The 115,343-nt window shown below is 28.9% G+C and carries 106 protein-coding genes, 2 tRNA genes and 1 rRNA gene (2 of these 109 running past the window's edge); 56 read left to right on the top strand and 53 right to left on the bottom strand.

Annotated elements, in window-relative coordinates; all coding sequences use genetic code 4:
- The 4 genes from Q349_RS01350 to Q349_RS01335 form a co-directional block, all read right to left on the bottom strand.
- A protein-coding gene (locus tag Q349_RS01350) for an ATP-binding cassette domain-containing protein (protein WP_036464179.1) crosses the window boundary here: on the bottom strand, positions 1 to 1,098 show its 5' portion. It extends 993 nt beyond the left edge of the window; only the first 1,098 of its 2,091 coding nucleotides appear in the window; its start codon is at positions 1,096 to 1,098; the stop codon falls past the left edge of the window.
- 23 nt (positions 1,099 to 1,121) lie between these two features.
- Positions 1,122 to 2,465 (bottom strand): hypothetical protein, encoded by a 1,344-nt coding sequence (locus Q349_RS01345; RefSeq protein ID WP_036464176.1) that lies wholly within the window; start codon positions 2,463 to 2,465, stop codon positions 1,122 to 1,124.
- Positions 2,466 to 2,538: 73 nt separating this feature from the next.
- Positions 2,539 to 4,857, bottom strand: a complete 2,319-nt coding sequence (locus tag Q349_RS01340) for a P68 family surface lipoprotein (protein ID WP_036464173.1) — start codon at positions 4,855 to 4,857, stop codon at positions 2,539 to 2,541.
- Positions 4,858 to 5,040: 183 nt separating this feature from the next.
- The gene (locus Q349_RS01335; protein WP_036464170.1) at positions 5,041 to 5,322 is read right to left on the bottom strand and encodes a putative quinol monooxygenase; all 282 of its coding nucleotides are present in this window, start codon (positions 5,320 to 5,322) and stop codon (positions 5,041 to 5,043) included.
- Between the two features lie 281 nt (positions 5,323 to 5,603).
- On the opposite strand from Q349_RS01335, the gene Q349_RS01330 reads away from it, so the two are divergent.
- The 6 genes from Q349_RS01330 to pyk all read left to right on the top strand — a co-directional run bounded on the left by Q349_RS01330 (position 5,604) and on the right by pyk (position 11,572).
- Positions 5,604 to 6,563, top strand: a complete 960-nt coding sequence (locus Q349_RS01330; protein WP_036464166.1) for a phosphate acetyltransferase — start codon at positions 5,604 to 5,606, stop codon at positions 6,561 to 6,563.
- On the top strand, positions 6,563 to 7,750 hold the full coding sequence (locus tag Q349_RS01325; protein WP_036464163.1) for an acetate/propionate family kinase: 1,188 nt from the start codon (positions 6,563 to 6,565) through the stop codon (positions 7,748 to 7,750). Before Q349_RS01330 ends, Q349_RS01325 begins: the two co-directional genes overlap by 1 nt.
- Entirely contained in the window at positions 7,740 to 8,174 is a 435-nt protein-coding gene (coaD, locus tag Q349_RS01320) for a pantetheine-phosphate adenylyltransferase (RefSeq protein ID WP_036464160.1), read from the top strand. Before Q349_RS01325 ends, coaD begins: the two co-directional genes overlap by 11 nt.
- Positions 8,167 to 8,757: a ribosome biogenesis GTP-binding protein YihA/YsxC gene (gene yihA / locus Q349_RS01315; RefSeq protein WP_036464155.1), complete on the top strand. Its 591-nt coding sequence runs from the start codon at positions 8,167 to 8,169 to the stop codon at positions 8,755 to 8,757. The genes coaD and yihA overlap by 8 nt, the downstream gene beginning before the upstream one ends.
- Complete coding sequence (locus Q349_RS01310) at positions 8,750 to 9,994, top strand: MAG1430 family protein (RefSeq protein WP_036464152.1); 1,245 nt, start codon at positions 8,750 to 8,752, stop codon at positions 9,992 to 9,994. Before yihA ends, Q349_RS01310 begins: the two co-directional genes overlap by 8 nt.
- A gap of 147 nt (positions 9,995 to 10,141) precedes the next feature.
- Entirely contained in the window at positions 10,142 to 11,572 is a 1,431-nt protein-coding gene (gene pyk / locus Q349_RS01305; protein WP_036464150.1) for a pyruvate kinase, read from the top strand.
- Between the two features lie 656 nt (positions 11,573 to 12,228).
- On the opposite strand, the gene Q349_RS01300 is transcribed toward pyk, so the two are convergent.
- The 8 genes from Q349_RS01300 to secG form a co-directional block, all read right to left on the bottom strand.
- Positions 12,229 to 12,681, bottom strand: a complete 453-nt coding sequence (locus tag Q349_RS01300; protein ID WP_156932514.1) for a hypothetical protein — start codon at positions 12,679 to 12,681, stop codon at positions 12,229 to 12,231.
- 203 nt (positions 12,682 to 12,884) lie between these two features.
- Positions 12,885 to 13,034 carry a hypothetical protein gene (locus Q349_RS03370; RefSeq protein WP_156932513.1) on the bottom strand — a complete coding sequence of 50 codons (150 nt, stop codon included), beginning with the start codon at positions 13,032 to 13,034 and terminating at the stop codon, positions 12,885 to 12,887.
- Positions 13,025 to 13,693, bottom strand: a complete 669-nt coding sequence (locus Q349_RS01295; protein ID WP_036464145.1) for a hypothetical protein — start codon at positions 13,691 to 13,693, stop codon at positions 13,025 to 13,027. The genes Q349_RS03370 and Q349_RS01295 overlap by 10 nt, the downstream gene beginning before the upstream one ends.
- A gap of 125 nt (positions 13,694 to 13,818) precedes the next feature.
- A complete protein-coding gene (locus Q349_RS01290; protein WP_036464142.1) occupies positions 13,819 to 14,076 on the bottom strand; it encodes a hypothetical protein in 258 nt (85 codons plus the stop codon).
- A gap of 260 nt (positions 14,077 to 14,336) precedes the next feature.
- Positions 14,337 to 15,887 carry a methionine--tRNA ligase gene (metG, locus tag Q349_RS01285; RefSeq protein ID WP_036464140.1) on the bottom strand — a complete coding sequence of 517 codons (1,551 nt, stop codon included), beginning with the start codon at positions 15,885 to 15,887 and terminating at the stop codon, positions 14,337 to 14,339.
- 11 nt (positions 15,888 to 15,898) lie between these two features.
- Positions 15,899 to 16,702 carry a tRNA1(Val) (adenine(37)-N6)-methyltransferase gene (locus Q349_RS01280; RefSeq protein WP_051616728.1) on the bottom strand — a complete coding sequence of 268 codons (804 nt, stop codon included), beginning with the start codon at positions 16,700 to 16,702 and terminating at the stop codon, positions 15,899 to 15,901.
- Positions 16,659 to 18,869 carry a ribonuclease R gene (gene rnr, locus Q349_RS01275; RefSeq protein WP_036464137.1) on the bottom strand — a complete coding sequence of 737 codons (2,211 nt, stop codon included), beginning with the start codon at positions 18,867 to 18,869 and terminating at the stop codon, positions 16,659 to 16,661. Before rnr ends, Q349_RS01280 begins: the two co-directional genes overlap by 44 nt.
- Position 18,870: 1 nt before the next feature.
- Positions 18,871 to 19,107: a preprotein translocase subunit SecG gene (gene secG, locus Q349_RS01270; RefSeq protein WP_036464133.1), complete on the bottom strand. Its 237-nt coding sequence runs from the start codon at positions 19,105 to 19,107 to the stop codon at positions 18,871 to 18,873.
- Between the two features lie 203 nt (positions 19,108 to 19,310).
- Between secG and Q349_RS01265 the strand changes: the two genes are divergently transcribed.
- From Q349_RS01265 to Q349_RS03365, 5 genes are all read left to right on the top strand, one after another.
- Positions 19,311 to 19,577, top strand: coding sequence for an HPr family phosphocarrier protein (locus tag Q349_RS01265; RefSeq protein ID WP_036464131.1), 267 nt, complete (start codon positions 19,311 to 19,313; stop codon positions 19,575 to 19,577).
- A 279-nt stretch (positions 19,578 to 19,856) separates the two neighbouring features.
- Positions 19,857 to 20,558, top strand: coding sequence for an ABC transporter permease subunit (locus tag Q349_RS01260; protein ID WP_156932512.1), 702 nt, complete (start codon positions 19,857 to 19,859; stop codon positions 20,556 to 20,558).
- Positions 20,551 to 21,621 (top strand): ABC transporter permease subunit, encoded by a 1,071-nt coding sequence (locus tag Q349_RS01255; RefSeq protein WP_036464118.1) that lies wholly within the window; start codon positions 20,551 to 20,553, stop codon positions 21,619 to 21,621. The genes Q349_RS01260 and Q349_RS01255 overlap by 8 nt, the downstream gene beginning before the upstream one ends.
- A 3-nt stretch (positions 21,622 to 21,624) precedes the next feature.
- Positions 21,625 to 23,664: an OppA family ABC transporter substrate-binding lipoprotein gene (locus Q349_RS01250; protein WP_036464114.1), complete on the top strand. Its 2,040-nt coding sequence runs from the start codon at positions 21,625 to 21,627 to the stop codon at positions 23,662 to 23,664.
- 20 nt (positions 23,665 to 23,684) lie between these two features.
- Positions 23,685 to 24,485 carry a hypothetical protein gene (locus Q349_RS03365; protein ID WP_156932511.1) on the top strand — a complete coding sequence of 267 codons (801 nt, stop codon included), beginning with the start codon at positions 23,685 to 23,687 and terminating at the stop codon, positions 24,483 to 24,485.
- Positions 24,486 to 24,496: 11 nt separating this feature from the next.
- Here the strand turns inward: Q349_RS03365 and Q349_RS01235 are convergent, their stop codons facing one another.
- From Q349_RS01235 to Q349_RS01225, 3 genes are read right to left on the bottom strand one after another with little or no spacing between them, the layout of a single operon-like run.
- A complete protein-coding gene (locus tag Q349_RS01235; protein WP_036464106.1) occupies positions 24,497 to 25,507 on the bottom strand; it encodes a hypothetical protein in 1,011 nt (336 codons plus the stop codon).
- A 45-nt stretch (positions 25,508 to 25,552) separates the two neighbouring features.
- Positions 25,553 to 26,290: a triose-phosphate isomerase gene (tpiA, locus tag Q349_RS01230; protein ID WP_036464103.1), complete on the bottom strand. Its 738-nt coding sequence runs from the start codon at positions 26,288 to 26,290 to the stop codon at positions 25,553 to 25,555.
- Between the two features lie 46 nt (positions 26,291 to 26,336).
- Complete coding sequence (locus Q349_RS01225; protein WP_036464101.1) at positions 26,337 to 27,881, bottom strand: ATP-binding cassette domain-containing protein; 1,545 nt, start codon at positions 27,879 to 27,881, stop codon at positions 26,337 to 26,339.
- A 431-nt stretch (positions 27,882 to 28,312) separates the two neighbouring features.
- Between Q349_RS01225 and Q349_RS01220 the strand changes: the two genes are divergently transcribed.
- On the top strand, positions 28,313 to 28,888 hold the full coding sequence (locus tag Q349_RS01220; protein WP_036464098.1) for an AAA family ATPase: 576 nt from the start codon (positions 28,313 to 28,315) through the stop codon (positions 28,886 to 28,888).
- Between the two features lie 77 nt (positions 28,889 to 28,965).
- On the opposite strand, the gene dnaJ is transcribed toward Q349_RS01220, so the two are convergent.
- Positions 28,966 to 30,069, bottom strand: coding sequence for a molecular chaperone DnaJ (gene dnaJ / locus Q349_RS01215; protein ID WP_036464096.1), 1,104 nt, complete (start codon positions 30,067 to 30,069; stop codon positions 28,966 to 28,968).
- A 93-nt stretch (positions 30,070 to 30,162) separates the two neighbouring features.
- Here dnaJ and Q349_RS01210 point away from each other — a divergent pair, with 93 nt between their 5' ends.
- The 3 genes from Q349_RS01210 (at position 30,163) to Q349_RS01200 (ending at position 32,163) form a co-directional block, all read left to right on the top strand.
- On the top strand, positions 30,163 to 31,158 hold the full coding sequence (locus tag Q349_RS01210) for a lipoate--protein ligase (RefSeq protein ID WP_036464094.1): 996 nt from the start codon (positions 30,163 to 30,165) through the stop codon (positions 31,156 to 31,158).
- A complete protein-coding gene (locus tag Q349_RS01205) occupies positions 31,158 to 31,973 on the top strand; it encodes an alpha/beta hydrolase (protein ID WP_036464092.1) in 816 nt (271 codons plus the stop codon). The genes Q349_RS01210 and Q349_RS01205 overlap by 1 nt, the downstream gene beginning before the upstream one ends.
- Before the next feature lie 113 nt (positions 31,974 to 32,086).
- Positions 32,087 to 32,163 (top strand) — tRNA-Arg (locus Q349_RS01200).
- Positions 32,164 to 32,222: 59 nt separating this feature from the next.
- On the opposite strand, the gene Q349_RS01195 is transcribed toward Q349_RS01200, so the two are convergent.
- From Q349_RS01195 to Q349_RS01185, 3 genes are all read right to left on the bottom strand, one after another.
- The gene (locus Q349_RS01195) at positions 32,223 to 33,272 is read right to left on the bottom strand and encodes a M24 family metallopeptidase (RefSeq protein ID WP_036464090.1); all 1,050 of its coding nucleotides are present in this window, start codon (positions 33,270 to 33,272) and stop codon (positions 32,223 to 32,225) included.
- 64 nt (positions 33,273 to 33,336) lie between these two features.
- Positions 33,337 to 33,489, bottom strand: a complete 153-nt coding sequence (gene rpmG, locus Q349_RS01190) for a 50S ribosomal protein L33 (RefSeq protein ID WP_036464088.1) — start codon at positions 33,487 to 33,489, stop codon at positions 33,337 to 33,339.
- A gap of 489 nt (positions 33,490 to 33,978) precedes the next feature.
- Positions 33,979 to 34,632: a DUF402 domain-containing protein gene (locus tag Q349_RS01185; protein WP_036464085.1), complete on the bottom strand. Its 654-nt coding sequence runs from the start codon at positions 34,630 to 34,632 to the stop codon at positions 33,979 to 33,981.
- A gap of 123 nt (positions 34,633 to 34,755) precedes the next feature.
- Between Q349_RS01185 and rrf the strand changes: the two genes are divergently transcribed.
- Positions 34,756 to 34,861, top strand: a 5S ribosomal RNA gene (rrf, locus tag Q349_RS01180).
- 55 nt (positions 34,862 to 34,916) lie between these two features.
- Here the strand turns inward: rrf and yidC are convergent.
- From yidC to rpmH, 3 genes are read right to left on the bottom strand one after another with little or no spacing between them, the layout of a single operon-like run.
- A complete protein-coding gene (gene yidC, locus Q349_RS01175; protein WP_036464082.1) occupies positions 34,917 to 37,130 on the bottom strand; it encodes a membrane protein insertase YidC in 2,214 nt (737 codons plus the stop codon).
- Positions 37,108 to 37,446 carry a ribonuclease P protein component gene (rnpA, locus tag Q349_RS01170; protein WP_036464079.1) on the bottom strand — a complete coding sequence of 113 codons (339 nt, stop codon included), beginning with the start codon at positions 37,444 to 37,446 and terminating at the stop codon, positions 37,108 to 37,110. The genes yidC and rnpA overlap by 23 nt, the downstream gene beginning before the upstream one ends.
- Before the next feature lie 14 nt (positions 37,447 to 37,460).
- Positions 37,461 to 37,607, bottom strand: coding sequence for a 50S ribosomal protein L34 (gene rpmH / locus Q349_RS01165; RefSeq protein ID WP_036464075.1), 147 nt, complete (start codon positions 37,605 to 37,607; stop codon positions 37,461 to 37,463).
- 183 nt (positions 37,608 to 37,790) lie between these two features.
- Between rpmH and serS the strand changes: the two genes are divergently transcribed.
- Positions 37,791 to 39,056, top strand: a complete 1,266-nt coding sequence (gene serS / locus Q349_RS01160; protein WP_036464072.1) for a serine--tRNA ligase — start codon at positions 37,791 to 37,793, stop codon at positions 39,054 to 39,056.
- Between the two features lie 36 nt (positions 39,057 to 39,092).
- Positions 39,093 to 40,001, top strand: a complete 909-nt coding sequence (pip, locus tag Q349_RS01155; RefSeq protein WP_036464069.1) for a prolyl aminopeptidase — start codon at positions 39,093 to 39,095, stop codon at positions 39,999 to 40,001.
- A 40-nt stretch (positions 40,002 to 40,041) separates the two neighbouring features.
- Here the strand turns inward: pip and Q349_RS01150 are convergent.
- The 3 genes from Q349_RS01150 to Q349_RS01140 form a co-directional block, all read right to left on the bottom strand.
- Positions 40,042 to 40,117, bottom strand: a tRNA-Thr gene (locus tag Q349_RS01150).
- Between the two features lie 56 nt (positions 40,118 to 40,173).
- On the bottom strand, positions 40,174 to 40,875 hold the full coding sequence (locus tag Q349_RS01145; protein WP_036464068.1) for a ribonuclease HIII: 702 nt from the start codon (positions 40,873 to 40,875) through the stop codon (positions 40,174 to 40,176).
- Complete coding sequence (locus Q349_RS01140) at positions 40,875 to 41,774, bottom strand: Cof-type HAD-IIB family hydrolase (protein ID WP_036464067.1); 900 nt, start codon at positions 41,772 to 41,774, stop codon at positions 40,875 to 40,877. Before Q349_RS01140 ends, Q349_RS01145 begins: the two co-directional genes overlap by 1 nt.
- Positions 41,775 to 42,001: 227 nt before the next feature.
- On the opposite strand from Q349_RS01140, the gene pyrH reads away from it, so the two are divergent.
- The 3 genes from pyrH (at position 42,002) to Q349_RS01125 (ending at position 45,459) form a co-directional block, all read left to right on the top strand.
- The gene (gene pyrH, locus Q349_RS01135; RefSeq protein ID WP_036464066.1) at positions 42,002 to 42,718 is read left to right on the top strand and encodes a UMP kinase; all 717 of its coding nucleotides are present in this window, start codon (positions 42,002 to 42,004) and stop codon (positions 42,716 to 42,718) included.
- Entirely contained in the window at positions 42,718 to 43,269 is a 552-nt protein-coding gene (frr, locus tag Q349_RS01130; protein WP_036464065.1) for a ribosome recycling factor, read from the top strand. Before pyrH ends, frr begins: the two co-directional genes overlap by 1 nt.
- A gap of 129 nt (positions 43,270 to 43,398) precedes the next feature.
- Positions 43,399 to 45,459 carry an MYPU_1760 family metalloprotease gene (locus tag Q349_RS01125; RefSeq protein WP_036464062.1) on the top strand — a complete coding sequence of 687 codons (2,061 nt, stop codon included), beginning with the start codon at positions 43,399 to 43,401 and terminating at the stop codon, positions 45,457 to 45,459.
- Positions 45,460 to 45,478: 19 nt separating this feature from the next.
- Here the strand turns inward: Q349_RS01125 and Q349_RS01120 are convergent, their stop codons facing one another.
- Entirely contained in the window at positions 45,479 to 46,300 is an 822-nt protein-coding gene (locus Q349_RS01120) for a type III pantothenate kinase (protein WP_036464058.1), read from the bottom strand.
- Entirely contained in the window at positions 46,288 to 47,418 is a 1,131-nt protein-coding gene (coaBC, locus tag Q349_RS01115) for a bifunctional phosphopantothenoylcysteine decarboxylase/phosphopantothenate--cysteine ligase CoaBC (protein ID WP_036464056.1), read from the bottom strand. The genes Q349_RS01120 and coaBC overlap by 13 nt, the downstream gene beginning before the upstream one ends.
- A gap of 42 nt (positions 47,419 to 47,460) precedes the next feature.
- On the opposite strand from coaBC, the gene Q349_RS01110 reads away from it, so the two are divergent.
- Both Q349_RS01110 and gyrB read left to right on the top strand, forming a co-directional pair.
- On the top strand, positions 47,461 to 48,093 hold the full coding sequence (locus Q349_RS01110) for a hypothetical protein (RefSeq protein ID WP_051616725.1): 633 nt from the start codon (positions 47,461 to 47,463) through the stop codon (positions 48,091 to 48,093).
- Positions 48,094 to 48,160: 67 nt separating this feature from the next.
- On the top strand, positions 48,161 to 50,110 hold the full coding sequence (gene gyrB / locus Q349_RS01105; protein WP_036464054.1) for a DNA topoisomerase (ATP-hydrolyzing) subunit B: 1,950 nt from the start codon (positions 48,161 to 48,163) through the stop codon (positions 50,108 to 50,110).
- A gap of 101 nt (positions 50,111 to 50,211) precedes the next feature.
- Here gyrB and plsY read toward each other — a convergent pair whose 3' ends face one another.
- The 4 genes from plsY to Q349_RS01085 form a co-directional block, all read right to left on the bottom strand.
- Positions 50,212 to 50,889, bottom strand: coding sequence for a glycerol-3-phosphate 1-O-acyltransferase PlsY (gene plsY, locus Q349_RS01100; protein WP_036464052.1), 678 nt, complete (start codon positions 50,887 to 50,889; stop codon positions 50,212 to 50,214).
- Positions 50,890 to 51,008: 119 nt separating this feature from the next.
- Positions 51,009 to 52,514: a 2,3-bisphosphoglycerate-independent phosphoglycerate mutase gene (gpmI, locus tag Q349_RS01095; protein ID WP_036464031.1), complete on the bottom strand. Its 1,506-nt coding sequence runs from the start codon at positions 52,512 to 52,514 to the stop codon at positions 51,009 to 51,011.
- A gap of 103 nt (positions 52,515 to 52,617) precedes the next feature.
- Entirely contained in the window at positions 52,618 to 53,313 is a 696-nt protein-coding gene (rsmG, locus tag Q349_RS01090) for a 16S rRNA (guanine(527)-N(7))-methyltransferase RsmG (RefSeq protein WP_036464028.1), read from the bottom strand.
- On the bottom strand, positions 53,303 to 54,277 hold the full coding sequence (locus Q349_RS01085) for a ribose-phosphate pyrophosphokinase (RefSeq protein WP_036464026.1): 975 nt from the start codon (positions 54,275 to 54,277) through the stop codon (positions 53,303 to 53,305). The genes rsmG and Q349_RS01085 overlap by 11 nt, the downstream gene beginning before the upstream one ends.
- A gap of 143 nt (positions 54,278 to 54,420) precedes the next feature.
- Between Q349_RS01085 and Q349_RS01080 the strand changes: the two genes are divergently transcribed.
- Positions 54,421 to 56,091, top strand: coding sequence for an MnuA family membrane nuclease (locus Q349_RS01080; protein WP_036464024.1), 1,671 nt, complete (start codon positions 54,421 to 54,423; stop codon positions 56,089 to 56,091).
- Positions 56,092 to 56,149: 58 nt separating this feature from the next.
- Here the strand turns inward: Q349_RS01080 and lysS are convergent, their stop codons facing one another.
- The gene (gene lysS / locus Q349_RS01075; protein ID WP_036464022.1) at positions 56,150 to 57,622 is read right to left on the bottom strand and encodes a lysine--tRNA ligase; all 1,473 of its coding nucleotides are present in this window, start codon (positions 57,620 to 57,622) and stop codon (positions 56,150 to 56,152) included.
- A gap of 203 nt (positions 57,623 to 57,825) precedes the next feature.
- On the opposite strand from lysS, the gene Q349_RS01070 reads away from it, so the two are divergent.
- From Q349_RS01070 to Q349_RS01035, 8 genes are all read left to right on the top strand, one after another.
- The gene (locus Q349_RS01070) at positions 57,826 to 58,146 is read left to right on the top strand and encodes a hypothetical protein (RefSeq protein WP_036464018.1); all 321 of its coding nucleotides are present in this window, start codon (positions 57,826 to 57,828) and stop codon (positions 58,144 to 58,146) included.
- Entirely contained in the window at positions 58,139 to 59,770 is a 1,632-nt protein-coding gene (locus tag Q349_RS01065; RefSeq protein WP_036464010.1) for a DAK2 domain-containing protein, read from the top strand. Before Q349_RS01070 ends, Q349_RS01065 begins: the two co-directional genes overlap by 8 nt.
- A 1-nt stretch (position 59,771) precedes the next feature.
- A complete protein-coding gene (gene plsX, locus Q349_RS01060; RefSeq protein ID WP_036464008.1) occupies positions 59,772 to 60,755 on the top strand; it encodes a phosphate acyltransferase PlsX in 984 nt (327 codons plus the stop codon).
- Positions 60,748 to 61,440, top strand: a complete 693-nt coding sequence (gene rnc, locus Q349_RS01055) for a ribonuclease III (RefSeq protein WP_036464005.1) — start codon at positions 60,748 to 60,750, stop codon at positions 61,438 to 61,440. Before plsX ends, rnc begins: the two co-directional genes overlap by 8 nt.
- A 2-nt stretch (positions 61,441 to 61,442) precedes the next feature.
- Complete coding sequence (locus Q349_RS01050; protein WP_036464002.1) at positions 61,443 to 64,397, top strand: AAA family ATPase; 2,955 nt, start codon at positions 61,443 to 61,445, stop codon at positions 64,395 to 64,397.
- Between the two features lie 114 nt (positions 64,398 to 64,511).
- Positions 64,512 to 65,276, top strand: a complete 765-nt coding sequence (locus Q349_RS01045) for a DeoR/GlpR family DNA-binding transcription regulator (protein ID WP_036463998.1) — start codon at positions 64,512 to 64,514, stop codon at positions 65,274 to 65,276.
- Positions 65,266 to 67,419 carry a PTS fructose transporter subunit IIABC gene (locus tag Q349_RS01040; protein ID WP_051616723.1) on the top strand — a complete coding sequence of 718 codons (2,154 nt, stop codon included), beginning with the start codon at positions 65,266 to 65,268 and terminating at the stop codon, positions 67,417 to 67,419. Before Q349_RS01045 ends, Q349_RS01040 begins: the two co-directional genes overlap by 11 nt.
- Positions 67,420 to 67,423: 4 nt before the next feature.
- Positions 67,424 to 68,338: a 1-phosphofructokinase gene (locus tag Q349_RS01035; protein WP_036463995.1), complete on the top strand. Its 915-nt coding sequence runs from the start codon at positions 67,424 to 67,426 to the stop codon at positions 68,336 to 68,338.
- Between the two features lie 79 nt (positions 68,339 to 68,417).
- Here the strand turns inward: Q349_RS01035 and rplA are convergent, their stop codons facing one another.
- The gene (gene rplA, locus Q349_RS01030; protein ID WP_036463992.1) at positions 68,418 to 69,113 is read right to left on the bottom strand and encodes a 50S ribosomal protein L1; all 696 of its coding nucleotides are present in this window, start codon (positions 69,111 to 69,113) and stop codon (positions 68,418 to 68,420) included.
- The gene (rplK, locus tag Q349_RS01025; protein ID WP_036463989.1) at positions 69,113 to 69,712 is read right to left on the bottom strand and encodes a 50S ribosomal protein L11; all 600 of its coding nucleotides are present in this window, start codon (positions 69,710 to 69,712) and stop codon (positions 69,113 to 69,115) included. Before rplK ends, rplA begins: the two co-directional genes overlap by 1 nt.
- A 380-nt stretch (positions 69,713 to 70,092) precedes the next feature.
- On the opposite strand from rplK, the gene Q349_RS01020 reads away from it, so the two are divergent.
- The 10 genes from Q349_RS01020 (at position 70,093) to Q349_RS00975 (ending at position 79,784) form a co-directional block, all read left to right on the top strand.
- Positions 70,093 to 72,234 (top strand): HinT-interacting membrane complex protein P80, encoded by a 2,142-nt coding sequence (locus Q349_RS01020; RefSeq protein WP_036463986.1) that lies wholly within the window; start codon positions 70,093 to 70,095, stop codon positions 72,232 to 72,234.
- A complete protein-coding gene (locus tag Q349_RS01015; RefSeq protein ID WP_036463974.1) occupies positions 72,234 to 73,466 on the top strand; it encodes a HinT-interacting membrane complex lipoprotein P60 in 1,233 nt (410 codons plus the stop codon). The genes Q349_RS01020 and Q349_RS01015 overlap by 1 nt, the downstream gene beginning before the upstream one ends.
- Positions 73,453 to 73,809, top strand: a complete 357-nt coding sequence (gene hinT / locus Q349_RS01010; RefSeq protein WP_036463970.1) for a histidine triad protein HinT — start codon at positions 73,453 to 73,455, stop codon at positions 73,807 to 73,809. The genes Q349_RS01015 and hinT overlap by 14 nt, the downstream gene beginning before the upstream one ends.
- Before the next feature lie 77 nt (positions 73,810 to 73,886).
- Positions 73,887 to 74,318, top strand: coding sequence for a ribosome assembly cofactor RimP (locus Q349_RS01005; protein WP_036463967.1), 432 nt, complete (start codon positions 73,887 to 73,889; stop codon positions 74,316 to 74,318).
- A 7-nt stretch (positions 74,319 to 74,325) separates the two neighbouring features.
- A complete protein-coding gene (locus Q349_RS01000) occupies positions 74,326 to 75,966 on the top strand; it encodes a NusA N-terminal domain-containing protein (protein WP_036463965.1) in 1,641 nt (546 codons plus the stop codon).
- Positions 75,953 to 76,246 (top strand): YlxR family protein, encoded by a 294-nt coding sequence (locus Q349_RS00995; RefSeq protein WP_036463963.1) that lies wholly within the window; start codon positions 75,953 to 75,955, stop codon positions 76,244 to 76,246. Before Q349_RS01000 ends, Q349_RS00995 begins: the two co-directional genes overlap by 14 nt.
- Positions 76,221 to 78,023, top strand: coding sequence for a translation initiation factor IF-2 (infB, locus tag Q349_RS00990; RefSeq protein ID WP_036463961.1), 1,803 nt, complete (start codon positions 76,221 to 76,223; stop codon positions 78,021 to 78,023). The genes Q349_RS00995 and infB overlap by 26 nt, the downstream gene beginning before the upstream one ends.
- Before the next feature lie 8 nt (positions 78,024 to 78,031).
- The gene (locus Q349_RS00985; protein WP_036463959.1) at positions 78,032 to 78,541 is read left to right on the top strand and encodes an adenine phosphoribosyltransferase; all 510 of its coding nucleotides are present in this window, start codon (positions 78,032 to 78,034) and stop codon (positions 78,539 to 78,541) included.
- A complete protein-coding gene (locus Q349_RS00980) occupies positions 78,542 to 79,147 on the top strand; it encodes a chromate transporter (RefSeq protein WP_051616722.1) in 606 nt (201 codons plus the stop codon). It begins immediately after the preceding gene.
- Positions 79,131 to 79,784 (top strand): chromate transporter, encoded by a 654-nt coding sequence (locus tag Q349_RS00975; RefSeq protein ID WP_036463957.1) that lies wholly within the window; start codon positions 79,131 to 79,133, stop codon positions 79,782 to 79,784. The genes Q349_RS00980 and Q349_RS00975 overlap by 17 nt, the downstream gene beginning before the upstream one ends.
- Positions 79,785 to 79,828: 44 nt before the next feature.
- Here Q349_RS00975 and obgE read toward each other — a convergent pair whose 3' ends face one another.
- From obgE to Q349_RS00925, 10 genes are all read right to left on the bottom strand, one after another.
- A complete protein-coding gene (gene obgE / locus Q349_RS00970) occupies positions 79,829 to 81,094 on the bottom strand; it encodes a GTPase ObgE (protein ID WP_036463955.1) in 1,266 nt (421 codons plus the stop codon).
- Positions 81,095 to 81,168: 74 nt separating this feature from the next.
- Complete coding sequence (gene secDF, locus Q349_RS00965) at positions 81,169 to 83,730, bottom strand: protein translocase subunit SecDF (RefSeq protein ID WP_036463954.1); 2,562 nt, start codon at positions 83,728 to 83,730, stop codon at positions 81,169 to 81,171.
- Between the two features lie 78 nt (positions 83,731 to 83,808).
- Positions 83,809 to 84,765 carry a Holliday junction branch migration DNA helicase RuvB gene (gene ruvB, locus Q349_RS00960; protein ID WP_036463952.1) on the bottom strand — a complete coding sequence of 319 codons (957 nt, stop codon included), beginning with the start codon at positions 84,763 to 84,765 and terminating at the stop codon, positions 83,809 to 83,811.
- Complete coding sequence (ruvA, locus tag Q349_RS00955) at positions 84,749 to 85,339, bottom strand: Holliday junction branch migration protein RuvA (RefSeq protein WP_036463950.1); 591 nt, start codon at positions 85,337 to 85,339, stop codon at positions 84,749 to 84,751. Before ruvA ends, ruvB begins: the two co-directional genes overlap by 17 nt.
- A gap of 87 nt (positions 85,340 to 85,426) precedes the next feature.
- Positions 85,427 to 85,627, bottom strand: a complete 201-nt coding sequence (gene rpmF / locus Q349_RS00950) for a 50S ribosomal protein L32 (RefSeq protein ID WP_036463948.1) — start codon at positions 85,625 to 85,627, stop codon at positions 85,427 to 85,429.
- Positions 85,628 to 85,790: 163 nt separating this feature from the next.
- Positions 85,791 to 87,512, bottom strand: a complete 1,722-nt coding sequence (aspS, locus tag Q349_RS00945) for an aspartate--tRNA ligase (RefSeq protein ID WP_036463946.1) — start codon at positions 87,510 to 87,512, stop codon at positions 85,791 to 85,793.
- Positions 87,496 to 88,833: a histidine--tRNA ligase gene (gene hisS / locus Q349_RS00940; protein ID WP_036463944.1), complete on the bottom strand. Its 1,338-nt coding sequence runs from the start codon at positions 88,831 to 88,833 to the stop codon at positions 87,496 to 87,498. The genes aspS and hisS overlap by 17 nt, the downstream gene beginning before the upstream one ends.
- A 97-nt stretch (positions 88,834 to 88,930) precedes the next feature.
- A complete protein-coding gene (locus tag Q349_RS00935; RefSeq protein WP_036463942.1) occupies positions 88,931 to 89,740 on the bottom strand; it encodes an HAD-IIB family hydrolase in 810 nt (269 codons plus the stop codon).
- A 50-nt stretch (positions 89,741 to 89,790) separates the two neighbouring features.
- Entirely contained in the window at positions 89,791 to 91,167 is a 1,377-nt protein-coding gene (locus tag Q349_RS00930) for a dihydrolipoyl dehydrogenase family protein (protein WP_036463940.1), read from the bottom strand.
- Complete coding sequence (locus Q349_RS00925; protein WP_036463937.1) at positions 91,167 to 91,601, bottom strand: Rrf2 family transcriptional regulator; 435 nt, start codon at positions 91,599 to 91,601, stop codon at positions 91,167 to 91,169. Before Q349_RS00925 ends, Q349_RS00930 begins: the two co-directional genes overlap by 1 nt.
- An 81-nt stretch (positions 91,602 to 91,682) precedes the next feature.
- On the opposite strand from Q349_RS00925, the gene Q349_RS00920 reads away from it, so the two are divergent.
- Positions 91,683 to 92,243 carry a YgjP-like metallopeptidase domain-containing protein gene (locus Q349_RS00920; protein ID WP_036463934.1) on the top strand — a complete coding sequence of 187 codons (561 nt, stop codon included), beginning with the start codon at positions 91,683 to 91,685 and terminating at the stop codon, positions 92,241 to 92,243.
- Here the strand turns inward: Q349_RS00920 and ylqF are convergent.
- From ylqF to rpsL, 7 genes are all read right to left on the bottom strand, one after another.
- Complete coding sequence (ylqF, locus tag Q349_RS00915) at positions 92,240 to 93,097, bottom strand: ribosome biogenesis GTPase YlqF (RefSeq protein ID WP_036463931.1); 858 nt, start codon at positions 93,095 to 93,097, stop codon at positions 92,240 to 92,242. The genes Q349_RS00920 and ylqF overlap by 4 nt on opposite strands.
- Positions 93,084 to 93,347 (bottom strand): hypothetical protein, encoded by a 264-nt coding sequence (locus Q349_RS00910; RefSeq protein WP_036463928.1) that lies wholly within the window; start codon positions 93,345 to 93,347, stop codon positions 93,084 to 93,086. Before Q349_RS00910 ends, ylqF begins: the two co-directional genes overlap by 14 nt.
- Positions 93,348 to 93,354: 7 nt before the next feature.
- The gene (locus tag Q349_RS00905; protein WP_036463923.1) at positions 93,355 to 94,077 is read right to left on the bottom strand and encodes a TrmH family RNA methyltransferase; all 723 of its coding nucleotides are present in this window, start codon (positions 94,075 to 94,077) and stop codon (positions 93,355 to 93,357) included.
- Entirely contained in the window at positions 94,052 to 94,594 is a 543-nt protein-coding gene (locus Q349_RS00900) for a tRNA (cytidine(34)-2'-O)-methyltransferase (protein ID WP_036464216.1), read from the bottom strand. The genes Q349_RS00905 and Q349_RS00900 overlap by 26 nt, the downstream gene beginning before the upstream one ends.
- Before the next feature lie 83 nt (positions 94,595 to 94,677).
- A complete protein-coding gene (fusA, locus tag Q349_RS00895; protein WP_036463920.1) occupies positions 94,678 to 96,768 on the bottom strand; it encodes an elongation factor G in 2,091 nt (696 codons plus the stop codon).
- A 17-nt stretch (positions 96,769 to 96,785) separates the two neighbouring features.
- Positions 96,786 to 97,256, bottom strand: coding sequence for a 30S ribosomal protein S7 (gene rpsG, locus Q349_RS00890; RefSeq protein WP_036463918.1), 471 nt, complete (start codon positions 97,254 to 97,256; stop codon positions 96,786 to 96,788).
- A gap of 58 nt (positions 97,257 to 97,314) precedes the next feature.
- The gene (rpsL, locus tag Q349_RS00885) at positions 97,315 to 97,731 is read right to left on the bottom strand and encodes a 30S ribosomal protein S12 (RefSeq protein WP_036463916.1); all 417 of its coding nucleotides are present in this window, start codon (positions 97,729 to 97,731) and stop codon (positions 97,315 to 97,317) included.
- A 380-nt stretch (positions 97,732 to 98,111) separates the two neighbouring features.
- Between rpsL and Q349_RS00880 the strand changes: the two genes are divergently transcribed.
- Genes Q349_RS00880 through Q349_RS00860 form a run of 5 tightly spaced genes read left to right on the top strand, consistent with a single transcriptional unit; the run spans position 98,112 to position 103,318 of the window.
- Positions 98,112 to 99,878: an ABC transporter permease gene (locus tag Q349_RS00880; protein ID WP_036463914.1), complete on the top strand. Its 1,767-nt coding sequence runs from the start codon at positions 98,112 to 98,114 to the stop codon at positions 99,876 to 99,878.
- Positions 99,878 to 100,579: an ABC transporter ATP-binding protein gene (locus Q349_RS00875; protein ID WP_036463912.1), complete on the top strand. Its 702-nt coding sequence runs from the start codon at positions 99,878 to 99,880 to the stop codon at positions 100,577 to 100,579. Before Q349_RS00880 ends, Q349_RS00875 begins: the two co-directional genes overlap by 1 nt.
- A complete protein-coding gene (locus tag Q349_RS00870; protein ID WP_156932510.1) occupies positions 100,557 to 101,537 on the top strand; it encodes an aromatic motif membrane protein in 981 nt (326 codons plus the stop codon). The genes Q349_RS00875 and Q349_RS00870 overlap by 23 nt, the downstream gene beginning before the upstream one ends.
- A gap of 2 nt (positions 101,538 to 101,539) precedes the next feature.
- Complete coding sequence (locus Q349_RS00865; protein ID WP_036463908.1) at positions 101,540 to 102,430, top strand: aromatic motif membrane protein; 891 nt, start codon at positions 101,540 to 101,542, stop codon at positions 102,428 to 102,430.
- A 9-nt stretch (positions 102,431 to 102,439) separates the two neighbouring features.
- A complete protein-coding gene (locus tag Q349_RS00860; protein ID WP_036463904.1) occupies positions 102,440 to 103,318 on the top strand; it encodes an aromatic motif membrane protein in 879 nt (292 codons plus the stop codon).
- Between the two features lie 11 nt (positions 103,319 to 103,329).
- On the opposite strand, the gene Q349_RS00855 is transcribed toward Q349_RS00860, so the two are convergent.
- Positions 103,330 to 104,403, bottom strand: coding sequence for an ABC transporter permease (locus Q349_RS00855; protein WP_036463901.1), 1,074 nt, complete (start codon positions 104,401 to 104,403; stop codon positions 103,330 to 103,332).
- A gap of 2 nt (positions 104,404 to 104,405) precedes the next feature.
- The gene (locus tag Q349_RS00850) at positions 104,406 to 105,314 is read right to left on the bottom strand and encodes an ABC transporter ATP-binding protein (protein WP_036463897.1); all 909 of its coding nucleotides are present in this window, start codon (positions 105,312 to 105,314) and stop codon (positions 104,406 to 104,408) included.
- Between the two features lie 221 nt (positions 105,315 to 105,535).
- Here Q349_RS00850 and Q349_RS00845 point away from each other — a divergent pair, with 221 nt between their 5' ends.
- The 8 genes from Q349_RS00845 to Q349_RS00810 all read left to right on the top strand — a co-directional run.
- Positions 105,536 to 106,957 (top strand): helix-turn-helix domain-containing protein, encoded by a 1,422-nt coding sequence (locus Q349_RS00845; RefSeq protein ID WP_036463894.1) that lies wholly within the window; start codon positions 105,536 to 105,538, stop codon positions 106,955 to 106,957.
- A gap of 149 nt (positions 106,958 to 107,106) precedes the next feature.
- A complete protein-coding gene (dnaN, locus tag Q349_RS00840) occupies positions 107,107 to 108,222 on the top strand; it encodes a DNA polymerase III subunit beta (RefSeq protein WP_036463891.1) in 1,116 nt (371 codons plus the stop codon).
- Between the two features lie 8 nt (positions 108,223 to 108,230).
- Complete coding sequence (locus tag Q349_RS00835) at positions 108,231 to 108,464, top strand: RNA-binding S4 domain-containing protein (RefSeq protein WP_036463888.1); 234 nt, start codon at positions 108,231 to 108,233, stop codon at positions 108,462 to 108,464.
- A 61-nt stretch (positions 108,465 to 108,525) separates the two neighbouring features.
- Entirely contained in the window at positions 108,526 to 110,724 is a 2,199-nt protein-coding gene (locus tag Q349_RS00830; protein ID WP_036463885.1) for an ATP-dependent DNA helicase, read from the top strand.
- On the top strand, positions 110,715 to 111,281 hold the full coding sequence (pth, locus tag Q349_RS00825) for an aminoacyl-tRNA hydrolase (RefSeq protein WP_036463882.1): 567 nt from the start codon (positions 110,715 to 110,717) through the stop codon (positions 111,279 to 111,281). The genes Q349_RS00830 and pth overlap by 10 nt, the downstream gene beginning before the upstream one ends.
- A complete protein-coding gene (tilS, locus tag Q349_RS00820) occupies positions 111,265 to 112,131 on the top strand; it encodes a tRNA lysidine(34) synthetase TilS (protein ID WP_036463879.1) in 867 nt (288 codons plus the stop codon). The genes pth and tilS overlap by 17 nt, the downstream gene beginning before the upstream one ends.
- 32 nt (positions 112,132 to 112,163) lie before the next feature.
- Positions 112,164 to 114,161: an ATP-dependent zinc metalloprotease FtsH gene (ftsH, locus tag Q349_RS00815; protein WP_036463876.1), complete on the top strand. Its 1,998-nt coding sequence runs from the start codon at positions 112,164 to 112,166 to the stop codon at positions 114,159 to 114,161.
- 111 nt (positions 114,162 to 114,272) lie between these two features.
- On the top strand, positions 114,273 to 115,343 hold the 5' end (the start) of the coding sequence (locus Q349_RS00810) for an ABC transporter permease (protein WP_036463874.1). The gene runs 6,846 nt beyond the window's last position; the window shows 1,071 of its 7,917 coding nt (coding positions 1–1,071); the start codon lies at positions 114,273 to 114,275; its stop codon lies off the right edge, out of view.

Here is a 115,343-nt window from a genome sequence, read left to right as displayed (position 1 = left end):
CTTTTCTTCTAAAAGTTTTTCTTTAGTTTCTTTTTTAAGAACTTCGTATTTTTGATGAATTTCAGTCGTTTTAATTTCATATCTATATCTAGAAATTAATTTCAAAATTTTTTCTTCTAGTTTAACAATTTGAATACGATCTTTTAATGTTAAAGTATCAAAATCTTCATTTAATAATTGTGTATTTAAATCTAAAAGTTTTTGTACTTCTTGATTATTTTCTTCTGGACTTAATTTTTGTTTAAATTTTAAAAGAGTTTTATTAAAAGAGTTAAGTGTTTTTGAAGATTCTAGTTCAGATTCATTAATTACACCGTTTTTAACATTCAAGTTATACTTTTCTTTAATGTCAGCTATTCTATTTTTAGTATCTGTATGGGTTTTATCGTTATTTTTCAAAATTGTTTTAGCAAGTAAAGAATATTCAGACATTTCATGAACTCTAGTCACTTTATATTGGGTATCTGCTTTTTCGTATTCTTCAACAAGACTAGCATATTTTAGGTCAAATTCTTTAGTATTAATTTTTCTAGAAACCACTCATTGTCTAAATGATTTTTCTAACTCGTTAATCTCTTCTGGTGTAGATCCTAATTTTTTTAGATATAAAACTCTAACTAAATTTAAATATTTTTCACGGTTCATGATTGTTTTAAGTTGTCAATCACGGTCATTTTTTAAAGGAAAGGCAATATTTGCGTATACACTCATATGCGGATAAAGCGCATAGTTTTGAAAAACAAACCCGATTTTACGCTTTTGCGGAGTGTAGTTAGTTACATCTTTTCCTCTAAAAAGAACTTTTCCAGATGTAGCTGTTAAAAGACCTGCAATAGCATTTAATGTAGTTGTTTTACCAGAACCACTAGGACCAAGTAATGTAACTAACTTACCTTCTGGAATTTGGAAGCTAACATTATCAACTGCTAGTGTTTCACCAAAATCAATATTAAGATTTTTCAACTCAATAGCAGGAACGACTTCATTTTTGTCTTTGTTATAGGTTTGAACATATTCATCTAACTTTTGAAGATATTCATCATTTTCTTTAATGAGCATTGTTTTAATTGAATCTTTAAGATTCTTAAATATTTTCATAAATATCCTTTCTTAATTTAAATTTATGCACTAACTTTATCTACATTTTTAACATCACTAACTTTTACGGCTTTTGTTGGATCTGTATCTTTTCAAAAAATATCTCAGCTAGTGTTTGGTTTAATTAGATAAATATTTCTTGAACCCACAATTGGGTTATCAAAGAATTTGAAAAAACCTCTTTTTTCTTTAATTGCTTGATTGAAACTATTTCAAATTAATGGATAAACTTTTTGTTTATACAATAATTCAAATGCAATAGGTTCGCTTTTATCACTCTTAATTGATTCCAATCCAAGTTGTCAATTATTTTTATCGGTTTCATATGGGTATGTATAACCTGCTCTAACAATTTCATTTGAATAAGAGTATTCAAAGTTAGGCCCAAAAAATACATCAGTTACTATTCTTCCGTAACTTTCCACAACATCGGTTAGAACTCTAACTTTGTTAGCATAATTTTTGTTTAACCCATTTTTAACTTGTCCATTTATATTTCAAAGTCTTTCCGCAAAAGTTGTTGACATTAAAGCAAATGAATGTTCAAAAGGAGATGCAAACTTAGTATCTGGTGCCTTACCAACAGCTTTTTCTGGTGTATCAATTGAGTTTAATCTAACAGTATATTCAGTGCCAACAGGAATTTTATCGTTTCACTTTCCTTCAGTGACTACAATACGGAAAGTATCACCATCAGATACACTTACAACTTTTGCTTCAACATAATTAACATTTGATCAATCAATATTTGTTGAAACAAATTCTTCTGGATTAGGCTTAACTTCATCAATTGCTTGACCAAGGGTTTCTGGCATTTGAGTTTTAAATGTTTTAGTAAAGGTTAGACTATCACCTTCAATTTTTTTATTATTATAAAAAAGTGAATATGATACAGAAACACCAAAAGGAATCTCTTTTACATTTTCAATCTCTTTATATTTCTCCTCGGCTTTTTCCTTTTGATCATAACTAAATCATTGACCATATTCTCCTAACTCTAAATAACTAGAAGTTTGAGATACACGCAACTCAAAGTTATCACCATCAATTTTTACATTAATTTTTTCTGGATATCCAGTGATATCTTCCTTTTTTGGTAACAACTCATCACTTAATGTGACCTTAAGATCTTTTGTTACTTTTGAATTTAATTCTGGTTTAAATTTTTCATATAGATTGAACAAAGTAACTGGTTCAATAGCGTAGAAATCTCCTATAGAAAGTAATTCATTTTTAAAATTTCCTGAGTTTGATTTAAATTCTGTATCACTATTAGATGATGTACAACTAATTGCTAATATAGAACTTGCTACAATAGGTGAAGAAATAAAAGCAGCTTTAATGATTTTGCTATATCTTTTTTTCATGTTAATTGCTCCAATATATAAATATAATTTGCTACTTTTAATAGCAAATTATATTAATTTATGTCATTAAGTTTTATTTGTATTGTGAGAATTTCTTAGTAAAGATTGCAAAATCTGTATCTGGTTGTGTTTGAAGACCACCAACACTTATAGAAAGGGTAGTTCTAAATTTATCAGCTGTTACAGAACCTGCATCTTCATAAACTTTAAAATCTTTATCTGTTGATAATTTGTCAAATAATTCTTGAACAATATCTAAATATTTATTTTTTCCAAAATTTAATTTACTATTTTGGAATCCTTTAATAGGTGTAATATATGAGGCTTTTTCATCAAAGTATTCAATTGGAGTATATTCTTTTTCGGTTTCAACTCATTGATCGTTTCTACCTTTTTCTTTAAATTTATATTTATTATTAGAAAATAATCATTTTACAAATAATTTAGTTGCTTTGTCATCTACTGAGTTATTTTTAACACCAATTAATGATGGCCCTTGACCATAAGCAACTTTGTAGGTATTTTTTGCTTCTCATTTAAGAGGTGTGTTTCTACCAATTAATTCGTTTTCTTGAAGTGTGTTTGTTGCACTTCTTTTTTCATATTTATAACCTAATTTTTTCAATACTTCTTCAATGGCTGAAAGATTTTCTTTAGCAACATCTTTATCGTCTTTTTTCTCAATTGTTAAAGCATTTTTAATAATTAAAAATACTCCTGGTGTTTCATCCTCTTTTGTTTTTACAACTAATCCAGCATAAATTTTTTCTTCTTTTGCTTTCTTAATTAACGCTTCTCTTTTATCTTTGTCAGCAACAAGAATTGTAATTGCTATAGCCTTACTAAAGTCTTCTTCAGTAAATTCCTTTGTTAATTCATTGTAATCTTTAACTGATTGTTCATCCAAGAATAACTTGTCATATTGTCCTATTTCTTTAGCATCTGTTCCTGGTTTGTGAATTTTGTTTTTTCTATCATCTAAACCAATAAATGCTACAGTACTATCATTACCATCTGCTTTAGATAGTCTTAACATGCTTGTAGCATATTTACCATCTGCTAAGTCATCTTTAATTTCTTGGTAATCCGCATGAGTAAAGGCATTTCTAATTTTTCTTTGTTCTACGAAATTATGCGTATACCCAGCACTAGAACCTATTGAGAAAGCAATTTTATGCGCTACTTGTCCAGTTGAAGAGTATTCTCCTCCTCCAAAAATTCTGACAGAACCTGTTTTGACTGTTTCTTGAAGTTTGTCATAAATTCTTTTTGCTGCATTTTTACCTTCTGTATCAACAGAATTTGAGTATCCACCATAATTAATGGTAATATCACCTTTTGCATCTTTTGAAATAGATGGGATCATTTTGCTTTCATCTGCATTTAAGCTAGCATATAAAGCTTGTGTGAAAAGACCCGCAACATCATCAACACCAAAAACATGTAAGTCTCCAGTTCTTCCAGAATTCTTTGCATTAGTTAAAAGTGATTGTGCCTTTTGAGCAAAATCTAATAGTTCAACATAATTTTCAAATATTGAAGCTTTAATTTCATAATCATTTAAATTAACACTGGTATCTCTTGACCCTCAAATTTTTTTAACTTCGTCTTGGTCAGATGCACCTTCTTTGTCTAATTTATCAACTAAGTCTTTAACATCATCATTTACCTTTGCACCAGCTGCTTTCATTTCTTTAATAATGTAAGAAAGCACAGGAGCGTTAATAGATAAAACATTTGAACTTTTTGCTAATGGGAAAATATATGTTGAAGGTCTTTTTAAATATTGTGAATTTGTGTTTGTAGAAACGAATTTTTCATCAATTATGTTAATATCTGTATTAAAATTAGAAAATGTGTCGTTGAAACTTAACAACATGTTCTTTTCAGCTAATATAGATGCTGCTGGCGCATAATTAATAACCAAGTTATAAAAATCTTTAGTAATTCCCGCTTGTAAATCACTAGATAATTTACCAGTACCTGCAGCATAACCAGAACCCATGTTTAGGTGTTTTATTGGTTTAGCAACACCTTCGGTAGAACCTATAACTTGTGGGTCATTTTTTTTCACTAACTCATTATATTTAGCAATAATAGCATCAATTGCTTTTGCTTGAACACCAGTTCCACTAAAAGTTGTACCAATAACTATTTCGCTTGCTTCAACTGTAGAAAATGATCCATTTGCCCCTGGATTAGCACCTGTTGTAGAATTTACAACACGCTCTCTTTCTTCACTTGACAAATTCGAAATATCAAGTTTAGGACCGTAATTCACTCTTTTTGTATTTGTAGATGTTGTATTACCACAAGAAGCAGCAAACGCTGATAAACCTAATGTGGTAAGGCTTGCAGTTGTAATGAGTAATTTTTTAATTTTTGAATTCATGATAATAAGTTTAACTCCCTTAAAATTTTAAAGTTGAATCCTATAGTAATTAGCTCTTTTTTGACTTACTATGAATTGTTCTAAATAAGCTAAATAATTATACCATTAATCTTGTAATTGATGGTAAGATGTGGAAATCTTTTCATATTAGAAAATACTAAAAAAGTTAGCAAAAGCTAACTACTATGATAAAGTTTGTGTGATATACAAAATATTGATGTGCTTTGACATCTTTTCAAGGGTTGAAAGCTCTTTTGAAAACTCATCAGTCCTAATGTGACTTAAGTAATCTTTTTGTGAAGTTCAACGTTCTATTAAGACTACATTTTTGTTAACAAAACCATACTCAAATGATAAATTATTACTGAGCATACGTGTTTTCTTTGTTAGAACATAAAGGTAGTCAATAAACCCTTTGAGTTTTTCTTCATTAACTACATAAAGGGTTGCTTTAGCAAAGATCATAATCACTCCTCACTTAATAAATCCAACATCTGTGCTAATAATATCAAATTTGAAACCAAAAAAAGATAAAAAAATAAAATACATTAATAGAAAATATGAAATACGAATCATAAATAAAAATATATTAAATCAATAAAAATAAAATAAGTATTACAACATGTATTAAATTAAAAAATAACGCTTTAATTTTCATAATTCCCACAAAATAGACAAAGATTTTACAAAAGATAAAGAAAATAATAAAATTTATTTATTACTTGAAAATAATCTAAGGAGTGATTATGAATTTTGAACATTCTCTAAAAGAAAAAATTAAAACAATTAGCGGTATTAAAAAAATTGTTTTAATTGATGGAGATGACCAAAGAACAGTGAAGGCTGCTCAATTATTGAAGGAATTTAATAATTTAGAATTGTTTTTATTAATTGAAAAACCTCAAGAAAAAGTTGAAGGAATCAACTTTATTAATATCAATGAACAAAACGATCTTTTGGACCAATACGCTACAAGATACGTTGAATTAAGAAAAGGAAAAGAAACTCTTGAGCAAGCTTACCAGGCTCTAAAGACTCGTCCGGTTTGAGCAATGATGATGCTAGATCAAGGATTAGTAGATGGAGTTGTTGGTGGTCTGCTTTATCCTACAGCTGATATTTTAAGGGCCGCCTTTAAAGTTATTGGGCCAGCACAAGGTATTAAAACTATTTCATCGGCAATGATAATGCACAAAGATGATTCAAATTTTGTCTTTTCAGATATTTCAGTAAATGTCAAGCCAAATGCAGAACAATTAGCTGAAATTGGAATTAATGCCCAAAGATTTGCTGAACAAATCGGACTAGATTCTAAGGTTGCTTTTTTATCTTTTTCAACTAGTTTTTCAGCTAAAACACCTGAATCAGAACTAGTAAAAGAAGCAACTGATTTATTTAACGATAAAACAAACTTTAATAAAGCTATCGGGGAAATTCAACTTGATGCAGCTATTGATATGGATATTAGAAAATCTAAGTATAAAGACCAGGGATTCAATGAGCCTGCTAACGTTTTAATATTTCCTGATTTAAATGCAGGAAATATCGGATACAAACTTGTTCAAAGATTTGCCGGATATGGTGCAATAGGACCTGTGGTTGTAGGTACAAAAAAACCAGTTAATGACCTCTCAAGAGGATCAACAATTAACGATTTGGTTAATACAGTCCTTATTACAGTATTACAAAGTTTAGGAGATAAATAATGAATAAAATTTTAGTAATTAATGCTGGAAGCAGTTCAATTAAGATGAGTCTTTTTGAAAAAGACACTCTTCAAGTAATTGCAACAGGTTTAGCAGAAAGAATTGGTCTAAATGACGGAAAAATCACAATAAAAACCGATCAAAAGCATGAAAAAAATGCAATAATGCCCAACCATCAAGTTGCAGTTGAAGAAGTTTATAAATTAATGCAAGAAATTAACCTAATTCATGATAAATCTGAAGTTGAATATATTGGTTTTAGAGTTGTTCAAGGAGGTGATTACTTTACAAAATCATCAAAAATTGATGAAAAAGCAATCCAAATTATTGATAAGTGTTCAATGTATGCACCATTACACAATCCAGGTGCCGTTCAAGCAATGAATGGATTTAAAACTGTGTTCCCTCACGCTAAATTAAGCGCTAATTTTGATACAGCATTCCACACAACAATTGATAAAGTAAACTCAACTTATGCAATTCCAAAAAAATTAACAGAGCAATATAAAATTAAACGTTATGGAGCTCACGGAATCAGCCACCGTTTCATTACTCTTAAACTTCAAGAAATCCTTAACAAAGAAAAAGTAACATTTATTAATATGCACATTGGAAACGGAGGTTCTCTTTGTGCTGTAAAAAATTCTCAATCTTTTGATACCTCAATGGGATTAACTCCTCTTGCTGGAATTATGATGGGAACACGTTCGGGAGATATCGACCCTTCAATTCATGAATTTATTACTAAACAAAGTGGTATGACAATTAGTGAATTTACAAATATTTTAAATAAAGAAAGCGGGCTTTTAGGTGTTTCAACTGTTTCTTCTGACATGCGTGATGTAGTTGCCGCTGCTCAAAACGGAAATGAAGATGCCGCTTTTGCTATGGAACTTTTTGCTCAAAAAATAGCCGATTATGCATCAATGTATTTTAATAAACTTGGAGGAAAAATTGACGCATTAGTATTTACGGCAGGAATTGGAGAAAACGGATCTGAAACACGTGAAAAAGTTCTTTCAAAATTATTCTTTAGAAAAATTAAATTAGACAAAACTATAAATGAAGGTAAAATTGGAGAATATCAGTTAATTTCAACACCAGATAGTGAAATTCCTGTATATGTAATTAGAACTAATGAAGAGCTTTTAATCGCTCAAGATGCTTTAAAATTATATGAAAAGTAAAATAGCTATTTATCCCGGTTCATTTGATCCGCTACATAAAGGACATATTCAAATATTAAAAAAAGCCCTAAAATTATTTGATTTAATTTATCTAGTAGTAACTAATAACCCTGATAAAATTGAACAAAGTAATTTAGAGACTCGTTTAAACTTTGCAAAAGAGCAACTTAAAAATCTTCCCAATATTATTGTAATTAGTAATCCTAATAAGTTAACAGGAGAGTTAGCAAAAGAATTAAAGGCAAATTTTTTAATTCGAAGCGCACGAAATATTACCGATTTTAACTATGAAATCGAATTAGCTGCAGGAAATAAGAAAATTAATAAAAACTTGGAGACTATTTTAATCATGCCAAATTATCGAAGTATCAATTATTCGTCAACCTTAATACGCCATATGAAAAAATTAAAGCAAAATGTTTAAATTCGTTAAATCTTCAACTAACAAAAATAATTGATACGAAAATATTGGAACAGAAGTTGCTTTTTGAGGTCGCTCAAATGTTGGTAAAAGTAGTTTGATTAATGCTATTACAAATAATTCCAAATTAGCTAGAACTTCTAAAACTCCCGGTAGAACGCAATTAATTAATTTTTTTCAAAACGAACACAATGCGGTTCTTGTTGATCTTCCAGGATATGGTTATGCCAAGATTTCGCAAGCGCAAAAAGAGCAAATGATGCTAATGATTGAAGAATATTTATTAAACCGTTCACAATTAAAGAATTTGTTTTTACTAATTGACGCTCGCCATGGAATCACCAAAATTGATGAGCAAATTTTAACTTTTTTAAACATTAATAACATACCCTTTTCACTTGTATATACAAAAATGGATAAACTAAAACAAAAAGATAAAAATATGTTATTAAAAAGCCATAAAGTTTTTAAAAAACAATTTGAATTAACTAATACTTATTTTGTTTCTAGCGAAACTAAAAGTGGTATAAATGATTTAATAGATTTTATTAGTATTGTATTACAAGGAGAAGAAACGAATGAGTAATAAAAAGAATTGATCATGATCATATAAAACAAAAATATCTCTTGCTGCGCTAGGAATAATTGCTGGAATTGGAGCCATTGGAGGTTTTTCTTACGGAATTATTCAGAAGCAAAATTCTTTAAATAACCAGACATTAAAATATAACAAAGAAGATTTAAAACAAAATGCATTACTTAATGATGGTGAATCCTTTACTCCTAATCAATTAATATTTAGAATTACTGATAAATTTAATCAAAAGCTACCACTTACCCTAGCTAGTGAATACGCTACCGAAAATAGAATTTTAAGTCCTGTTATTTCAGAGTCATATTGAAAAGAACAATTGCTCTTTGGTTCATCCACAAGAAAATCTAAAATTGATCAAAATAGTTTTAAAGACCGTGATTTTGCATTATTAAGCAACAAAGGTGTAGCTCTAAATTATTTTATTCCCGGATATAATTTAATTTTTAGCTCTTACGCTAATGATTTAGAAGGTAAATTATTCTTAAGAATTAAATTCATCCCTAAACAAAACAATCCAAGCTACAAAGTTCAATTTGATGAAGTGTATGAAATTAGTGGTTTTAAAAAATTCGATTTTAGCCAATACCAAAAAAATATGAGCATCGATGATCATATTAACTTAAACTTTAGCGCTTTAGAAACATACCCATCTTTTGACGATCTTGTTAAGTCATATAAAGCAGGTTCTGATGAAGAAAAAATTCAGATTGCTAAAAGCATCTTGGAATTTACCACATCTAAATCAGCGGCAGTTAACTGAGAAAATACTATTTTAGAATTTGACAAAGACAAAAAAGAAATCAAAACCATCACATACCTTAATCCTGTTGTTAATGCTGCTTCTTTTGATATCGATAAATTAAGCGATACAAAATTAATAAATACATCAGAAACATTATTAAAGACATATCAATTAAGTGTTTCGCTTGAGGAATACTTTAAAATTAAAACAACATGAATTAAAAACCTTGAACTAGTTGCAAAAGAAAAAGAACTTAGCGATCTAAATTTAGAAGATATTAAAAAATCTTATGATTCTATAACACAAATGTTCACGGTTCTTAAGTTAAATGGTGTGCAAGATGGATATCAAGTTAAATTTAGTGACAAAATTACAACAGAAGATGATAAATATAAATTCTTTTACTTTATTACCGATTCAAACAATAAACGTGTTTATACCGGAACAATAGCAATAAAAAAAGACAAACTCAAAAAAGATAATTAACCTTATCTTTTTTTCTTTTGAAGAAATATGTAATTTTTTTCTTTTCTTGATAAGTTTTTTTGAAAATTCAAAAATTTAAAAATGATTAATTGGTAAAATTTAATAAATCAAAATGATTAAGTTACCATTATAACTAAGGAGTCAATAATGAATATTCAAAAAAGAACTAAGTTAGTTGCCACTATTGGACCATCAAGCGACAACTACGAAATGCTTCGTAAATTAGTTGAAAATGGAGTTACAACCATTAGAGCTAATTTCTCACACGGTGATTATGCTGAGCAAAAAAACAAATTTGATATTGCAAAGCAAGTATCAAAAGATTTAAATGTACCTGTGTCAATTATGCTTGATACAAAAGGGCCTGAAATTCGTTTAGGAAAAATGAAAGACGGTGCTCAAGTAATTAAAGCCGGAACAGTAGTAACAATTTGAACTACACCTGAAAAATACCAAAACCTTGAAGGAACAGAAACAGAAGTTTCAGTTGCATATGACATGTCACAAGACCTTGTGGTTGGAAACCAAGTCCTTTTAGATGATGGAAAACTTTCAACAGTTGTTGAAGAAGTTGGACAAGGTTATGTAAAAGTTAAAGCTGAAAACACACATAAATTAAAAACTAATAAGAGAATTAATTTACCAGGGGTTGATTTTAGCTTACCTTTCTTAGCTGAAAAAGACATTAACGACGTTTTATTTGGAATTAAAGAAGGAATTAACTATGTTGCTGCATCATTTGTTAACTCAGCAAGAAATGTTAAAGAACTTAGAGAATTACTTGATAACAACGGCGGATCGCACATTCAAATTATTTCAAAAATTGAATCTCACTTAGGTGTTTCAAACATTGACGAAATCATTGAAGCATCTGATGGAATTATGGTTGCTCGTGGGGATTTAGGACTTGAAATTCCATTTTACGATGTTCCATACTACCAAAAAAGAATTGTTAGAAAATGTCGTGAAGTAGGTAAACCAGTTATTGTTGCTACTCAAATGCTTGACTCAATGGAAAATGCACCTCACCCTACACGTGCTGAAGTAACTGATGTTTACTATGCTGTAGAATTAGGGGCTGATTCAACTATGCTTTCAGGAGAAAGTGCTAACGGTTCATTCCCACTTGAAGCCGTAAAAACTATGACTGCAATTTCTAAAAAAGCCGAAAAAGAATTCTATTCAAGACAATATTATGATTTACAACTTGAAAAAAACATTAAAAATGCAGATGTTAATGATATTAGAAACTTGATTTCTTATTCAGTAGCAAGTAGATCTAAAGAAGGAAAATATAAATTTATAGTTGTTCTTTCAAAAACTGGTCAATTAATTAAACAAATTGCTAAATTTAGACCTAATGCAACTGTTATTGGACTTTTAGAAAATCAAAAATTAATTAATGGATTCGGAATTTATTCAGGTGTTTTTGTTTCGCTTGATTCTTCATCACTTTATTCAAAAGTAAAAGAAGATCACCAAAACGCATCTGAAGCATTAGTTCCTTATTCAGTACAAAAAGGTGACAAATTCTTAGTTGTAGAAAACACCAAAATTACTGAACACACTTTTGAATAATTTCTTCTAAAAAATTACATTTATAAAAGAAAATATAAAACACCAATTTATTTGGTGTTTTATATTTTCGCTTTTCTTATATTTTAATAAATAAAAAGAACAAAATAATTATCCTTGCCAAAGCATAAAATTCCCAATCTTTTAACTTTTTTTATTCACTTTTAATGCATAGCATTTGCAGAAAAATAATTCTAAAAACTATTCCTTAAAAATTAAAGTCTTCTTCAAATTGTTCAATTGCTTGACTAATTTAATTCAAGCTTACTTTCTTAGAATAAACCTTTTTATTTTAAGTGTATTTTATTAATTGTTTTATATTTTATATTTTCTTTAAAATTAAAGTTATATTCAATAAAAATAAATGACTATAAAAATTATATCTAAACATAAATTAGGGATAATTAATTTAAAAATCAAATTAAACTTAATGAAAATAGATTCTTTTATTTTAATTTTAAAAGGTCAACAATAAATTTATTGTATGAAAAAAATGTACATAAAAGTACATTTTATTTAAATTAAATTAAAAGTTTATTTAAAAATATCTAATTCTTTAAAATTTCATTTAAAAAAATTAATTTATAATTAATTTCTAAAGGTGATGGATTTTTAATTTCTGAGAAAAAATTTAGTATGAAATCATATTTTGAATCTATTTAAGAATTTCCTAAAAATTTCTTAAGTTCTTCTTGAGAATTAAATTTTCAATAAACATTAGAAAAATCTAAAATATTTTGAGTATATTTATAATATCTTTCTACTATTGAATCAGAAAAATTTAAAAATGAAATAATTCGCCCGTTTATTTCTTTTATAAGAGGATCCTTAAAAAATATTTTCAAAAAATGTCTTATTAAAATAGAAGATTTTTGTTTCTTTAATATTTCTATTAATTCAAAATAAATTTCTAAATTAATATTGAAAATGCGGTTTTTCTCATTGAGAAAAAATCAGAGAAAAGATGAATTGATAAGTACAAGAATTAATATTTTTTGAAATTTTCTTTTATTAAAAAGAAGTTGTTTTATTTTTCAATCTTTTACAAAAAAGTTTAATTGACTAATTATTCTTAAAAGTTTTTCTTGATTGTTATTTTCCTGTTTTTTCATGAAGCTGTAAACTTTTACAAATTGCATTAATTTTGAAACAAATTCCCACTCTATTATAGGAACTTTGACCGCATTAATATCTTTAATTAAAGAACGAGAAATAAATGTAGTGTAAAAGATTTCTACATGCTTATCATTAATTATTCCTTTTTGGATGTAATTATCAGATAATATAAATTTTGTTTTAAATGATTTGGATAAATCTAAATCATTTTTTCTGAATTAGAAATAAAATCAATATCATTTGATTCTAACTGATAATTTTTAAAATATAAAGGATATGAATAACTTCCATGCAAAATTAAGCTTGATTCTTTTTGAATTTGTTTAACTAATTCATAATCTATTTTCATTTTTTAAAATTAAATGTAACAAACAAAATGGTTTTAATTTTTTTGTCTTTTTGAGCATCTGAATAGTTTTTATATTTTCTAAAAGAAAGAAGAAAACTATATTTAAGAATACTTCATATTGAACAAAGCAATAAAATAGAAAATATTATCAAAAAGACAATATATCAGGCTATGTGATATTGAGGTTTTTCAAGACTATTGAGAACACTCATTATTAATAAAATTAAAAGAATTGAAACAATAATTAAAAGGATTAACTTTAAAATAGTTCTTCCTTTTTGTTTTTCTAATAATTTTTCTAAAAAATAATTAGCAAATTGATAATTTGTAAATTTATTTTCTTTGAAAACATTTAATTCTTTTTTATTTAAAAAATATGCTATTTCAAGCTTTTTTCATAATTTATAATTAATTATTTTTTCTTTAGAATATAAAAATAAAAAATATAAAAATGTAATTTGTTGAAAAATTATAAATGGTACTGAAACAATTAAAAGTGAAGTAATAATTAACAATAGAGTTTCTATAATTTCAATTGGACTTCCATTATTATAAATTTTTAAAGAAAGATTAGTAAGCGAATAAACTGAAATAATGAATAGTAATATTAAAATTGAAATAAAAATAATACTTTTGGTTTTATTTTTAAAAAATAACATTAATATCCTGAATAAATATATTGAGAATAGATTTCTCTTTGTTTTTCAAGTTTATTCTTACTTCATCTAGAAATAGCATCTTTTAGTTCATTTTTTGATCAATAATGAATATTTCAAAGATTAGCTTAAATAAGAGAAATATCATCAAGATATAAATTTGAAGCAAAGTTAATAAATAAAGGAAAAATTTTTTCATTAAATAATTGTCCTACTTTTTTGCTAAGTTCTTTAATGAATCCTAGATCTCCTTTTTGAGTTCCAGGACCAAAGCTTCCTAGTAACTGTTCCGTAGAGTCTAGAAATTCTTTTGTTAGTTCTTGTTTAATTTCTAAGTTTTGAATTTTGATTTCTTTTTCATTTAACAATAGGCTGTTAATTAACATTTAATGTCCTTAAATTTACTTTTTAAATTTTTAAAACTAAATTTTGGGGTTATATGAAAAATCATATAACCCGAAAGAATTATATTAAATAATTTTATTTTTAAATCAAAAAAATGGAAACAAGAAAAATGAAAAGTTAAATAACTTTTCGTTTTAAGAATTTAAAAAGTAAATTTAGTAAATATAATTATAATACTTATTATAAAAAAATAAAAAAATTTCTGCTTTATAAAGATAAAAGAAAAAAATACAAAGATTGATTATATCTTTGTATTTTTAATTCTTTCAAATAAAATAAATGACTCCGATGGGGTTGTATTGTTAAATTTTTCAAAATTCAATATTTCTTCAAAATCTATTGAATCTTTTCCTAATGCTTTAATTACTTCTTTTGATTTTGAAGCCAATACAGGCGATAAAAAAGTATTTACGGCATAAATTCCATTGAGTAATCTAACTAAAATTTGTTCTAATCTTTGAAGATTATCCTTAAGAGTTCATGGTTTAGTATTATCTATATATTTGTTTAATTCACTTGATAAATGAATAGCGACTTTAAAAGCTTTATCAGGAGCAAATGAATCAAAATGTTCTGTATATTCCTTAACAGAATTAATAATCATATTATCAATATTTTGATCTTCTATTTCAATTGAAAATTCGTATTTTAACGCTCTAGTAAATGAATTAGAATACATTTTAAGGGTTCTTGAAACTAAGTTCCCAAAATTATTAACTAAGTCGGCATTAATAACATCAATAAATCTTTGTTCTTCAAAAACACCATCTTCTCCAAGCGAAATTTGACTAGCAAAAAAATACTTAATCATTTCCTTATCGTATTTGCTAAGCAATTCATAAGGATCTACAACATTATTTTTAGATTTGGACATTTTTCCTGTTGGAGTAACAATTCAACCGTGCGATTGAATTTTAGTTGGTTGTTTAAGACCTAAAGCTTTTAAGAAAATTGGTCAATATATAACGTGAAATCTTGTGATTTCCTTTCCTAAAAGATGAACAACCTCACCTTTTTCTCAAAAATTAACAAAAGGAGAGCTTTGCTTTTCCTCAAAAACATCATAACCTAAAGCTGTAATATAGTTGCATAAAGCATCAAGCCAAACATAAAGAGTATGGTTAGGATTTTCTAAAATTTCAATTCCTCATTTAACGTTTGTTCTTGATAATGATAAATCTTCAAGACCTTTAAATAAAAAATTATTTTTAATTTCATTTTTAATCTTTTCAGGAGCAACTCAATCCGGATGTTTGTCCATATATTCTAATAACCAATCTTGAAAAGTTGACATTTTAAAAAAGTAACTTTCTTCTGATACTCATTCTAATTTATGTCCACTTGTGGGATGAAAATACTGATTATCTTTTTTAATGGCTTGAGTTTCAGTTAGAAATTCTTCATCACTAACAGAATAAAGACCTTGATATTCACCTTTATAAATAAAACCTTTTTCTAAAAAATAACTAAAAATGTGTTGGGCTCTTTTGATATGTTCAGGATTTGTTGTTCTTGAATATAAGTCATAATCAATTCCAAAATCCACTCACATTTGTTTATATTTTTTATCCAATTGATCTACAAACTCTTGTGGAGAAAGGCCGGCTTCACTTGCTTTTTGAGCAATTTTAGAACCATGTTCATCGCTTCCTGTAAGGAAGTTAACTTCATAACCTCTAATCTTTTTATAATTTCCAATAACTCAAGCTAAAGTAGTGGTATAAAGGTGACCAATATGTAAATTCCCACTAGCATAATAAATTGGCGTTGTAATAAGAAAGTGTTTTTTCATAGTGCTCCTTTTTATACTTTAATTGGTTTATAGAGTGCTTTAATTTCTGGTAAATAATCATGGTCAGTTTTATTGTTTTTATCATGTAAATAAAGGTTAGGCAAGTAATGTTGCCCTCATCCGGTTTGATATCTTGCCTCAATTAGCGCAAATTTTGGTTTTTCATTTGAGCGAGTAAAAATATGTTGAACACGCTTTGGTTCAAATTTATATTTTCGCAAAATTTCATAAGTATCAATTGCTCTTTCAATTGGTAGCACTAATGATAAAAAACCTTTTTGTTCAATAATTTTAGAGCACCCATAAATTAAATCTTCTAAAGTTAACTCAATCTCATGTGTAGCAATAAGCTTTTCTTTAGAGATATTTTTTCTAATTTTAGTTTTATCAAAATGATAAAACGGAGGATTGCAGAAAATAATTTGATACTTAGGTTTAGCTTGCTTAGCATGTTCATAAGCAAAGTCTTTAAAATCTAAATTAATTACATTAATCTGATTTTCCATATGATTTAATTTAACATTAATTTCAGCTAATTCGGCAGCTTTAGCTTGAATTTCTACTGCATCAATTTTTAATTGTTCACTTCTAGCTGCTACAAAAATCGATAAGGCTCCGTTATTTGTTCCAACTTCAAGAGCTTTTTTAATTTTTTTATTTAAATAAATAAAATTCCCAAGCATGATTGTATCAACTGAATAGTTAAACATGTCTTTGTCTTGATAGACCGTTAATCCAGCATCAAAACCTAGCGAGTTGGCAACAATATTTCTATTTCTTTTTATTTCTTTCAGTTTTGTTTCGATTGTTTCCATGAGAATCCGCTTTTAATTTTTGTAAATATTTATCATATTGGTCAGTTAAAACACAATCAACTTTACCATCAACTAGATCAACTCCTACGATTGTAACATCCACTGTATCTCCAATGGTATAAACTTTATTTTTAGAAATTAATTTAGTTGAGTTTTCATTAAGTTCGAAATCACCGTCAAATAGGTTGGTCTTGTGCACCAACCCACTTGCTTTAAATTCAAATTCAACAAAAAAACCAAAAGCTAATACACTTAAAATTTGGGCTTTATAACTTTGTCCGATTTTATTTTTGAAATATTCAGCAAATTTCAAGTCATTAACTTCTCTTTCAATTTGCACAGCCTTTTGCTCACTATTTGAATTAGCTTCACCTATTGCTTCAAGTGATAATTTAAACTTTTCAAGTTTATCCATCTCTTTATTAATGAGAAAATTTCTAATAATTCGGTGAATAATTAAATCTGGATATCTTCTAATGGGACTTGTAAAGTGACAATAGTAATCGCTTGCTAAACCAAAGTGTTTGATGTTTGTATCTGAGTATTTAGCTTTTTGCATAGTTCTTAAAAATAGCAATTTGACAAAGTCATCATCTCTAAGTTTCTTGATTTCTTCAACATATTGAGCAAAATTTTTCGGAGTAATATTGTAGGACTTGAAATTAGGTAAAGGCAAATTTACAACATCAAATGAATTTTCTAAATTTTGAAGTTTCTCTTCATCTGGTAAATCATGTACCCGATAAAGTACCGGCAATTTGTTTTTATAAAGAGTCTCAGCAACAACTTCATTTGCTCTAACCATGAAATCCTCAATTAGAACCTCACTAAATCCACGCTTGTTAATAATAATATCCGCTACATTACCTTGTTGATCTAACTTAATTTTAGGTTCATCAATTTCAAAGTCCACATAACCTTGTTCACGTTTGAAATTATGAAGAATTAAACTTAACTCTTTGGCATCATTTAGCATTTTAGTTAAATCTCCTAAGAGTTCCGGATGCATTGAGGCATCAATAAATCCTTCTTGATAGTATTTATTAACATTTTTGTAAGTCAATCTGAATTTACTTTTAATAATTCCTTCAAAAATATCAATAGAAACATTATTTCCGTTGCTATCAATTTCTATCTCACAAGCCAAGACAAAGCGATCTTCATCGGGGTTTAGTGAACAAATACCATTAGAAAGTTTTTCCGGCAACATAGGAATAACCCGATCAACAAGATAAATTGAAGTTCCACGCGCTAATGCCTCTTTATCAATTAAAGTATCTTCTTGAACATAATGAGATACATCAGCAATGTAAACGCCTAATTTAAAGTTTCCATTAGGTAACTTTTTAACATTAATTGCATCGTCAAAATCTTTCGTATCATCACCATCAATAGTAACAATCATTTCTTCTCTTAGATCTCTTCGATTACTTTTATCTTCTAAATCAATTGAATCAGGAATTTTATTAATTTCTTCATTTAAGTATTCTGGAAAGCCGCTTGGTGCCTTAATTTGCTCCAAAAAAGATTTAACAAAGACCATAGGATCGGCTTCATTAGTAATGACTTTGTCAACAGTAACAAAAACATTTTTTCCTTCATAACGTAATATTTTGGCCACAACTAAATCGTTTAATTTAGTTTTGACATTTGAAGGAATCAGTGTTCATGCTCCATTTTTAAAGCGCTTATCAACCGGAACAAAATATGAACTAGAATTTTTATGTTTAATAAAACCAATAATTGTTTCATTTCCACGTTCAATGATTCTGTTGATAATTCCGTATTTATTGTTTTCCTTATTTTCTAAATTTGGATTTTCAAAGACACTAACTTCAACAACGTCATTTGTAATGGCACCATTAAAATTAAAAGATTTAACAAAAATACTTTTTTTAGTTTTAGCAACTTCATCAATATCATAGTCAACAAAACCAAAACTTCCTTTTGTAGCTAAACTAAAAGTTCCTACCACTTTTTCGACAAAAACAGGAACATAATATAAATCTTTTTCGTTACGAACGATTTTATGATCTCTTTGCAAAACACCTAAAAGACGATTAAGTTCTGAATTATCTTTTGGTTTAATTCTAAAATAACGGGCTATTTCTAAAAAACTTTTTCCTTTGGATTTGGAGATAAATTTTAAAATTTCTTCAATACTCATATTATCCTTTGATTAAAAAGCGCATTAAAATTGCGCAAATAAATAAAATTACTCCAAATATAAACATTGAATATTTTAAAATCTTTTTAACTCCTCTTTCTTTTGAAACTTTGAAAAGTTCTAAATCACCAGAACCTACCAAAGCACCAGAGAACCCGTTTGAATCTGGCGACATCAAAAACGAAACTACTATGATTCCAAATGAAATAACAATTAAAATGATTGTAACTCACGTCATTTTATACCCCTTATTTAATTTATTAAATAATACCATTTTTTTAGCTTTCTTGGTTAAAATCAAATAAATAAGAGCCGCTTCTCTGATATTTGATCAACCTCTAAAAAAGTTATTAAAAGTGGTATAATAAACTTACTATTCAATCAAAATTGAATTGAATTGAATTAGTTTTTAATTTTAAATTAATAATTAGGAGGTTTTTTATGAAAGAACTTGCAGTAAAAATTATCGATCCAATCGGATTACACGCACGTCCAGCTTCAAATCTTGTTTCTGTTGCAACTAAATTCCAATCAAACATTAAACTTGTTGCAAACGGAAAAGAAGCAAACTTAAAATCAATTATGAATGTTATGGCACTTGGTGTTAAAACTGGAACAGAAGTTGTGTTTAAGTGCGATGGAGCTGATGAAGAAGCAGCTCTTGAAGCGATTAAAGAAGTACTTGCAAAAGAACAAATTGCTGAATAAATCGCTTTTTTAAAGCGATTTTTTTATGGAGAAAAAATGCAAAAGAGCTTGGCTATACTAAAAAAAATAGGAATTGGAGTAATTGCTCTTTTTTTAGTGTTGACCTTGTTCTTTTTTATTTTGTCATTTATTATTTCACCAAACAGTAATATATTTGTCGAATATATCAGGTTCATAGGGGGCCTTTTTACCTTTAAATTCGGTAAAATAATACAAAATAACAATCAAGAAAACTTTGCAAATGTAGCGTCTTTTTATAACTTTTATTTTTCTAAAAGTATGCTAGTAATTTTTCCAAGTTTTGTAATATGCATTATTTTAGGTTTTATAATTGGATCTTTACTTGGTTATATTAAAAATTACTTTTGGAATACTTTTGTCAATTTATTCTTATATGCTTCATCTTCTATTCCAGTTTTTGTTATAGCTCCTTTGCTTTTAGTTTTTTCTGAATACATTAATTGACCAACTCTTTTTATTGATTGAGAATATACTAATATTGGAGCCACTTTAAATAGTTTAATTATTCCTATTGCTTTAATTTGCTTAGTCTGTGGATCTTATTTCACAATTCAAGTTAAAAATGCTACATCAACTATTTTAGGAATGCAATACATTAAATTAGCTAAAGTAAAGGGTATGAATACATGAATAATTTATTGAAAATATGTCTTTGCAAATTCTTTAATTAAGTTTTTACACAGTATAACCATTTTATATTCATTTGTTTTATCATTTAGTTTAATTATCGAAAGAGTTTTTAGCATACCTGGACAAAGTATTATTTTGCTTAATGCATTTAGAGAAAAAGAAACATATTTAGTTTTATATTTTATTTTTTCCCTAGTGATTTCGGTAGTTATTATTCAAATTCTTATAGAAACTTTTTTAATATGACTCAATCCACAATATCTCATTAATCAACAAAAGTTTAAATGAAATATCAAGACAATGTTTTTCAAAAGGAGAAAAAATGGATAATCAATTTTCATTTGTAAAGAATCCAAAAATACCAAAAAATATTGTGATTGAGTCAATAAAATATAAACATAGATTTTGAAAAAATTTTTGAAAGAAAAAAACAAATAAATTTTTAATAATCTCTTTAATTATTTTCTTGCTTTTAATTGTATGTTTATCTATATTTAACCCTTTTTCTGCTACAAAACCGGTATTAAACTCTGAGTTAGTTCAAGATCTTCCTCCATATTATGCACCTATTATTACTAAAACATTTGACAAATCTCCTTTTACAGATTATCTATTTTATTTAGACAGAACAAGTTCATTTCATATTATTAACTATATTAATTATCAATCTAATTTCATTATTACTTATAATCCATATGAATTATTACGCCAAATTAACCCCGACTTTCACGCTTATTTTCTTCTAGGAACCAACTTTAATGGAGTTGATAATCTAGCTATTTTTAGTTATTCTTTTTTAATTTCAATCATTATTGTTGTTCTCTCTTCCTTTATTCAATTAATTCTTGGAAGCTACGCCGGAGTTTTTTTAGGATTTTATTTTCAGCGTAATATCCCTAAATTTAGCTATTGATTAATTAGCATAATAGTTACAATTCCTTTTTTATTAATTAACATTATAATTTTTAACCTCATTGGATATTCTTTTTTAAAAGCTATTTTAGTATTGAGTCTCGTGGGATTTTTTCCAATATTTTACGCAAGTTATGGGCAAACGTCTCAGTTGGTGACACTAGATTACGTTAACGCATATAAAATAACTGGACTTAGTACGCTTAAAATTATGCATAAAATCCTGAAAGAAATTTTGCTTGCCAATTTACCTTTGCTCTCTGAGCAAATTACCCTAGGATTTTTATCATTAGCTTCACTTTCGTTTTTTAATATCGCCGAAATTACAACTCAAATTAACATCGGGAACTTATATAAACAAATTATTGATAATCAAAACAACTGGCCTTTATTTACATTAACATTAATTTCTTCAATTGGCTTTGTCGCAACGACAAAATTACTATCATTTAACCTTGCTAAATGATATATTTTAAGGTAGCTTATGAAACGTTGACAGAAAATGTTTTTTCTTTTTTCGGGCATAACAACTAGCTCATTAGTTGCTTTTTCTTGTACCCGTCCTAGCCAAATTAAACCGGCAAATCATTATGTTAAATCTTTTAATTTGGCTAATCCTTATTCAAATGGTTCTTTAAACTTACACGAAAATAAAAAAGTCACTACTCAAATTGAAAAAAGTCTATTTGCCACAATTTTCAAAAAACATGCAACCCAAAACTTAATAATTGATAAAGTAAATTCATTAGTTTCACGTCCTAGCTTTGAATTTTGACGATTGTATCTTGCTGAATATATTAAGGTTTATTTTGATAATAACACCGAGTTAACTTATTCAAATGATGATTATGACCTTGAACAAAAATACGATCTCAAGCTAAATCAAAAAAATTATGTTTTACCAGCTCTTTCACAGAAAATTAATTCTATTAACAATGCTCAATTTATTGAAAATCTCAATAAAGCACAAAAAATCGAAATTAAACTTAAAGATCTATTTTATCAGGATTATACAGGCAAAGATACTGAACATAAGTTACAAGCAAACGATCTTTTAAAAACCATAACACTAGAGATTGCTAATCTTTTCGAACAACAATATGGTGTAAAACTAAAAGCTAACAACACTACTTTAATAATAGAAAACCCAAAACATTTAGCTGGGGATTTTATTGTTAATCAAATGATTGAGAACTTGTTATTTAATCCAACTCCTATTTCAACCCAAAAAGAGATTAACTATAAAAACGATTTCTATCTTGGTTACTATATTCCTAAAGTAAATCAAATTAACAAAATTGAGTTAATTAAAAATACCAAATCAGCAGACAATATTTTCAATAGTAGCAAAAATAACTTAAATAAAATTGAAATCTTATATAATCCTACCCCCCTAGATGAAGAAACCTTTAGAGTTCAACAATTACGCTCATATCGGCAAAACCTAATTTCAGAAGCAAATTTCAATACTTTTAATACTTCGCAAAAAAGTGACATTTTACAAAGATCTAGCCAATATGGAGTTCGTGAAATTTTAAACCAAAATTCTTTATCTTCTAATCAAGAATGACTATATACCATAAATTTAGAACCTAACAAAAAATCAAAATTCAATAAAGTCTTTGAAAATCTTTTTTTTAATTCACAATACTCATATAAATTAAAGTGACTAATTTCACGTTTATATTCTAAATTTAGCATCATGAATTCGCAAGGATATCCTTACTTTTGAAATTCTTTAGCTCTCCCTAATTTACAAATAAAAAACAATTTAAACGAAGATAGTGATTTTACAACACTAGACAATGCTTATAATTGAGCTACCCGTGAAATATTTTCCAATAAGCAAGGATATCAAAATATTTTCTATGAAGATTTAAAAATCAATTACTTTAAAAATACTAAATTGCTTGATTTTTCTAATCAATTAAAACATCCATTCTTTAACAAATTAATTGAGCAAATAAATGAAATTATCAATCAATATTGAAGAGAACATAAATACAACAAGAACGAGAAAATTACTTTTGTATTACCTATTTTGAATACTTTTACAAGCAAACAAAAAGAAATTCTACAAAATTATGCAGCTGTTTTAAATGAAATTAATCATTTTGATGTAACCACTCAAAATGTGTCTAAAGAAGAAATGGGGCAATATAATTGAATTTATAGTTTAAATAAACTTAACTATGAAGATAATTCAATTAGCACTTATATAAAAACATTATGAGCCACCTCAGAAATTATTCCTTATTTATCCAATCAATATCTAAATGAAAATTATCCGGTTTTGAATTCTTTAAAAGAATTAAATTTAGAAAATGTATTGTCTTTTATTAATGAAAAAAACCTCTATGAGCAAATTATCTTGCTGAACGAATTAGATAATTTAATTCCCCTTCCTATTTCGGTTTTAAATTATGATCAATATAAAAGCTTAGACAAAAAAATGATTCAGAAATACTATGAATACCCAACCAACCGAAGTGGTATTGTTAGTTTTGAAGACATTACTTACTAAATTGATATAATTACCTTATTATGTGAAGTCTTTTTAAACGGAAAAATACAGATTTCTTTGCTCAGGAAAATCGCAAAACTCGGAATTTTTATTTTGCATCTGTAGGAATAACATTTATTGGTTCATTTATTCTTTTTGTGCTTTTAGCATGATCTTTTGCGCATGGTCTCTCTTATATGTGACAAGATGTAGAACTTTATGGAACACAAATGAGAACTGTGTATATTTATAATAATACAATGGCTATATTTTTGCTTTCTCTTGGTTCTTTCTTTTTTATCTTTTATATCATTATGAACATAATTAATAATTTAGTTAGATTCAAAAATAATTTTGGTGTTTCGGTTATTTTTTTAAGTTCTAACATATTATTTTTGTCTTGAGTAGCGGGTTTTTTACTTGCGTTTGCACATGAAGAATACAATTTATCAAGTATATCTATAATCTTAGCTTTTTTAATCCCTTCGGCAATTATGGGCCTTACATACTTTTTAGTAGCTTTTAATTTAATTGATTTAAATAAAATGTGATACTTATTTTTAATTTTATTTACCATTAATATCGCTTTCTTACTAGTGATGATTTTTGGTTTTGGTTTAAGCGAAAGCACAAACATTATTTACACTGTTATTTCTATGATTATGATAAGTATTTCAACGCTATTTTCTTGATACTATACAATTGCAGATGCTAACTTGCTTATGGGAGAATCTAAATTGGATGTCTTTAAAATAGCTTTTAAAAACGGGATTATTTTGTTTAATAATTATGCAAGCCTTGCTGTTTTGGTTCTTAGACTTATGCTAGGCTCAAAAAAATAAAAATACATCACTTATTGTGATGTATTTTTATTACTTGTTTTTTTAAAGTTTTTGTGACTATGTATTTCCTTGTTTTTTTGATAATTTAACAAAGTTATTAGCTCTTGAAATTTATTTTTTAAATTTTTGTGTTTGTGAAAAAAATGTTCTTGCTCTTTAATTTGATTAATAGCTTCATCATATTGTTGAGCAAGCGCTTTTGATTTTTCATCTTCAAGATTACATTGACACTCTTTTTTTAATTCTTTTTTAAGTTTATTCATTTTTATTAACATTTCATTTTTAGTTCTTTGTCTAGTTTCATCAATTAAAATAGAAATTAACTGGGTTTGTTCCTCTTTTAGCACTCATAAGGAAAGAACATCATGACGATTGTATTGATAAAGATCCTCAATAATCATTTTTTTATTGAGCTCATTAATATTTAAGCCTAGTTTTTTGATAACATCAAATTGTTGAGTTTGTAAAGCAAATAAAACAACTCCAAGCAATTCAGCTAAATATCCTTGTTTTTGTTCAATATCAAGATTAGCAAATCGATTCTTTTTAGTTAGTTTTTGATAATTTTCAAATAAACGAGGCACTTGATACTTATGAGGTGATTTAATTTTATCAAAGGCATCTTTTTGCTTTAATTCAATGTTTTTTAATCCCAATAAGTTTGAAACTTTGCTTTCAGGGAACATCTTGCTTAAGAACTCTCTTTCAAGTTCTGGATTATACCCAATAAAATGTAATTTTTTAGGGTTGATTGTTCTAGAAATCCCCAATTGACTTAGGTTTTCTAAAATCTTATTTTTCACATATAAATAAATATCTTTTTCGGTTTTTTTATATATTTTCTTAAAATCAATCACGAATGTTTTGGTAATTTTATCAAGTTTAACAATATCTGAATTAAGTGGTTCACATATAATTGTGAAGGCAAATGGAATTTTAGTATTAGGTAATCCTAATAAAAGGTTTTGATAATCTTTTCCATTAATTGATTCAAAATCAATTAAGATATCTCTTTTTTTCATATCTCGTGATCGATAAAAATTAAATGAAATTAATAGAGCAATGAATTATTTACCTAATGTAAGAAGCTTTACGAAGCTTTCAGCTGTAAGTGAAGCTCCTCCCACTAAAAATCCATTAATATCTTTTTGTGATGAAAGTTCAGCAATGTTTGCTGGTGATACACTTCCACCATATTGAATTACTAAATCTTCGCTAGTAATTGAACGAATAAATTCACATACTTCTTGTGCAATTTCAGGTGTAGCTACTTTTCCAGTTCCAATAGCTCAAATTGGCTCATAAGCTAAAACAACTCTTGTTAAATCAAGATCTTTTAATGAAGCTAAAACTTGTTTTTTAACTACTTCCTTAGTTCTTCCTTGTTCATATTCTTCTAATGTTTCTCCAACGCATACAACAGGCACTAAACCATGAGCAAGTGCTGTTTTAGCTTTTTCATTAACAAGTTCATTAGTCTCACCATGGTATGCTCTTCTTTCTGAGTGACCAAGAACAACATAATGCACTCCTAAATCTGTTAACATATTAGCTGCTACTTCTCCGGTATAAGCTCCTTTTTCATGAACTGATACATCTTGAGCTGCAACTTTAAGTTCAACGATTTCTCTTCCTTGAAATGCAGCAAGATCAACAAAAGGAGCAGCAATACCAAAATCAATATTTTCGTTTGCAATTAAATCAAGTTTATTCTTGTATTCTTGAGTAAACTCCTTTAAAAATTCTTTGGTTTCACTAAAAGTTTTATTCATCTTTCAGTTTCCGATAATAACAGTTTTTTTCATTATTTCTCCTTTAAATTAGAATTATTTATTAAATTGTATTACTTTATTATAAATTTTTAAATTTTCATCATGTGTTATAAAAAAGAATATTTTTTCAGAAAATTGCTCTTTTATAATTTTTGCTATCTTTGTTTTCATTATCAATTCCAGTAAAAGCCTCATCAAAAATTATTATAGGAGAATCAAAATATATAGCTCTTGCAATTTCGACTCTTTTTAATTCTCCGTTTGAATAATTATCAATATTATCATTAATATTTTTGATTTTATCTCCAAGTCCAACTTGAAGCAATATTTGCTCAACTTTTTTTATCGTTTGCTGATCTATACTATTTGATAAAGTTATGTTTTTCAACAAACTTAACGGAAAGAGAGAAAAGTTTTGACTAATATAAGAAATATTAATATTCACCTCATTTATTGGGTATTTTTTGTTGACATAAATATTGCCAATATATTTTTTAGAATCGCTTAATAATAGCTTGATAAAAGTGCTTTTCCCAGTTCCTGATTTACCAGCAATTTTGACCAAATCACCTTTTTCTATATTAAAAGAATCAATTTTCAAATTTAGACCAAAATTATTAAATTGAAAATTTGAGATTTTAATTGTATCTATATGAGAAATACTTCTTTTATTTATTTGTTTAACAGAAAAAGCATCAAAATAGCTAAGAATTTTGTTATATGATGCAGAAAGTTCAATTTTATCGGTAAAAAGCTTTTCTATTCTTACCATCGGTACAGATAGTAATCCGGAAATATATATAATTGAAGGAAAGTTAGAAAAATCTAAGCTATTTGATTGACTAATTATAATGTAACTCAACAAGATTAAACCTATTTGACTAACAGAAAATAATATTGATGTAGACATATGGTTTATAGCTTTTCAATAAGAAACTTTTCTACTTAAGTTATAAAATTTTTTATTCTCCTTATTAACGTTTTCAAATATAAATAATTCTTTTCCTAATTTGCTTGCTACTTCAATATTTTTTATATATTTTGAAATTGTGGATTGAAAACGCGATTCGTTTTCTAGTAAATTTTTCTGATTCCTCATAAATATTGGCTTCATAATAAATGAAAAGGCAACTCAAATAATTGTTACAGAAAACGAAAAGACAAATAATCAAATATTTTGCAAACCCATATAGATATATGCATAAGAAAAGGCCGATAAACAAAAAACAACGCTTTGAACAACATTTACAAGAGAAGAAGAAAAATAACTACTAATTTTAGTTACTTCAATTGAAATGTGATTAAAATCCTTACCTCTAATATCTTCTATATTTTGTGCTAGAAACTTATTAAACAATGTTTCTCTTAATTCTCTTTCTATTTTATTTTTTGTAAATTCACCTACAAACATTGAAAAGAAGCTAATTAATGTTTTTGCCGCTAAATAACCTATAAAAAACATCAATATTAACAAAAAAGAATTTTCAGAAACTTCAGTTTTGTTCAAAAATAGAGTGGGAAGATATAATAAAATTGCTGAAAGAAAAATTAAAATTGAATATAGTACTAAGTACTTTTTGCTTTTTAAATTAAAAGCAGTTTGCTTATTTCATAAAAACTTCATGAATTTCCTTTTTTATTAAAAATAAGCTTTTATTTAAAAATAACTAGAATATAAATAAAGATTCATTTCCTAACGTTTTATACTCTATTTAAGCAATAAAAACCCATTGATAATAAAATCAAATCTATAAAACTTTAATATTTAATTATATTAAAATTTCAATATAATACAATAAATAATTCCAAACAATCAAATTTATTAGCTAAATTTTAGGAAACCATTTCAAAAATTATTTTAAACCCTCTTTTAGTTTATATAGAATCTTGACCATAAATTAATAAAAATGAATTCTTAGGATTTTTGATTTATCAACCTACAAATTTATTAATAATATCAAGACATTAAATTTATGGTCAATTTAAGAAAATAAAATGCTTAAATGAATAACCATATTAGATATTCTTTAAAAAAGAAAGACAATAATAAAGCACATGAAGAATCTTAATGATATAAAAATTATTTTTTTAGCAGGAATGAGCGAGTCAGGCAAATCCACTGTTGGAATGTTTTTAGAGAAGGAATTAAACTACAAAAGGATAAAAATTATCCAAATTGAAAAAGTTCTACTAGAAAATCTTGGTTTTCCAATAAGCGAAAAAACATCTAAAGAAGAATTTAATGATCTGCTTATTTACTTACATTCTCAAAAAGACACTTACTCTAATTTCTTAAAAATTATTTATGCGCTTTCAAAAAGTAAAAATATTGTTTTAGAATCTTTATATAGAAGTGATTTATTTATACAAATTCAAAAATTACACCCTAAAACTTTTTGTCTTTACTTAGAAGCCGATAAAGAAAAAAGAATTGCTCGTGAATTTAATAAAATAAAGAAAAATCAACAAATATCTTTTGAAGAAATGCAAAAAACATTTGAACAAAAAGAAAACTTTAAACAAAAACACAATGCTCATTTAGTAAAGGATGTTGCTACACACATAGTCAATAATAATGATAATCTGAATAATTTGCTTGCCAAAATTAAAGAAATAGAAGCCAAATTATAAAAACACTTAGGGATAAAACTCCTAAGTGTTTTTATTTTTTATTAAAAAATTATTAGTTGATAAAACAGAACTTTATTTTATTTTGTTTTATTGACTAAATTGACAAAATCTTTATTAGTTTTATCTTCTAATGTTGTTAAAAGATTAAGTAGTTCTTTTTTATCTTTATTAGATAAATCAGGAATAATAATTTGTAAATTAATCTTTAAATCCCCTCTATGAGTTCCTTTTCCATAAGGGAAACCAAGACCTGAAATTTTTATTATTTGGCCGTTTTGATAACTCTTTTTAAGTTTAATTTTTTGATTACTATTTGGGGTTGGAACTTCAATTACTTTTTCAAGCATTATATCAATAAATGAAATTGGTAAATCTAAAAATAAATCATTACCAATTCTTCTAAAAAAACGATGTGGCTTGATTCTAATTACAAAATATAAATCACCTGCAGGGCCCCCATTTGTACCTGGATATCCATAACCAACCGTTCTTAACATAGCACCATCTTGAATTCCTGCTGGAACATTAATTTTAATTTCTTTTTCAACTTTATTATGTCCATCCCCTTTACAATTTGAACATTTCTTAATAATAACTTTTCCAGAACCATGACATGTTGAGCAAATTGTATTAGAAATTTGTTGGCCAAAAATTGTATTAATTGTTCTACTAATATGTCCAGAACCATGACATGTTGAACAAGTTTCAGTTCCTCCATTACTATCTGCACCAGTTCCATTACAGAATAAACAATTTTCATATTTAGGGAATTTTTTATGAAGAACTAATCCATTATAAGATTCAATAAAACTAATATCTAAATAAACTTGTTTATCTTCTCCTTTTGTTGTTCTATCAGAATTATTTCTGCGTCCAGTAAAACCGCCAAAAATATCACCAAAAATATCTTCAAAGCCTCCAAAACCACTGAATCCTGAAAATCCTTGATTTTGTGCATTTGCTCCTTCATGACCATATTGATCGTACATTTGACGTTTTTGTGAATCAGAAAGCACTTCATATGCTTCATTAATTTCTTGCATTTTTGCTTCAGCATCTTTTTCTTTATAGCGATCGGGGTGATATTTCATCGCCATTTTTCTGTATGCACTTTTAATTTCTTTTTCGGTTGCTGTTTTAGAAACACCTAAAACTTCATAATAATCTCTTTTATTTGCCATAATTATATTAATTTTAACACATTTTAGCAAAAAGAAATATTGTTTGCTAAATTTTATTAAACTAAATTTTTATAAAAAAGATATACTTTTTATATGAAAATTTTTATCAGCCATAAAACAAGTCCTTATTATAACTTGAGCATCGAAGAATTAATGGCTCAAGATGAACAAATTAAAGGAGATATTTTATATCTTTATCAACACGATAATGCCGTAATTATTGGAAGAAATCAAAATGCTCACGAAGAAATTAAACGTGATTATGTTGAAGAAAACAAAATTGAATTAGCTCGCCGTTTAAGTGGTGGAGGAGCTGTTTATCATGATTTAGGTAACATTAATTTTTCTTTTATTACTGATTATGATCACAAAGGTGGTTACGAAAGATTTTTAGCACCTATTATTGACTATTTAAATTCGCTAGGATTAAAAGCCGAATTTAAGGGAAGAAATGACCTTTTATGTAATGGTGCTAAAATTAGTGGAAATGCACAATATATTAAAGGTAACCGAATTGTTTCTCATGGTACATTACTTTTTGATGTTGATTTAACAAAGTTATCAAATGCATTAAATCCATCTAAACTTAAAATCGAATCAAAAGGTATTCAATCAGCAAGACAAAGAGTTACTAACATAGCAAAAGAATTAAATTATAGTTTGTCAACTAATGAATTTATCAATAAATTAGTAGAATATTTTGTGCAAAATGATCATGGACAAATTGAAGAAATTCCCGTTGAAAGATACAAAATTGAAAAAAATTTAGATAATTTAATAGCATTTCGTAAAACAGATGAATGAATTTATGGTAAAAATCCTAAATTCTCATTTGAAAATGCTGCTAAATTTCCTAATGGAATTTTAAAAATTAAAGCCAATGTTGAAAAAGATAAATTTACTGAAGTTTATTTTGAAGGTGATTTTCTTGCTAAAAAAGAACTTAATGATTCTAATATTTACCAACTTTTTAAAGGGTTAAGTTTTACCAGAGAATCAGTAGCAAAGGTTTTAGAGCAAATTGATTTAGATATGTATTTTGGTGGAATTTCCAAAGAAGAAATTCTTAGTTTATTTTTCCCTAGCTAATGTCACACTTTATTGATTCAAATAATTTTGAAATTGCATATTACTATGAATCTGAAGATAAAAATAAACCTTTGGTTTTATTTTTGCATGGTTTTAGTGATACATATAAAACTTTTGCACATATTTATCAAATTGATTCACAAAACCGGAATTTTAGATTTGCCGGCTTTGATTTTCCTGGTTGCGGCTCTAGTTCTAGCAAAGATGATATTATGCTTGAACAATATAAACAAACTACAAACGATTTTCTTAAACAAGTTTTAACTGAAGAGAAAAATATTATTGTTGTTTCCCATTCTCTTGGTGCATATTCAGCCTTATCTGTTAATGAAAATTCTAAAATCAAAAAAACTTTGTTAATTGCTCCAATTAATGAATTTTTAAATGATCAAGATAACGCTAGAAACTTAAATTTTTGATTATTACCAAATAATATTGAAGAATGTATACAATCGTATATAAATTTATTCTCAGAAATTACCGAAAAAACAAAATCAGTAGCTAATTGATTTTGTCAAAAAAGAGCCAGTTCTTTTAAATATTATCAAAAAAGATTTAAAAGAATGGTCAATGAACAAATCACTAATAAATCGTTTTTACAAAATACAATTGCTAAACTATATCAAAACGCTTCTAATGTAAATATTTTAAGCGGACAAAACGATAACTACGTTTCTCCTTTAGGAATTGAAAAAGTATCGCAAAAATATAATATAAAGGCTAATATCATTCCGCAAAAAGGACACGCATTTATTTTCGAATCAAAAGAAATTGTCTTTGAAGAACTTCAAAGAATGGTAAGCGAAATTAAGTAACAAAAAACCAATACTATTATTCTTTAGTATTGGTTTTTTGTTATAAAAAGCTTCGAAATTCCAAAAATTTTTTTGCATTTTTTGAAAAATCATGTAAAATTAGTTATGAATGTGGTCGCGTAGCTCAGCTGGATAGAGCACAAGCCTTCTAAGCTTGTTGTCACAGGTTCGAATCCTGTCGTGATCGCCATTTTTTTATGCTTTTTTTCAATTATTTTTATTAAAAAATACCAAAAATTTGGTATTTTTTTAATTTTCCTCAGGACGAGACAATATAATTCTTCCTTCTTCAGTTACAAGAACATCATCCTCAATTCTTGCGCCACCTAATCCTTCAATGTAAATTCCTGGTTCAACAGTAATGATCATTCCTGGTTCAAGAACAAAGTCACCTCTTGATGATACATATGGCAATTCATGCACATCAATTCCAAGTCCGTGCCCAGTTCCATGCACAAATTTGTCACCGTAACCTTTTTCAATAATGTAATCACGACAAACTTTGTCAACTTCTGAAGCTTTAATTCCTGGTTTAACAAAATCTCTTCCTTTTTTAGCTGCTTCTTCTACTATTTGTAAAATCTTTAAAAGTTCAGGATTAACTTTGCTTCTATCACCAATAACACTAGTTCTAGTAATATCTGCTGTATAACCTTGATACAAAGCACCAAAATCAACTTTTAGAAGAGAATTATCTTCGATAACTTTATCAGTTGGGTGGTGGTGAGGTTCAGCTGAATTAGCTGCTGAGGCAATAATTTCGTCAAAACCTTCTTTGTCAGCACCATGCATTTTAAGTAAATAGTTAAGTTTAGCTGCTGCTTCTTTTTCGGTAATACCAGGTTTTACTCATTGAATGAATTCATCATAAGCTTTAAGTGAAATATTAATAACTTCTTGCATTTTTTGCACTTCTTCTGGTGATTTGACAATTCTTAATTCTTGTCCATCAATTCAAGTTACATCATTTGAGCTTAAGTTAGTTAATTTAAGAATACGATTTTCTCAATCTTTAACTAGATAATTCTTTTCAAGTGCGATTTTATTTAATTTACGTTTATTAAATCATTGTTGAACAGCATCACCTTGCATTAAAATGATTTCAACATTTTTGGCTTTAGCTTTAGCATATTCAATGTATCTTCCATCAACAAAAAGGGTAGCCTTGTCTTTTTCAATAACAATAAGACCATCACTAGTTTGTACATTAGCATATCACAAACGAGTTTGAGGCGCTTCTGAAATTAATGCATCTACTTTGGTATTTTTGAATAATAGATCTAATCTTTTACGATCCATAATTGCTCCTTTATAACTAAATTAAAATAAGTATTACCCAAAAATAGGTAATACTTAAAAGATATTATTTCTTTTCTTTGTGGTTGGTGTGCTTTACGCATTTTGCACAGTATTTTGCTAACTCAACTTTTTCAGGGTGAGTTTTTTTATTTTTCTTTGAAATATAGTTTTCCATTTTGCATTCTGTACATGCTAATGTATAACCTTCTCTAGCCATAAGTACTCCTTATTAAATCAAGTTTGTTATATTTTTTAAGTTAAAAAACCTAATAATATCTTTGCTTTGTTATTATATTATAAAAATTGTATTTTTAAATATTTATTTTATGGTATATGAACCTTTTCAAATTTGTTTAATTCAAATTAAGCAAGATTTAATTCATTTAATAGAAAGCAAAAACAAAAAACCATTATCCTTTCGGATAATGGTTGTAAAAGATATACTATTTTCTTAATTTTATATGTATAGTTTACACATTAACAGCATTTAGTTGACTCTTGTTTTTCAACACATGATTGACATGACATTGAAGCACAGGTGTCCGCTTTACAACATGTGCAGCTTACTGCACAACATTCTTTGGTCATTAGACACTCCTTAGTATATTAACTTTTATAAAGTTTATTATATTTTTTCGTTTTTTAAGAAAATATAATACCTTTACAGAAATGATTATATTACAAAAAAAATTTCTCAAAATAAAAATTATTTTTTTCTTTCTTGAAATTTACTACTACTAAACATGTCAAATTCCTCATTATATTTTTGCACATTCTTTGATACAAAATCATTATAAAAATCATTAGTAATTAAGAGGTCTTTTTTTAGAATCTCTAAATAATAATTCAAAACAGAGGGATTAAAGAAATATTTATAATCAGTATAAAGCGAAATAATATTTCTGAGTTCTTCAAAAACAATTGTTTTTAATTTTTCTGGATAATTCATATGAATCATGTTTCGAGAAAACTCATCACGGTCAACAATTTGTAAGTCTTTCTCTGGATAACATTTAACATCTAAATCATAATCAATAAATTTAATGGTCTCGTCTTCAAAAATCGGTTTTGAAGCAATATTTATATAGTGATAAATACCAGTGTTATTTTTTAATAAGATAATGGCATTAAAATAAGAGTTCTTCGGAATAAATCAAAGAGCATTTTCAGTGTATTTTCAACGATTAACTCCTTTATCATATTCACTAACTTTTGTTCCGCATAAAAATAACACAATATGGCGCGAGTTATTAAAAACTACTTTAGCCGAATTTCATTGACGATATAAAAAACCATTAAATTTATAAGCTTGGACATTAACCATTTGCCCAACCTTTAAATTTTTAAAGTTTCATTCCATAACGTCTTTCTATATTATTTATATTTAATTATTAAATAAATGCTTTAAAAGTATAGCAAATTATATTTTTCAAAAAAAATTTAATTTTTTTCTTGGTGTTTTGATTTTATATGATATTATTTAATCAGTGGTTATAGCAAAGGGGATCACCTGAATCCATTCCGAACTCAGTAGTTAAGCCCTTTAGTGCCGACGATAGCAGAAATGTGAAAATAGGGAGCCGCTGTTTTTTTATGCCTTTTTTCAGGCGCCAATAAAAAATTCACCATAAGGGTGAATTTTTTTTATTTTCTTAACATCGCTTTAAGTGAGTATTTTTCTTTGAACCATTGTGTTCGTTTAAGACGATGCATAATTAATGTTTGAACAATTGTGAATAATCCCGTGATAATTCAATAAACTTGAACTCCGGCCCCAAAGAAGATAACAATAACTGTAAAGACAATCATCATAATTCTTTGAGTACGCTCTTGTTTTTTAAGTGCATTTTGTTCAGCAATTGATGTTCTTTCTTTAAAACGCTTTCTATTAAGCATTGAAGGAAGAAGCATTGAAAGACCTTGAATTAAAATAGCAATAATAACTAAAATTAAATAAGGTCAGTTTGTTGAAATATCAGAAGAGATTTTGCTCGTTGATTGTGATGCGAAGTTAATAACTCCGAATAAGGTTGTGGATTTAATTGCTGGAATTGCTTGAATAACCCTTCACATCGTAATGAAAATAGGCATCGTTACAAGCAAGGTTGCTAATTGATCTAAAGGACTGATATTATATTTTTTGTGAAGTTGTTGCATTTCTTGAGCTTTTCGAGCTTTCATAGCTTTGTTTTGCTCAAAACCAACATACTTAGCTTCAATAGATGCACGTTTACTCTTCAATTCTTCTTGAAGTGTTTGTTTAGCTGTGGAATTAAAGGTAAGTCCAAAGACAAGTGCACGAATAATAAATGTAATTAAGAAGATAACTAAAATAGCACCTCAACCATTTAAATATCCGATACCTTTAGTAATCCCTTGGGTTGCTCACGAAACTGGATAAACAAATAAACCATAAAATGGACCATATTTTCAAGCTTCACCTCATGTTGAAATGTTTAATAAGTTTGGATCAGCTCCTCAGAATGCTAAGGTACCTGGAGTATCATCAGCTTTATAAATTTCAAAATTATTATCGAAATTAAAGTTTTCTTCTCTGTTTTTAGCTGCTAAATTATTTTTGTGTTCTTCTTTTTCTTCTTCACTTGCATTAGCATCTGGTGCAGGAATATTTTCTGTATCAGCAGCAACATAAGTAAATCCTCCAATAGTTTTTAATCAATCAGTTACCATTTGGTTGTATTTATTTAATAATTGTGCTTGTGCTAATGTAAGTGTAAATAAAGTTGTTTGAGATGGTGAATTTTTAATATCTTGTTCAATGGCATTATCTTTAGCTTCTTTTGAAATTGAATCAAACTTAGATTTTAAGAATTCAGAAGGTTCTAAGCCATTTAATTTAGCTTTGATTGCCTCTCCGTTAGTAATAAATGAAAAATTGTAGTACTCTTGAAGTACATCACGGTTGAACATTTGGATGTGTAATTTTCTTTCCTTTGCTCTAAAGGCTTTATCATTTACATCAGCTGCATTTCATTCTTCTAAGCTTAAATTTTGATAATTTTTAATTTTGGCAATTGGATCAACTCAAACAACTTTTAAATTCCCATTTTCATCTTTTTGAATATTTGAATCATTTGGGTCAGTTGTATATCTAAATTCCTTGTGGGTTTCTTTGGTTTTTGAATCAGTAACCTCAACTTGTGTTAAGTATTTCAATCCACCATTAATTAAGAAAATATCGGTGAATTTGTTTTTAGCAACATAAGGGTTGTATTTTCTATAAGCATTATTGCTATCGTAAAATACTGATCCTGCTAATAAAGTACCTTCATCTTTACCAATTAAATTTTGCCCACGATCGTTAGCGTCAACAAGTTTAGAAATAGCAACTGTTTGGCTATTATCTTGTTGAAAATATCCTAGTGAATTATTATCTCCATTAAGTTGTTTTCTTAATGTTGCTAAATCTTCTGTGTTTTCAATAACTGGGTTGATATTGGTATTAACTTTGTAGGTTTTAATATTAATAGTTTCACTATTGTCGTTATCTTCATTAACTTTAACACCTGTTGATTCTTCTGATACCCCAAGCGCTATGACTTTTGGAGAAACCAATTCACGACTTGAGGTAAACTCAACCCCGGTACCAGTGTTACTTGAAGTTTTAACGGTAAAAGTTTGGACGCAACCTGTTAAGGTAATTCCACCAATAAGAACGTAAAATGACGCTCTAAGTCATTTTCAAAATTTTTTAAAATTTGTTTTACGTTTTTCTTCTGGGTCATTATCCTTAGTAAAGTAATTGAAGTGCTTAGATCTTTTGTTTTGCACACTTGCTTCTTTACTTTTTGATTTATCATCCTTTGTAAATAAATTAAAGTGATTTGATCTTTTCATTTTTAAACTTTTCAAATAAATTGATAATGGCTTGCTTTTTTGTAGCATAATCTGTCTCGATAAATTCTTTACGCACGATTATTACCATTTTAAAATTTAAACTTTGGATTTTGCAAATTTGCAAAATCGCTCTTAGTTGACGTTTGTAATAATTTCTTTTAACTGCGTTAGCGAATTTTTTCGGAACAGTTAAACCAACTTTTAGAGAATTGCTTGGTTGATAATATACAATTAAAAATTTATTAACAACTTGATTTTTACTTGCAATTACCTCATTGAATTCTCAATTTTTTGTAAGTCGATTTATTTTTTTCATTATTAATTTAAAAATTATTTATCAGAAACTGTTAAATATTTTCTACCTTTAGCTCTTCTTCTAGCTAATACTTTTCTACCATTTGCAGTTTTCATTCTTGCTCTAAAACCGTGAACTTTAGCGTGTTTACGTTTATTTGGTTGGTATGTTCTTTTGCTCATAATTCCTCCTTTTTTCGGTTTATGTATAAAGTTTATTAAAATTATAGCAAAACATTAAAAAAACAAGACATTAAAAACCTATGTTTTTAAGCTAGTTTTTCGCTATAATTAGTCGTTTTAGTTTCATTAGAAAACATAAAGTTTAAAAAAGTGTATAATCATAATTACAATAAAAGAGGTAATATGTTAGATCTAAAATATGTACTTAAAAATCACGATTTAGTCCGTGAAAAATTGCAATCTAGAGGCTTTGACTTATCTATTTTCGATAAATATTATGAGTTAGCTTCTCAACGTGGAACATTAATGTCACAAGCACAAAATAAAAAAGCCGAATTAACACAACTTTCAAAAAAATTTGGTCAATTAAAAAACGATCCGCAGGCTCTCCAAGAATTAAAATCTCAAATTGAAATTATTAAAAAAGAAGAGTCTTCGTTAAATGAACAAGCCAATGAGCTTAATGAACAAATCTACGCCCTTGGAAACACGATTCCTAACCTTCCTCTTGATGAAGTTCCTTATGGAAAAGACGAAGATGAAAATGTAGTGTTAAAAGAAAAACCTAATTTAGGTAGAGGATTGGTAAAAGGTGTTATTCCTCACTATGAAATTGCTAAAAAACTAAACATTCTTGATATTGAAAGAGCAGTTAAATTATCAGGATCGCGTTTTGTAATTTACAAAGGTCTTGGTGCTAAATTAACTCGTGCTTTAATTTCTTTTATGCTTGATTTACACGCGACAAAAGGATACCAAGAATTTACTACTCCTATTTTAGTAAAATCAAATATTCTTTACGGAACTGGGCAATTACCTAAATTCGAAGAAGACCTATTTAAACTTACTACTGATGATTTTTACTTAATTCCTACTGCCGAAGTTACCTTAACTAATTACTACAATAATGAATTAATAGATTTAAGCATCCCTTATCGTGCCACAGCTTATACAGAATGTTTTAGAAGCGAAGCTGGAAGTTCAGGAAAAGATACAAAAGGAATTTTAAGACAACACCAATTTAAAAAAGTTGAATTGGTAAAAGTAACAACTCAAGAAGACGCACTCAAAGAATATAACTTAATGTTAGATGATGCTAAAGATGTCTTAGAAAAATTAGAAATCCCTTATCGTGAGTTGCTTTTATGTACAGGTGATATGGGATTTGGTTCAAGAAAAACCATTGACCTTGAACTTTGATTACCAAGTGAAGAAAGATATCGAGAAGTTTCATCAATTAGTTATATGGGTGACTTTCAGGCTCGTAGAGCAATGATTAGATATAAAGATGAGCAAGGTAAGAGCCAATATGCACATACCATGAATGGTTCTGGCTTAGCTATTGACCGTGTTGTGGCTGCATTACTTGAAATTTATCAAAATGAAGATGGTTCAATTAGTATTCCAAAAGTCCTTATTCCTTACATGGGCTGCGAAATCATTAAATAATCCCGCTTTTGGGATTTTCTTTTTTAGGATAAAACAATGAAAATAAAACATGGATATTGAAAAACCGAATCAATTCACGTGGTTCATTACCAATATTGTGGAAACCAAAAAGGTGCTCCTATATTTGTTATTCATGGTGGGCCAGGGGGCGGATTCTCAGATAAAATTTGACAATTATTTGATTTAGATACTCAATTTGTAGTCTTAATTGACCAAAGAGGAACCAATCAAAGCACACCTTTTGGAGAATTAAAAGACAACAACACCCAGTTACTAGTTGAAGATATTCTTAATATTAAAAAACAATTAAATCTAGGTAAAATTAATCTCTTTGGCGGAAGTTGAGGAACAACCCTTGCACTTTGCTTTGCAATAAAATACCCAGAAGAGGTGCAAAGTTTACTTCTTCGTGGTGTCTTTTTAGGACGACAAGAAGATATTGATTATTTATATGAAAAAGGAGGAGCTTCAGATTTTTATCCTGACTACTTTGAAACTTTTAATAATTTCATTACTTCTTATCCAGGTAGCACTAATATCCAAAAGTACTTTAATTTATTCACTTCAAGTAACCCTAACAAAACAAAAGCTTTTGAAATATTTGCAACTTGAGAAGATTCTCTAGTTTCAATTAAAGCATTTAAAAATTCACAAAGAAATCCTTTATTAGATAAACAAATATCTTTAATGGAAAGTTACTATTTTGTTAATAAGTGTTTTTTACTAGAGGATAATTACATTCTTAATAACTTAGAAAAAATTGAAGATATCCCCACAACAATCGTACATGGACGCCAAGATGTTGATACAAGACCAATTGGTGCATGATTACTTAATAAAGGTCTTAAAAATTCAAAATTAATTTTAGTAGATGGTGCCGGTCATAGCATGTGGGAACATAATCTTCTTTTACATTTAAAAGAAGAAATTAGTAAAATAAAATAAAAATTCACCGTAATGGTGAATTTTTTGGTCATTTCTGAAATGGTGCCGACAACTGGACTTGAACCAGCGACCCCATCCTTACCATGGATGTGCTCTGCCTGCTGAGCTATGACGGCATTTTATAATTGCGAGCAATATTTTCGCTTCACAATTATACCATAATTACAAACATTTATCCTTTTGTTTTTTTAAAGCTTGTTTTGCACACTTGATTAAGGGCTTCTATCCCAAATCTTTGTTCGAATTCCAAAACTTTTTCTTGAGTTTTTTTTGAGCTACCTAACGGAAAAAGAAAATTCCAAGTGCGACATTGGGCTTGCATAAAATGAATTAACTCATAACGTGCCATAATTGATGCACAAGCTACCGAAAGATGAATTGATTCGGCTTTATGAGCTAAATAAGTATTAAAATTAAAATTTTTAAAATTTGCTCAATTGTTTCATTGCAAAATTTTTTGATCATATTTTAAAATTGAATTCGTTGTTGTGTATTTGTCAATTAATAACGTAAAATCAGTATTCTCTTCGTGTTTTAATAAATTATTAAGCGCCCCATTATGAGTAAAAAATTTGAGTTCATGAGCATTATAATTTTTGCTCATTTCATTGTAAGTTGATTGCTTAAGTCGATACACAGAAAAACGAACATCACGATTAGCTTTTAATTTTTGTCCAATTTCAATAACTTTTTTATCGGTTAATTTTTTTGAGTCCTTAACTCCAATGCTTAACGCTCAATCTTTTAAATGGTTAGGAAGATAAAAAGCACAAGATATTAAAGGTGTAAAATAGTCTCCGACTCCTGTTTCATCAATACCGATTACCTTTTGGTTTTCTAAGTTGATTTGATCACTAAATTCAAGGTATTGCATTATTCTGTTATTTCATCTCTTTTAACTTTACGGTCATTACTTTTGTTAATTTCAGCTTCTGGATTATCTAAAAATTTATTAATGTAGTACCCAACTCCGCCTTCTTTGTTGGTCTTTTGAATTTTGACAGTTGCATATTTTTTAACATCTTTTGTAGCATTTCCCATTGCAACAGAAACATTTGCGACTTTAAACATAGGTACATCATTGAATCCATCACCAATTGCAATTGTATGTTCTACATCAACATCGTAATATCTAATAAGCATACTTAAAGCTTTTCCTTTGTTAGCAGTAATGTTAGTCATATCAAATACCGGAGTAAGACCTTCTCCTTTTGATCAATATGAAAATTCGGCTAAATCACCAAAACGAGCTTTAAGATATCTTCTAAGTGCTTCAACATCAGTGGTTTGCTTAACATCAAAAATCACACCTGTTGGCATTAAAGGTAATTTGTGAAAATCAAGTCCAATTTTAAGTTTTGAAGTAGTTTTAAATCCAAAAACTTTCTCAAGCTCTTCATCTCTGTGCTGAAGTTGAACTCAATCTGGTCCTTCAATAGCAATATTGGTAACTTCTTTTTGAACTTTTTCATCACCTAAAATGTAAAGAGCTTCATTAAGGTTGATATATTTAACATAGGGAATAAAACTCTCATCGCTAGGGTGATGAATATGAGCCCCATTATAATTTCCCACAACAGTATTAAGACCAAGTTCTTGATAAATAAACTTTGTACTTCTTCAAGGTCTACCTGTTAAAATACAAACAATATGTCCTTCGTTTGTTGCTCTTTTAATTGCATTAACCGTAGCATCATGAATTTCGCCTGTAGCACTTGAACGTAAGGTAGTTCCATCTAAATCGATGGCGAATAAATATCTTGGTTTTTCCATATCTATCCTTTCTCTTTAGTAGTTAAAGAATTATACCATTTTTACTCAATAAGCAATGTATATTGGAAAACGTTTCCATAACTTGAACCCTAGTTTTCTTAATATAATTAGCAACATTGAATTGACCTAAAAATTCTAAAATAAGAAACTTTTTAAGTTTAAAATTACAAAATAAAAAAATATTAATTATAATTATCGTGACTTAAAAATAAGTTTTTGGAGATTAAATGAAATATAAAAGAATCTTAATAAAACTTTCTGGTGAAGGTTTCGCAAATAAAGAAAAAAACCTTGCTATTGACCCTGAGTTAGTTGAAAATGTTGCTAGGCAATTAAAAGAAATTAACCAGATGGGGGTTGAAATTTCAATCGTAATTGGCGGAGGAAACTTCTGAAGAGGGGCTTCCGCTGAAAAAAACGGTATTCCAAGAAATAATGCCGATTACATCGGAATGCTAGCAACTGTTATGAATGGACTAGCTTTAAGAAGCGGTTTTGAAAAAATTGGACTAAAATCAAGAGTGGTAAGTTCAATTAGTATGGACTCAAGAGTGGTAGAATACTATGTTAATGAAAAGGCGATCAAATACCTTGAAGATGGAGAAGTGGTTATCTTCGTTGGTGGAACAGGACGCCCTTACTTTACAACCGACACAGCTGCTACATTATATGCATCAGAAATTGGTGCTAAAGTAATTTTAATGGGTAAAAATCGTGTTGATGGTATCTACGATAGCGACCCTAGAAAAAACCCTAATGCTAAACACTTTGATAAAATAACCTATGATGAAATTTTAGAGAAAAAACTTCAAGTCATGGACTTAACTGCCACAAGTATGGCTAGAGACAACAATATTAACTTAATAGTTTTTAATTTACTCGAAAAAGACTCAATTGTTAAAGTACTTAAAAACCAAATTACACACACAGAGGTAACTAGATAATGGAAATTGGATTATACTTACTTGAATTAGAAGAGAAATGTGAAAAAGCAATTAATCACTATCGTTTTGAATTATCAAAAATTTCAACAGGTAGAGCAAACCCGCAACTTGTAAAAGGAATCAAAGTTGAATATTATGGTTCTCCAACTATGCTTGAAGAATTAGCCAATATTTCAGTTCCTGAACCACAACAATTATTAATTAAACCTTATGATGTTACATCAGTCAAAGAAATCAATAAAGCTCTTTTAAATGCTAATTTAGGGGTAACCCCAGTAGATGAAGGGCACCAAGTGAGATTAAACTTTCCTCAACTTACTACACAACGTAAAAAAGAATTAGTCAAAAGCATAGCTAAATTTACAGAGCAAGCTAAAGTTGGTGTTAGAAATGCTCGTCAAGACATCAATAAACAAATTAAAAATGATGAAGAACTTTCTGAAGACGTGCAGAAAAATTATTTAGACCAAGTGCAAAAATTTATTGATAATCAAATTACTAAAATTGACCAAATGACCAAAGATAAAGAAGCTGATATTTTAAAAGTTTAAGCAAGTAACACTTGCTTTTTTCTTTTCTCTTTTTCTTAGCTTTGCTAAAAAACAAAAAAATACTGTCATTTTATTTGAATTTAAAATATTTATAAAATATATAATTTAATCAAGAAAGAAATAATTAAAATGAAAAAATGAAAAGCACTTACGATCGCAGGTTTATCTGTTGTATCTGCAGGTATTTTGGGAGTTATAGCCTATGGTTCCTTTAAACTAACTCAATTGCTTACTACAACCCCAAATACTACTAAAAATGATAAATTAGGAGCTTTCGATCCTAAAACTTTAGAGTTAAGAGAATATAAAGATTTTAACGACCCAGAAGTCTCTCCGCATAAAATTATCCCATTGCAAAAATATGACATGCAGGTTGTTACTTCTGATTTAAACGGTGCCTTCTCTCATATTAATAATAAAGTCGAAGAATTTGAAAATGTCACTGAATCTGTTGATGAATACGGAAGATACAAATTAGAATTCATCGATCCTTACACTAATATTATTTTTAGAGAATACTCATATATTAAAGATTCTAACGGCATCAATCGATATATGTTAGGGAATAATGCTTTAGTTAAATTAGCCCAAGAATTTAAAAGAAAAGTTCCTTTTGGCCCTGAAGTTTTTGATCTAGAGGCTATTAATATTAATGATTTTTATGTAATTCCCTCTGAGGCCTCAGGATTATACTTGCCAGCCAATCGCAACATCTATGTTAATGGACAAAGACTTTTAGAACATGGGGTTTCACTTTATGGAATTTTATCGCAAATCATGCCTACTATTTTCCACGAATATATGCACCACTGAAGTAATTCATATGCAGAAATCGCCACTAAAAGTGGCTTGATATCCAAAAAAGACTCTCAAAAATCCTTAAAAATCCTCTATGCAGGATTAGCCGAAGAAAAAGAATTTTCTAGCGAACAGCTTTGAAATTATGATTTCGCAACAAGATTTAAACAATTGCTACATTTTAATACTCAAAGAAAAACACTTACTTCTTCTAACGATGAATTGTTTAATAAAAAAATTCTTAGCAATTGATTAAGTTTAAACTCAGTTTGAAAATTAGCCAATACCGATGAAGAAGTTACCGGATCATTGTTAGGTTCAAATAAATGAGACATAAAATACTTAAATAATGAAGAGAACCTTAAAAATTGATATTTTAGTTATATAAAAGATGCAAATTGAGTCGTTAATGGACAAAGATTGCAATATTTATATTCATTAACCGAGTTAATTCCTCGTGAATATACTAAATATGCTTATGAAAATTACCTACAACTAGGTTCTCCTCTTTATACTTTACAAGACGGTGATTTTTTACTTAATTGATACGGAAGCATCGAAAGAGATCAAAGATATAACACTAAAATGCATTTGTTTTCTCAAAGCGATGATTGAGCTAAGGTTTATCAATTAAATTTACAAGAAATCATACAAAATGAAAACTTATTTCAAAAAAATCATCTTGTAATGCCAAATAATATTTTTGGTGGTCAAATTCATTTTAATGACCAAAACGGCCAACAAACTCAATTATTAAAAAATAACGCTAGATCGTTTTACCAATTATTTTTAAATAATATGGGTTACGGAAAGGCAATTGCTCAAATTTACCCCAAAGTAACTTGAAAATGAAATGACCAAATTAGCGATGACAATAAGTTACACAATGAAATAAAAACCGAAGATGCAGACTTAAATAAAATTAAATTTTCTGGTTATCTTCCTTCAAAAACATATACTGGATTTGTACTAATTGATAAGAAAAACCATAAAACAACAACTAAATTTAAATATATGGATACTTTTAACTTTTTTGGAAAACAAACTCACGATACGGGGGCATTTTTACTTGATGAAGATCAAAGAGAAATACAAGCTCAAACTCGAATTTACCCTCAAACCAATTTCATTCCATACATATCAGAAGACTTTGTAGAAATTAATCAAGATAGTAAAATTTATTTTTGAAAAGATTTAAATCAAAATGGTATTGCCGAAGATAATGAAATTGATACAAAAGTTTTTCCAAGTGTTTATTCTGATCGATTAGTTACTAATCTTCGTTCTGCAGATGGAATAAATACTTCATGATTATCTCGTCTTTATGTTAATTTAGATTATGATTCGCAAGGAAATCAAACAGCACCAATAATTGAATTTCAAAATAAATAAAAGTAGCAACAAGCTACTTTTATTTTGTCTCTAAATACGCTTTTAAATACCCTAGTGTAATTAAATTGGCATCATAAATTATTTCTACCTTAGAATCAGTTGCTTTCTTAAATAAACTCAAAATAATTTCGAAGTTTTGAATATCCATGCCCGAAAGATAAATAGTTTGGATTTTTTTTCTATCTTCATTTTTTAGTGCAAAATAAGAACCTAATATGATTCCTAAAATCATATTAGTATAGCCAAAATTTAATGCACTAGATGTACTATAACCATATTCTAAGCTTTGCATAATTTGATATTTTCAATTTTGATTTCCTGACTTTGACTTGCTTAAACGCTGTAAAAGAGCCTCAAAAGATAAAGAAATTCCGGGCATAATAGATGCACTTTGTATCTCATTTTCATCAATAAAAAGCGATACGCAAGCAGTGCCTAACATAATTGCTAACGTTGTTTTTGCTAACGAGCCAACATAATTAGAGTATCCTAAAATATCTAGTCCAATATGTTTTTTTTCTCTTTTGGAAGAACTAATTTTAAAATTATAATCATGATCAATAATTTTATAAGCTACTTGCAATTCTTTTAGTATGTCAGATAAAATAACACTTAAAGAATGAATTGATGAGCCCACTAAAAAAACAAAATTATTTAATAATTTATCTCCAATAATTTCTTTAATTTTTTCTCTAATTAAATCAGGATCTGTCAATAATTTTTCCGTAGGACCTACAACTGTTGTTGAAAGAATGATTTGATATTCTTCTAAAGTTTTGACTTTATAAGCTGATAATTTAATATTTGTATTGCCGATATCAAATACAGCTATTTCTTGCATATTTCCTCAATTTTCTGACAAATAATTTGAGCCAATTTTGTTTTATCTAGGTCTTTAAAAGCTTCTTCATTTTCTTTTGTTATAAAAAATCCTGTTGAAGTATTTGACCCTAAAGTCAATGAATTATTAACAACTAGAAGGTCTAATTTTTTATTATTAAATTTTGATCTTCCGTTTTCTATTAAGTTAGAACTTTCAAGCGCATATCCTATTTTAATTTTGTTTGGATAATTATCTGAAACTCATTTTAATACATCAACCCCTTGATGAAAATTAAATTTTATATCTTCATTCTTTTTAATTTTTTGTTTTTGCTTCTCAAAAATAAGATCACTAACTGCTGCAAGAGAAATATAGATATCATGTTTTTTAATATTATCCTGAACCGCTTTGAAATATTCATCAACAAGTTTAACATTAATGACTTTAACTTGCAATGGAATGTAAGTATTTAGATGTTCCAAGTTTCCGTTTATTACCGTAACATCAAAGCTTTTGGCTAGTTCTTGAATTAAAGCTAAACCCGATTTTCCACTTGAGAAAACACTAACTGTTCGCACTGGATCAAGATAAACTTTTGTAAATCCAAAAGTAATAAGAACTTTCTTTTTGGGTTTGCAACTTAAAAAATCAACAACAAAATCAGGTTCAACAACTCTTCCTATTCCATTGTCTCCATCATAAAGCATTCCTGCATCTGGACCTAAAAAAGTAACTCCTAGTTTTTTTAATTTAATTATGTTTTCCTGCAAAATTGGATTTGCATACATTTTAGTGTTCATCGCCGGACACACAATTCATTTATTAAAACCGCCAATACTAAGTAAATTAGTTACAAAATTATCGTTGATACCGTTAGCTACTTTATTGATAGTATTATATGTTGCAGGATATACAATTATTCGGTCGGCTCACTTAAAAAGATCAATATGATCCGATTTTTTATTTTTATATCAAGTATTGTCGTAATAATTTGTAAAATCCTTAAGCGACACAAATTCCTTACCCGCTTCGGTAAAAGCTACTTTGACTGTATGTTTTTGTTCAATTAACTTCTTTACTAATAAGTGCGATTTTATTGCGGCTATACTGCCAGTTACTAAAACTAAAAGATTCATCTTTTTTACCTTCAATTAATTAAGTATTATAATTTTACTACTATGCCATATTCAAACAAGATAATCATTACAAAACTTGTTTACTTATCTTTTTATTTTGCCCTTATTTTATTACTAAGTTTTACCAATATCGGATTGATTCAAATTGGTCCAATTGCAATTAACTTAGTAACTTTCATATTAATTATTTCTGCTGCTCATTTAGGTTTTTGAGGTTCCTTTTTTGGTGGAATAATGCTTGGAATGGCTTCTTTTTTAAGTGCTTTAGCTTTTGGTCGAATTTTATTTTCTTATCCTGATATTGCTATTTTACCAAGATTAATATTAGGTGTTTTAGTTTTTATTTATGTAAAAATTGCTGAAACACTTGTTTTTAAAAAATTTAGAAAAAATTCTAATCTTTTTCGTTTCTGAATAAAAACACTAGTTTTTGTTTTTGTAGGCATTCTAACTGCAGCTACTAACACTTTTTTAGTCACTGTTGTAATTTTTATTCACAAAGCTCTTTTTAGATTAGATGCTATTGGAAGTATTGAATTTTGATTAGCATTAATTTGAGTAAATGCACTACTAGAGCTTATTTTCTTAGGACTTTTAAGCGGTGTTTTTGCGACTTTTCTCATCAGAATTGCTAAAAACAAACGCAAGAATTGATATTTTAATAACCGCTGGTAGTTGTTTCTATGTAATAGAAACAAGTAAAAATTTGGTATAATTTTAAATAATTATTGAGGGAGCAAAAATGGAAACAAAAAAACACACTTATGATGCTAGCAATATTAAGTTTTTAGAAGGCTTAGAACACGTTAGAAAACGTCCAGGAATGTATATTGGAACTACCGCAAAAGCTGGTTTGCATCACATGATTTGAGAGATTGTTGACAACTCTGTTGATGAAGCTATGGCCGGCTTTGCTGATAGAATAGATATCACCATTACTCAAGATGAAAATATTATTGTTGAAGATAATGGACGTGGGATTCCTGTAGGAATTCATGAAAGATTTGGGATTTCCGCTCTTGAAGTTGTCCTTACCAAACTAAATGCCGGTGGTAAGTTCGAGTCAAATGCTTACAAGGTTTCAGGTGGTCTTCATGGGGTTGGAGCCAGTGTTGTTAATGCTTTAAGTGATAACATGAAAGCGTGAGTTAAGCGTGATGGTAAGCTTTACTTTGCCGAATTTGCCAACGGTGGTAAAACCATACAATCAACACAAGTTATCGGCGAAGTCAAAGAAGGCGAAACAGGAACAAAAATACAATTCCATCCAGATTACACCGTTATGGACAATATACCTTTTGACAAAGAACTTATTATTGACCACGCTAAACAAATTGCTCACTTGAATAAAGGATTATTTGTTTCGGTAACAGATTTAAGAGACAATACATATCAAGAATTTCAATATGATAATGGAATTGTTGACTACGTACGTGAAATTAACGAAGGATATACACCGATTAATAAAGATATTATTTTTGCTTCAGGAAATTATGTTACTCATGTAGATGAAAACGGAAATGAATTTTCTATTGGAGTAGAAGTTGCTTGCCAATATCTTTCTGATTTTTACAGAAGCAACATTATTTCATATACCAATAATATCTCAACTCATGAGGGAGGTACTCATGTTTCGGGATTTTATGATGCTTTAATTCGTTTAATTAATAATTACGGAATCGAAAAAGGTTTTATTAAAACCAATAACGAAAAATTTGCTCGTGAAGACTTAATTGAAGGACTTACAGCTATTATTTCCATTAAACACCCAGATCCTCAATTCGAAGGTCAAACTAAAGCTAAATTAGGTTCAAAAGACGCAAGGCCAGCAGTTAATCATATCTTTTCAGAAGTGCTTGAAAGATTACTTATTGAAAACCCTGATGTTGCTAAAAAGATTATCGAAAACGCTTCATTAGCTAGAAAAGGTCGTTTAGCTTCAAATGCCGCTAGAGATAACGCTAGACGTAAAAGTGCTTTTGATAACGGTGGATTGCCAGGAAAATTAAGTGATTGTTCATCTAAAAACGCCGAAATCAGCGAACTTTATATTGTCGAGGGTAACTCAGCTGGTGGATCAGCTAAAATGGGACGCGATCGAAACACGCAAGCTATTTTACCGCTTAGAGGAAAAGTAATTAACGTTGAGAAGGCTCGCCAAGAAAAAGTTCTTGAAAATGAAGAAATTATGTCTTTAATAACCGCTCTAGGTACTGGTTTAGGAGATACTTTTAATATCAATAAATTAAGATATCATAAAATTGTAATTATGACCGACGCGGACGTAGATGGTGCACACATTAGAACATTACTTTTAACATTCTTTTACCGTTACTTTAGACAACTTATAGAATATGGATTTGTATATATCGCTCAACCTCCTTTATACAAATTACAACAGGGCAAAAATGTTCAATATGCATATAATGATGCTCAGAAAGAGTCTATCTTGGCTACTTTCAATCCAAATTCAAAAATTACTATCCAAAGATACAAAGGTCTTGGAGAAATGGATCCAGAACAACTTTGAGAAACAACCATGAATCCTGATAATAGAAAAATGTTACAAGTTCAAATTGAAGACGCATACAAAGCCGATATGGCCTTTACTACCTTAATGGGTGAATTAGTTGAACCAAGAAGAAACTTTATTGAACAAAATGCTAAATATGTAAAAAATATTGATTTATAAGATGCTAAAGGCATCTTTTTTATTAAAAAATCTACCTTACAATAGGTAGATTTTTTCTAAATTAAATAAGTTAGAATAATTCAATAAATAAATAAATATATTTATTTTTTTGAGGTTTTGATTTGAGACTCATTGCCATTTATTAATCTTTTAATATTGCTTCTGTGTGAAAAAATTAATAAAATATAAGCAACTAAATTGACAAATGAATCTACGTATCAAGCATCACCTACATTTTGTGCTTGATTAATTGCTAAAATCCCACTAACAATTCAAGGTCAAAAGACTAAAGCACTCATTACAATAGCAGTTACAATACTTGCTAATGAAACATATTTTTTTCAGAAGATTAGCCCAAAAAATACTAAAGCTGCTATCGGAAAAAGAACAATATTAGTTGAAATTAGCAAACCAACACTACATGCAACTGCTTTACCGCCCTTAAAGCCAAAAAAGACAGGATAAACATGTCCTATAGTAGTTCCTAAACCAACTAAAAGCGGAATAAATACGATATGATCATTTCAAGCTCACGAAATAAAATATGCTGTGTAAGTAGCTAAGACAACTTTTAAAATATCAATAATAAGAACAGCAAGAGCAAATTTCTTACCATACACTCTAAGTGAATTAGTTGCTCCGGCATTCTTTGAATGATAATTTCTTACATCATCATTTTTTAAAATCTTACTAAAGATAATTGAGGTATTTAAAGAACCTCATAAATAACCTAATAAAAAAGCACTAAGGTTAGCTATAATAGCGTAAAAAATTTCCATATTTTGATTATACTAAAAATACAAAAATCTAGTGCAATACCTTTACTTTAAAGATTTGCTTAAATCAAAAAGAATAATAATTTTTTATAAGCATAAAGAAAAACCGAATAAATCGGTTTTTACTTAACAATAAGAGATTCTTCGTCCATTTGTTCTGGTTTAGCTACACCAATGTAATCAAGAATGGTTGGAGCAACATTGGCTAATTTTCCATCTTTTAGTTTTAAAGATTTATCTGTTGTAATAAGCATAACTGGGCTGCTTGTGTGTTTTGTTGCTGGTTTTCCATTTTCATCTTCAGTAATTTCTGCATTTCCGTGGTCAGCAGTAATAAATACAGTAACATCGTTGGCTTGCGCTCATTCAACAATTCTTTTAATTTGACTATCTAAAATTTCAACAGCTTTAATTGTTGATTTTAAATTTCCAGTATGACCGACCATATCTGGGTTAGCAAAATTCATAATGGTTACATCATAATTTAATGCATTAGCTATCAACTCATCTGTAATTTCTTTAGCAGACATTTGAGGCGCATCAGCATATGATTCTACTTTAAGTGAAGGAACCATAATACGGTGTGAATTTTTAAACTCAATATCATTTCCACCATCCATGAAATAAGTTACGTGTGCATATTTTTGAGTTTCTGCTAATCTAAGTTGGCTTTTACCTGCTTGTTCAAGTACTCTACCAATTGGGTGAGATACTTCCATTTCTGAAAAGGCCACAATAGTATCAATTCCTTCATATTTCATCATCGAAACAAACTTACTAATTTTTACTGGTGTACTTGGTTTTACCTCATATAATCCTGAACCAATAAATAAGTGTGTCATTTGACGAGCTCTATCAGGACGGAAGTTGAAGAAAATAATTGAATCTCCATCTTTTACAAAGTATTTCTTATCGAGTGTTTTATTTGAAGCAGGCACTAAAAACTCATCTAAAATTTCTTCTTTGTATTGTGCATCTACATAATCTAAAACATTTTCAAATTGGTTAATTCCATTACCTAAAATAGCTTGATATCCTTTTTCAACTCTATCAAACATTTGGTCACGATCCATTGAGTAAAATCTTCCTGAAATAGAAGCAATTTTGTATCCGTATTGGTCACAAATTTTAATTAATTTTTCAAGTGATGGTTTAATTGAAGCTGGAGCAACGTCTCTTCCATCTCCAAAAACATGAACAGCAACATCTTTAACGCCATTAGTATGCGCTGCTTTTAAAATTTCAAATAAATGTTCATCAAGTGAGTGCACACCACCTGGTGATAAAAGCCCCATTAAATGCAATGTTGAACCTTTTGCTTTTACATCTTCAAAAACTTCAACAAAGGCTTTATTAGTTGCAAATTTTCCTTCTCTAAGGTCTTTTGCGATTAAAGATAATCCTGTATATACAATTGTTCCTGCACCAATATTAAGGTGTCCAACTTCAGAATTTCCCATTTGTCCTTTTGGTAACCCGACAAATTCACCTGAAGCTTGGATTAAACTATGCGGATATTCTTTAAATAAACGATCAAATTCTGGAGTGTTTGCTAATGCAAAACCATTTCCTTGCGTTTCTTTTCTAAGTCCTAATCCATCAATTACAATTAAAACTGTTTTTTTCATAAAAATACTCCTTAATTTAGTTTATAAATTATAATTTCTTATTAAAAAATTTCAACTTAAATAGTTGAAATTTTATTTTTTTTATTTGTAAATATTTGCAATATTATTTCTTCGTGTTTTTGAATTTTAAAATATCTTTTCAAAGATAAGGGAATTCTTTTGGTGTCGAACGCAATTTTTTGATCTCAACAATAAAATTTTGTTTAGTTAATAAGGGATGCTCTAAAGGTTTAATATTTGTCGAAATTTTAATTTTATCCAAGATTTGGCTTGCACCTTGGAGTTCTTCATTATATTTTTTACCTTTAATCAAGCTCATTGTCCCATTGACCTTAACTAAGTGAAAAGCCGCCATTAACATTGTTGATATTGTTCCAACAGCACGAGCAGTTACAATATCAAAGAGATTTTTTTCTTTAACTTCTTCTGCCCGCTTGGCATATAATCTAACATTTTTTAATCCTAAAGTATTGATAACTAAATTAAGGAAATCTACCCGTTTTTGCAAAGGTTCATAAATAGTAAAGCTAAGATCTTGACGCACAATTGCATATGGAATTGAAGGAAAACCGGCTCCGGCACCAATATCTAATATTTCTAAATTGCTTTTTTTAGAAACAATTGCATCCATAAAAACAAGTGATTCTAATATTCCTTGACCTCATAGTTCATCACCTGAAAAACCAGTTAAATTCATAACTTTATTTTTTTCTTCTATTAATTGAACATATTGCTCTAAATCTTTAAAATTTCATTGATTTTGATCGCACCATTTTTGAACAAATTCTTTATTTTGCACTAATTTCTTCCTTCATATCTGAATACACTTTTGAAACACTTTCGTGATTTACTTGTGCTCTAATTACATTTGCTAAAAATGTTGCAAGAGAGACAATTTTAAGTTTTGAGAATTTTTTGGCTAACTCTGAGTTGTCAATACTATCAGTAACAATAACTTGACTAACATAATCAGCTTCTTCAAACATCTCAAAACCTCTTGAAAATATTCCGTGAGTTGCTGCAATAACGATGTCTTTTGCACCTTTTTCTTTAAGGCTTTTAGCAGCTTTTAGAATTGTTCCTCCAGTATCTATAATATCATCGATAATAACGGCGTTTTCTTCTCCGATTTCCCCGATAATACCCATGACTTCAGTTTGATTTTCACCGACTCTACGCTTATCGATAACCACAATTTTTAAACTATTGTCAATTATTTCTGCAAGTCTTCTTGCTCGCACTGTTCCACCATGATCAGGTGAAACTACTGTGAATTTCTTTTTCGATTCTTTTAAAACATTCCCAATTGTATATTGTCCTTTTAAATCATCAAGCGGAATATCAAAGAAACCTTGAATTGATGGGTTGTGCAAGTCTACACAAATTAACTTAGTAGCTCCGGCTACTTGTAAAAAGTTAGCAACCAATTTAGCTCCAATTGGTTGTCTTCCGCTAGCCTTGCGATCTTGTCTTGCATATCCATAATAAGTTAAACAAACTGTAATTGTTCTTGCGCTAGCTCTTTTTAATGAGTCTAGAAAGAGTGATAACTTCATGATGTTATCATTAACTGGTCTTGAGTTGCTTGCAATAATGAAAACATCCTTTCCTCTTACCGGCTCTTCTGACACTAACATATTTTCCCCATCAGCAAAAGTAGTAGTTTTAATTTTAGTTAAAGGAAGATCAAGTAATTTAGAGATTTTTTCTGCTAAACCAATTGAATTATCCATTCCAAACAAAATAATATCTTTCTTATCCATATTTCTCCAAAAGTCTATATTTAGAATTATATTTTAAATACCTAAATACCTTTAACAAAAACGCTATTTTTTGGCTAAAAATAGGAATTAATTTCAATTATTTATATCATAATGAAAATAATTCTCAGTTCGCTATTGAGAATATGATTTTTGATAAAATCATAGTAATGAAAAAAGAAATTTTAAAAAACCTATTATTAATTGGTTATATTTCTTTACCTATTTTATCTATCTCTTGTGCTCATTCAAAAGATAATGATAAAAAAGAGAATCAAGAAAAAGAAAACAGCAAAAACAAAACAGAAGAAACAAAATTAAACAAGGATATAGAAACCAAAAAAGAAGACCGTTCAAAAGAGCCAAAAACTGAATCAAAAGAATTAATAAATAAAGATAAACAAACAAAAAAAGAAGTAGATCCTCAGTCTAAATCTGATCTTGAAGAAAAAAATACCTCTTCAGAAATCCAAACACAAATCAAAATAGAAAAAGAAAAGCAAAAGAATCAAACAAAAGATAAAAATCTAGAAATTAAAAAACACGAAAATAATGGACAAAATCAACAAACTTTCATTAACAAAGAAAAACAAAAAACTTTAGAAGACAACAAGAAAAAAGAACCCACAAAAAACCTTGAATCCGAAAAAAACAAAGAACAAGTAAATCAACCAATTGTTCAAGAAACAGCAGATTTAACAATCGCACATTGAAATATACTAAACTATGGTGGAATTTCCGCTACAAAAAAAGCCAACTTAGATAAACAAAAATTCAAGATAGATATAATAGCTCAAATAATTTCAAAAATTAACCCGGATGTGGTTGGGCTTACCGAAATTAATTATCAAAAAGGTCAAGAGGTGAAGTTAATTGTTGATAAATTAAATCAAATTGATAAAAAACAAAAAAGATTCTATCAATATATTTATCAACCAGATGAACAAACTAATCCTGAATCTAGCAATTCTACAAAAGAATCTATTGCAATTATTTATGACTCTAATAAAGTTGAACCAATTTCTTTTAATAATTTAAAAATTGGCTCTTCATTTAATGGAGAATTAGAAGAAAGACCTAATAACAAGAAAACCAAATATGTAAGACCTCCTTTTGGCGTTATGTTCAAGAAAAAAGGAGAGGAAATTTACTTTACTACTATTTTTGCGCATTTTGATTCTCCTGGAATTAAGCGCACAAAAAATCCAGAAAAAGACCCTGAAACCAGAGCTGATGCAAGCATATGATTTAAAGATATCCCAAAGAGCGCCAATAGCAGAACTACCGGTTACCAAGAAGCAGCAGAAGCTTATTACTTATATAAAGTTTTTGAACATTTCAAAAACATTGGCGGTAAAAACTTTGTTTTTGGCGGAGATACTAATATCAAACAAAATGTTGGCAAAATTTTTGATACTTCAGTTCAAAGAGGTTTTTTACTAGGATGAGATGAATCAAACAAAGCAAAAACATCATTGAAAAGCGCAACAAATATTCTCCGAGACTTCCAAGAAAATAACTCAAATCAAGAAAAAGAAGAGCAAAATGCTTACTACTCACAAACATACGACAAAATGTTATATCAAGATTCTGCTTTTAACCAACTTAATTCAAATAAATGAACATATAAATTTGATTTGTTTCATCAATTAAAATACGATAATAAATTTTCTGCATATTTAATTGATAAATGAAAAGAAATTAGCGGTTCTAATTATTCGCTATACCAACTAATTCCATTATTAAGAAAATCAGTTTCGGATCACTTACCAGTATATTTAAAGTTGAATTTTAAAAAAGAAAAAGAAGAAAATTAGTACTTGATTATGAAAAATCATAAAAATTAAAAGACGCTTATAAGGCGTCTTTTTCTTCTTATTTTTTATTTTTGGTTTTCATTGTTGGGAAAAGAAGAACATCACGAATTGATTCTTTTTCTGTTAAAAGCATTGTTAAACGATCAATTCCGATTCCACAACCTCCTGCTGGCGGAAACCCATATTCAAGTGATTCAATAAAATCTCAATCAATGTCGCTTGCTTCGTCGTTCCCTGCGTTTTTCTCTCTTAATTGATCCTCAAAACGTTCAAGTTGGTCAATTGGATCACTAAGCTCTGTATACATGTTTGCATATTCTTTTGTATTAATAAATAATTCGGCTCTATCGGTAAAGCGTGGATCTTCGCTTTTGGCAGTTAAAGGAGAGATTTCAATTGGATGACCATACACGAATGTAGGTTGTATTAATGTTTCTTCAATTAGAGTTTCAAATAGTTCATTAATAATGTGTCCTAATTTGAAAAACTTTTCAACTTTAATTTTGTGCTTTTGAGCAATTTCCACAGCTTCTTCAAACGAAATATTTCTAAAATCAGCTCCTGTTGCTTTTGAAACTGCATCAACCATATCTAAACGTCTAAATGGACTTGATAAATCAATTTCAACTCCTCGGTTGATCACTTTTTCTTTACCTAATTTTTTAGCAATTCCCCTAATAAGTTCTTCGGTGCGATTCATCATACCTTCAAGATCCGAGTAAGCTTCATAAAATTCAATTGAGGTAAATTCAGGGTTATGTGTTGTATCAATTCCTTCATTTCTAAAAATACGTCCAATTTCATAAACACGATCAATTCCACCAACAAGAAGTTTTTTAAGCGGAATTTCGGTAGCAATTCTAAGCACGAACTCTTGATCTAAGGCGTTGTGATGTGTTTTAAATGGTTTTGCACTTGCACCTGAAAGATAATCATGAAGAATAGGTGTTTCTACTTCCATGAATTCTAAATCATCAAAATATCTACGAATTAAGCTAATAATTTTTGTTCTTGTTCAAAATGTTTTAGTACTCTCTTCGTTTGAAATTAAATCGAGATATCTATGTCTATAAATTTCTTCTATATCAGTAAGGCCGTGATATTTGTCTGGTAAAGGTTTAAGAGATTTCGATAAAAGTTTAATTGTTTTAGCTTTAAGTGAAACTTCACCAGTGTTGGTTTTCATGGCATTACCTTCAACATAAATAATATCTCCTAAATCTAAAGTATTAACTAATTTGGCTAATTCTTCATGTTCTTTTTTGTTGAAATAAACTTGAATTTTTCCATGATAATCTTTAACTAAAATGAAAGGTCCACGCATTGTCATGATACGACCGCTAATGTTAAAAGGAATTTCTTTTTCGTGCAATTCTTCTTTTGAGTAGCTATCAACAGCTGTTTTAATTTGGTCTGAATAAGAAAGTTTTTTAAGTCATGTTGCCTTTGCAAAAGGGACAACACCCATTTCAGCATATTGATTGAGTTTATTTCTACGAATTTGTTCTTGTTCTGAAAATTTTTGAGACATTTTTTGCTCCTTTAAGTTGTTTTCAATTATATAAAATTTTCCTAATTATCTTGAGTAATTGGGTTGTTTTTTTACTATAAACATAAAAATACTTGATCAAAATTTTCAAAAACTCACTTTCATGCTTTTTTCTTATAAAGAAAAAAGAGGCCAAAAAATTAAAAATGGTAAAATATTAATACTTAATATTACTTGGAGAGAATATGGAACAAATTCAAATTAAAGAGTTGTTTGTTAACGCTATTACAACAATTCCTGGCGTTGTAAAAATAGTCAAAAACGATGATGCTTGATTACAAAAAAACCACTCTTCAAATTGCATTCCAGATTGTGATTTAGATAAAGTTTGAGCGGTAAAAAAATCAAAAGGATGAGATTTAGCTGCATCAATTGTCATTATGCCTAACGTTGCCGCAAAAGCAATTATTGAAGAATTGCATAGTCAAGTTTATTTTGAATTAAAAAAAGATAAACAAAAAATTGAAAATCTAACTATTTTCGTGAAAGGAGTCGAAAATGTCTAAAACAATCGAAGGCAAAAAATTAGCTGAAGCTCTTATTTCAGGTGCAAATTCATTGATTAATGCTAAAAACAAAATTGATGCCTTAAATGTTTTTCCTGTTCCTGACGGAGACACAGGAACCAACATGGCAGCAACTATTCAAGCTACTATCATAAATTTACAAAAAGTACAAAATCAAACTACATCAGAAGTCTTAGCTCAAGTAGCTCACGATATGATTTATGAAGCTAGGGGTAATTCCGGAGTTATTCTAAGTCAATTTTTTAAAGGTTTTTACACGGCAGTAAGTAATACCAAGGTTCTCAATATTAATGACTTAATTGATGGTTTTTTAGGAGCACAAGAACGCGCTTATAAATCTGTCTTTAAACCTGTTGAAGGAACAATCTTGACCGTTATTAGAGAAACAGCAGAAAACTTAGCTAAAAAATACAAAAACCAAGAAGGAACAATTGAATCTTTTTTCGAAGATGCTGTAGCTTTTTCTCGTGATAGTTGCGACCGCACTCCTAATATTTTAAAAACACTCAGAGAAGTTGGTGTAACCGACAGTGGTGGCGAAGGTCTTTTTAAAATATTATGAGGCATGAACCAATACTTTAAAGGCAACCCTATTGAAAAACAAGATAAAACCGAAGATATCGAAACATTTATTTCAGATGTAGAAACTTATGATGGTGAGTTTGGATATTGCACTGAGTTCTTAATTGAGCTTAACAACCCTACTACTTTTGATAAAAACAAATTTACCGAAAGAGTTGAAAAGCAAGCTAATTCTCTTGTTATTGTTCAAGATGACAATCTTTTAAAAGTACATGGTCATACCTTAAAACCAGGTGACTTACTGAACCTTGGGCAAGAATTTGGTGAATTTATAAAAATCAAATCAGAAAACATGACATTACAAGCAAATAACTCAAAAGCTAATGCAGAGCAATTAAAAGAAGCTCAACAAGAAAACACTAGAGTTGAAAGTGCAATTGTTTCTTGCAATATCGGTGCTGGAATTGTGCAAATGATGTTAGATAATGGTTGCGATTATGTTGTTGAAAGCGGACAAAGCGCCAATCCATCAGCCCAAGAATTAATTAAAGCTATTGAAGAAGTTAATGCTAATAATGTTTTTATATTACCTAACAATAAAAATATCATCCTTACCGCTCAACAAGCAGCTGCAGTTATTGATAATTGCAACGTTGTTGTAATTCCTACTAAAACTCAAAACGAAGGAATTACCGCTTTATTTAATTACAATCCAGAAAATTCAGTTGATGATAATATTCATAATATTAAAGATGCTCTAAAAACCATTAATTCAGCCGAAATTACCGAAGCTGCTCGCGATACAAAAATTAATGACATACCAATTATTAAAGGGCAAGGGCTAGCTATTGTAAATGGAAAAATTATAGGATCTGCCAAAAATCATATTGAAGCAGCGAAAATAGCTTTAAAAGAAATGATTTCTGATTCAAGCGAAATTGTAACAATTTTCTATGGTGACCAATCAAGCTATGATGACGCCAAAGAAATAATGAATTATATTAATTCAAAATGAGATATAGAAGTTGAAATCTACGAAGGAAATCAACCAACTTACCACTTTCTTATCGGAGTAGAATAAAATGATTAAACACACAATTGCTTTTGATATCAACGGAAACGATAATGGCTCAAGAGCCGCAATTGATGCCGCTTTTGAATTTGCTTCTAAAAATAAAGACATTAAAATTAATTTAATTGGAGACTTTACCGAAGATTTTCAACAAAAAACTCCTAGTAATATTGAGTTTTTCTTAAATAAAAATGTACCAAGCGACCCTAAAAACTTTAAAAAGACGCTAAGAGAATCAACTTCAATGAATCAAGCTATTGACATGGTAAACTCAGGAGTGGCTCAAAGTATTCTTTCTAGCGGTGATAGTGGTAGTTATGTAGCTACTTTAACTTTAAAATGCAAAAGAATTGCCGGTGTGTCTAGACCATTCTTTATGCCCGTTGCTAATGCAACTAATGGCGAAAAATTTGTCTTTTTTGACGTAGGTGCTAACCTAGAAGTCAAAAGTGAATGACTTGTAGAATGAGCTAAATTGGGTGTTATTTTTGCAAAAGTTATGTTGAAAAAAAGCAACCCTAAAGTTACACTCTTAAATATTGGGACCGAAGATTATAAAGGGCTTGAAGAAACAAAAGAAGCGCACAAAATTCTTATTGAAAACAAAAATATTAATTATTTAGGATTTAATGAAACTAGAGATTTATTTAGAGGATATTTTGACGTGGGCGTAATTGATGGGTACGGCGGAAATTTAGTTTTAAAAAGCTATGAAGGTGCTATTTTCACTTTTGTTGATGCTTTAAAAGCCCAAATTAAAACATCCTTAAAATACAAATTTGGTGGACTTCTTTTAAAAGGCGCTTTTAAAAATATTATGAAACAACTCGATTATCGTAATGTTGGTTCAGCATGAGTTATGGGTATTAATGCCTTAGCTTTAAAATGTCATGGTTCAAGCGACAAGAAAAGCTACTTAGCCGCTTTAAATCAACTAAAAGAAGCGATGAATCTTGATTTACTTGCAAAATTACAAAAGGCAAATAATGACTAATTTCAAAAAGGCTGCGTCCTTACAAGAATTTTGAGCAAATAATAAAATTATTCCCAAAAACAAAAGTCTCTACATTCAAGCAATCACTCATGCTTCTTACACTGCTTTACATAAAGATTTTAGTGACTACCAAAGACTAGAATATTTAGGAGATTCAATTCTTCAATTCCTTTCTGGTGATTACTTAATCAAAAAATACCCTGATCTTGATCAAGGGATGCTTACTAGAGTTCGTTCAACAGCTGTTAGAACCGAAACACTTGGTGAAGTATCAGAAAAAATTGGTTTAGTTCAAATATTAAAAACAGGAATTAAACAAACATCAATTGATGTCCGTAAATCTCCGAAAGTTAAAGCTGATATTTTTGAATCTATGCTTGGTGCTATTTATTTAGATTTAGGACTCGCCGAAGCTTATCGTTTTGTTAAATACTATATCTTCCCAATTATTGATGAAGTTCATTCTCAAACAAACAAAGACTCAAAAACAGAACTACAAGAACACTTCCAAAGCATATCTAAAGATAGTGTTGTTTACGAGATAACTCAAAATGAGGATCGCACATTTACAGCTAAAGCTAAGCACGAGAATCATATTTATGGAGTTGGGCTTGGTAATTCTAAAAAAGAAGCTGAACAAGCCGCTGCTTTAGAAGCTCTAAGTAAATTAAATATTAAGGGATAACTATGAAACTTATTAAAATTGAAGCACACGGTTTTAAATCGTTTGCAGATCCTGTAATGCTCCGCTTTGACGGTGGAGTAGTAGGAATTATTGGACCAAACGGTTCAGGTAAGAGTAATATTAATGACGCCATTAAATGAGTTCTCGGAGAGCAATCAGCTAGAGAACTCCGTGGTGATGAAATGAAAGATGTTATTTTTTCAGGTTCTAAAACTGCAAAACCTCTTGATAAAGCCATTGTTACTTTAACTTTTGAAAATACACCTGGAATCACTTCATATGAAGGCGATACACTTTCAATTACAAGAATATTAGAACGTGGCAAATCATCGAATAAATACCTAATTAACGGCAAAGAAGCTCTTAAAAAAGATATCTTAGCAATTGCTATGGCTAGCGGAATTGGAAAAAGTTCTCTTGCAATTATTTCACAAGGAACTGTTTCAGATATTGCTCAATCAACTGATGAAAAAAGAAGAGAAATCTTCGAGGAAGCTGCTGGTATTTCTAAGTATAAGTCAAGAAAAATTGAATCACTAAGAAAATTAGATCGTACTGATGATTCACTAAGAAATATCAATACTGTTTTAAAAGAACTCGAAAACCAACTAACACCATTACGTAAGCAAGCCGAAAAAGCTTTAATTTACCGTGATAAATCAGCTCAATTAAAGGAAATAGAAATTGCGTTTTTAGCTAATCAAATCCAAGAATTAGAAACAAAATATAGTGACTTATCAACACAATTAGATGGAGTAGAAGAAACAAAAGAAAAATATCAAAATGATTTAAAAAAACTTAAAACTAAATTGATTCAAACACGCCAACAACAAGCAGAGTTGACCAAAACAATTGCTCAATTATCTACTCAAAAAAACCAACTTGAAAGAGACATTAATGATCTTAGAGTAGTTCACGCTCAAGAAACATCTCAACGTGATTTAATTGCTTCTGGACAATATCAAGCAAACATCAAAGAACAAAAAGAAGCATTACAATCAAGCTATGCTGAACTGACTCAGATTATTCAACAACTAGAACACTCACTTCTTCAAATTAACCAACGTAAAGAAGAAAATAAAAATCAATGAGATCAAACAAAAAATCAAATAAATACTCTCAAAACTAATTTTGAAAAAAATCAGAAACTTAAACAAGAAATCGAAACTGAATTAAAAATTTTAACCCAAAAATTTGAAAGAAGAACAAATTTACAACGTGGGCCAAAAACGATTTTAAATTATAAAAATAATTTCAAAGGTCTTTACGGTCTTGTTTCTGAGTTAATCAAAGTGGAATCAAAATATGCTCCAGCTATTGAATCGGCTTTATCATCTAGTTTACAAAACATTGTTGTGGAAAATCCTGAAGTTGCCACCAAAGCAATTAACTTCTTAAAAAATAACAACGGCGGGAGAGCAACCTTTATCCCCTTAAATGTTATTAAGGAAAAATTTATTCGTGATGATTATTTATTAGTCTTAAGAAATCAAATTGGTTTTATTGGCATAGGAAGTGAGCTGGTTAAAGTTGAGCCGCGATTTTCTAAATTAGCTCATTTTCTCCTAGGGAATTTAATTGTTGCCAAAAATATTGAGGAAGCCAATAAATTAGCAAAGCTTACCGAAAGAAAATATTTAATTAGTACTTTAGATGGAGACTTAATCCGTGTTGGCGGAGTTATGGTTGGAGGTACTAAACAGGATTTTGATGATTTATTAGGTCTTGAAGACAAAATCAAAGAACACAAACAGAAACTTCCTGGTTTAATTGCTATTTTAACTAAAACTCAAGAAGAAATAGAAGAATTAAGAGACAAAAACACATATTTATTTAATCTCTCAAGAACCATAGATAATGAACTTGTCTCAAAAACAATTCAACTAGATACGGCTAAGAAACAATTGCAAACCACTAAAATAAAAATTACTTCACTAGGTGAAAACGTAATTGAACAATCAATTAAAAATCTAAGTACTACTTTACAAAGAATTAACGAATTAACAAATGAACTCAATGAGATTTCTTTTAAACTTAGTGAAAAGATTGAACTAAAAAATCAACTAGATACCCAAATAGCGCAAATTGATGAATTAGAAAGCCAAAGAAACCAACTATATGTTCAACTTATTGAATCTTATAGTGCTAAAACAGCAGAATTTGAAAAAACTAAAAGCTCACTAGAAAGCTATAACCAAAGATTGAGTGTATTTTATCAAATGACATTGGAGAATGCCCTTGAAAATTACACTTTAAATCTACCCGTTCAAAAAGCCAAAGAAGTAATTTCTGACCTTAGAAGAGAAATAGATGAGTTAGGCAATGTTAACCTTGAATCAATTGCTCAACTTGAAGAAGTTGAAGGCAGATATAGTAATCTTTCTCTTAATAAAGCTCAAATTGAAGAAGCTAAAAACACTTTATTAGAAGGAATCAAAGAATTAGATAAAAAGATTGTTATCCGTTTAACTAATATTGTTAATGACGTTAATTTAGAATTTGATAATGTTTTTCGTTCGATGTTTGGTGGCGGAAAGGCCGAAGTCAAATTTGTAGATCCCAACAATATTTTAGAATCAGGTATTTCTATTTATGCTCAACCACCCGGAAAGGCTGTTAAAAACTTAAAACTCTTCTCAGGTGGAGAAAAATCATTGATAGCAATTTCTCTATTGTTTGCTATTTTAAAAGCAAGACCTTTACCGCTTTGTATCCTAGATGAGGTTGAAGCAGCTTTAGATGAAGCTAATGTAGTCCGTTATGCTAACTATTTACAAGAATTAAAACACCAAACACAATTCATTGTAATTACGCACCGCCATGGAACTATGGAAAGAGTAGATCATCTTTTTGGGGCAACGATGCAAAATCGAGGAGTTACTAGCTTCTTCTCTATTGCGCTTAATGAAGCAGTAAAATTTTTAGACAAAAACGCTGAAACTGAATCTAAAAACTAAAATTAACCATTATAAGGGTTAATTTTTCTTTATATTATTCAAAATAATTCAAAAAAAACCAAAATTCTTCACTTTTATTGGTTTTTATATTATAATTAAAGAGAGGTATTCATTATGTCGCTACTTATTGAGCAAAAAATTATTCAATTTTTAAAAGAAAAAAAGGTGGCAAAACCTAAAGAAATCGAGGAAGCCCTTAACTTGCCTTCGTCAACGGCAAGAAGATATTATGTAAAACTTGAACAAAAACATATTATCGAACGAACATATGGGGAAATCGTTTATTGTCAAGCCGATGATTATAATATTGACCATGACGTTAACGAAAACCTTAATATAAACGTTAGTGTTAAACACCAAATTGCAAAAGTTGCTGCTAAATTAATTGGTGAATATAAAGTTATTTATTTAGATGCAGGTTCTAGTTGTTATTTTTTGCTAGATTACTTAGATAAAGATATTACAATCTACACCAATTCTGTTCTTAGCGCAAATGCAGCCGCTTCTAAAGGTTTTAAAAAAATCAATATCATGGGTGGGGCAATCAAAAATGAAACCTTATCAATTGTTGACTTCGATTTAGATTTTGTATCAAAAATTAACTTTCCAATTGCTTTTATGGGAGTCAATGGAATCACGCCCGAAGGAAAATTCACTACTCCTGAGCGACGCGAAGGTGTTGCTAAAAAAATAATTTGTGACCGTAGTGATTTAGTAGTTGTTCTAGCTGATTCCACTAAGTTTAATCATGGATCATTTTATGATTTTACTCCAAAAAACAAAACGGTGGTTGTTGTTTCAGATATTAACCAAATCGATGTCGAAAATAATTCATTTATATTAATCAATTCAAATAAAGGAGAAAAATATGGAGATTAAAGATTTACTTCAAAAAGATCTTTTCCTTAAAGATCAAAGTTTTGCAAGTAAAACTGAAGCTCTTGATTTCTTTGCGCAAACCCTAAAAAACAAAGGGTACGCTAAAGACGCTGCAACAGTGCTTGAATTAGCACTTAAGCGTGAGGGAGAGTTTTCAACCGGAATTGGAAATCAAATTGCTATTCCTCACATTAGAAACAATGTGATGAATAAACCAGTAATTTTATTTGCACAAGTAAAACCAATTGATTGAAATTCTCTTGACAATCAAGATGTTGAAGTTGTTTTCTTTATTGCTTTAGATGAAAAATCTGGTGCAAACTCACACCTTGAAGTTATTGCTAACTTATCAAGAAAATTTATTGACGAAGATTTTGTTAATAAATTAAAAGAAGTTCAATCATACGAAGAACTTATTAAACTACTTAGCGAAGAAGAAACCCAAACAACAGAAGAAACAACTCCAAGAGGATATGATGTGGTTGCAATTACTGCTTGTCCTACCGGAATTGCACACACTTTTATGGCTGCTGAAAAACTACAAAAAGCCGCTCAAAAAATGGGTATTAAAATCAAAGTTGAAACCCAAGGAACAGAAGGACCTAAAAACGTCTTAACACAAGAAGAGATCAACAATGCAAAAGGGGTAATCATTGCTGTTGATAAAGTTGTAGATCTTTCACGTTTTAGTGGTAAAGAAAATGTTCTTGAGATGGGAACTAAAAATGTTATTAAAGATGCCGAAAAAGAAATCCAAAACATTCTAGATAACAAAGGTAAAACAATGGCCGGAAACAAACTTTCTGGAGCATCTGGAAATACCCAAGATGCTGCTGAAATGGTGTCATTCAAAAACTTCGGTGGAAGAATTTACAAAGGACTTATGAACGGGGTTTCATATATGCTTCCATTCGTTATTTTTGGTGGTATTATGATTGCTTTAGGATTCTTAATTGACATTAATAATGCCGGGAATGCTAACTATGGTTCAGGAAATAACGCCTCATTATGATTCAATAGAATTGGTGGTATTAGTTTTGGATTAATGGTACCTATTCTTGCTGCTTACATGGCTTATGGACTTGTAGGTAAATTTGGGCTTCTGCCAGGTTTCTTAACTGGTATGATGGCCTCAGGTAAGTTTATTATGAGTTTAAACCCCGAAACTGGTACAGTTGGATGATTTGAACCTTCAAATGTTTCATCTGGATTTTTCGGAGCAATTGGTGGTGCTATATTTACCGCTGTTGTCTTAATTTTCTTACTTAAATATGTTTTTGCGAAATTACCACAATCACTTAATGGAATAAAAAACATTCTTTTTGTTCCTTTATTTGGAACATTAATTATTGTTGCTGCATTCTGAGTATTAAACATTCCATTTATTTACCTAAATTATGGATTTACTAAATTATTAGAAGTTATTGCTAAATACCCTGCTTTACTTCCTCTTCTTGGATTAGTACTTGGAATTATGATGGCTCTTGACCTTGGTGGACCAATTAACAAGGCTGCTTATGTTTTTGGAACTGCAACATTATCAGCTGCAGGCGGAAACGGAACAGTGGCTATGGCTGCAGTTATGGCATCAGGAATGGTTCCACCTCTTGGGGTTGCTTTAGCAGCAACATTCTTTAAAAAACTTTACACCAAAGAAGAAAGACAAGGTGCCTACACCAACTATATTATGGGTCTTTCATTTATTTCTGAAGGAGCAATTCCTTACACAGCTGAAAGACCTAAAGTAATGGTTCCTGCTAACTTAATTGGAGGAGCTATTGCCGGAATTTTAGTTGGAATCTTCCAAATTAAATTAAACGCTCCACACGGTGGAATCTTCGTATTTGCTTTAGTAGAAACTTCATTATTATCCGATACTGCTTCACAAGGAGCTAAAATAGGTGTTGGTATTGCTCTTTACCTTGTTTCTATTATTGCTGGTGCTGTAGCATCAATGCTTGCTATTTGATTCTTAACAAAATGATTTAACAAAAAATCAAATAATCAAACAAATTTAAACGAAGAAAGCAAAAAAGCAAAAAGAACTTTTGTTTTTAGAAAAAAAACAATTAGTTCAAATTCAATCAAAAGCATTAAAAACCTTAACATCATAAACAAAATGAAGCTAAAACTATTTTCATAATTTTATGATCTACACAATTACTTTTTCACCATCAATAGATTACGTTATCAAAACAGATACTGATTTTAATCCTCAAGGGTTAAATCGAATTCAAAATTTTGATTTATTTTGTGGTGGTAAAGGGATTAATGCTTCAGTAATTTTAAAGCGTCTTGGTTTTAATAATCAAGCAATTACTTTTTTAGGTGGTGATACCCAAGCTTTATTTACTAAATTATCAGAAAACGAATCAATTGACTTAAAAAACTTTGAAGTTGAAGCTACTACCAGAGTAAATATTAAATACTTTAATAATCAACAAAGTTTTGAAATTAATGGTCCTCGTACCCAAATTAATCAAAAAACTTTCAATGTGTTTTTAGATTACATTAAAAGGTTTACACATAAGGACTTAGTCTTTATTATGGGGATTTCTGATAAAGAATATTTACATTCAATTTTATCTGCATTAAAAGCTAAGAACGTCCCTTTTGTTTTAGATGTTGATATTGATAATCCTGCTAAAATCCTTTCTTATCAGCCTCTAATTATTAAGCCTAATGTCGATGAATTAGGTAGAATGTTGAACCAAACAATCACATCAGAAAAACAAATTATTGAAGGAATGAAAAATTTACATTCTCTTGGAGCAACCAATGTTATGGTTTCAAATGGTGCAAAAGGTTCATATTTATATACTAACAAAGGTGAGTTATATAAAATTGAATTACAAAAAATCGATTCAATTGTTTCAACAGTTGGAGCAGGTGATACACTTTTGAGTTCATTTGTGGCACTATATCAACAATCTAACGATGTAAAAGCTGCTCTTAGACAAGCCACTTCAATGTCAATTGGTACTTCATCAAATATGTGACTAGGAGATAAAAGCGACCTAGAAAAATACGCAGACAAAATTAAAATTACTCAATTAATATAAAGTAAAAAGCACCTTAATTGGTGCTTTTTTAAATCCTTAATTAAATAAAAAACAAGCAACAGGTGTTGCTTGAGATTAATTATTTATCTAATTTAATTTTAACGCTTGGTCCCATTGAAGCTGATACTGTTAAGTTTAACATGTATGTTCCTTTAACAGCAGCAGGTTTAAGTTTTCTAATAAGGCTAATAAGTGTTTTAGCGTTTTCTACTAAGTGTTCAGTAGGCATGCTTGATTTACCAATAAGTGAGTGTACAATTCCGGCTTTATCTGTACGGTAGTTTGCTTTACCTTTTTTAAGTTCTTCAACAGCTTTTTCAGGAGTTGGAGTAACTGTTCCGGTTTTTGGATTAGGCATAAGTCCTTTAGGCCCAAGTTTTTTACCGTATTTTCCAAGTAAAGGCATCATTGCTGGGTCAGCAACCATAACGTCAAAGTCAAAGTCATCTTCTTTAATTTTTTGTTCAAGAGCTGGTCCATCTACAACGATGTCTGCACCAGCTTCTTTTGAAAGCTTAGCTTTTTCAGGGTTGTTTGTAGCAACTAAAACACGAATTGATTTTCCTGTTCCAAATGGTAATAAAATAGCTCCACGAAGTTGTTGGTCAGCTTTTCTAACATCAAGGTTTAAGTTAAATGCAAGGTCAATAGAAGCATCAAATTTAGCGTAAGAAGTTTTTTTAGCAAGTTCAATTGCTTCTTGAAGCTCATAAGCAACTGTTCTATCGAATGATTCTCTAGCTGCTTTAAGATTTTTTGAAATTCTCTTAGCCATTATTTAGACTCCTCTTCTCTTCTGCTTGCCACTTCTTGCTCTTTAATTGATTCAACTTCAATTGCTTGTCCTTTAGTTTCAACAAGAGCTTCAGCAGCTGCATTTAATGATTCTTCTCTAGCTTTTGCAAGAGCATCGGTTTTTGCTTTAGCTTTTGCTTCTGCTTTAGCTTTTGCCACATCATCTCAACCTTCAATTAAAACACCCATTTGTCTTGCTGTTCCAGCAACTGTTGCCATAGCAGCTTCAAGATCATCAGTGTTTAAATCAACCATTTTGTATTCAGCGATTGCTTTAAGATCATCAAGTGTAATTGTTGCAACAATTTGTGATTTAGCTTTTGCTGAACCACTTTGAATTTTAGCAGCTTGCTTAATTTTGTATGAAGCAGGAGCTGTAAATAATTTAAATTCGAATGATTTGTCTTTGTAAACAGTAATTTGTACAGGAACTGGTTCGTTTCCTCTATCTCTTGTAGCATCGTTAAATGCTTTAGTAAATTCTGGCATGTTAACACCAACTCCGGCAAGAGCAGGACCTGGTTTAGCTTTTCCAGCTTCGAATTGCAACTTAGCAATTCTTTGAATTTCTTTTGCCATAAAAGTATCCTTTCGATATTGTGGTCTAGCGATAATTAAAATATCTCCCACTAGTAAGAGGCAATAAGACTTTATTGCTTTTAAATTATAAAATAATTAAAAAAAGAAAAAATAAGAAAAATTACTTTTTTACCTCGTTAAAACAAGGTAATTAATTAAAATGATTCAGTATAAATAATAATTTAATTGCTAAAGATCTATAACTTTGTAAAAGTTAATTTTTAGATTTAGAAGCAAAATTCTAGTTGTTTTTTAATCTAAATTTTTCTTTTTCTTAGATAAAATGAGACACAATTGAGCCATGCAAAAAATACTATAAATTTAGTATAATTCAAAGAACTTAATAAAGACATATATTAAACAATAAAATTAGGAGAAGTATGGCTAAAAGAGAAAAATCTTTCTTTGAAAAACTTGCAGAGCGCAATGATGCTCACGACCAAAGAAATAAGGCACCTAAACAAAAAACTCGTAAAAAAGCGATGTGAATTACCTTGGGTCTTTTAGGTGTAGCCGTGACAACTGCCATTGCTGTTCCTCTTGCTGTTAGCGTTAACAAAGTTAATTATAATGATCCGGTCAAATCAGAATCTGTTGTTTTAGAATTTTCAAATGATTCTGGTTATAAACAACAAATTACGTATGGAGAGCTTGAAAATTTAATTGACGGAGATCAAGCTAAAGTTAGTGAACAAATTGAAAAACTTTATAAAAACGTAATTGAGTTTTGATACAAAAAAGAAGTAGAAGCTTCAAAAGAATATCAACGTTTATGAAATCTTTCTCGTCCTACCGGAGTAGCAGAACGTAATGATATAGCTTTACAAGACTTTGAAACAATTAATAAAACTAACAAAGGGAAATTAGAGGATTTAAAATCAAACTTCAAAACACAATATGGTTATGAAAATTGACAAAAAGCTTTCTTTGAACGTCTCAATACTGATGAATATGGTAAATCTTCAACTGAAGAAGAAGCCCTTACTTTCTTAAATTTCAAACAAATTGAAAGTGAAGCACTTAGACATTATCAAGTTGAAATTAATTCAGATTTAACACTTCTTGATGTTGATCGCAAAGCAACAAAAGATATCATTAAACTAGATCAAAACGGTAATCCTATTGCCGAAAATGGGAAAAACGTAGTTTTATACAAGGCAGGCGAAAAAGTATTTAACTGATTTGTAGCTCAAAATGGAAACAACAATGAAGAAGCTAATTATGCTTTAAGCACAATCACCAAAGATAAAGTAGCCGCTATTACAACAAGATCCTTTATTACTTCTTTAAAATCAGTTAAAGATTTTGCACAAAAATACTTTACTAATAATAAATTGATTATTCCTACAGTTTATAAAATCCCAGGAATAATTAATAGCAACTTAGAAACACCTTGAAAACTAGATGATAAAGCCAAACAAATTCTTAAAAACTATTCAAAATACACACTTGTTTCAAACGGAGATAAATGAGAAATAAAATCAAATATTGATGTTCTCAAATCATTTAAACCTGCACAAGAATTTTTAACTACAAACCCTACAACAAAAGAGGAGCAAGAAAAACTAAATTCTTCTCGTTCAGAAGAACAAACATTACTTGATTTACTTTCTCTTGATGCTAAGAATTTAGGAACAAGCGGAATTATTCCTTTTGAAAAACAAATCTCAAACAATCTTGATTTAGGTCTTTCAATGCTAGATTCTTCTATTTTCACAAACCAAAACACCCTTCCTTCTGTTTCTCTTACCAACTTATTAAAACTTCAATTCAACGCCACAACGGAAGCAGAAATTAATTCTCAATTAAGTAAAATCAAAGCTGAGAAAAACAAAAACCAAGCAAGCATAATGCTAAATAATTTAAATAGTTATATCGATAAAGCATTCGATGAATTAGGTGATTCTGAAAGATCGATGATGCTTTATAAACAATTTAACAAAAATATCAACATTGAAGCTAATGGACTCAAAACATATTCATTTATGTACAATGTAAGTGATATGCCTGACACTAAACTTGTTATAAATACACAAGGTACATGACTTGTTCGTGTAGCAAAAGTTCAATCATCACAGGAATTCTTTAAGCTCTTCCAAAATGATATTAAAGCAATCGCAAACGGAAATACATCTTTCTTAGACTTACAAAACTCGCTTAACACTGTCTTTACAAAAAACGATATAATTGCCGATACCTTATCAAACCAAGAATTTATATCGTACATTAGTTCAATCAAAAATCCAAGCACAGACAAAAACTATACTAAAGAAGATTTAGATAAGCTAGCTACAAACAACCTTTCGATCTTATCTGGCGAACAGGGAAGCAAAATTAACCAAATCTTTAAAAGTCTTGATAGTTGAATCAAAGAAAAACTTAAAGGGCAAAGCTATAACTTCGCTGTTGTAAATGGTTTAGACAAAATTGTTTACAAATGAAACCCATTTACAACTAGCCAACAAAAAGCTATTGATATTTTATGAAACGCAATTGACAAAGAAATTAAAGGAGCTAAATAATGAAAATTAAATCTTGATTAACTTTATTATCTCCTTTAGCTGTTGCAACTCCTCTAATTGCAGTTGCTTGTGGTCGTACTGAAGACTCACCGGAATTAATTGCACAAAAAAACAAGGTTAAAAACGCTGAAATCAACAAATATGCCGAATTATTTTGATTAAATTCAACCTTAAAAGCAATCTATAAAATTGATACAGACGCCAAAATTATTGATAATAAAGACTTTTTAAACGATGCTTATCAAGCTTATAAAATTTGATTAGATAATCAATATTTAACAACAGATTTTAATCTTGGTGTTTCCCTTTCAAATTGAAAAAAAATAGCTTCATTTAGCGAGGACGAACTTAAAATTTTAGATAATCAATTTAGCGATCTTAATGTTTCAAAAGCAATTCCAAATATTGACCAATTCAAAATTTTATATGCAACACCTAAAACCGATGTTTCTTATAACGTTAATAAATTGCTTTTGGTTAAAAAATATTTCGAGATTGCAGATTCTTCTGAACTTGAAAAAGTAGCTAAATCAACTTATGATTCCAAAAAAGACACTTATCAACTTGATCAATTATTATTAATTGACTATGTATTAAGCACACGTATTGCTCAAATTTGAAACTACTCTTCATCATCTGATAATGATATCTTTTCAAATTTAACTAGATCAATTGAAACTATTAAAGACTATGAAGAATTACTAAAAAACACCGATGCCGCTTTAAAAGTAGCTCAAAGCGATGTTTTATTTAATGATCCAGAATTAGAAGAAAGTCTCGGAGGATATCAAGGATTAAGCTCAAAATTAAATTCTTATAAACTTGATTTTTCAAAAGAACATTTATTAACATTAAAAGATTCTTCAACACTTAGTGGATTCTATGACTTTACTAATAACAAATTAATCCCTGTAGAAAAAGACGGAAAACTTAAAGAAGCAATTAAAATTACCGGTGATAATAAAACCATTAATGTAACTTACTTAAATATGATTGCTCCTGTATTAAAAGAAATTCCTGGGGAAAAAGATACAAATAAAAAAATATTAAGCTTCGACAATACTTCGTATGCTCCTAAACTCAACCAACTTAAATTAGCTGTTGCAATTTATGGAGGTGATTCGCTTTACAAAAGTGCTCAAAAGGCTTTTGTAACTCTTGGTAACGTTATTAAAATTAAAGATGAATTAGTTGAGGAAAAACTTAAAGGAGTTGATTTTGTCAAAGAATAAATCAATTTTTAGCAAGATTATTGACCGTGAAATTCCTGCTGAAATTATTTACGAAGATGATCTTGTAATTGCTTTTTTGGATGCTTTTCCTCATAAACCAGGTCATTTTCTTGTTGTGCCTAAAAAACAAGAAGTTAATATGATAGAACAAGACGAAGCAAGTTTTATCCATGCTATGAAGATTGCTCGTAAATTAGCTAAAGAAAGAGTATTAGATTCTAATATTCCTGGGTTCCGTTTATTAGTAAACACAGGTAAAAGCGCCGGACAAACTGTTTTTCACACACACATTCATATTATCCCTTATGACGAAGAAGAAAAAACTCCTGAACACACAATTTAATGGTATAATAAAATTATCTTCAATCATACATGAAGAGTTGCGTTAAACGCAACTCTTTCGCTTTTTTAAGGAGAAAAATGGATTATTTAAAATTATTAAAGAAAGAATTAGGAGACAAAATTCTCTCTGCTTCATTTAAAATTGAACCCTTTGCTAAAACTTTAACTATCGAGGTTGATTCAATTGATCTAGATGAAGTCACGGCTATAACTAAAGAAGTTCAAGCATTGCTTGAAGCTAAAAATTTATACCCTAATGACTTACAATTAGAAGTCTTATCAAAAGGGAACTCAACAGATATTGATTTAGATAAAATGAATGAATTTGTAGGTCAAACAATCAAATTAATATTTTATAAATCAGTAGAAAAAGAGCAAATTATGGTTGGAGACTTGATTGGAGCATCTCAAGACAGCTTTATCTTAAAGTGAAATCAAAAAGGAAGAATTCGGAAGTTAAATATCGCAAAAAGCGAAGTTAAAAGTGCCGAAGTTTATATTAAATTCTAGGAGAATTATGAAAAAAAACGAAACCAAAAGTGTAAATTCAACTAATTGATATTTAATTGCACAAGGATATGCTAAAAAATTTAACATTTCATTAGAAGAAATTTTGAAAATTTTTGCTTTTGAGGCAACCAAAGCAATTAATCGTGATATCGATCCAGATGCTGAAATTTTATTTGAACTTGATGAGGAAAACCAAGAGATCTTTACATACAACATTAATGGTGAAGTTGTAGAAGATAGCTTTGAATTTGATGATATTTCAGAAACTCAATTAGACATCCAAAGAATTACATTTATTAAATTAAGTGATGCTAAAAAAGTCGATAAAAAAGCAAAAGAAGGAGACACAGGATTTAAAGTTCGTTTTGAATTCTCAATTCTTCCTGATAAAACAAAACTAAGTATTAAAAATGGTTTCTACCAAAACTTAAGAAATACAGAAAAACGAAATATCGTGCTACGTTACACTCCTCTTATTGGACAAAAATTAAAAGCTGAAGTTCTTACAAAAAACTCTAACGGTTCTTATAATCTAAAATTTGAAGATGGAGTTACTGCCTTTTTACCAGCAAATAAAGTTAATCGTTTATTAGAAATGACATTGGGTTCACACATTGATGTTTACCTAGAAAGTGTTAACGAAGACAATAAATTAAGTATTTGTCAAGTATCAACCGACTCAGCAAATCAAGTTAGAGATATAGCACTAAATGAAATACCCGAAATTTCACAAGGATTACTTGAAATTGTTAAAATTGAAAGAATTCCAGGTGTAAGAACTAAGATAGCTCTTAAGTCAACACCATTAGATGTTGACTTCGATGCTTTTGGTAGTGTTTTTGGAGAAGGGGCTAGAAGAATTCTTGCTATTTCTGAAAAACTTGGTGGAGAAAAAATTGATGTTATAAAGTGATTTGAAGATAAAAAAGAATTTATTCGTAGCGCTCTTTCTCCAGCAAAAATTATCGATGTTGTTGAAGATAAAAAAGGATATTTTGTTATTGTTGCTAATGATGAAATGAAAAATGCCATCGGGAAAAGAGGTATAAACATTGATCTAGCCTCAAAAATTACAGGCACAAAAATCAAAATTCTCTCTCCGGAAGAAGCAACCGAAAAAGAAATTGAATTTACTAATAGCAACAAATACGAAAAACCTCTTATTGGACACAAGAAAAGAGAAGGAAGTCACAAAGAACTCCAAAGAATTCGTTTCTTTGAAAACATTGATATTGATATGAGTGAGTTTTCAAAAGATGTTGCACAATTTGCTGAATCACAAACAATTATTGAAGAAGCACCAAAAGTTGCTAAACCTAAACCAGTAGATAAACCAAAAGTAAAAGAAGAAGAAATTGATGCATTATTTAGCGAAGAAAATATTGCTATTGAATTAGATGATATTAACGAACATTTTGATTACGATTTTATTGATCAAATTAACTTTGAAGAAGAAGTAGAAGAGCAAAATCATCCTCAAGAACAAGAAACACAAGACCAAAAAGAGTCAAAAGCTGTTAAAGCTTACAAAAATGCAAAAATTGAAATTAAAGACTTTAAAGTTGATAATGACTTAGCAAACTACGGGCTAGATTTCAATTTAGATTTATCAGGCTTTGAGGAACAATGAGAAGATGATAAAAAATAAGAATTTTACTCGTAAATGTATTGCTACAAACCAAATTGTAGATGTTTCCCAATTAGTCAGATTTGACTTAAATAAAAATAAAGAAATTCGCTTAGATCTTAAGCGCGAACTCAATGGACGTGGTGCATATATGATTTATTCACCAGAAAATTGAGCAAAAATTAAAAAAACTAAGGCTTTAAATCGGGTATTCCGTTTTGGAGTATCACCTGAAAAATACTTAGAAATTGAACAAGAACTGTTGGAGGTATACAATGAGCAAAAAGAACAACAGAATTAGTAATGTTAACGAAGTTAAAGAACAACTTATTACAACAAAAACCGAACTAAAAGACGGTGTGTTTACATTTACAGGACCAATGTCTATTAGTGATTTTGCTGCTAAAACAAATAAAAACGCTAATGACATTATTAAAAAATATTTCATGGAAGGAAAAGCAAGAACTCTTAACTATATTCTTGAAGAAGAGGAAATTGCAGAACTTTGCCTTGAATATGGTTTTGATTTCAATAAAGAAACCAATGTTGATGCATCAAACTTTTTAGACTTAGTTAACTTTAAAGATAATGCAAAAGATTTAATTAAACGTGCGCCTATTATTACTGTTATGGGTCACGTTGACCATGGTAAAACCACATTAATAGACAAAATTAGAAACTCAAATATCGTTGATAGCGAAAGTAGTGGTATTACTCAACATACAGGAGCTTATCAAATCGAACACAAAGGTAATAAAATTACTTTTATAGATACTCCAGGTCACGAGGCTTTTACACAAATGCGTGCTCGTGGTGCTAAAGTAACGGATATAGTTGTTTTAGTTGTTGCCGCTGATGATGGAGTTATGCCCCAAACTAAAGAGGCCATTAGCCACGCTCATGCAGCTAATGTTCCAATGATTGTTTTTGTTAACAAAATGGACAAACCTAATAAGGACCTAGATAGAATTAAGGGTGAATTAGCAGAAAATGATGTAGTTATCGAAGAATACGGTGGAAGTGTTCAAATTGTTTACGGATCAGCTTTAAATGGAGAAGGTCTTGACAACCTTTTTGATCAAATTATGCTTTTAACAGAAATTTTAGATCTTAAAGCAAACCCTAAACGTTATCCAATCGGTACTATTATTGAATCAAAAGTCGATAAGGGTGTTGGTGCAGTTTCTACAGTAATTGTAGAAAATGGTACCTTACATAAAGGTGACTTTATCGTCGCCGGTTCAAGATACGGTAGAGTTAGAATGCTTCTAGATTCGCATAAAAAGCCTATTGAATTTGCAGAACCAGGAACCCCTGCTATTGTAACTGGTTTAAACTATGCTCCTGATGCCGGAGATAAATTCATTGGTCTAAATGACGAAAAATTCGCTAAAAAGCTTGCCGGACAAAAAGCAATGTATGACAAAATAACTACTCTTTCTTCAAAATCAAATCAAGAAGAAAACTTGGATAAAAAAGTTATTAACGTTATCATTAAATCAGACGTTCACGGAACTGCAGAAGCTATCAAAGGACAAATTAACGGATTAGAAAATGAAGAAGCTATTATTAAAGTTATCTCTGCAAGCGCAGGAAACGTTAATGGTACAGATTTATTACTAGCAAAAGCTTCAAATGCTACTATTTTTGTTTTTAACCTTAAGCCAGCTTCTCCAATTAAACAAAGTGCTCAAAATCAAGGTATTAATATCATTGCCCACGATGTTATTTATAAAATGATTGAAGATTGCCAAAAAATGCTTGATGGTCAAAAAGCTCCCGTTTATGAAGAGCAAAAAATTGGTGAAGCTCACATTATTAAGATCTTCACTTACTCAAAAGTTGGTAAAATTGCAGGTTGCATGCAAGACACTGGTGTTGTTCGCCAAAACGCAAAAGTTAAAGTCTTTAGAAAATCTAAATTCATTTACGAAGGAGTTCTTGATAGTTTAAGAAGAGAACTTAATGACGCTAAAGAAGTTGTCAAAGGAAAAGATTTTGGTTGTCATATTAAAAATTACAACGACATTGAAGTTGATGATGTTCTTGAATTTTACGAAGATGTACAAGTGAATTAAGGACAATTATGGATATAAAAAATTTAATTAGAGATGTTCAAGATTTTCCTAAAAAAGGAATTGTTTTTAAAGATATTTCTCCTCTTTTAGCTAATGGAGAAGCATTAAGTTACACAATCGATCAAATTGCATCACATTGTGAAGATGCCGATGTTATTGTAGGGCCTGATGCTCGGGGATTTTTGTTTGGAACACCAACAGCGGCAAAATTAAAAAAACCATTTATTATGGTTAGAAAACCTAAAAAGCTCCCTGGCGAAGTTGTTTCAATGAGTTATGACCTAGAATATGGTTCAAATACCCTAGAATTACAAAAAGGTTTTATCAAACCTGGACAAAAAGCAGTTATTGTTGATGATGTTTTGGCCACAGGAGGGACTACAAAAGCAATCATTAAACTTCTTGAGTCACAAGGTGCTACTGTTTCAAAAGTAATTGTACTATTAGAACTTTCTGAACTTAACGGTAGAGAATTACTCGAAACCAATGCTGAAGTAATATCTCTTGTAAGAGTTTAAATGAAATCAAATAATCAAAATAAACCTTCTATTTTTAGGTTTATTTTATTTACCCTTAAAATTACATTTCTTGGTTTCGGAGGCGGTAACGCAATGCTTCCTATCATTAAAAGCGAGGCTATTGAGAGAAACAAATGAATCACATCGGCAGAATTTGATCAAATGGTCTCTCTAACAAATATGTTGCCCGGTCCTTCAACTATTCAATCAATTACTTTTATTGCACATAAATTCTATTCTTGATATACATCCTTTTTGCTAGTTTTAATTGCTTCCTTACCTCATTTAATCTTAGCTTTAACCGTTGTTATTTTAATTGCCTTTATACCTAAACAATATCTTTATATTATTATGGTTATGGCTTTAATGCCTGTTATTTCAGGGCTATCTTTAATAACGTATCGTTATTTTAAAAAATCAAAGGAAACTCTTAAAATTTCACTTTGAGTTCCTTTAATGACTTTTTCTATTTTATACTCTTTATTTGTGCCGATGCCATTTAACTTGCCGATATTTGCTTTTATTTGACTTTTTTTATTTGTTTTAATCTATACATTTTTTGTTTACAAAAAGAAAAAGAAGGTAAAGAATGCTAATATTAGTTAGCTTTGTGTTGCTAATTATTATTTCATTATCGGTATTTGGTGGTGGGCAATTATTTATGCCTGTTTTTGAATGATTTTGAGGTTTTATCAAAACTACATTTAATTTTGATATTACTTCTGATGATATTGCAAAATTCTTTGCTGTTGGAAATTCTACACCTGGAATTCTAGCTCCTAAATTCGCTATTTTTACTGGTTATGCCTTAGGAGAAGGACATTGATGAGTAATATTAACAACTCTAGGGGCTTATATAATTTTTGCTGCTCCTGCCATATTATTGATGCTTTTTTCTAAAAAAATAGTTAATAAATATAAGGATACTTTATTCCTCAAATCTTTTTTTAGATTTATGTCTCCTATTTTAGTGGGGATTTTAGGTGCACTTGTTGTTACATTGTTTTTAAAACTTGTGTTCCCTAGTTTAGGCTTTAATAATCATTTCGGAGAGTATATTAAGATAAATAGCGATAGTGAAATTGCTCGCTTTTTCAGTGGATGAAGGTTAATTTTGCTCCTTGTATATGTTCCTATTGGCATTGTCTTTTTTATTTATCTAATTGTTAAAAAAATTCCTCTAGTTTATCTTATTTTAGGTAATATTTCTGTTGGATTAATTATCTTATTGCCTTGAATGTAATCAGCTATTAAGCTGATTTTTTGATCAAAAAATAGCCTAATCGGCTATTCTTCATCTTCTCATTCAAATTGGAAACCGTAAATTGAGACAGTATCTCCGCGGTTAATTCCACGCTTAATAAGATCATCTCAAACACCAATTTTCTTTAAAATATTATTAAAACGAACCAAGTTATCGAATGTATTAATTGGAATTTTGTAATAAAGTTCTTCAATTTTTTTACCTGTTATTTCAAAATATCCTTTATAAGGAGATTTAATTACATAATCAGGCTCAAAAGTAATGACTTTAACTTCTTCTTCCTCTTGTTCAATTGGTGCTAGATTTGCTTTTTCAATTAAACTTCATAAAGCTTGTTTTACTTTTGTTAAGTTTTCGTGTAAAATAGCGGAAATTTCAACTACTTGAATGTCAGGATAAGCTTTTTTAAATTTAGATAGATGTTCATGAAAATCAGGCAGATCCGATTTATTAGCAATAACTAATTGCAATTTGTTTTCCAATTTATAATTGTATGACTTTAATTCTTCATTAATTATTTCAAAGTCCGCAATCGGATCTTTTTCAGGACTTCCAAAGTCAATTACATGAGCGATTACTCTACAACGTTCAATATGTTTAAGAAACTGTATTCCTAAACCTTTTCCTAGCGAAGCACCTTTAATTAACCCTGGTAAATCAGCAATCGTAAATGAATAATCTTTATATTCAACCATTCCTAATTGAGGTACAAGAGTAGTAAATTCATATTCGGCAATTTTTGGTTTGGCATTTGATAAAGCTCCTAAGAGCGTACTTTTTCCAGCACTTGGTTTTCCTATAATTCCAACATCTGAAAGAATTTTAAGTACGATTTTAGCTTCATATTTTTCACCAGGCATTCCGTTTTCGGAAATTCTTGGAGCTGTATTTTTTGAGGTTTTGAATTTTGTATTACCCCTTCCTCCTTTTCCTCCGGTTGCAATTAAATATGGCTTATCAGCTTCAATTATGTCGGCAACAAGTTTTTTACCATTATAAACTAGTGTCCCAATTGGAACTTTAATATAAGTGTGAGCTCCATTTGCCCCATAAAGATTTTTAGGTCCTCCTTTTACTCCATCTTCAGCAACTATATGTTTGTTTTTATAAAAAGATAATAGAGTGTTTTTTCCGTGGTCACCTACAAAATAGATGTTTCCTCCATTTCCTCCGTCACCCCCGTCTGGTCCACCTTTATCTACGTGCGCTTCTCTACGAAACGAAACCATTCCGTTTCCACCTTTTCCTGCTTGAACACTAATTGTAATTTCATCAATAAAACGTGCCATAAATTTCTCCTCTTATGTGTTAAATAAATAATACCATAATTGTACTTAAAAAGAATAAAAGCAGCCTAGGCTGCTTAGTATCTGAAATCATTAATTCCAGGGAATGTTTGTTCATCTGGATGCGAAATATCTCAAAATTTATTATCAATTCTTTTTTGGATTCCTCTTTGTCTGATTCATTCTAATTTACTTCAAATTCATGCACAAATAAATACCGATGAATAAACTCCAATTGAAATACCAAAAAGCATTGTAATATTAAATCCAAAGTTCGTTGCAGAACCAAAGCAAAGCAAGATTGCAATAGCAACAATCGTAGAAAGCGAGGTGTAGATACTTCTTTTTAAAGTATCAGCAATTGAACTATTAAGTATCGCTTTAATTTCTTGCTTGCTTAAGACATGTTTTGGATCAAAAGTATTCATTTTTTCTCTAATACGGTCAAATGTAACAATTGTATCATTAATTGAAAGACCAATAATAGAAAGCATTGCCGCTACCATAATGCTTGAAACTTGTAGACGAGTAAGAACGACAAAAGCTACAACAACAATAAAGTCATGTAAAAGACCTAAAATAGCAGCTATAGAGAATGTTCAATTCATTCTTACAAGAGTATAAATAACAATACCGATGAAACTTACTCCTACGGCAATTAAAGCGTTAATTACCAATTTAGTAGCTTCAGATGTAAGCACTTGATATTCATTTAATGTAATATCTTCTTTTATTTTTTCAGCAATAGCTTTAATTTGAGATATTTGATCAATACTTAAATTTTGCGATGTTCGTATATTAATTAAATAGTTTTCAGTAGTTTGAGAAACTTTTTGAATATTAATAATATTATCAATATTGTTAATCCCAAGAGTAGAAGCTTGTTCGCTTAAGGCTTGCTTAATTTGATTTGCTTGCTCAAGTGATAAATCCCCATAGTTTCCACCTTTTGAAACAATCGAAAGATCCACCCCTCCGCTAAATTCAATTGAGCGGTTGATACCGTCTCAAAAGTTTCCGCTTTTTTCCGCAAAAACTCCAAAAACAATAATTGAAGCAATTAGAATGAAAAGAGAAATCAAGGCAAATCATCTTGCATTTTTAAGATAATCAAAATTTCTTATTGCTAACGAAAATTTAGTTGGGTTTTTAATATATTTTTTGTGAATCCCTAACATTCACAAACGATTATCAAATCATCCCGTACCAACTACAAGAGTTGATAAAAATCTAGTAAAGACTAACATAACAATTAATGTAAAGAAAATAGAAAGAACTAATGTGATACTAAATCCTTTAACATCTTTTGTTCCCATAAAGAAAAGGATAAATGCAATGATAATAGTTGTAACATTTGCATCAAGAATCGAAGATAAAGATTGCCTGTTGGCATTTCTAAACGATTTATCCAGAGAATCACCAAGATAGACCTCGGACTTTAACCTCTCAAATGTAATAATGTTAGCATCTACGCTAATTCCGATTCCAATAATTAATGCTGCGATAGTAGATGGACTATATTCACCGTTTAATGACGTAAATATTAACAATGTTAGGAAAATATATAAAGCAATTGAAAAGGCACTTATTATTCCCAATAAACCATAATTAATGATCATAAACACTGCAATAACAACAAATACTAAAAGTCCAGCAATTGCTGTATATAAAAACGCAGATGATTGTAATTTAGAATCGAGATAGTAACTTGAAATAATAGTTAAATCATAATTGCTTAAACCAAAATTAATTCTATTAGCTAAATCTTTTGCGCTATTATTTGTGAAATTTCCACTAATAATAACTTTTGAAGTACTAATTGGTGCCTGAACATTTGCGACACTAATTAAGTATTTTCCTTGAGTGTCAATTTCTTCTTTTTTGAAATTGTTTGCTTTTCCGTCTTTATCATACGGCTTATTATTGACGTGAACAAAGTTTCAAAGATTTTCTCCCGACTCTTTTCAGTCATTAGGGAATCTTGTTTTTGCTAAATTAATTAAATCTTTAATGTCTAATCACATTAAGATTGTTTTGTTTGATTGCGATGAAATATACTCAGTTGCTTTAGTTCATTGGAAACGAGCATCTTCATTTTTAAGAGTTAATTCGACAACGTTTTGGCCATTTTGATTCGAACTTGTTGCACTTCCCTCTAAAAATGGAGGTATTCAATTTTGTGGTTCGCCATCATCTAAAGTTTTATCAGTTACAAAAATGCCGTTGTAAAAAATAGGATGTAAATTTGCATCAGTAATGGTTAAAGTAGGTTTGTTTACGATTTCTTTAAGAAAGTCTTCTTTTTGATAGTCGGTTAATTCCCCACTTTTAGTAATTCTGATCTTTCCATCGCCTTCTGTACTGATAGACACCCCATTAAGACCAGTTCCTCCTGTTAAACGTTCAAAAAGAGAATTATTTACGTTTTCAGTGGTTTGTTTATCAGCATTTTTTCCGTTTTGAGTAACTTGAATAACCGTTTCAATACCACCACCATAATCAACTGATTTATTGACATTTTGCGAAACATAGTATTTAGAACCAAAAGTAATCGCAACCATTGCAGATGTTAAGGTTAAAACTGTAATTAAAATTCTTTTTCAGTTGTTTAACTTGAAAAAATTTCTAATACGTTTCATAATTTATATTTTACCAAAATAACCCTTTTTGCGAAACATACAATTTAACCTAATTTATTGAAATTTAGCAACTAAAAATTATAAAATAGCTAGTTTTTGTTTAATTAAATAATCAATACCTTTGCTTGAAATTTTTCTTCCTCTTGAGTTTTTTTCAATTAACTTTAAGTATAGTAAAATTGGCTCTATTTCATTTAGAATGTTATCTTTTTGCATAGGCAATAATCCGGCAATTGTATCTAGTGATACAGCTCTATCCTCGAAACCTTCTCAGATTGTCATTAAATAATCAATATGGTCTTTAGAAAGTCCTAGCGGGTATAATTCAAGGTATTTTAGAGTCTTAAAAATAATCTTTTTGCTTATTTTGCCGTGATTTTGGGATATGGCAAAGTCATTAACACGCTCTAATAATTGGTTTGCAATTCTTGGTGTGGAACGAGAATAAGACGAAATAATAGAGACAAATTTTTCTTCCATTTCTATATTCAATAAATCCATTGAAGTTCTAATTATTTTATTTAAATCTTCTTCAGAATAATTTTCAAAACGACCTATATATCCAAATCTATCTTTAAGAGGTTGCGATATTTCGCTAATTTTAGTGGTAGCTCCAATTAAAGTAAATGGTTTGATTTTCATCCTCATTGCTTTTGCGTTTTCTTCAACGCCAATTATTAAATCAAAAACAAAATCCTCCATTGCATTATAAAGAAATTCAATAACTCCTTTATTTATGCTATGAATTTCATCGATAAAAACGATATCATTTTCTTTAATTACCGACAAAATAGAAATCAAATCTGATTTCTTTTCAATATGTGCTCCTTGAATAATATGTATACTACTATTTGTTTCATTAGCAATGATGCTTGCTAGTGACGTTTTTCCTAAACCAGGCATTCCATGAAATAAAATGTGTGGTAGTACTCTTTCTTGCTTTTTTGAGCTTTTAATCATTGCTTTTATGGTTTCTACAATTTTGTGTTGTCCAATAAAGTGTTCAAAATCTTGCGGTCTAAGTTGTGTATTCATTTTGTCTAGTTGTAATTAATTCAATACTTTTTTCAACAAGTTGTTCCAAATCATCGGTAGGAACGACATTGGTTAGAGCAAAATCAATTTGTTTCTTCTTGAAACCTAATGTATTTAAAGTTTCTGCCAAATCTTGCAATTTAGCTTGATTATTAGAGTTGGTTTTTGTTTTTTTAGTTAACATTTTTGATCATTTTTGAGCTAACTCTACGCATATATAACGTGCTGTCTTATCTGAAATAAATTGAATTTTTGATAGTTCTTGCCACTGATCATTAGCAATTAAATCCGCAATATATTCTCAACCTTTGTCAAGCATATTCATCGCAATTTTTGGACCTATTTTGTCAATAGTAAGTAAATCCAAAAACAAAAGACGCTCTTTAAAATCTTTAAAACCATATGTAATTTTCAAATAATCTGAACTATATTCGTAAAAATATAGTTTCATTTTTTCGTGTAATGAATATCTTGATTCATTACAAATTGTTACTAAAAAACCCTCTCCTTTAGATTCAAAAATAATGTTGTTGAAATTTTTATGAACTATTTCACCTAATTTATATAAAAGCATATTTCTCCTTTCAATTATGTCTTAATTTTTTATTCAAAAAATGCACAAAAAAATACCGGTTTCCCGATATTTTAAATTATATAAAAATTATTGAATACGGTCGTTAAGGGCTTTATATCCTTGAACTTTTTTACCATTGTAAAAACCACAAAATCTACATACTACATGTTGCTCAATTTTTTGTGTACAGTTTGAACATGCAACAAGGTTTGGCATTGATAATGCTGAGTGGCTGTTTCTTTTGTGTTTACGTTGTTTCGATGTTTTACGCTTTGGTACAATAGCCATGGTTCCCTCCTTTATTGTGGTTTTATAATAAATGCTATATTATTATATATTATAAATTTAAAAAAACTTAATCTTTTTTAAAAATTTACACCTTGGTTTTTTCAATGTATTAGTAATAATTAAATAAAATTGTAAAAGTATTTAATTTTAAATTTAAATAATATTATTCGTTTTCTTTTTTGTGTTTTTCTAAATTAATTAATAACGATAATTCTTCGAGTGATTTGGAATCAACAGAAGAAGGTGCGCCTGTAAAAATATCTTGATTTTTTGCATTTTTAGGGAAGGCAATAACATCTCTGATTGTTTTTTGCTCTGCTAAAATCATAACCAAACGATCCATTCCTAGCCCAATTCCACAATGTGGTGGAACCCCGTATTTAAGACCGTTTAAAAAGAATCCAAATTTTTCTTCTTGCTGTTCTTTATTAAGGCCAATTAATTCAAACATTTTTTCTTGCATTTCAGAATCATAAATTCTTGCTGAACCAGAGCCTAATTCAAAACCATTTAATACAAGATCATAACTTTTGGCTCTTAATTTATCTTTGCTTAAAGTATTGATTTCTTCTAAAGTATTATCAAATTGAGTAAATGGGTGGTGAGCTGCAGCTCAAGTATCATCTTCTTCATTGTACTCAAACATTGGTCAGTCAACAATTCAAGAGAAATTATATTCATCTCTTGCTCAATGATAAATATTGTTTAATTCAACCCTAAGTGCTCCTAGAGCTTGCGAAGCATTCTCGTACTTATTAGCGACAATAAAATATGTTCCATTATTTTTGTTTATTTTTTGAATCAATTCTTCAACAGCTTGAGGGATTTTTTTTGCAAAATTGCTTTCAACGAATTTGCCATTTTCAACAGTGAAGTAGAATAAAGCATTAGCTTTATTTTTCTTAGCTATTTCTTCCAATGCTTTAAATTGTTTTTTTGTAATTACCTCATCAATTACTAAAAGCCTCTTTGAAGGAGCGTCTTTAATAATATTAAAATCTGTTATGTTTGCAAAATCAGGAATATCTATAATTTTAACTTCATATCTTAAGTCTGGTTTGTCAGTTCCGTAGTCTCTAATGCAATCATTAAATTTTAATTTAGGAAAAGGTGTTTGAATATCAACATTCATTACCTTTTTCATGAAGTGTTTAAAAAGACCTTCAATTAAAGTCATAAAATCAGGTACTTCTAAAAAGCTTGTTTCAATATCTAATTGTGTAAATTCTGGTTGACGATCTTTTCTTGAATCTTCATCTCTAAAACATCTAGCAAATTGATAATATCTCTCAAAACCTGATACCATAAGTAATTGCTTGAATAATTGAGGCGATTGAGGAAGTGCATAAAAAGTACCGCCGTGTCTTGTAGGAACAAGAAAATCTCTTGCTCCTTCTGGTGTGGCCTTTGCTAACATCGGGGTTTCAATTTCAGTAAATTCGTTTTCTTGCATATACTCACGCATTGCGAAAAAAATATCATTTCTTAATTTAAGAGTTTTTTGCATCACAGGGCGACGCAAATCTAAAAAACGATATTTTAAACGAAGCTCTTCATTAACTTCTGCATCATCGCGAATAGCAAAAGGAAGCTCATTTGCAGAAGAGAAGACTTTAAAATCTTGAACAATAATTTCTATATCACCTGTTTTTAATGAAGGATTAGGATCTTTTCTTCTAACAACTTCACCAGTAACTTCTAAAACACTTTCTTTTGAAAAGTGAATTGGTTGGTTAAACACAAGTTGAGTAACTCCGTATTTATCTCTTAAATCAACAAAAGAGATTTCTCCGAATTTTCTCTTATTTAACACTCAACCATAAAGTGTTACAACTTGGCCCACATGTTGCAAGTTAAGTTCGTTATTTTTAAAAGTTTTCTTCATAAGAATCCTCCAATAAATCTGAAATATAAGCAAAAAGTTTTTCCATTTCTTCTAATTCTTCAACATCAAAAATTGTTTTTTGACCACTTCTTAAATCCTTCAAGACAAGTGAATTAGGTCCAATAACTTTAGGATCTTCATAAATTAAAATCTTTGCTTTTTCTCTACGAGCCATTTCCATAATTTTTTTCTGCTTGATTAATTCTGGAACAAATTTGTTATTTAAAGTTCCTAAGTATTGATCAATTCCATTTTTAAATTCTAAAAGTAAATCTAGCTTTTTCTCATCATCAGATGCCGCAAATAAGATATCTAATTCAGGAACAATTCCAAAATTAGGAGCTTCTATCACGCCTTTTTCAGGTATTCATAAATCAGGGAAGAGATCTAAAAGTCTATCAATTCCAATTCCAAAACCTACACTAGAAATTTTAGGACCTCCTAACTCTTCAATTAAATTAGAATATCTTCCTCCACCGATTAATGTTATTGGGTCTTTTTCACCAAAAAGAATTTCAAAAACTGTCTCATCATAGTAATCAAGACCACGAACAAGATTTTCATTTACTTCATAATCAATATTATAAACATCTAAAATATGTTGCACTCTTTGGAAGTAAATTTTACTTTCTTCACTTAAGTAATCACTAATTTTAGGAGCATTTTGCATAAAAGGTAATTTAGAGTCTACTTTGTCATCAAGAATTCTTAATACATTTTTTGAATCTAATCTTTCTCTTGATAATTCTGTTAATTCATTGCGATATGGTTCTAAAAACTCTTTTAAAGCTTTTTGGTAATTCTCTCTACTTTGAGCATCACCAATACTATTAATAACAATTCTGATGCCTTTTTGAGCAACTTCTATTTCCTCTAAAAACGAATAAGCCGTGTGAATAACTAATCCATCTTTGTATGGATTTTTATCTCCTACATATTCAACTCCAGCTTGGTAAAACTGTCTAAAACGTCCTGCTTGGGGACGCTCATAACGAAACATTGGCCCAAAGTAAGCAAATTGTTGAATAATATTTTGAGCATATCATTTATTATCAACAAAGGAACGAACAAAAGATGCTGTTCCTTCAGGTCTAAGAACCAATTCACGGTTTCCTTTATCAGGAAACTCAAACATCTCTTTTTTGACCATTTCGCTTTGTTCATTGCTTCTTCTAAATAGTTCCGAGTATTCTAAAATAGGTGTTTCAATCATTTTGAACCCTAATCCAAATGTTGTTTTAACAAACATATCTTGTAAATATTGTTTTCTATTTCATTGAATACCGTTATAATCTATTGTTCCTTTTACTTTTTTAATCATATGTTTCTCCTAAAATACTATAAGTATTTTAATTATACTCAAAAATGCTTTTTTGCTCTGGGCAAAAAAGTTCAAAAAAAGCAAAGTAGTTCTTTGCTTAATCTTCTAAAAATTGACTTAAATACTTGCTTAGTCCAGCGTTTTTACAAGGGTATGGCGAAATTTCATCGGCAATATTTTTGAAGGCTTCTGCTGAATTTTGCATAGCTACAACTTTACCTACAACACCTTTAGTCGAGGCATCATTCATAGAATCACCGATATGTATAGCATTTAAGGGATCAATGTTTCAAAGGTTACATAAATATCTTTCAGCTTCCCCTTTTGAAACATTTGCTGCAGTTATTTCGATGTAATTACTTTTATTACCACTTAGTGTTACATTTAATTTCCCTGCAAATAAAACTAATCATTTTTTATAAAGTCTTTGAAGTTTTCTTTTTGATGGACATCAAACTAAAACTTTATAGGCTAGAAATTCATTTCTGAATTCTTTATAAACTCTTATTTTTCTTCCTGTTAATCTAAATAAAAATTGGAAAAGTTTATTTCTCACAAAACTAGTGTGCGAGAAATTAGAATTAAAAATAATAACCGCTTTTTCTAAAACAATTTGATCAAAAAGTTCTTGCACTACATCGCGGTCTATTTCTGATTTTTTAATAAGTTCTCCATTAACAACAATTTTTGAACCATTTCATGCAATAAATGTGTTTAAATCAATTTTTTTCAACATTCGACGGGTGTTTTCATTATCCCCTCTACCAGTTGATACAATCACAGGAATTCGCTGACTTAAACGTTTAATTACTTTTGCATTTTCATCGCTTATTGCTTTTTTGCCATTTTCTTTTCCATCAAGCGCTGTATCATCTAAATCAATAAAAATAATTTCGGGTTTTTTCATATATTTATTATATCAATTCATTAAAAAATAGCACTTTTTTGTGCTATTTTTTATAAAACTTCATTTAATGCTTCTGTAAAAATTGGGTGTGTATAAATGAATTTACCAAGGTCGCTTGCTTTAATTTTAAACTTTATTGCTAGCGATAAGATATTGATCATTTCTGCTGCTTCATAATGTCATAAAGTAGCGCCAATAACATAATCGTCTTTGTCAACTAAGATTTTGATAAATCCTGTTTTTTCCGAAATTACATGTGCTTTTGGAATTGCCATTACTGGTAATTTTTTAAGTGTGTATTCAATACCTTGTTCTTGGGCTTGCTTTTCATTTAATCCAACTCTTGCATATGCTGGATCTAAGAAAGTTGTCGTAGGTAATAAATTACGGTCTTTAAGAGTGTATTCAGGTTTTTTTCCTAGTAATTGAGGAAGAACAATTCTAGAGTCATCTAAAGAAACATAAGTAAAGAAGGCACCACCTTTAACATCTCCGATTGCTCAAATATTTGAAGTTGTTGTTTCAAGAAGATCATTAACTTTTATTGCTCCTCTTTCAACTTCTATTCCTGCTTTTTCAAGCTCTAAATCAGCTAGATTTGGAATTCTTCCAACAGAAGTAAGTACGGCATCAAATTCTTCTATTAATGTTTGTCCATTTGAATTAAGAGAAACAGAAACAGAGTTTTCTTTGTCAACAAATTTTGAAGGTGAAGTATTAAATAACAACTTAATTCCTGATTTAATTAATTGTTCTTTTATCGCATTTGCATCTTCAATATCTTCTGAAGCTAAAAACGCTTCATTAAACTGAGCTACAGTAACTTCTGTTCCAAAATTATTAAAGTAACTAGCAAATTCTAATCCAATAAAACCAGCACCAATAATTAATAATTTTTTAGGTAATTCTTGTAAATTTAAAATTCCTGTGCTATCGTGTATGAATTTACTTTCTTTAGCACCTTCAACATCATATTCTCTTGATTTAGAACCAGTGTTAATGATAATTTTATCAGCACTAATTTCTTCTTCTTTGTCTTCTGATTTAACTTTGATAGTATTTGAATTAACAAATGAAGCCACACCTACATATGGTATTACATTTTCTAAATCGGCTAAATTATGGTAATTCTTTGAATTTAAGAAAGCAACAAAGTTTTCTTTATGTTTAATGGCATGTTTAAAAGCTTCTTGTGATTCTTTAAATGTTCAATTTCTTCCTAGTTTTTCAGTTTCTTTTCAAATTTTTGAATTGTGTACAAAACTTTTGCTTGGCAAGCAACCTACATTAATGCAAGTTCCACCAAACATTTTTGGATCTCTTTCTATAATTGCAATTTTACTTTCAGGTTTAAGTTTTGATAATTTAGCAGCAATTGTTTTACCACCTTTACCTCAACCAACGATAATTAAATCATAGTGTTTCATTATTTTCTCCTTATTTGTTGCTCTAATTCAGAAATGGTAAACTTTTTAAATCAGTTTAAGACCTCTTCGTTAGCATCACTCATTAATGAAACCATAACAGAATTCATTGAACATGAAACTACGCAACTAGAATTTTCATTGCCTACTTTGTAATCATGCTGAATTCATTTAATATTTAGGTTTTCAAAAAGTTCAGCTAGATTCACAGAAGCATTTTTAATTTCGTAACCCCCATTACGTCCAAAAGTTCTTTTAACATAATTGTTTTCTACTAATCTTGACAAGACATTACGAATCTTTGTTTCATGAACACCAATATTTTCAGCTATATATTTACTTTTTAACGATTCTTTTTTGTGTTCAAGCAAAACTAATGAATGAATCGCAATAACAAAATCGGAATAAGAAAAATATTTATCTGTTATGTTTTTCATAACATAATGATAGCACATTTGCTGTATTTTAAAATCAAAAACATTAATAATATATAATTTTGAATCATTGAAAGGTTTGAAATGTCTGATAATAATTTTGAAAAAGATTTAGAAATAATTCCTAATAAAGAATTACACATTAACATGCAAGAAAACACTTTTTACTTTTTAGGTGAAAAAATGACTTTTTCAATTTCAACAAACCCTTTCTTTTCAAACCTAAAAATTACTAATTCTTTTACACAAAAAATCATAGACGTCATCGCTATAAAAAATAAAACTAACCAAAAGCAAATTCAAAAAGAAATTCAAAAGTGAATAGCAAAAAAGTTTTTACCTAAAATAGAAGCGATGCAAAAGGAAGTCTCTGATTTTTACAAAATTCCTAGTTCCCCTATTGAAATAATTTTCACAAAAACCATTCTTGGGAGAAACTGGTCAAAAGGTAAAAAAATTCAATACAGCTCTTTTCTTGCTGCTTTTTGTCCTGAAGTTGTCCAAAGTGTGGTTGTACACGAGGTTTGCCACACTGTTTCTAATTCAATTCCTAGCCATGGCAAGGAATTTTATCAATGCGTATATAAAAAGTGCCCTAATTACAAGGCACTTAAAAAGAAAATTCAAAATAGAAATTTTTACTAATCATAAGTTACACCAGTAAGTGTTTTAGCTCAATTAATAAAAAATTGATAAGTTTTATCTAAATCGGGTTTTCCTTGAGCTACTAAAAAAGATTTTTTATAAGAAAGCTCAATTAATTGTCCATAAATTTCGGCATTTTCACTGGCTGGCATAACACCAAGTTCTTCAATTTTATTTGGATAATATTTTGATATCAAACTATAAATAATAAATGCCGATGTTTGCATGTGATGTTTATCAATTTTTATAGACCCAATTGCCAATAGTTTTGCCGCCATTTCTTGGTCGATATATTTAGGCAACAAAATACCTGGTGTATCTAAAAATCAAAATTCATCAAATCTTACTCAATCAAGCTTAAGGGTCACGCCCGGATAATTAGCGACTTTTAAACTTGATTTTTGCGAAACTAAATTAATTAAAGAACTTTTTCCTGCATTAGGAATTCCTACTACAAAAGATTTTAGTCTTGGCTGCAATAAACCTTTGGCTTTATCTCTCTGAATTTTTTCATTTAATAATTTTTTAATTTCTTGAAGGATAATTTTTCTTGAGTTTCTTTGTCTAAGATCTAATCATAAAATTTTGGAACCTTTAAAGCGCTGATTAATTTTATCTTTTTTACTTTTGTCCATTAAATCACTTTTGGTAATAATAAATAATCTTGGTTTTTGTGGAGCAATATCATCAAAATCTTCATTATAAGAACTAATTGGACATCTAGCATCAAGCACAACAACAAATAAATCAGCAAGTTTAGCGTTTTCTTTGATATTCCTTGTTGCTTTGGCCATATGCCCAGGGTATCAATTTATAAAATATTGAAAGTCATCTGCAATTCTATCTTTGGCCATTTTTTTGTACTTCACTTTCTAATCTTTCTATTTTATGAGTTAATTCATCTCTTTCAACAATTAGATTACTAATTTCTTTTTCGTAATATTCTAGTGTGTGATTTAAACTTTCTAATCGGTTGTTTTCAATATTGATCAATTCAATAATTTGCTCTAAAAACATATCTACTTGTTCAATTGAGTAACCTTTTACGCTATATAAAAATTCCTGATTACTAATTTTTTTAATAATATCCTCTAGTTGCTTCATAATTTAACTAACCTTTTCTTGCTTGATAAAGAACTATTGACGCAGCACAAGCAACATTTAAGCTTTCAAAATTAATAGGTATATAAACTTTTGAGTTAACCATTTGGGCTATTTCTGGTTCAATACCATTTCCTTCATTTCCAAAAATAATTGCTAGTTTATCACTTCGAAAGGCAACCTCTTCTAGCTTATGCGCACTTTGATCTAATAATGTTGCATGAATCTGGAAATTTTCATTTTGTAATTTTTTAATTTCTTCACCTAAATTTTGAATTTTAATAATATTAAGATCAAAGAAGGCGCCTTGCGAAGCTCTTATAGTTTTTTCGTTGTAAAAATCAAAATCTTGAACTAAAACCGTGTCAAAATTAAAAGATTTGGCTAATCTAAAAATCGTGCCAACATTTCCTGGATCTTGCAATTTATTTAAAATTACAACGCGATTGAAATTATTATGATGATCTTTAAATTTTGCTTTGGCAATGATTTTCTGTGGTGTTTTTGTTGTAGATAAGTATTTAATAATATCTTCAGAAACTAAAATGGAATCTTTATATTTTGGGTTTTCAAAATATTCATATGTTTCCATTACTAAATTGTGTTTTTTTGCCTCTTCAACCAAATGATATCCTTCAATTAAAAAAACTCGCTGCTCTTGGCGATATTTTTTTAATTTTAATTTGGCCAATTCTTTAATTTGTTGATTATTTTTCGACTTTAAAATTTCCATCTCTTAAAAAATATTTCCCTTTTTCAACTTCATGTAAAGATAAGTTTTTGAAGTCCAATTGTCTCATAATTTCAAAAGAAATGATACAAACAGAATTAGCTAAGTTAATTGAGCGCATAGCATCAACCATTGGAATTCTTAAACAATTATCTAGATTATCTTGTAAAACTTGCTTGTCAATTCCTGTCGACTCTCTTCCAAACATGATTCAAATTTCACCATCATTTTCAAAGGTGTTTTGGTAATTAACATCAGTATATGTTTTAAGTCCATATCTTGTAATGTAGTAGATATTTTTATCTCCGTATTTTTTATTAAATGCATCATAAGATTCATGAACTTCATGTTCTATATCCGAAAGCATTCTTCCGGCACCTGCTCTTTTTAATCATTTAGGATGTAAGTCAAAAGCTATTGGTTTAATGATATGAAGTTTTGCTCCAAGAGCAAAACATGTACGAATAATATTTCCTGTGTTAGGACAAATTTCAGGTTGATATAATACAATATTTAGCATATTTTTATTATATTTTAATTACCTTTTTAGCAAAATAAAAAAGCGTATAAAACGCTTTTTTGTGGGTACTAAATTTTGAAATTTTATTCTTCGTCTTTATTTTGAATATTTCTACGTTTGATGATTTCATCAGCAATGTTTTTAGGACATTTTTCGTAGTGATCAAATTGCATTTGGTATGTTCCACGTCCACTTGTCATTGAACGAAGTTCTGTTGAGTATCCAAACATTTCTGAAAGAGGAACATTTGCTCTAACGATTGTAGCTCCGTCATTTCTTTGTTCTTGATCGTTAACAGCACCTCTACGACGTGAAAGGTCACCGATAACATCCCCAACATGATCTGAAGGAACAACTACTGCTACGTCCATAATAGGTTCAAGTAATACTGTTCCAATAGCATCTTTTGCTTTAGTAAGAGCTTTTGAAGCCGCGATTTTGTATGCCATTTCAGATGAATCGACATCGTGGTATGATCCATCAAATAATGTAGCTCTAACGTCAATCATTGGGTAACCAGCTAAGATACCTGCAGCCATTTTATCTTCAAGACCTTTTTGAATTGGTTTAATGTATTCTTTAGGAATTTTTCCACCAACAATTTTATCAACGAATTCAAAACCACCATCTGGATTTGGTTCAAATTTAATTCATACGTGTCCGTATTGTCCTTTACCACCAGATTGTTTGATGTGTTTTCCTTCAACTTCAGCAGTTTTAGTAATTGTTTCACGGTATGAAACTTGAGGAGCACCAACTTTAGCTTGTACACCAAATTCTCTTCTTAAACGGTCAACAATAATGTCAAGGTGTAACTCACCCATTCCGGCAATAATTGTTTGTCCTGTTTCATCATCGGTGTAAGTTCTAAATGTAGGGTCTTCAGCTGCTAATTTTTGAAGTCCAAGAGAAAGTTTTTCTGTAGCAGCTTTTGACTCAGGTTCAAGAGCTTGTGAAATAACGGGTTCTGGGAAAACCATCTTTTCTAATACAAGTTTTGGTGATTTTTCTGAAATTAAAGTATCTCCTGTTGTTGTTGATTTAAGACCAACAGCAGCAGCGATATCTCCAGCACGACATTCATCAATTTCTACACGGCTATTTGCGTGCATTTGAAGAATACGTCCAATACGTTCTTTTTCACCTTTTGTTGAGTTATAAACATAGCTTCCTTTGTTTAAAACTCCACGATAAACACGGAAGAATGTAAGAGATCCAACATATGGGTCAGTCATAACTTTGAAAGCAAGAGCTGCGAAGTCACCTTCATCAGTAGCTTCAACATTAATTTCTTCTCCATCTAAGTCAGCTTTAATAGCTGGGATATCAAGAGGTGATGGTAAGTAGTCGACAACAGCATCGATCATTCTTTTAACACCTTTATTTTTAAATGATGTTCCACAAACTACTGGGAAAAATTCAGAAGTAAGTGTAGCTTTACGAATAGCAGCTTTAAAGGTTTCTTCATCAATGTCTCCGCCTTCAAGTACAACCATCATAAGTTCTTCATCAAAGTTAGCAACAGCTTCAAGAAGTTCTTGACGCTTGATTTCAACAATATCTACTAAATCAGCAGGAATTTCTGTAGGAATTTCTTCCTCTGCTGCTTCTCCATTGTAAGTAATTGCTTGTCTTGTTACTAAGTCAATAATTCCATTGAAATCTGATTCAGCTCCAATAGGTCATTGAATTGCAACTGCATTTCCACCAAGTCTTGTTTTAACTGATTCAACTGATGCTGCAAAATCAGCTCCAGCCTTATCCATTTTATTAACATAAACAATTCTAGGTACTTTATAGTTTGTTGCTTGTCTTCAAACTGTTTCTGTTTGAGGTTCAACACCTGATTGAGCATCAAGAACTGCGACAGCACCATCAAGTACACGAAGTGAACGCTCTACCTCAACTGTAAAGTCAACGTGTCCTGGGGTATCAATTATGTTAATTCTTTTACCTTTTCAAAATGCTGTTGTTGCAGCAGATGTAATGGTAATTCCACGCTCTTGTTCTTGAGCCATTCAGTCCATTTGAGAAGCACCATCATGTGTTTCTCCAATTTTGTGGATTTTTCCTGTGTGGTATAAAATACGTTCTGTTGTTGTTGTTTTCCCTGCATCAATGTGGGCCATGATCCCGATATTACGGTAATCTTTTAATTCATATTCTCTAGCCATATATCACTATTCCTAGATTATCATCTGAAGTGTGCAAATGCACGGTTAGCTTCAGCCATTTTGTGAGTATCTTCACGTTTTTTGATAGCTCCACCAGTTTTGTTTGATGCATCAATAATTTCGTTTGCTAAACGAACATCCATTGTTTTTTCGTTTCTTGAACGAGCGTAGTTAACAAGTCATCTAAGAGCAAGAGTTTTTTTTCTTCTTGGAGAAACTTCTGTAGGAACTTGGTAATTTGTTCCACCGATTCTTCTTGTTCTAACCTCTAATTGAGGAGTAATGTTTTCTACTGCTTGTAGAAAAACTTCCATTGGGTCTCTTTGTGTTTTTTCTTTAACAATTTCAAATGCTGAATATAAAATATCTTGAGCAATTGATTTTTTTCCGTCAAGCATAATAGTGTTAATTAATTTTGTAACTAATACAGAATTAAAAACTGGATCTGCAAGTACTTCACGGATTGGTGCACTTTTCTTTCTTGACATATGTCCTCCTAATTTTTATTCATTTATTGGGTAAGTGTAATTTTTGATTAATTTAAAACTATTTTGCTTTTTCTTTTTTGGTTCCGTATAAACTACGTCCTTGTTGACGTTTTGTTACTCCGGCAGCATCTTGTGTTCCACGAACGATGTGGTATCTAACCCCTGGTAAGTCTTTAACACGACCTCCACGAATTAATACAACAGAGTGTTCTTGTAAGTTGTGTCCTTCACCTGGAATGTAAGCTGTAACTTCCATTCCATTAGATAACTTAACACGAGCGTATTTACGAAGCGCTGAGTTAGGTTTTTTAGGTGTCATTGTAGCAACACGAGTACATACACCACGTTTAAATGGTGAAGCCATTTTTTTAGCTTTTTTAATAAGTGAGTTGTAACTTAAGCTTAAAGCGGGTGCGTTTTGCTTTTTAACTTTAGAAACACGACCACTATTAACTAATTGATTTGTTGTAGGCATTTCTAAACCTTCCTTTCATTTTGTTATTTTAATAATATAAACGGCATACAATAAAGTATGTAAACATTATATAACAAAAAACTTTCCCAGTGTATCGTATTTTTTACTTTTTTTAGAGTGTTTTAATTTGTTTTTTCTTTAACTAAAACAAGCATAAAAAGTTTATTTACTTCTTATTATGAGTATTTTTAAAAATCACTAAATGAAAAATAAACAGGAAAATAAAATTTATTTTTGTTTTTTCATTGGCAAATACAAAGATAAAGATTTTTGCTTTTATTAAGTATTCATTTTTTATTTTCAAACTATATAAATAATATGTCCAATATAAGTGTTATAATATATTACGCATCAGTAATATATAAACAATGAAAGGAAACATGAAAAAGCAAATTTTCTGATACTCTCAAAGTTTTACAAAACTTTTATTTAAAAAGAAAACAACAATTCTTTTTCCAATATTTTTTCTTTTTGTAGGACTTCTGATGATGGCATTGACATTTGTTTTAAAAAATAAATTGTCTTATATTTTGGTTGTTTCAATTTCAGCAGCCATTATGCTTTTAACTAATTTAATCTATGGAGGCTTAAAAGCATTAAATATTTTCAAAGATACTCAAGATGATGGATTAGAAATACTAATTTTATCTAAACCTATTTCTCGTTTATCTATTCTTACCGCAAAAAATATCGCCTTTATTTTTGTTGGTATATCATATTCACTTTTTAACTCAATATCTTTTATTATTGGACAAGTTTACTTTAGCCAATCTATAAATCTAGCCAACTTGTTTGCATGAGCAATTTGTGTTAATTTTGTGACTTATTTATTTTTTGGATATTTAATTTCTTTAATTTCCATTAAACTAAGCCCAAAACTTTCCATTACAATCCCGTTAATTTCATTTATTGGAATTTTAGGTGGAGGGATGGGGATTTCCTCAACTTCAACAACTAATTTAAATAATGCAGCTTACTATTTAGAAACTAAAAATGAATACCAAAACTCTGGTAAACTAGCTGATTTAGAAAACTTTTATTTAAAAAATAACAAAGATGCTTTTTACATTATTCCTAATGGTTTTAATAAAAATTTTAGCGAAAAACAAATTTCATATTTAGATAAAGTCGTATCTATCTCTAATAATTCAGCAAAAGAAATGCAATGATATACATATTTAGCTTTTCCTTATCAATTTTTTAGTGTTTTTGTCGACCCTAATGCAAAATTATTTAACAGCAATAACAAAAATTACCTTGATAATACTTTATTTTATAATCACCAAGATAGCGTTGAAAATTCATATAAATTAAAGTTAGCTAGCGACTTAGTTCAAGTGCCTTTTAATGAAAAAGGTAAAGTAATTAAAAAATATATTATTCCTGGAGCACTTAAAAATAAAACTATTTATAAAAATCAAGAAAACTCAAATATTATTTACGCAAGAGAAAAGGCAAGTAAATTCAATGTCTCTTTCCCTGAAGATGAATATGTATTTGCTTCACCAAACAATCTAGTAGGTGAAATCAAATGAGATTATATTCAAGAAATAATTCAGCTCCCATGATTTCAAAAAGTTGTAGAAAACTTCTACAATGAAAAATTAGCTGATAAAGATTTAATTAAAGATGAAATTTTAGAATTGATCTCTCAAGAAATCAACAGAGTAAATAATCCATTGTACACTGATTTTGAAGGACTTTCTACTCTAACAGATAAAAACTCATTTAGCTCAGGAAAAATTAAATCTTTAACAGAACAAAAAGTTTATTTTGCCGTTGCCTATCTATACTATATTTATTTTGCACATAATAATTCAACAACCTTAAGAGCATTATTGTACAACGTAAACACTTTTGATTACCAACCATCATCTTTTAAGGTAAAAATTGGTGATTTTAATTATTTTATAGGTGGATTTGGATCATATAGTTTAATTCAAAAAGTTGAAGACCAAAAAGTTATTATGCGCTATGAATTAACTAAATCAAACAATACATTATTCCAAAGTCTTGATACCGTTTATGAATATTCAAAAGACAAAAAAATTATTATTAAATCAACTTTTATTGCTATTTGAATAACAATGCTTATCTTAGTTATGGTTTTAAATACAGCTATTCTTGTTAGAAAGGACTACAAATAATGTCTCAATATATTTTGGAAGTAAAAAACTTATCAAAAAAGTATGGTCAATTCCTTGCTGTAAATAACATTAGTTTTAATGTACCAAAAGGTTCGTTCCACGCTTTTATTGGTAAAAACGGTTCTGGTAAAACCACAACAATTAAAAGCATTATTGGGCTTTATCGTTCTTTTTCTGGGCAAATTAAAATTAATGGAATCGATTCAAAAATACCTCATTCTCGTGATATTTTAGGTTATGTTCCAGAAAAAGCAACCTTTCCTAGCGAGCTTAATGTCTATGAATATCTATTTTTCTTAGGTTCCTTATTTAAAATCCCTAAAAAAGATTTAAAAAACAAAATTGAACATTATTTAAGTCTTTTTCAAATATCAGATTTAAAGTATAAAAAACCAATTAATTTCTCGTCAGGACAAAAGAAAAAGGTGCTATTAATTCAAGCTTTACTTAACGACCCTGAATTAATTATTCTAGATGAACCGGCTGCTAATTTAGATCCATATGCACGTTTTGAGTTGTTTTCAATTTTGCAAAAATTACAACAAGAAGAAAAAAGCATTATCATTTGCTCGCATATTTTAAGTGAAATAGATAAATATGCTACAGATGTCACTTTAATTCATGATGGACAAATACTTTATTCAGGCAAAAAAAATCAGAAATTAGATGACTTATTTTATGAAAAAGTTATTAAGTCTTAGTTTATTGCTTTTTTCTTCTGTTGGAGCTATTTCATGCGTAAATCAAGCAAATTCAACCCAAAATAGCTCAGAAAACTTAAATAACAAAGATAAAGAAAAAAATACAAAACAAGATTACTTATTAGAACAGGTAGAACCTTTATTTAAATTTACCTTTAGTGAAGACCAAACAAAAAAACAAGAATATATATTTGACCAAAAAAACAAACCAATTAGTAAATTTGATGAACTAAATTATTCTTTATACTGATATAGTCCATTTTATCTTGATATGGATCGTAAAAATAGAGAGTTTAGGCGCTTATCTTTAAATGCTAAAAAAATAATTAACCAAACCTTAACTAAAGATTGATTTTGATTTCTTAATAATTTAGAAAAAATTGGTTTTGTATTAAATCCATATGGAGATGAATATTATCATGATACCTTTGGTCTTGATACAACGCAATATGTGCTGTTAAATGATGCCGATAGACCTTATTTAATAACGAATTTAAAAACCAACAAAGCTCATTTAATTATCAAAGATTTTGACATTCAAAATGAAAATAATCAATTTAAGTTATTAAAATCTTTTTATTTAATTATTGATCAAAAAAGATTCTTAAATGGTTTTATCTACCAAAAAGATGATTCAGTCACAATTCAATTTACCGGTGATGTTTACGAGATTTTTAACAACGAAGAAGTTTTACAAAAATCTAATATGGAAGATTTTATCAATAAATTTCAACAAGAACTTTTAACTCAATATCAAAAAAATACCCAGTCATATATTAGCTATCGCGAAAAATTAGATCCAAACACAGACACTAAAGCACTAGCTCAAAAATTTAACGACCAATGATTTCTTACATTATTTAACCCGGATGCTTATTCTAAAAGTGCATTTTTAGCTATTAAAGAATTACAAAAAGAAAACATTAATCTTATGAGATTTACAATCAGAAAGGTGTAATTATGAAAAAATGATTAACTTTGCTACTTCCTTTAGCACCTATTTTTGTAACTTCTTGTGCTGATTTAAGCAATAATTCACAATTAGAAAAAATTATTCAACCTAAATATAATAATGATCTTGATCCAGCTACACAAGAAAAAGCTAAATCTGAAAAAATTTTAGATAGCATTGTTGAGCAGGTTTTCCCCAATTATGCAAGAAAGGTTGAATTTTTAAAAACTCAAAATAACACAAAAAATATAAAAGCCTTTTTTGAAAAATACAAGGAAATTTCGGAAGAATTCTCAGAAGCACAAAAAAATCTTTCCGATACTTCAGAAATCGTGTCAAGATTAAATGAACTAGCTAATAAAAATTGATTAATTGTGCTTAGAAACATAACTAAATTTCGGGCCATTTTCGATTCTTGGTTAACTTTCCCGCAAAACAAAGCAGGTTCCCATTCACAAAAATATTTGGATTCTTTAAAGAAACTTAAAGAACCTTCTCCAAAGCTTTTTTCAACAAACTATTGAGAAGAACTTATCGAAGGAGATGAGTCAGCCGAATTTGCAAATACAACAATTTTATATCTTAAAAAGCAAAACATCTTTTTAAGAATGAGCATTTCTGACGCACTCACTGACAATCCAATATTTAATTTTCCAGGACAACTTTGATATTTTCCTAAATCTAACGCAATTAATATCTCAACCAAAATCCTAACAGATATTGTCCATAGTGCTTACATCCACGGAGACCAAATAGGATATGATCGTTTTGAAGATGATATGGTGAAAAAATATCGTTATGGTGAACCGGCTAATTTTATCTTATTATCAAAAGATGTAAAAATACAAGCAACAAACAATAATAATTTTGGTTTCTCTTTTTCTAAACAATTTAATTAGAGATTAATAATGTTAAAGAAAATAATTAAATTAATATCATTATTTGTTCCTTTTTCAGGATTAATTGTTGCTTCATGTACAAACCATAACGATCAAATTTCTCAGGATTTTCAAAACAAAGATTATCAAAATGACATTAAATGAAAAGAATTTATCAATCGCGATTATGTTCTGGATTTATTAAATACAATTTACAACCATGACCAAACCCAGATTCAAGAATACATAAAAACTCAAGAAGAATTACTTTTAGATCCCGATTACAAAAACATTTTATCTAATGCACTACTTTTTGCCAATAACTTAACAAGATCTTTTGGAAGCAATGCATATAACAAAGAAGAAACTCCTTACCCTTTAAAAAATTCCGACAAAGTACTTGACCAGTTAAAAACAAAAAACTGGTTATGATACTTATATAATATAGATTCTTTCACCTATATTAATTACCCTTCGGTAGCAGACTTATTTACAACAACAAATGAAGATAATATTTTAAATAGTTTGCAAAATAATTTAGCTACAAGTGGTTTTATGTCTCTTAAATCTAATAAAGTAATTGATTACACTAAACAAATTATTGATGACCCAGATTCCTTTAAAACAACTACTTTCTTTTTAGTTTTAGATTCAGGTTTTATTCTCAAAATATTCTTAACACCAGATTGAGATAATCCAAGTATTATAAAAACAGAAATTAGTAATTATGTTTATTCTTTCCCAAAAATAGCCTTTAAAGATGATATTTTAGATCATTTTAATATCAAAAAATTTGTTCTTTCAACAGAAGCTTTTGGATCTGTGCCTCAAGACAGAAGCCAACAAATTTTATTTAAAGAACAATACGGAGGAAAAGAACTTCGCTTTACTTTAGTAGATGTGCAATAAAAAAGCAGGTTTTACTGCTTTTTTTTCGTTTGTTTTTTAAAAAAATCTACTATTTTAAATCAAAATGATCAAATTTGATTTCAGTATAAGTTTATTGCAAATAATAAAACTAATCAAGTAATTGAATAAAAAATCGAAACCACAACATTACTCTTATATCCAAAAATCACAATTGGATTATTAGCGATATTGTAACTTTCTCAAACCGTACCATCATAAACTGTTGCTCTTGCAATTTGTAAAAGTTGAGAAATTGGGGAAATAGAAGCCAAAAACTTCATTCAATCAGGGTACTTAGATAATGGAATTAAAGTTCCTATAAAATACCCTCCAAACATAATGACCATCACACTAATACCCAATGAAACATTTAAGGATTTAATTTTAGACATTAAAATTGTGTAAAAAAGTGAGCTTGATAAAACAGACAAAATAAGAGTTCAACTCATGCCAAAAACACTTCTAAAGGTCACTATATAAATAGTTTCTTGAATTAACTTAATTTCATCAGTTTTCTTTGAAAATTGATCAACTAAAGAATTTATTGCTTGTATTTCTTGATTATATTTGTCATGTAATTCCGGGTGATTATTTAAAAAAAACAAAACTGATGTAACTTTATCATATAAATCAGTGGTTCTATTTTTTAAGTCTCCTTCGGGATTAAGTACTTCAATTCTATTTACATTAAAAATAAAAATTAAACAAATAAATAAAATTAAAATTAAAAAGCAAATAAGCAAATTTAATAAAGCATTAAAAACAAAATAACTAAATCGTATTTTTCATTGCTTTATTGGAGTAATTTTTATATCTTCTATTGTTAAATTTGAATTATCTTGAGTTTGTGGCAAAGTCAAAGTAACTGCATTAACTAAACAAATTAAGAATAAAATTCCGGTTCCTATTTGAAAGGTTTGTATCCCAACTGTATTTGAGCTAAAATCATTCATTCTAGCAACCACATTATAAATAACTAATAAAATTAAAAAAACCAAAATAGGTGCAAAAAGAGTAATAAATAATCTTCATTTTTGATTATAAAACGACCTTCATTGTCTACGAAGTAAAACATAAATATCCATTATTACCTACTTTTAATAATATTTAAGAAAACATCATCCATATCACCATTAACTAACTCAATATCCTTCATTTCAGGGTTTTCAATCAAAAAATCATGAGCTTTATTTGTATTAACAAAATAAATTCGATAATGATTATCAATGTATTTAAATTTTAGATTTTTTTCTTTAAAACTTAATTCTAAATCCGGATCTACTTTATGGTAAATTTTTATAATTGTTTCTGTATATTTAGTTTTTAATTCCCTAACAGTCCCTCTTTCTAAAATTTTTCCTTTTTGTAAGACAATTACATTTGTACAATTATTAGCTTCTTCCATATAGTGTGTGGTTAAAATAATTGTCAAATTGTTTTTTTCGCGATAGTTTTGTAAGTTTTTTCAAACTAATTTTCTTGAATTTGGATCCAATCCCGTTGTTGGTTCATCTAAAAATAAAATTAAAGGTTTATGAATTAAAGCACGGGCAATATCAACTCTTCTTTTTTGTCCCCCAGAAAGTTGGTGATATAGCTTATTAGAAAAACTTGTTAATTCAAATTCATCAATAATCTTTTTAACTACATCTTTAATTGGTTCTTTAAATCTATTTCTGTAAAGCAATGCTTTTTCATAAAGAATTTCAGAAACTTTTAAATAAGGATCTAATATTGAATTTTGGAAAACTACCCCGATTTCATTTTTTATATATGCTTGATTTTTAAAGGCATTTTTTCCATTAATTCACACTTGGCCTGAGTCAGGTTTTAAAATTCCGAAAATAATATTGAGTGTGGTTGTTTTTCCGGCCCCATTAACTCCCAAAAAGCCAAAAAGCTCACCTTTTTGAACTTCAAAATTAAGGTTATTTAAAGCCTTAAAATTACCAAAACTTTTGTTTAAATTTTCAATTTTTAAAACTATTTCTTTCATTTTTCCCTTTGATTTTTTTATTATATATTTTTTTAGCATTTACACAAAAAACAAAGAATTTGTACACAATTTATCCACACATTTATTTAAAGACTATTTTTTATGTGGAAAGCCCTAAAAATCGCAAATGAAAGTTGTGGATTAATTGTGGGAAAGTTATTCAAATTTTTTTTAAATCCACAAATTTATTTAAATACATAAAAAACATTTAAAATTTAATTATGAATATAAAAGAAGTTAGTGGAAATTACACACAAAAATATGATTTAGAGATTAAAACAGAACAACTTAAAGATATCTTATATAACCGTCCTGATTCGTTAACATATAATGCCTATCTTAATGACATGCAAGTAATTAAAGTTGACAAGAACGTGGTTATTTTGTCAAATACAAGAGTTCCTGAAACAAGTTTAAATAGGTTCAAAAACGATCAAGTAAACATCAATATTATTGATGATGCAATTCGTCAGGTATTTTCAAAAGAATATTCCTGAAAATTTGTCAATTATGATTTAAACACTCTTAAAAAAGAACAAAAAGAAAATACCATAACTCCTAAAATCATTAAAGAAACTATTCAAACTCAAATTCAAAGCAATATGGTGCGTGCCAATTGAAATTTTGATAATTACATCGAAAGTAAATTTAATGAAGAATCAATTTCAGTATTTAAAGAAATTATTCAAGGGGATGACTCAATATCGATTGTCTTTTTATCAGGTAAATCTGGTTATGGTAAAACCCACTTATTACATGCAACCATTAATGAGTTAACCAAGAAGAAAAAGTCAGCAATATATATTGACCCTTACCAATTTACTTCTTATATTTCACCTATATTAAAAGATAATGATCAAGTAAAAATATCAAAAATATCTAAATATTACGCAAATATTGATGTTTTAGTTTTTGATGATTTTCAAATTTTTGGAGACGGAGATAAAAAAGCAACAAAAAACTTTTTATTTAAAGTCATTGATTCAAGAATGATGAATGATAAATTAACCATTTTTGCCTCTGAATATGAATTAAAAGATCTTAATGTTTATTTTGATGAACGATTATTATCTCGTTTAAGATCGGGTTTCCAAACCAAAATCCAAAAACCCGACAAAAAAGATCTAGAAATTGTTTTTGAACAGCTAATCAAACGCGAAACTGAAATTAATTATGATAAATTTACCCCTGATTCTGTTGATTTTGTTGTAAGTCATTGCAGTAGTTCTATTCGTGACCTAATTGGTGCAGTTAAAAGATTAAAATACCATAAAAAAGAAATTTCAAATAGCGCATATGTTTATAATGTTGTTCGAAACATTTTTGCAGATTTTGTTAATCAAGCAGAAAAAATTACCCCTGAAATCATTATTGAAAATGTCTCAAAATACTACAAGATATCACAAGATAAAATTTTAGGAAAAAGTCGGAATAAAGATATTGTTCTTGCAAGGCATATGGCAATAAACTTAATTAAAGTTCTTCTAGACCTTCCTTCAACACAAATTGGAAAGATTTTTAAAAGAGACCATAGCACTATTTTAAGTGCAATTGAAAAATTCAATAGAAATATAAATGAAGAAAAAGATGATCGCTTAAAATGAGCTTTTGATGCTCTCAAAAAAAACATCGGTTCCCATTAATCCACTTTTATCCACAAAAAAATAAAATTAATTAAAATATGAAAAAATTGCTTTTTTAGCTTTAAAAAGGCAAAAAATATCGTTTTTTTATATTTATCCACATATTCCACAGTTTATAATTATTATTAAATAAAAAAGAGGTTTTCATTATGAAATTCACAATTCAAAAAAATTTAATTGATAGTGTTGTTGATTTTATGAATAATTACATAGATTCAAATAATGCTTTTATACCATACCGTTGTTTGTATTTTTCTCTTGATTCAGAATTTTTAACTATCCAAGCTCAATCAGGTAATATCCAAGCTCAAAAACAAATACCAATTGATGAAGATAAAATAAAAATTGATTCAAAAGGTAAATTTTTAATAAATGCTTCTATATTAAAAAATATAATTAAAAAATTTAATAATAATGTTACTTTTTTAGTTAAAGATACAACAGTTGATATTTATGAAGGGGCTACAAAATTTACTTTAACAAGAGTTGATATAGATCAATATCCTCATATTAAATTTTCAGATCATGATAATAGAACTGAAGTTAAATCTATTGATTTAGAAAGAGTTATTTATAATGCTTCAATTGCTGCAAGTACTTCAAGTGATAAAATTACAGCAACAGTTCATAAATGTATTAATGTAAGTAGTGACGATGAAAATAATATACGTTTTGTTGCAACTGACTCATATCGATTAAGTACTGAATCTATTAAAGTTTCAAAACCAGTTTCTTTAAATTTAACTATTGATGCTAAAAATTTAAAGAAATTAGTTACAAAAGATGCAGATAAAAAAGTTATGTTATTTTTTAATTCTAGCAAGTTAGGAATTAGTTACACTAATACTATTATTCAAATTAGATCTACTGACTTAAATTACATGAATGTTTGAAATTTATTTAAATTTGATATATCTCGTACAATTAAAGTAGATAAACAAGAAATTTTAAGATTAATAAATAAAGCGCTTTTTGTTACTTCTGATAAAGAATTACGTTTAGAATTTACTTTTGATTCTAATGAAATTAAAGTTCGATATGAAGTACCTGAAATTGGTATTGGTGAAGCAAGTACATCTTCATGTCAATTAGATGGCGAAAAATTAGAAATTGATATTAATTACCAATTTATTAAAGATGCTATTTCAGTACTAGACAATGGTTTAATTAAAATTGAAGTTTCAAGAAATGAAGATCGTTTATTAATAACATCAGAAAATAATCCGTTTAATAAACAATTAATAACACCAATAAGAAGATTTTAGGGGTAAGTATGATAGTAAAAATTAAAGGTGAGTCAATAAAACTTAGTCAATTTTTAAAAAAAGTTGATGAAATTCAAACCGGCGGACAATCTAAATGATTTGTTGAAGAAAACTCGATTAAAATTAATGGAAGAAAACCTGACGGAAGATCAGCAAAAATTAGAATAGGTGATATTGTATGAGTTAATGATATTATCTATAAAATAGAATCAATTAATGATGAAGAAGATAATCAAAAATAGAGATTTTTCGTCTCTATTTTTTTAAATTCCAAGCTATATTTTATTTATAATAGAAATTAATATGGAAAATAGTAAACTTAGAGGTTCATTTGTTAAAATGTTAAAAGGTTCAAAAGAAGCTAATTGAGGTCTTCTAATGTTTAAACCTAGCGATTCATCTGAAACAATTATTGTTTATGCAACCAATAATGTTCCTAATCTTTATGTTAATTACGAAGTAGAATTATCAGCAAATAGTAAGTACAAAAACAATAAAAAATTGGTATCTTATATACCCGTGTTTGATAAAAAAGAGTTTGATTGAGTTTCATATTTTGTGAAACATGTTGAAGGAATCGGAAAAACAACGGCTCAAAAAATTATTGATAACTTTGGAACCGATATTTTTGAACTTGTTTTAGATCTTCAAAACAACGAAGACAAATTGAGTGAAATTTTAAGTTCAAAACAAATTTTAAGTATTCAAAATTACTATTTAAAAAATAAAGATATTATCAATTCCCTTTTAAGCACAGAAAACAATAATGAAGATGATATTAATTTTTTCTATACAAATAATCTTCAAAAATTCTACGAAAAATTGCTTTCTAAATTTGGAAATAAAGAATCTTTTGTTAATAAATACAAAACTAATTCCCCTTATTCTTTATACCTAGAATATGACTTTTCAATTAAAGAAGTTGATTCATTTGCTCTTCTATTGGGCTGAGATCCTAATTCTACTGTGCGTTTTGAAGCTTTTGTTGATTACTTCTTAATTGAAGAAGAAAATAATAATTCAATACTTATTTTAGCAAGCACCATAGCTTCAAAGATTAGTACTTATTTTTCTTTAAGTATTGATGAAATTATTGAAAATTTGAAGTATCTTATTGAACACAATAAATTACTTTTAATTCAAAAAAACGAAAAAAACTATTTAATAAGAAAAAAAACATACGCAAGAGAAAAAGAAGTTGTTCAAACACTTTTTAAAATTAATCGTGCAAAAAAACTTGAATTAGATTATGAGACAAGCAAAGAATTTAATAATCTTTCAAATGAGCAAAAACAAGCTTTTTATAATTTTCTAACCAATAATATAACTATTGTTTCTGGTGGTCCTGGAACCGGTAAAAGCCACTTAATTAAATTTATTAATAATACATTAAAGCAAAATAATCTTCAAAATGAAAAAGACTATTATATTCTTGCTCCAACCGGGAGAGCAGCAACTAATATTTCACTAAAAACAGGTGAATCATGCCGTACAATCCACAGTTTACTTAAAATAGATAGTGATGAAAAAAATATTTCTGCAGATTTAAAGGATCTAGAAAAAATTAAAGTTTTAATTGTTGATGAGTTTTCAATGGTTAATTTAAATATTTTTCATAAATTATTAATTAATTGTCCTAATTTACAAAAATTAATTTTAATAGGAGATGTAGAGCAGTTGCCTGCTATTGGGCCTGGTAATTTGTTAGAAGAATTAATAGAAAATGAAATTGGTGAAACAACTTATTTAGTCAAAAACTTTAGGAGTGAATATCCTGAAATTATTGAACATTTTAATTCAATTAAAAATGAAGCGATTCCGACTTTTAAAGATGGTGTAGTTGAATTATTGAGCATACCAAAAAAAGATTATTTAGAAAGTATTGTCAATGAATACTTAAATCAAGTATCTATTCAAGGAATTGAAAATGTTGTTCTTTTATCAACTTCTTATAAAGGTGATTTTGGATTAATTGCTCTAAACAATGCGATCCAAAAGAAAATAAATCCAAAAGGAAAATTAGTTTATAGTTCAAAAATTTTAAGTTATGATATCGAATATAGAGTTGGTGATAGAGTTATTCAACTTGAAAATAGAATATTGCATGATATTTATAATGGTGATTTAGGTGTTATCAAAGACAAAATAACAATAGATAAAAAGAATATCATTGTAGTTGAGTTTAAAAGAGGAAATAACTTAATTGAAATTAAATATACTGAACCTGAATTTAGAGATCAAATAAATCTTGCTTACGGAATTACTGTTCATAAATTTCAAGGAAGTGAAATTAGCAATGTTATTTTCGTGCTTAATCCTAGTGTGCTTTTTATGTTAACTAAAAAAATGATGTATACAGCAACTTCGCGAGCAATCAAAAAACTTACTATTATGTCAGAAGAAACAACCTCATATATTGATGTATTAATGCGAAATTACAGTAAAAAAGAAGAAATTCTTACTAATTTAGGAGAATTTTTTAAGGAGTTAAAATGAAATTAATTATTGGACTTGGTAACCCAGGAGAACAATATAAATATACAAGACATAATGTTGGTTTTTTGGCCATAGATAAAATATGTCAAAATCTAGGTGTTAAACTAAATAAAAGCAAATTTAATGGCGAGTATATAAAACTAGATGATGCAATTCTTGCTAAGCCAATGACTTATATGAATAATTCGGGTAATTTTGTTCAAGCAATAGCTAATTACTATGATATTTTGCCTGAAGATATTCTTGTTATCCATGATGAAAAGGATTTTCCTTTAGGTAAATCAAGCATAAAAGTTTCAGGGAGTGGCGGATCGCATAATGGTGTGATTGATATTGTTAATAAATTAGGGACACAACAATTTAAGCGTCTCAAAATTGGTATTAATGTTCCTCACGAAGGTCCTTTGCGTGATTTTGTGTTAGGGCGATTTTCAAAAGAAGAATTTATGGTTTTAGATAAAGTGCTTGAAGAAGCAGCTAAAGCTTGCGAAGATTTTATGTATAACGATATTCAAACGATCATGAATAAATTTAACCAAAAGCAAAATGCAACAAAAAATTAACCACATTATTGCTGTTTCTGGCGGATCAGATAGTATGTATTTACTTGAGCAGAACAAAAACAAAAATGTTGTTGTTGCTTATGTTAATTACAATCAGAGAGAAGATTCATATCAAGATCAAAAATTAGTAGAGCAATATTGCAAAAAAAACAATTTAATTTTGGAAAAACTTATTTTATCTAAACAAGATTATCAAGGTGGTAACTTTCAAGCCTGAGCAAGAAAAAAACGCTATGACTTTTTTGTTAATTTGTCAAATAAATATAATGCTAAAAGTGTTTTGATTGCACACCACAAAGATGATTTTTTAGAAACTTGTCTAATTCAAGAACAACGCAACTCAATAATTAACCATTGAGGAATAAAACAAAAAATTGTTTTTTCAGGAGTTTCTTTTGAAAGGCCGCTTATTTATAAGGTTTTTAAAGAAGAAATTATTAATTTTAATAAAAAAAACAAAATTCCATATCGTGATGATTACACTAATTTTATGGATAAATATTTAAGAAATAAATTAAGGATGAAATTATCCTTGTATTCAAAAACCAAAAAAGAACTACTGATTTTTAAATATAGATTTAAAAATTTATTAATAGCAATTAAGTATTTAAAAATGAATAAAGAATACGAGAAATGAAAGAAAAATAACTTTTCTCAAGATTTTATGCAGTTATGTAAATTTAAGTCTTTCATTACGTATCGATATATTCATGAAAATTTTTTAGATGTTAATTTGACAAAGGGCAAAATTAACGAAATTATTAAATTTATACTATCAAAAAATAGAACATCTAGTTACAAACTAGATAATAAGAATATGCTTGTTAAAAAACAAGGGAAATTGATATAATTTAAAAATTATTTAAATGAAAAGGAGGTTGTATGGGAGATAATCGTAGAAAAAGAATAATAACCTTTGTTGTTATTGCTTTAATTGTAGCGGCTATTATTGGGATTATTCTTTATTTTGTTCTTAATAAATCTACGTCAGTAGAATGAAAAATTAGTGATTTAGTTAATAATGTTGTATTAGCAAAATCTAACCCAGAAGACAAAATTTACTTTACAAGTATTGTTATTAACCCATTTAACAACACAATTTCAGGAACATTTGTAAATGATACAAAAGCAATTCCATTTATTGCTAATGGAAACTATAGTGATATTTCGGCTGTAGCAGGAGAATATAAAAACCTTTTCAGCTCAGATATCTTCCAAGCTTCTAATGTAGTTCCTGGCGGGCTATCTTCAATAGCTAAACCAGAGCAAAATTGATTTGTTTCATTACTTATTTCAAGTATTCCTTGAATTATCTTTATTATTATTTCAATATTTATTTTCAGATCTATTTCACGTTCAATGAATGGTCAAATGAGTAGTCTTGGAGGTGATAAAAGTCCAGCTCAACTCATTCAATCTGACAAAAAATTCTCAGATATAGCCGGAAATAAAGAACCAATTGAAGAAATAAAAGAGATTGTTGATTATTTAAAAAATCCTAAAAAATATGAAGCAGCAGGAGCGAGAATGCCTAGAGGTATTCTTTTAGGTGGTCCTCCAGGGACTGGAAAAACCTTATTAGCTAAGGCGACTGCTGGAGAGGCGTCTGTTCCATTTTTCTTTGTTTCAGCATCAAACTTCGTTGAATTATTTGTTGGTATGGGAGCTAAAAGAGTTCGTCAAGTTATTAATGAAGCTCGTAAAAAAGCTCCAGCTATTATTTTTATTGATGAGTTAGATGCTATCGGAAGAACGCGTGGTTCAGGAATTGGAGGTGGACACGATGAACGTGAGCAAACCTTAAACCAATTACTTGTAGAAATGGACGGAATTAAAGGTGATTCAGGTCTTTTATTTGTTGCTGCAACTAATAGAACAGATGTTTTAGATCCAGCTCTTACACGGCCAGGTCGTTTTGATAGAATTATCACTGTTGGGCTTCCAGATGTTAAAGAAAGAGAAGAAATTCTTAAATTGCACGCAAAAGGAAAAAGATTTGCAGGTGATATTAACTTTGAAAAATTAGCACGAAGAACACCTGGATTTAGTGGTGCTCAATTAGAGAATGTAATTAATGAAGCCGTTTTACTTTCGGTTAGAGAAAATACCAATGTAATTACGCTGCCTCTTATTGATGAAGCAATTGATAGAGTTATGTCTGGACCAGCTAAAAAATCAAGAACTATAACAAAAGAAGAACTTACACTTGTTGCTTACCACGAAGCAGGGCACGCTGTTGTTGGTCTTAAAATGCCGGGTGGTAATAAAGTTCAAAAAATTACCATTATTCCTCGTGGAAATGCAGGTGGATATAATCTAATGATGCCTGAAAATGAAAAATATAATTACACTAAACAAGAGCTTTTAGCATCTATTGCAAGCTTTATGGGTGGACGGGCAGCAGAAGAAATTAAATACGGAAGCAAAAATATTACCACTGGAGCAAGTGATGATATTAAAAAAGCAACTTCAATTGCTCGTAGAATGGTTGTTGAATTTGGTATGTCTGATTTAGGGCCTATCAAGTATCAGGATGAAGAAGGAAATCCGTTCTTAGGAAAAACTTTAGCAAGCGGTACTAGCATTTCAAATGAAACTAGCCATGATATTGATCAAGAAGTTCGTAAGATTATTTTTGAAGCTAAAAACATTGCAACAAAAATTATTAACGAGAACCTTAAGTTGCTTGAACTTATTAAAACCTTACTTCTTGAGCAAGAAACTATTATTGCTGAAGAAATCGAATACATAGCTAAACATAACGAACTACCACCTAAAAAATTAGTTAATGAAAGCGAAAAACTTTCAGGAAACATTGAATTAGATAAGCTAATTGAAATGACCGAGAAAGTAGGTGAAGAAGAGAAAAAAGCAGAATAAAATCTGCTTTTTTTCTTTGAAAATTACTAAAAATACTAGCATTTGGGTTTGAATTTTATTTATGTATAATTCTAATTATACATAAATTACCCAAGGTTTTTAGGAGAAAAAATGTGAAAGTTGCTTAAAGAGGTTTTTCGTTCTCTAACAAAAAATAAAATCACCTTAGCCGGACTAACTATTTTGGTTTTTTTATCATCAGGTATTTTTACTTTATTCCACGATATTAGTAAATCGATGAAGACTCAATTTAAACAATACAAAGAAGATTCTAACGGACATGATTTAACAATTGATTTAAATATTCCTTCATCAGGTTCGATGTATAACAATGGATATTATGTTAACGGATTAACACAATTTAATGGTGGTGTCTATTATGATAAACCTTTAAACTATATCCAACAAAACTATAAACAAATTGAAAATATTATTAACTTTGATCAAATTGATCAAAATTATCTTCAATTAAGTTCGTTTGTTCCAAATCAAAAAGAGTTTGCCAATAAATATATTCGAACAACGGATTTTATTAAGTTTTATAATGCATATCAAAACCCTTATTCAAGCGATAAGATTAACTTAAATTATGTTAATCCTCAAAAATCTTTTACCATTACAAGCGACTATATTCTCCCTACTTATAAAAAAGAAAATCAAGACTTCAAACCATTTTTTAAGAAATTATATGCTAACAAATCACAAAAATATGTTTTAGATAGAGATTATAAATTTACTGAAATTGCTAATTTAAATAGCATTGATGATCAAATTATTGTTTCGCAACTAGTAACTCTTTTTGTCAATATTAAAACAGGTGAGATGACTTTTGATTTTATTAAAGGGAAAAATTGAGAAGTCAACGAAGAAAGTGTTCGTATTTCAGATGATAAATTAGCGACACTTTTAGGATTAAGCAAATATAAAAACCAAGAAAAAGTTTATTTTGTCGATAGAAATTTAAATTCAAATTTAATCATTTATCCAGAGTCAAATAAACTCAGTGATTACTATAATGTTGCAATAATAAAAGAACAATCATATAGTCATTTATTTGGCAACGAAGATGTTGTTATTGATGTTAAGGATAAATTTACCTTCTATAAAAACACAGAATATAATGTTCCTTTAAAATGAGCATCTGAAAAAACAACAATTACTTACTTTAAGCGTAAATTATAT

The organism is Mycoplasmopsis sturni DSM 22021 (genome assembly GCF_000701485.1).
GTDB classification, from domain to species: Bacteria; Bacillota_I; Bacilli_A; order Mycoplasmatales; family Metamycoplasmataceae; genus Mycoplasmopsis; species Mycoplasmopsis sturni.
This window is presented reverse-complemented; position numbering and strand designations above follow the sequence as displayed.